At 71.1% G+C, this 111647-nt stretch carries 109 protein-coding genes and 2 tRNA genes (1 of these 111 running past the window's edge); 45 read left to right on the top strand and 66 right to left on the bottom strand.

Going from position 1 to position 111647, the window contains the following annotated elements; all coding sequences use genetic code 11:
• Window positions 1-540: 540 nt before the first annotated feature.
• Both ACIHAD_RS27150 and ACIHAD_RS27155 read left to right on the top strand, forming a co-directional pair.
• Entirely contained in the window at window positions 541-954 is a 414-nt protein-coding gene (locus ACIHAD_RS27150; protein ID WP_397357456.1) for a hypothetical protein, read from the top strand.
• A 107-nt stretch (window positions 955-1061) separates the two neighbouring features.
• Window positions 1062-1256, top strand: a complete 195-nt coding sequence (locus ACIHAD_RS27155) for a hypothetical protein (protein WP_397357457.1) — start codon at window positions 1062-1064, stop codon at window positions 1254-1256.
• Here the strand turns inward: ACIHAD_RS27155 and ACIHAD_RS27160 are convergent.
• The 4 genes from ACIHAD_RS27160 to ACIHAD_RS27175 all read right to left on the bottom strand — a co-directional run bounded on the left by ACIHAD_RS27160 (window position 1244) and on the right by ACIHAD_RS27175 (window position 5075).
• Window positions 1244-1915: a response regulator gene (locus ACIHAD_RS27160; RefSeq protein WP_397357458.1), complete on the bottom strand. Its 672-nt coding sequence runs from the start codon at window positions 1913-1915 to the stop codon at window positions 1244-1246. The two genes, ACIHAD_RS27155 and ACIHAD_RS27160, sit on opposite strands and share 13 nt — an antisense overlap.
• Entirely contained in the window at window positions 1912-4416 is a 2505-nt protein-coding gene (locus ACIHAD_RS27165) for a DUF4118 domain-containing protein (protein ID WP_397357459.1), read from the bottom strand. The genes ACIHAD_RS27160 and ACIHAD_RS27165 overlap by 4 nt, the downstream gene beginning before the upstream one ends.
• Before the next feature lie 9 nt (window positions 4417-4425).
• Complete coding sequence (locus ACIHAD_RS27170; RefSeq protein ID WP_397357460.1) at window positions 4426-4893, bottom strand: group II truncated hemoglobin; 468 nt, start codon at window positions 4891-4893, stop codon at window positions 4426-4428.
• Between the two features lie 105 nt (window positions 4894-4998).
• Window positions 4999-5075: transfer RNA gene (locus tag ACIHAD_RS27175), tRNA-Met, on the bottom strand.
• Window positions 5076-5166: 91 nt separating this feature from the next.
• Here ACIHAD_RS27175 and ACIHAD_RS27180 point away from each other — a divergent pair.
• Complete coding sequence (locus tag ACIHAD_RS27180) at window positions 5167-5568, top strand: hypothetical protein (protein WP_397357461.1); 402 nt, start codon at window positions 5167-5169, stop codon at window positions 5566-5568.
• 41 nt (window positions 5569-5609) lie between these two features.
• On the opposite strand, the gene ACIHAD_RS27185 is transcribed toward ACIHAD_RS27180, so the two are convergent.
• From ACIHAD_RS27185 to ACIHAD_RS27205, 5 genes are all read right to left on the bottom strand, one after another.
• Window positions 5610-5686: transfer RNA gene (locus tag ACIHAD_RS27185), tRNA-Met, on the bottom strand.
• 57 nt (window positions 5687-5743) lie between these two features.
• Window positions 5744-8710 (bottom strand): UPF0182 family protein, encoded by a 2967-nt coding sequence (locus tag ACIHAD_RS27190; RefSeq protein ID WP_397357462.1) that lies wholly within the window; start codon window positions 8708-8710, stop codon window positions 5744-5746.
• Between the two features lie 129 nt (window positions 8711-8839).
• Window positions 8840-9886: a PDZ domain-containing protein gene (locus ACIHAD_RS27195; RefSeq protein ID WP_397357463.1), complete on the bottom strand. Its 1047-nt coding sequence runs from the start codon at window positions 9884-9886 to the stop codon at window positions 8840-8842.
• Between the two features lie 10 nt (window positions 9887-9896).
• Window positions 9897-10322, bottom strand: a complete 426-nt coding sequence (locus ACIHAD_RS27200; RefSeq protein ID WP_397357464.1) for a molybdenum cofactor biosynthesis protein MoaE — start codon at window positions 10320-10322, stop codon at window positions 9897-9899.
• Window positions 10323-10345: 23 nt separating this feature from the next.
• On the bottom strand, window positions 10346-11419 hold the full coding sequence (locus ACIHAD_RS27205; protein ID WP_397357711.1) for an NAD-dependent epimerase/dehydratase family protein: 1074 nt from the start codon (window positions 11417-11419) through the stop codon (window positions 10346-10348).
• A gap of 130 nt (window positions 11420-11549) precedes the next feature.
• On the opposite strand from ACIHAD_RS27205, the gene ACIHAD_RS27210 reads away from it, so the two are divergent.
• From ACIHAD_RS27210 to ACIHAD_RS27220, 3 genes are read left to right on the top strand one after another with little or no spacing between them, the layout of a single operon-like run.
• A complete protein-coding gene (locus ACIHAD_RS27210) occupies window positions 11550-12791 on the top strand; it encodes a zinc-dependent metalloprotease (RefSeq protein WP_397357465.1) in 1242 nt (413 codons plus the stop codon).
• On the top strand, window positions 12788-13348 hold the full coding sequence (locus ACIHAD_RS27215; RefSeq protein ID WP_397357466.1) for an NUDIX hydrolase: 561 nt from the start codon (window positions 12788-12790) through the stop codon (window positions 13346-13348). The genes ACIHAD_RS27210 and ACIHAD_RS27215 overlap by 4 nt, the downstream gene beginning before the upstream one ends.
• Window positions 13349-13378: 30 nt before the next feature.
• On the top strand, window positions 13379-14365 hold the full coding sequence (locus ACIHAD_RS27220; protein ID WP_397357467.1) for an endonuclease/exonuclease/phosphatase family protein: 987 nt from the start codon (window positions 13379-13381) through the stop codon (window positions 14363-14365).
• 7 nt (window positions 14366-14372) lie between these two features.
• Here the strand turns inward: ACIHAD_RS27220 and ACIHAD_RS27225 are convergent, their stop codons facing one another.
• The 3 genes from ACIHAD_RS27225 to ACIHAD_RS27235 all read right to left on the bottom strand — a co-directional run bounded on the left by ACIHAD_RS27225 (window position 14373) and on the right by ACIHAD_RS27235 (window position 16319).
• On the bottom strand, window positions 14373-14957 hold the full coding sequence (locus ACIHAD_RS27225) for a hypothetical protein (RefSeq protein WP_397357468.1): 585 nt from the start codon (window positions 14955-14957) through the stop codon (window positions 14373-14375).
• Complete coding sequence (locus ACIHAD_RS27230) at window positions 14954-15469, bottom strand: M48 family metallopeptidase (protein WP_397357469.1); 516 nt, start codon at window positions 15467-15469, stop codon at window positions 14954-14956. Before ACIHAD_RS27230 ends, ACIHAD_RS27225 begins: the two co-directional genes overlap by 4 nt.
• Window positions 15470-15536: 67 nt before the next feature.
• Window positions 15537-16319 (bottom strand): enoyl-CoA hydratase/isomerase family protein, encoded by a 783-nt coding sequence (locus ACIHAD_RS27235; protein ID WP_397357470.1) that lies wholly within the window; start codon window positions 16317-16319, stop codon window positions 15537-15539.
• Between the two features lie 137 nt (window positions 16320-16456).
• Here ACIHAD_RS27235 and ACIHAD_RS27240 point away from each other — a divergent pair, with 137 nt between their 5' ends.
• Window positions 16457-17830 (top strand): thiamine biosynthesis protein ThiF, encoded by a 1374-nt coding sequence (locus ACIHAD_RS27240; RefSeq protein ID WP_397357471.1) that lies wholly within the window; start codon window positions 16457-16459, stop codon window positions 17828-17830.
• Between the two features lie 63 nt (window positions 17831-17893).
• Window positions 17894-19228, top strand: a complete 1335-nt coding sequence (locus tag ACIHAD_RS27245; RefSeq protein WP_397357712.1) for an ABC1 kinase family protein — start codon at window positions 17894-17896, stop codon at window positions 19226-19228.
• Window positions 19229-19765: 537 nt separating this feature from the next.
• Here the strand turns inward: ACIHAD_RS27245 and ACIHAD_RS27250 are convergent.
• From ACIHAD_RS27250 to ACIHAD_RS27270, 5 genes are all read right to left on the bottom strand, one after another.
• Window positions 19766-20182: a VOC family protein gene (locus ACIHAD_RS27250; protein ID WP_397357472.1), complete on the bottom strand. Its 417-nt coding sequence runs from the start codon at window positions 20180-20182 to the stop codon at window positions 19766-19768.
• Window positions 20183-20202: 20 nt separating this feature from the next.
• Window positions 20203-20646 (bottom strand): helix-turn-helix transcriptional regulator, encoded by a 444-nt coding sequence (locus ACIHAD_RS27255; protein WP_397357473.1) that lies wholly within the window; start codon window positions 20644-20646, stop codon window positions 20203-20205.
• Window positions 20647-21065: 419 nt separating this feature from the next.
• Window positions 21066-21335 carry a WhiB family transcriptional regulator gene (locus ACIHAD_RS27260; protein WP_397357713.1) on the bottom strand — a complete coding sequence of 90 codons (270 nt, stop codon included), beginning with the start codon at window positions 21333-21335 and terminating at the stop codon, window positions 21066-21068.
• 547 nt (window positions 21336-21882) lie between these two features.
• Window positions 21883-22752 (bottom strand): acyl-CoA thioesterase II, encoded by an 870-nt coding sequence (locus tag ACIHAD_RS27265; protein ID WP_189652464.1) that lies wholly within the window; start codon window positions 22750-22752, stop codon window positions 21883-21885.
• Window positions 22753-22908: 156 nt separating this feature from the next.
• The gene (locus tag ACIHAD_RS27270; RefSeq protein WP_397357714.1) at window positions 22909-24942 is read right to left on the bottom strand and encodes an ATP-dependent DNA helicase UvrD2; all 2034 of its coding nucleotides are present in this window, start codon (window positions 24940-24942) and stop codon (window positions 22909-22911) included.
• A 154-nt stretch (window positions 24943-25096) separates the two neighbouring features.
• Between ACIHAD_RS27270 and ACIHAD_RS27275 the strand changes: the two genes are divergently transcribed.
• Window positions 25097-25993: an alpha/beta hydrolase gene (locus ACIHAD_RS27275; RefSeq protein ID WP_397357474.1), complete on the top strand. Its 897-nt coding sequence runs from the start codon at window positions 25097-25099 to the stop codon at window positions 25991-25993.
• A gap of 70 nt (window positions 25994-26063) precedes the next feature.
• Window positions 26064-26312 (top strand): mycoredoxin, encoded by a 249-nt coding sequence (locus ACIHAD_RS27280; protein ID WP_397357475.1) that lies wholly within the window; start codon window positions 26064-26066, stop codon window positions 26310-26312.
• Here the strand turns inward: ACIHAD_RS27280 and nudC are convergent, their stop codons facing one another.
• On the bottom strand, window positions 26313-27287 hold the full coding sequence (gene nudC / locus ACIHAD_RS27285) for an NAD(+) diphosphatase (RefSeq protein ID WP_397357476.1): 975 nt from the start codon (window positions 27285-27287) through the stop codon (window positions 26313-26315). It abuts the gene before it with no gap.
• 145 nt (window positions 27288-27432) lie between these two features.
• Between nudC and ACIHAD_RS27290 the strand changes: the two genes are divergently transcribed.
• The 4 genes from ACIHAD_RS27290 (at window position 27433) to ACIHAD_RS27305 (ending at window position 32698) form a co-directional block, all read left to right on the top strand.
• Window positions 27433-28566 (top strand): siderophore biosynthesis protein, encoded by a 1134-nt coding sequence (locus ACIHAD_RS27290; protein ID WP_397357477.1) that lies wholly within the window; start codon window positions 27433-27435, stop codon window positions 28564-28566.
• A complete protein-coding gene (locus ACIHAD_RS27295) occupies window positions 28563-30026 on the top strand; it encodes an IucA/IucC family protein (RefSeq protein WP_397357478.1) in 1464 nt (487 codons plus the stop codon). The genes ACIHAD_RS27290 and ACIHAD_RS27295 overlap by 4 nt, the downstream gene beginning before the upstream one ends.
• Window positions 30027-31541, top strand: coding sequence for an IucA/IucC family protein (locus ACIHAD_RS27300; RefSeq protein ID WP_397357479.1), 1515 nt, complete (start codon window positions 30027-30029; stop codon window positions 31539-31541).
• Between the two features lie 95 nt (window positions 31542-31636).
• Window positions 31637-32698 (top strand): type III PLP-dependent enzyme, encoded by a 1062-nt coding sequence (locus ACIHAD_RS27305; RefSeq protein ID WP_397357480.1) that lies wholly within the window; start codon window positions 31637-31639, stop codon window positions 32696-32698.
• Here ACIHAD_RS27305 and ACIHAD_RS27310 read toward each other — a convergent pair.
• Both ACIHAD_RS27310 and ACIHAD_RS27315 read right to left on the bottom strand, forming a co-directional pair.
• Window positions 32687-35947: an ATP-dependent helicase gene (locus ACIHAD_RS27310; RefSeq protein ID WP_397357715.1), complete on the bottom strand. Its 3261-nt coding sequence runs from the start codon at window positions 35945-35947 to the stop codon at window positions 32687-32689. The two genes, ACIHAD_RS27305 and ACIHAD_RS27310, sit on opposite strands and share 12 nt — an antisense overlap.
• A complete protein-coding gene (locus ACIHAD_RS27315; RefSeq protein ID WP_397357481.1) occupies window positions 35941-39138 on the bottom strand; it encodes an ATP-dependent helicase in 3198 nt (1065 codons plus the stop codon). The genes ACIHAD_RS27310 and ACIHAD_RS27315 overlap by 7 nt, the downstream gene beginning before the upstream one ends.
• Window positions 39139-39379: 241 nt before the next feature.
• On the opposite strand from ACIHAD_RS27315, the gene ACIHAD_RS27320 reads away from it, so the two are divergent.
• The gene (locus ACIHAD_RS27320; RefSeq protein ID WP_397357482.1) at window positions 39380-39979 is read left to right on the top strand and encodes an NUDIX domain-containing protein; all 600 of its coding nucleotides are present in this window, start codon (window positions 39380-39382) and stop codon (window positions 39977-39979) included.
• Between the two features lie 9 nt (window positions 39980-39988).
• On the opposite strand, the gene ACIHAD_RS27325 is transcribed toward ACIHAD_RS27320, so the two are convergent.
• From ACIHAD_RS27325 to ACIHAD_RS27365, 9 genes are all read right to left on the bottom strand, one after another.
• Entirely contained in the window at window positions 39989-42841 is a 2853-nt protein-coding gene (locus tag ACIHAD_RS27325) for a CDP-glycerol glycerophosphotransferase family protein (RefSeq protein WP_397357483.1), read from the bottom strand.
• Window positions 42842-42945: 104 nt separating this feature from the next.
• Window positions 42946-43260 (bottom strand): MGMT family protein, encoded by a 315-nt coding sequence (locus tag ACIHAD_RS27330; protein WP_397357484.1) that lies wholly within the window; start codon window positions 43258-43260, stop codon window positions 42946-42948.
• A complete protein-coding gene (locus ACIHAD_RS27335) occupies window positions 43248-43607 on the bottom strand; it encodes a hypothetical protein (RefSeq protein WP_358294348.1) in 360 nt (119 codons plus the stop codon). Before ACIHAD_RS27335 ends, ACIHAD_RS27330 begins: the two co-directional genes overlap by 13 nt.
• 56 nt (window positions 43608-43663) lie before the next feature.
• On the bottom strand, window positions 43664-44833 hold the full coding sequence (locus ACIHAD_RS27340) for a S8 family serine peptidase (RefSeq protein ID WP_397357485.1): 1170 nt from the start codon (window positions 44831-44833) through the stop codon (window positions 43664-43666).
• Complete coding sequence (locus ACIHAD_RS27345; protein WP_397357486.1) at window positions 44809-45609, bottom strand: hypothetical protein; 801 nt, start codon at window positions 45607-45609, stop codon at window positions 44809-44811. The genes ACIHAD_RS27340 and ACIHAD_RS27345 overlap by 25 nt, the downstream gene beginning before the upstream one ends.
• 158 nt (window positions 45610-45767) lie before the next feature.
• Window positions 45768-47000 carry a S8 family serine peptidase gene (locus tag ACIHAD_RS27350; RefSeq protein WP_397357487.1) on the bottom strand — a complete coding sequence of 411 codons (1233 nt, stop codon included), beginning with the start codon at window positions 46998-47000 and terminating at the stop codon, window positions 45768-45770.
• A complete protein-coding gene (locus ACIHAD_RS27355; RefSeq protein WP_397357488.1) occupies window positions 46994-47716 on the bottom strand; it encodes a hypothetical protein in 723 nt (240 codons plus the stop codon). Before ACIHAD_RS27355 ends, ACIHAD_RS27350 begins: the two co-directional genes overlap by 7 nt.
• Window positions 47717-47762: 46 nt before the next feature.
• The gene (gene moeZ / locus ACIHAD_RS27360; protein ID WP_397357489.1) at window positions 47763-48944 is read right to left on the bottom strand and encodes an adenylyltransferase/sulfurtransferase MoeZ; all 1182 of its coding nucleotides are present in this window, start codon (window positions 48942-48944) and stop codon (window positions 47763-47765) included.
• A 43-nt stretch (window positions 48945-48987) separates the two neighbouring features.
• Window positions 48988-49893, bottom strand: a complete 906-nt coding sequence (locus ACIHAD_RS27365) for an alpha/beta fold hydrolase (protein ID WP_397357490.1) — start codon at window positions 49891-49893, stop codon at window positions 48988-48990.
• A 754-nt stretch (window positions 49894-50647) separates the two neighbouring features.
• On the opposite strand from ACIHAD_RS27365, the gene ACIHAD_RS27370 reads away from it, so the two are divergent.
• Both ACIHAD_RS27370 and ACIHAD_RS27375 read left to right on the top strand, forming a co-directional pair.
• Window positions 50648-51070, top strand: a complete 423-nt coding sequence (locus tag ACIHAD_RS27370) for a hypothetical protein (protein ID WP_397357491.1) — start codon at window positions 50648-50650, stop codon at window positions 51068-51070.
• A gap of 447 nt (window positions 51071-51517) precedes the next feature.
• A complete protein-coding gene (locus ACIHAD_RS27375; protein ID WP_397357492.1) occupies window positions 51518-51934 on the top strand; it encodes a hypothetical protein in 417 nt (138 codons plus the stop codon).
• Window positions 51935-52291: 357 nt separating this feature from the next.
• Here the strand turns inward: ACIHAD_RS27375 and ACIHAD_RS27380 are convergent, their stop codons facing one another.
• The 3 genes from ACIHAD_RS27380 to ACIHAD_RS27390 all read right to left on the bottom strand — a co-directional run bounded on the left by ACIHAD_RS27380 (window position 52292) and on the right by ACIHAD_RS27390 (window position 55256).
• Window positions 52292-52711, bottom strand: a complete 420-nt coding sequence (locus ACIHAD_RS27380) for a hypothetical protein (protein WP_397357493.1) — start codon at window positions 52709-52711, stop codon at window positions 52292-52294.
• Window positions 52712-52985: 274 nt separating this feature from the next.
• Window positions 52986-53330, bottom strand: coding sequence for a hypothetical protein (locus tag ACIHAD_RS27385; protein ID WP_397357494.1), 345 nt, complete (start codon window positions 53328-53330; stop codon window positions 52986-52988).
• A gap of 1014 nt (window positions 53331-54344) precedes the next feature.
• A complete protein-coding gene (locus tag ACIHAD_RS27390) occupies window positions 54345-55256 on the bottom strand; it encodes a Ku protein (RefSeq protein WP_397357495.1) in 912 nt (303 codons plus the stop codon).
• A gap of 81 nt (window positions 55257-55337) precedes the next feature.
• Between ACIHAD_RS27390 and ligD (ACIHAD_RS27395) the strand changes: the two genes are divergently transcribed.
• The 5 genes from ligD (ACIHAD_RS27395) to ACIHAD_RS27415 all read left to right on the top strand — a co-directional run bounded on the left by ligD (ACIHAD_RS27395) (window position 55338) and on the right by ACIHAD_RS27415 (window position 58478).
• Window positions 55338-56219 carry a non-homologous end-joining DNA ligase gene (ligD, locus tag ACIHAD_RS27395; protein ID WP_397357496.1) on the top strand — a complete coding sequence of 294 codons (882 nt, stop codon included), beginning with the start codon at window positions 55338-55340 and terminating at the stop codon, window positions 56217-56219.
• On the top strand, window positions 56216-57091 hold the full coding sequence (gene ligD, locus ACIHAD_RS27400; RefSeq protein WP_397357497.1) for a non-homologous end-joining DNA ligase: 876 nt from the start codon (window positions 56216-56218) through the stop codon (window positions 57089-57091). Before ligD (ACIHAD_RS27395) ends, ligD (ACIHAD_RS27400) begins: the two co-directional genes overlap by 4 nt.
• A 43-nt stretch (window positions 57092-57134) precedes the next feature.
• Window positions 57135-57347, top strand: a complete 213-nt coding sequence (locus ACIHAD_RS27405) for a hypothetical protein (RefSeq protein WP_397357498.1) — start codon at window positions 57135-57137, stop codon at window positions 57345-57347.
• A 188-nt stretch (window positions 57348-57535) separates the two neighbouring features.
• Complete coding sequence (locus ACIHAD_RS27410) at window positions 57536-58156, top strand: TetR/AcrR family transcriptional regulator (protein WP_352319259.1); 621 nt, start codon at window positions 57536-57538, stop codon at window positions 58154-58156.
• Between the two features lie 88 nt (window positions 58157-58244).
• Window positions 58245-58478, top strand: coding sequence for a DUF3107 domain-containing protein (locus ACIHAD_RS27415; RefSeq protein WP_397357499.1), 234 nt, complete (start codon window positions 58245-58247; stop codon window positions 58476-58478).
• Window positions 58479-58545: 67 nt separating this feature from the next.
• Here the strand turns inward: ACIHAD_RS27415 and ACIHAD_RS27420 are convergent, their stop codons facing one another.
• The 4 genes from ACIHAD_RS27420 to ACIHAD_RS27435 all read right to left on the bottom strand — a co-directional run bounded on the left by ACIHAD_RS27420 (window position 58546) and on the right by ACIHAD_RS27435 (window position 60554).
• Window positions 58546-58971: an SRPBCC domain-containing protein gene (locus ACIHAD_RS27420; protein ID WP_397357500.1), complete on the bottom strand. Its 426-nt coding sequence runs from the start codon at window positions 58969-58971 to the stop codon at window positions 58546-58548.
• A 197-nt stretch (window positions 58972-59168) separates the two neighbouring features.
• Window positions 59169-59504: an ArsR/SmtB family transcription factor gene (locus tag ACIHAD_RS27425; RefSeq protein WP_397357501.1), complete on the bottom strand. Its 336-nt coding sequence runs from the start codon at window positions 59502-59504 to the stop codon at window positions 59169-59171.
• Complete coding sequence (locus tag ACIHAD_RS27430) at window positions 59492-59833, bottom strand: VOC family protein (RefSeq protein ID WP_397357502.1); 342 nt, start codon at window positions 59831-59833, stop codon at window positions 59492-59494. Before ACIHAD_RS27430 ends, ACIHAD_RS27425 begins: the two co-directional genes overlap by 13 nt.
• Before the next feature lie 67 nt (window positions 59834-59900).
• Entirely contained in the window at window positions 59901-60554 is a 654-nt protein-coding gene (locus ACIHAD_RS27435) for a ferritin-like fold-containing protein (RefSeq protein WP_397357503.1), read from the bottom strand.
• A 350-nt stretch (window positions 60555-60904) separates the two neighbouring features.
• Between ACIHAD_RS27435 and ACIHAD_RS27440 the strand changes: the two genes are divergently transcribed.
• Complete coding sequence (locus tag ACIHAD_RS27440; protein WP_397357504.1) at window positions 60905-62758, top strand: DEAD/DEAH box helicase; 1854 nt, start codon at window positions 60905-60907, stop codon at window positions 62756-62758.
• A gap of 262 nt (window positions 62759-63020) precedes the next feature.
• Here ACIHAD_RS27440 and ACIHAD_RS27445 read toward each other — a convergent pair whose 3' ends face one another.
• The gene (locus ACIHAD_RS27445; protein ID WP_397357505.1) at window positions 63021-63173 is read right to left on the bottom strand and encodes a hypothetical protein; all 153 of its coding nucleotides are present in this window, start codon (window positions 63171-63173) and stop codon (window positions 63021-63023) included.
• Between the two features lie 82 nt (window positions 63174-63255).
• Between ACIHAD_RS27445 and ACIHAD_RS27450 the strand changes: the two genes are divergently transcribed.
• Entirely contained in the window at window positions 63256-64146 is an 891-nt protein-coding gene (locus ACIHAD_RS27450) for an alpha/beta fold hydrolase (RefSeq protein WP_397357506.1), read from the top strand.
• Window positions 64147-64159: 13 nt separating this feature from the next.
• Complete coding sequence (locus ACIHAD_RS27455) at window positions 64160-65065, top strand: oxygenase MpaB family protein (protein WP_397357507.1); 906 nt, start codon at window positions 64160-64162, stop codon at window positions 65063-65065.
• A gap of 17 nt (window positions 65066-65082) precedes the next feature.
• Here the strand turns inward: ACIHAD_RS27455 and ACIHAD_RS27460 are convergent, their stop codons facing one another.
• From ACIHAD_RS27460 to ACIHAD_RS27475, 4 genes are all read right to left on the bottom strand, one after another.
• Window positions 65083-66006 carry a RecB family exonuclease gene (locus ACIHAD_RS27460; protein WP_397357508.1) on the bottom strand — a complete coding sequence of 308 codons (924 nt, stop codon included), beginning with the start codon at window positions 66004-66006 and terminating at the stop codon, window positions 65083-65085.
• Window positions 66007-66726, bottom strand: a complete 720-nt coding sequence (locus tag ACIHAD_RS27465; RefSeq protein WP_397357509.1) for an MBL fold metallo-hydrolase — start codon at window positions 66724-66726, stop codon at window positions 66007-66009.
• Window positions 66727-66737: 11 nt separating this feature from the next.
• The gene (locus ACIHAD_RS27470; protein ID WP_357704315.1) at window positions 66738-67352 is read right to left on the bottom strand and encodes a MarC family protein; all 615 of its coding nucleotides are present in this window, start codon (window positions 67350-67352) and stop codon (window positions 66738-66740) included.
• 129 nt (window positions 67353-67481) lie between these two features.
• Window positions 67482-68135, bottom strand: a complete 654-nt coding sequence (locus ACIHAD_RS27475) for a DUF6758 family protein (RefSeq protein ID WP_397357510.1) — start codon at window positions 68133-68135, stop codon at window positions 67482-67484.
• Window positions 68136-68182: 47 nt separating this feature from the next.
• On the opposite strand from ACIHAD_RS27475, the gene ACIHAD_RS27480 reads away from it, so the two are divergent.
• The gene (locus tag ACIHAD_RS27480) at window positions 68183-68584 is read left to right on the top strand and encodes an NUDIX hydrolase (RefSeq protein WP_397357511.1); all 402 of its coding nucleotides are present in this window, start codon (window positions 68183-68185) and stop codon (window positions 68582-68584) included.
• Here ACIHAD_RS27480 and ACIHAD_RS27485 read toward each other — a convergent pair.
• Complete coding sequence (locus ACIHAD_RS27485) at window positions 68568-71438, bottom strand: hypothetical protein (protein ID WP_397357512.1); 2871 nt, start codon at window positions 71436-71438, stop codon at window positions 68568-68570. The genes ACIHAD_RS27480 and ACIHAD_RS27485 overlap by 17 nt on opposite strands.
• A gap of 442 nt (window positions 71439-71880) precedes the next feature.
• Window positions 71881-72807 (bottom strand): lysostaphin resistance A-like protein, encoded by a 927-nt coding sequence (locus tag ACIHAD_RS27490; protein WP_397357513.1) that lies wholly within the window; start codon window positions 72805-72807, stop codon window positions 71881-71883.
• Between the two features lie 181 nt (window positions 72808-72988).
• Between ACIHAD_RS27490 and ACIHAD_RS27495 the strand changes: the two genes are divergently transcribed.
• Together ACIHAD_RS27495 and ACIHAD_RS27500 are read left to right on the top strand one after the other, a co-directional pair.
• Entirely contained in the window at window positions 72989-73684 is a 696-nt protein-coding gene (locus tag ACIHAD_RS27495) for a hypothetical protein (RefSeq protein ID WP_397357514.1), read from the top strand.
• The gene (locus ACIHAD_RS27500; RefSeq protein ID WP_397357515.1) at window positions 73681-74226 is read left to right on the top strand and encodes a DUF6529 family protein; all 546 of its coding nucleotides are present in this window, start codon (window positions 73681-73683) and stop codon (window positions 74224-74226) included. Before ACIHAD_RS27495 ends, ACIHAD_RS27500 begins: the two co-directional genes overlap by 4 nt.
• On the opposite strand, the gene ACIHAD_RS27505 is transcribed toward ACIHAD_RS27500, so the two are convergent.
• From ACIHAD_RS27505 to ACIHAD_RS27530, 6 genes are read right to left on the bottom strand one after another with little or no spacing between them, the layout of a single operon-like run.
• Window positions 74216-75148 carry a CoA ester lyase gene (locus ACIHAD_RS27505; protein WP_357704301.1) on the bottom strand — a complete coding sequence of 311 codons (933 nt, stop codon included), beginning with the start codon at window positions 75146-75148 and terminating at the stop codon, window positions 74216-74218. The genes ACIHAD_RS27500 and ACIHAD_RS27505 overlap by 11 nt on opposite strands.
• Window positions 75149-75208: 60 nt before the next feature.
• Entirely contained in the window at window positions 75209-75805 is a 597-nt protein-coding gene (locus ACIHAD_RS27510) for a sulfite oxidase-like oxidoreductase (protein WP_397357716.1), read from the bottom strand.
• A gap of 2 nt (window positions 75806-75807) precedes the next feature.
• Window positions 75808-76077: a DUF6510 family protein gene (locus ACIHAD_RS27515; protein WP_397357516.1), complete on the bottom strand. Its 270-nt coding sequence runs from the start codon at window positions 76075-76077 to the stop codon at window positions 75808-75810.
• A gap of 10 nt (window positions 76078-76087) precedes the next feature.
• Entirely contained in the window at window positions 76088-76813 is a 726-nt protein-coding gene (locus tag ACIHAD_RS27520) for a ferredoxin reductase (RefSeq protein ID WP_397357517.1), read from the bottom strand.
• Window positions 76783-77394 carry a molybdopterin-dependent oxidoreductase gene (locus ACIHAD_RS27525; RefSeq protein ID WP_397357518.1) on the bottom strand — a complete coding sequence of 204 codons (612 nt, stop codon included), beginning with the start codon at window positions 77392-77394 and terminating at the stop codon, window positions 76783-76785. The genes ACIHAD_RS27520 and ACIHAD_RS27525 overlap by 31 nt, the downstream gene beginning before the upstream one ends.
• Window positions 77395-77449: 55 nt before the next feature.
• Entirely contained in the window at window positions 77450-78085 is a 636-nt protein-coding gene (locus ACIHAD_RS27530) for a hypothetical protein (RefSeq protein WP_397357519.1), read from the bottom strand.
• A 57-nt stretch (window positions 78086-78142) separates the two neighbouring features.
• Here ACIHAD_RS27530 and ACIHAD_RS27535 point away from each other — a divergent pair, with 57 nt between their 5' ends.
• Window positions 78143-78511, top strand: a complete 369-nt coding sequence (locus tag ACIHAD_RS27535; RefSeq protein ID WP_397357520.1) for a hypothetical protein — start codon at window positions 78143-78145, stop codon at window positions 78509-78511.
• 100 nt (window positions 78512-78611) lie between these two features.
• Here ACIHAD_RS27535 and ACIHAD_RS27540 read toward each other — a convergent pair whose 3' ends face one another.
• On the bottom strand, window positions 78612-79562 hold the full coding sequence (locus ACIHAD_RS27540; protein ID WP_397357521.1) for an EamA family transporter: 951 nt from the start codon (window positions 79560-79562) through the stop codon (window positions 78612-78614).
• Between the two features lie 99 nt (window positions 79563-79661).
• Here ACIHAD_RS27540 and ACIHAD_RS27545 point away from each other — a divergent pair, with 99 nt between their 5' ends.
• Both ACIHAD_RS27545 and ACIHAD_RS27550 read left to right on the top strand, forming a co-directional pair.
• Window positions 79662-80870 carry a magnesium transporter MgtE N-terminal domain-containing protein gene (locus ACIHAD_RS27545; RefSeq protein ID WP_397357522.1) on the top strand — a complete coding sequence of 403 codons (1209 nt, stop codon included), beginning with the start codon at window positions 79662-79664 and terminating at the stop codon, window positions 80868-80870.
• Window positions 80860-81327: a DUF1003 domain-containing protein gene (locus ACIHAD_RS27550; protein ID WP_352319215.1), complete on the top strand. Its 468-nt coding sequence runs from the start codon at window positions 80860-80862 to the stop codon at window positions 81325-81327. The genes ACIHAD_RS27545 and ACIHAD_RS27550 overlap by 11 nt, the downstream gene beginning before the upstream one ends.
• Here the strand turns inward: ACIHAD_RS27550 and ACIHAD_RS27555 are convergent.
• Complete coding sequence (locus tag ACIHAD_RS27555; RefSeq protein WP_397357523.1) at window positions 81311-81772, bottom strand: MarR family winged helix-turn-helix transcriptional regulator; 462 nt, start codon at window positions 81770-81772, stop codon at window positions 81311-81313. The two genes, ACIHAD_RS27550 and ACIHAD_RS27555, sit on opposite strands and share 17 nt — an antisense overlap.
• 171 nt (window positions 81773-81943) lie before the next feature.
• Here ACIHAD_RS27555 and ACIHAD_RS27560 point away from each other — a divergent pair, with 171 nt between their 5' ends.
• Window positions 81944-83083 (top strand): Mrp/NBP35 family ATP-binding protein, encoded by a 1140-nt coding sequence (locus tag ACIHAD_RS27560; protein WP_397357524.1) that lies wholly within the window; start codon window positions 81944-81946, stop codon window positions 83081-83083.
• Between the two features lie 67 nt (window positions 83084-83150).
• Here the strand turns inward: ACIHAD_RS27560 and ACIHAD_RS27565 are convergent, their stop codons facing one another.
• The 4 genes from ACIHAD_RS27565 to sigE all read right to left on the bottom strand — a co-directional run bounded on the left by ACIHAD_RS27565 (window position 83151) and on the right by sigE (window position 86592).
• A complete protein-coding gene (locus tag ACIHAD_RS27565; protein WP_397357525.1) occupies window positions 83151-83516 on the bottom strand; it encodes a sec-independent translocase in 366 nt (121 codons plus the stop codon).
• A gap of 87 nt (window positions 83517-83603) precedes the next feature.
• Entirely contained in the window at window positions 83604-85277 is a 1674-nt protein-coding gene (locus tag ACIHAD_RS27570; protein ID WP_397357526.1) for a trypsin-like peptidase domain-containing protein, read from the bottom strand.
• 156 nt (window positions 85278-85433) lie between these two features.
• Window positions 85434-85958, bottom strand: a complete 525-nt coding sequence (locus ACIHAD_RS27575; protein ID WP_397357527.1) for an anti-sigma factor family protein — start codon at window positions 85956-85958, stop codon at window positions 85434-85436.
• A 1-nt stretch (window position 85959) separates the two neighbouring features.
• Window positions 85960-86592, bottom strand: a complete 633-nt coding sequence (gene sigE / locus ACIHAD_RS27580) for an RNA polymerase sigma factor SigE (protein ID WP_352325382.1) — start codon at window positions 86590-86592, stop codon at window positions 85960-85962.
• A 161-nt stretch (window positions 86593-86753) separates the two neighbouring features.
• Here sigE and ACIHAD_RS27585 point away from each other — a divergent pair, with 161 nt between their 5' ends.
• Window positions 86754-87392 (top strand): O-methyltransferase, encoded by a 639-nt coding sequence (locus ACIHAD_RS27585; RefSeq protein WP_397357528.1) that lies wholly within the window; start codon window positions 86754-86756, stop codon window positions 87390-87392.
• Here ACIHAD_RS27585 and ACIHAD_RS27590 read toward each other — a convergent pair.
• The gene (locus ACIHAD_RS27590) at window positions 87386-88804 is read right to left on the bottom strand and encodes a leucyl aminopeptidase (RefSeq protein WP_397357529.1); all 1419 of its coding nucleotides are present in this window, start codon (window positions 88802-88804) and stop codon (window positions 87386-87388) included. The two genes, ACIHAD_RS27585 and ACIHAD_RS27590, sit on opposite strands and share 7 nt — an antisense overlap.
• Window positions 88805-88879: 75 nt before the next feature.
• Window positions 88880-89047, bottom strand: coding sequence for a DUF3117 domain-containing protein (locus tag ACIHAD_RS27595; RefSeq protein WP_020545024.1), 168 nt, complete (start codon window positions 89045-89047; stop codon window positions 88880-88882).
• 159 nt (window positions 89048-89206) lie between these two features.
• Here ACIHAD_RS27595 and ACIHAD_RS27600 point away from each other — a divergent pair, with 159 nt between their 5' ends.
• Both ACIHAD_RS27600 and ACIHAD_RS27605 read left to right on the top strand, forming a co-directional pair.
• Window positions 89207-90004, top strand: coding sequence for a PaaX family transcriptional regulator C-terminal domain-containing protein (locus ACIHAD_RS27600; protein ID WP_397357530.1), 798 nt, complete (start codon window positions 89207-89209; stop codon window positions 90002-90004).
• Between the two features lie 11 nt (window positions 90005-90015).
• Window positions 90016-90777, top strand: a complete 762-nt coding sequence (locus ACIHAD_RS27605) for an enoyl-CoA hydratase-related protein (RefSeq protein ID WP_397357717.1) — start codon at window positions 90016-90018, stop codon at window positions 90775-90777.
• Between the two features lie 77 nt (window positions 90778-90854).
• Here ACIHAD_RS27605 and ACIHAD_RS27610 read toward each other — a convergent pair whose 3' ends face one another.
• From ACIHAD_RS27610 to ACIHAD_RS27635, 6 genes are all read right to left on the bottom strand, one after another.
• Window positions 90855-91400, bottom strand: coding sequence for a DNA-3-methyladenine glycosylase I (locus ACIHAD_RS27610; RefSeq protein WP_397357531.1), 546 nt, complete (start codon window positions 91398-91400; stop codon window positions 90855-90857).
• Entirely contained in the window at window positions 91397-92008 is a 612-nt protein-coding gene (locus tag ACIHAD_RS27615) for a hypothetical protein (RefSeq protein WP_397357532.1), read from the bottom strand. The genes ACIHAD_RS27610 and ACIHAD_RS27615 overlap by 4 nt, the downstream gene beginning before the upstream one ends.
• Window positions 92009-92080: 72 nt before the next feature.
• Window positions 92081-92665, bottom strand: a complete 585-nt coding sequence (locus ACIHAD_RS27620; RefSeq protein ID WP_397357533.1) for a TIGR00730 family Rossman fold protein — start codon at window positions 92663-92665, stop codon at window positions 92081-92083.
• A gap of 11 nt (window positions 92666-92676) precedes the next feature.
• Window positions 92677-93477 (bottom strand): TIGR00730 family Rossman fold protein, encoded by an 801-nt coding sequence (locus ACIHAD_RS27625; protein ID WP_397357534.1) that lies wholly within the window; start codon window positions 93475-93477, stop codon window positions 92677-92679.
• Window positions 93478-93715: 238 nt separating this feature from the next.
• Entirely contained in the window at window positions 93716-94771 is a 1056-nt protein-coding gene (gene dapE, locus ACIHAD_RS27630; RefSeq protein ID WP_397357535.1) for a succinyl-diaminopimelate desuccinylase, read from the bottom strand.
• Window positions 94771-95589, bottom strand: coding sequence for a 2,3,4,5-tetrahydropyridine-2,6-dicarboxylate N-succinyltransferase (locus ACIHAD_RS27635; RefSeq protein ID WP_397357536.1), 819 nt, complete (start codon window positions 95587-95589; stop codon window positions 94771-94773). Before ACIHAD_RS27635 ends, dapE begins: the two co-directional genes overlap by 1 nt.
• Between ACIHAD_RS27635 and ACIHAD_RS27640 the strand changes: the two genes are divergently transcribed.
• Entirely contained in the window at window positions 95588-96445 is an 858-nt protein-coding gene (locus ACIHAD_RS27640) for a hypothetical protein (protein ID WP_397357537.1), read from the top strand. The two genes, ACIHAD_RS27635 and ACIHAD_RS27640, sit on opposite strands and share 2 nt — an antisense overlap.
• A 42-nt stretch (window positions 96446-96487) precedes the next feature.
• Here ACIHAD_RS27640 and ACIHAD_RS27645 read toward each other — a convergent pair whose 3' ends face one another.
• From ACIHAD_RS27645 to fdxA, 3 genes are all read right to left on the bottom strand, one after another.
• A complete protein-coding gene (locus ACIHAD_RS27645; RefSeq protein ID WP_397357538.1) occupies window positions 96488-97159 on the bottom strand; it encodes a DUF4178 domain-containing protein in 672 nt (223 codons plus the stop codon).
• Window positions 97160-97235: 76 nt separating this feature from the next.
• A complete protein-coding gene (dapC, locus tag ACIHAD_RS27650; protein ID WP_397357539.1) occupies window positions 97236-98306 on the bottom strand; it encodes a succinyldiaminopimelate transaminase in 1071 nt (356 codons plus the stop codon).
• 94 nt (window positions 98307-98400) lie between these two features.
• The gene (fdxA, locus tag ACIHAD_RS27655; protein WP_106240826.1) at window positions 98401-98727 is read right to left on the bottom strand and encodes a ferredoxin; all 327 of its coding nucleotides are present in this window, start codon (window positions 98725-98727) and stop codon (window positions 98401-98403) included.
• Window positions 98728-98833: 106 nt separating this feature from the next.
• Between fdxA and ACIHAD_RS27660 the strand changes: the two genes are divergently transcribed.
• The 9 genes from ACIHAD_RS27660 to ACIHAD_RS27700 form a co-directional block, all read left to right on the top strand.
• Entirely contained in the window at window positions 98834-99064 is a 231-nt protein-coding gene (locus ACIHAD_RS27660; protein WP_397357540.1) for a hypothetical protein, read from the top strand.
• Between the two features lie 17 nt (window positions 99065-99081).
• Window positions 99082-100155, top strand: a complete 1074-nt coding sequence (locus ACIHAD_RS27665) for an ABC transporter substrate-binding protein (protein WP_397357541.1) — start codon at window positions 99082-99084, stop codon at window positions 100153-100155.
• 74 nt (window positions 100156-100229) lie between these two features.
• The gene (locus ACIHAD_RS27670) at window positions 100230-101033 is read left to right on the top strand and encodes a class I SAM-dependent methyltransferase (RefSeq protein WP_397357542.1); all 804 of its coding nucleotides are present in this window, start codon (window positions 100230-100232) and stop codon (window positions 101031-101033) included.
• A 226-nt stretch (window positions 101034-101259) separates the two neighbouring features.
• Window positions 101260-103284 (top strand): hypothetical protein, encoded by a 2025-nt coding sequence (locus tag ACIHAD_RS27675; RefSeq protein ID WP_397357543.1) that lies wholly within the window; start codon window positions 101260-101262, stop codon window positions 103282-103284.
• Between the two features lie 6 nt (window positions 103285-103290).
• Window positions 103291-105111 (top strand): UvrD-helicase domain-containing protein, encoded by a 1821-nt coding sequence (locus tag ACIHAD_RS27680; RefSeq protein WP_397357544.1) that lies wholly within the window; start codon window positions 103291-103293, stop codon window positions 105109-105111.
• A gap of 48 nt (window positions 105112-105159) precedes the next feature.
• Complete coding sequence (locus tag ACIHAD_RS27685) at window positions 105160-107004, top strand: sigma factor-like helix-turn-helix DNA-binding protein (protein WP_397357545.1); 1845 nt, start codon at window positions 105160-105162, stop codon at window positions 107002-107004.
• A 16-nt stretch (window positions 107005-107020) separates the two neighbouring features.
• Window positions 107021-108337, top strand: coding sequence for a cysteine--tRNA ligase (locus tag ACIHAD_RS27690; protein WP_397357546.1), 1317 nt, complete (start codon window positions 107021-107023; stop codon window positions 108335-108337).
• A 119-nt stretch (window positions 108338-108456) separates the two neighbouring features.
• Complete coding sequence (locus tag ACIHAD_RS27695) at window positions 108457-110943, top strand: penicillin acylase family protein (RefSeq protein ID WP_397357547.1); 2487 nt, start codon at window positions 108457-108459, stop codon at window positions 110941-110943.
• 111 nt (window positions 110944-111054) lie between these two features.
• Window positions 111055-111647, top strand: the 5' portion of a protein-coding gene (locus ACIHAD_RS27700) for a hypothetical protein (protein ID WP_397357548.1). It continues 259 nt past the right edge of the window; 593 of the gene's 852 nt are visible here — the first part of the coding sequence; it begins with the start codon at window positions 111055-111057; its stop codon lies off the right edge, out of view.

Raw genomic sequence — 111647 nt, forward strand, 5'->3', positions numbered from 1 at the left:
TATGCATGTAATTCATGCACTGGCTTTTAACACACTGTTGAGTTCTCAAGAAACGGACGCGTACTTCCTCACCAGAACCCGTTCCCGGATCCCCGTTCGGAGGCGTTCATTTCGTCTTGCGTTCTTTCGTTGTGTCTTAATTCTTTCAGCCGTTCAAGTCTCTGTCAAATTGACCGGACTTGCTCGACCTGCGGTAATTAAGTCGCGCCCCGCTTCCGGGACAACCCCTCTAACTTACCAGCTCATTCAGACCGCTCTGAACCGTCTTGAATGGACCAGAAGGAAGTGGGATTTGCCGGGCTTGTCTTGAGGCTCTTGCGAGCCCCTTGGCCGCCCTGCGCGAAGCAACTCTAGCAGTCTCCCGCGCCTACTTCGCGCCACACAGGTAATCGTAGGGTCCTTCCCTCGTCACAAGATCGTCAAACCTGGGTCATGTCGGCCCGTACCGACACCTGGAGTCAAGCCGTCAGCAAGTCAACCGCAATCGCTCCTCGGTACGAAGGTAGCCACGAGCAGACTGCGCTCTCGGAGGTGCCCGCCATGACCCGCTCGGAGTTCGACGACATCCGTGCCTTCCTCGCCGATCCGGCGACCCACGCGGGAGACCTCCTGGGGATCGCCCGAACCCTGATCGACGACCTCGAACACGCGCGCATGCGCGAGGCCGTCCTGCGTACCCACTACCTGCGGCTGCTCACGGCGGCGCGGGCGACGGTGGCGGCGGACATGGCCGGCGCGCCCGACCCGCTCGCCTTCCTCACGCACGAGCTGGCCGAGCGCGGCCAGCTGCCCGAGGACGGGGAGGCCGTGCAGCGCATCCTGTCCGACGCCCGTACGGCCGAGGCGCTGCTCGCCCACCTGCAGGAGGAGCAGCAGCAACAGCCGCCGGCCCTCCGGGTGCGCGGCATGCGTCTGCGGCGGTGTGTCGGGGCACACCGGACACTCCCCCGCTGAGCCGACTGCCCCAGCTACTGATCGTTCTGTGCCGATCCGGCATGGTTCGACCGGATGAGGACTGTGGCCATACCCGGTCTTGGCTACCCGGCTGTAAGACTGCGCTTATGTGGCAACGGCGGCTGAACTGGTCGGCAATCATCCTGGTCGGGATATTTGGTCTGATGTGGATCGGTGTTGTGATCTATGCGGACCAGGTGTCTTCTTTGTGGGTGCGTGCCGCTCAGGTGCTCTTCGGCGTTCTGTTGTTCGGGTGGGCCGTGCTCAAGGCGGTCGTCCTGGTCAGGGATCAGGAGGGCTGAAACCGGTATCCCATGCCGGGTTCGGTCAGCAGGTGCACCGGGTGGGCCGGGTCGCGTTCGAGCTTGCGGCGCAGTTGGGCCATGTACTGGCGCAGGTAGTGGGTTTCCTTCAGGTAGCTGACGCCCCACACCTCGGTCAGCAACTGCCGCTGGCTGATCAGTTTGCCGGGATTGCGGAGCAGGATCTCCAGGAAGTGCCATTCCGTCGGGGTCAGCCGTACGCCGCCTGAGATCGTCTTGCCGGCGAGGTCGATCACGTGATCGCCGAGCCGCACCGTCGCGGGTTCCTCTTCGTGCTGGTTCGTGCGGCGGGTCACCGCGCGGATGCGGGCCAGCAGCTCGTCGATGCCGAACGGCTTGGTGACGTAGTCGTCGGCGCCTGCGTCGAGCGCGTCCACCTTGTCCGTGCTGTCGGTACGTCCCGACAGCACGATGATCGGGACCTTCGTCCAGCCCCGCAGCCCCTCGATGACCTCGACCCCGTCGAGATCGGGCAGACCGAGGTCGAGGACGACCAGGTCGGGATGCCAGTCGGCGGCCTGGCGCAGCGCCGACGCGCCGTCTGGCGCGACCGCGACCTCGTAGTGCCTGGCCGCCAGGTTGATGCGCAGGGCACGCAGGATCTGGGGCTCATCGTCGACGACGAGCACGCGGGTCACGGGGCCCTCCTCAGTGAGACGGTCATGGTGAGCCCTCCTCCGGGCGTGTCCTCAAGGAGGAGCGTGCCGCCCATCGCCTCGGTGAGGCCGCGTGAGAGTGCGAGACCGAGCCCCACTCCGGTGTGGTTGTCGCGGTCGCCGAGTCGTTGGAAGGGCAGGAACACCCTTTCATGTGCGTCCGGGGGGATTCCTGGACCCCTGTCGATGATGCGCAGCTCGACGTGTTCGCCGTGCCAGCTCGCGGTGACGAGTACGGGTTCGCCGTCGGGGCTGTAGCGGACGGCGTTGGCCATCAGATTGACCAGGACGCGTTCGAGCAGCGCCGGGTCGGCCTGGAACTCCGGCAGGTCGACCGGAATGTCCCCCTTGACGCGGTCATGCAGTGGGCCGAGGTCGTCGATGGCGCGGGGCAGCACGTCCTCGACGGCGACGGGGCGCAGGGTGACGCCCAGGGCGCCGGCCTGGAGGCGGCTCATGTCGAGCAGGTTCGAGACGAGGCGGTTCAGTTTGATCAGGGACTCGTCGGCGGTGGCCAGCAGTTCGGCACGGTCTTCGTCGGACCAGGCGATGTCGGTGTTGCGCAGGCTCTCCACGGAGGCCATGGCGGAGGCGAGCGGGGTGCGCAGGTCGTGACCGACGGCGGCGAGCAGCGCGGTGCGCATACGGTCGGCCTCTGCCAGCGGCTCGGCGCGCTCGGCCGCCTCGCGCAGGCGTTCCTGGCGCAGGGCGACGGCGGCCTCGGCGGCGAACGCCTCCAGGACGCGACGGTCGCTGGCGTCGAGCAGCCGGCCGCGGGTCGCGAGGACCAGCCGGTCGTCGATGGTGACGACGCCGCTCCCGCCGTCCGGGGCGGTGATCGGGGGGCCGCCGGACGTGGCGACGATGCGCCAGTCCCCCGGCGGGTCGTCCCGTTCGAGCAGGGTGACCGCGGTCAGTCCGAATGTCTCGCGCAGCCGTCCGAGCAGCGAGGGCAGCGCCGATTCCCCGCGCAATACGTGTCCGGCCAGCGTGGAGAGCACCTCGGCGTCCGCCCTGGAACGGGCCGCTTCCCTGCGGCGCCGGGCGGCCATGTCCACGACGGTGCTGACCATGGCGGCGACCAGGACGAAGATGGCCAGGGAGAGCACGTTCTCCGGCTCGGAGATGGTCAGGGTGTGCACCGGCGGCGTGAAGAACCAGTTGAGCAGCCCGAACGCGAGCACCGCCGCCGTGAGCGCCGGCCACATCCCGCCCACCAGCGCGACGCCGACGACCAGCAGCAGGAAGAGCAGGATCTCGCTGGGCAGGCTCAGGTCCAGGGGCGCGATCACGCCGGTGAGCGACGGCATCGCGACCAGCGTCAGCGCCCAGCCGGACAACCTTCGCGTACGCGTCAGTGCTCCCCCGGCCGGCGGCCGTCCCGACCCCTTCCTGACGGCTTCGTGCGGGACCATGTGCACGTCGATCGAGCCGGACAGCGTGGCCGTCGTCATGCCCACTCCGCGGGTGAACAGCTGCGCGAGCCGTCCTCGCCGGGAGGCGCCGAGGACGAGCTGCGAGGCGTTCACGCCGTCGGCGAACTCGATCAGCGTGCGCGGGATGTCGTCGCCGACCACCTGGTGGTAGGTGCCGCCGAGGTCCTCGACGAGCTTGCGCTGGCGTACCAGGTTGGCGGGGTCGCTCGCGGTGGACAGGGCGTCGGCCCGGGTGACGTGCACGGCGAGGAGGTCGGCGCCCTTGGTCCTGGCCGCGATGCGGGCGGCGCGGCGCACGAGGGTGTCGCCCTCGGGGCCGCCGGTGAGGGCGACGACCACGCGTTCGCGGGCCTCCCAGGTGCCCGCGATGTCGTGGTCGGTCCGGTACGCGGTGAGTTGGCGGTCAACCCGGTCCGCCACCCAGAGCAGGGCGAGCTCCCGCAGGGCGGACAGGTTGCCGACGCGGAAGTAGTTGGCGAGGGCCGCGTCGACGCGTTCGGGCGGGTAGACGTTGCCGTGGGCGAGGCGGCGGCGCAGGGCCTCGGGTGACATGTCGACGAGTTCGAGCCGGTCGGCCCGCCGTACGAGATCGTCGGGGACGGTCTCGCGCTGCGGAAGGCCGGTGATCTGCTCGACCACGTCGCGCAGGGACTCCAGGTGCTGGATGTTGAGCGTGGAGACGACGTCGATGCCCGCGTCCAGGATGTCCTGGACGTCCTGCCAGCGTTTGGCGTGCCGGGAGCCGGGCGTGTTGGTGTGGGCCAGCTCGTCGACCAGCACGGCCTTGGGGCGGCGGGCGATGACCGCGTCGGCGTCGAGCTCGGTGAAGGTGGCGCCGCGATGGAGCAGGGTGTGGCCCGGCACGATCTCCAGGCCGTCGAGCAGGCGGGCGACCTGGCCGCGGCCGTGGGTCTCGACATGGCCCACGACCACGTCACGGCCGCGCTCCTTGGCCCGTCGTGCCTCGCTGAGCATGGCGTACGTCTTGCCGACGCCGGGCGCCGCGCCCAGGTAGACCCGCAGCCGCCCGCGCGACGTGCTTCCCATTCCTCCAGGTTACGGCTGGTATGGCGGGGCGACTCCCCAGCCCCAGTGCGGAACCGGGGCCTCCGGTGGCGGGGTCGCGCCGGGCTGGGAGTTGTGCACGGCCAGCCGGGTGCCCCATTCGATGTAGCCGGCGAACGCCGCCCTGAACTCGGGGTCGTCGGGCAGGCCGACCTCGTCGGCGGCGTCCATGAGGAGGTTCACCCAGCGGCGGCGCTGCGGTTCGGTGATCGCCCGGCTCAGGTGGTGAGCAAGCATGTGGGGATATCCGCCGCGTTCGTGGGTGTACCGGCCAGGGCCGCCGAAGACCTCGCTGAGCCACATGGCGACGTACTTGGGGTGTTCAGGGTCCATGTGGGCGAACAGCGGCCCGATGAGGTCGTCCTTGAGGACGGTCCGGTAGAACGTCGCGGTCAGCCGTTCGAACGCCTCGGTTCCGCCCGCCCATTCGTAGATGGTCGGGACTTCTTTTTCCGTCATGTAATCATGTAATCAGCATGATGGTCGTCCGACAAGGGTGGCTGTTGATCAGGTCCGGAAACGACGAAGTCCCTGGTCGCCGTGTGGCGACCAGGGACTTCGGATTGGTAGCGGGGACAGGATTTGAACCTGCGACCTCTGGGTTATGAGCCCAGCGAGCTACCGAACTGCTCCACCCCGCGTCGGTGTGTTGTTTCAACTATAGCGCCCTTTCGGAGTCCTCCGACCCGGCCGGGCTTGTCGGGGCGAGTCGGCGGCATGACCATGGGCCTCATGCTGCTGAAACCTCTCCCGCCACGCCGCCGGTTCCCGCGCCGGCGGTTGTTCTTCGTTGTGCCGCCCGTGGCGCTGGCCCTGCTCGTCATGGTGCCCATATGGGGGAACGACCTTCGCTTGGCGAACATGGAGGATCGGCTCCTCGCCCATCCCCTGCCGCCCGGGACCTCCCTCAACGCCTCCGGGGTGCAGGGGCCGGTGGGGGTGCAGGAGGGCAACGGCGACCACTGTGACTTCCTCGTCAGGTTCTCGTTGCTCACCAGCCTGTCCGAGGCCGAGCTCACGAGCTACTACGACAAGGCGGGCGGCAGGGTGTACTACAAGGACGGTGATCCCGCATCCGCGGTGGTCGAGTTCCTGGACACGGACGACGCCGGATGGGACCCGCGGTGCCGCTGAAAAGCAACGAGGCCCTGGCCGTCGGCCAGGACCTCGAATCTTGGTAGCGGGGGCAGGATTTGAACCTGCGACCTCTGGGTTATGAGCCCAGCGAGCTACCGAACTGCTCCACCCCGCGTCGTTGTCTTGCTTCTCAAGCCTATCGGCGACGAGGGATGGACGCAAACTGAATGGGCTAGGTCGTGCCTCCGGCCTGTGTGCCCGAAGGCGTCGGCGTCGGCGTGGACGTGGCCGGCGGTGAGGCCGACGGGGTCGCCGAAGGTGATGCCGACGGGGAGGCCGAAGGTGCGGCCGAGGGCGACGGGGTCGCCGCCGGCTTGACGTTGGCGCTCTCGATCTGCTTCAGCGCCTCCTCCAGCCGCTTCTGCGCCTTGCCGTACTCGTCCCAGTTCGGGGGGCTGGCCTGGAGGGCCTTCTGGGCGTCCTCGTAGGCCTTCTGGGCGTTGGAGATGGCGGTGTTCATCGCCGACGTGTTCGTCTGGTTGGGCGTGGTCTGCTGGGGCTGGGTGTTCTGCTGTTGCTGCTCGCCGCCGAACACCTGTTCCAGCGCCTGGTCGAGGGTGTCACCCGAGCCGACCTTGTTGCCGAACGCCACCAGCACCCGCCGCAGGATCGGGTACGGCTCCTGGCCGGTGCCCGCCTTGGTCTGCACGTAGACGGGCTCGATGTAGATCAGGCCGCTCGCGTACGGCAGGGTCAGCAGGTTGCCGTACCTGACGTTGGCCTGGCCGAGGCCGAGGGGGCCCAGCTCGCCCGAGAACTTGTTCTGGAAGTTGTTCTGGGCCTGACCGGGGCCGGGGACCGTGGTGTTGGACGGCATGCGCAGGATGCGCAGCTTGCCGTAGTCCTTGCCGACCGTGGAGCCCGCCGCCATGAACGCCGCCAGGTTGGGGCCTTCTCTGGGGACGAAGGTCGTGGTCAGCGAGAACGACGGCTCGGACTCGTCGGGCATCGTCGCCGTCAGGTAGTACGGCGGCTGCTTGACCGACTGGTTGCCCTGCGACGGGTCGCTGGGGATGTTCCAGAAGTCCTGGGCGCTGTAGAAGGCGGCCGCGTTGGTGACGTGGTAGCGCGACAACATGTAGCGCTGCACCTTGAACAGGTCTTCCGGGTAGCGGATGTGCGCCTGGAGGTCGGGGCTCATCTGCGAGGCGGGCTTGATCGTGCCGGGGAAGGCGTTGGACCACGTCTTCAGCACCGGGTCGTTGCCGTCCCAGGCGTAGAGGGTGACCGTGCCGTCGTAGGCGTCGACCGTGGCCTTGACCGAGTTGCGGATGTAGTTGATCTCGTCCTGCGGCTGCTGGGCGACCACGCGACGGTCGGTGGCCAGGTCGCGGGTCATGTCGCCGAGGCTCTCGCTCTGCGAGTACGGGTACGCGTTGGACGTGGTGTACCCGTCGATGATCCAGGTGATCCGGCCGTCGACGATCGCCGGGTAGGCGTTCCCGTCGAGGGTCAGGAACGGCGCGACCTTCTCCACCCGCTCCCGCGGGTTGCGCACGTAGAGGATCTTGGAGTTCTCGTTGACGTCACCCGACAGCAGGATGTTCATCTCGCCGTACTTGGCGGCGTAGACCAGCCGGTTGAGGGCCGAGCCGATCGGCACGCCACCCTTGCCGGTGTAGGTCGTGTTCTGCTGGCCCGTCTTGCCGCCGGAGACCGGGTAGTCGAGCTCCTGCGGGTTGCTGGGGTTTCCGCCGGCGATGACGTACTCGGTGGAGCCGGGGTTCTCGCCGAAGTAGACGCGCGGCTCCTTGAGCCCGGTCGAGGCGGCGAGGTCGCCGGTGACCGGCATGTCCTTGCTGTCGTAGGCGGGCAGGCCGCCCGCGTCGACCTGGTTGCCCGGCGCGGCGACGAAGCCGTAGCCGTGGGTGTAGACCAGCGCGCGGTTGATCCAGTTGTTCTGGGGCGCGGGCGGGCCGAGCAGCTCGCGGACGCCGACCACGTGGTCGACCAGCTTGCCGTCCTTGCCCGGGTAGCGGTCGACGTCGAGCTGGTCGGGGAAGCCGTAGAAGCCGCGGATGCGCTGGGTCTGCTCGAACGTGGACGACACCAGCGCCGGGTCGAGCAGGCGTACGCCGGTCACCGACTCGTCGCCGCCGGCGCTGACCTTGGTCGGGTCGGCCTGGGCGTTGTAGTCGATCACTTCGGCGTTCTGCACGTCGTAGGCTGATCGGGTGGATTGGATGTTCCGGTCGATGTAGAGGGCTTCCTTGCCCTGCTGGTTGGGCTTGACCTGGAACTGCTCGACCAGCGCCGGGTAGACGCCGCCGATCAGGATCGCCGAGAGCACGAGCAGGCCGAACGAGACGCCGGGCAGCATGCCGCCGGAGCGCACGACTCCGGCGAAGAACAGCACGGCGCAGATCAACGCGATGATCGCGAGGATGTTCTTGGCCGGGAGCACGGCGTTGACGTCGGTGTAGGACGCGCCGTGCACGTAGCCCCGGTCGGAGAAGACCAGACCGAACCGGTCGATGTAGTAGGCGACGGCCTTGAGCAGGACGAACACGCCGAGCAGCACGGAAAGGTGGATCCGCGCGGCCCTGGAGGCGTGCACGCCCGGCGACTGCAGCCGGAAGCCGCCGTAGAGGTAGTGGGTGATCGTGGCCAGGACGATCGAGATGATCACGGCGGTGAACAGGAAGTTCAGCACCATCCTGATGAACGGGTAGTCGAACATGAAGAACGAGATGTCCATGCCGAACAGCTCGTCCTTCTTGCCGAACGTGGCCCCGTTCACGAACTGCAGCCACGTCTTCCACTGCCCCGCGAACGAGGAGCCGGAGAAGAGCGCGAGCAGGCCCATGCCGACGATGAAGATCAGCTTGCGGTGAGGGTCGAGCGCCATGCGATAGCGGTCGGCTCCGCTGCCGCCGCCGAACACGGCGGGGCCGAACATCGGCCGGGTCCGGAAGGCCAGCAGCATGTTGCCGCCCACGATGCCGACCATGAGCACCGCTCCGACGAGGAACAGCACGATCTCGGTCAGCAGCACCCCGGAGAAGACCGACGTGTAGTTGGTCGCGTCAAACCACAGGTAGTCGGTATAAATCCCAGAAAAAAGAAAAAACAGGGCCACGATCGCGACCAGCGCGATGACCACAGGCAGAAGCAGCCGCGGCCGGCGTGGCAAGCGCATCGCCCTGCCGGCCCCTGGGGTCCGGAAGCTCAAGGCCAACCCCTCGTCGTGATGAAGAAACGGTCCGTGTCTGGCAACTTACACCGCAGCGCCAGCCGTACGGCTAACGCACGGCGCTCGCCGGAAGTTTCATCCGGCCTCACAAGCGGGCACATTGCCCTTCCCGGTGCGCAGCGCGTCGAGCGCGAGCACCGCGTCGTGCAACGTGTCGGCCTTGACCAGCCGCAAGCCGTCGGGCACGGCCTTCATGGCCTCCGCGCAGTTGTCGGCGGGGGTGAGGAAGACGGTCGCGCCCGAGTCGCGGGCCCCCACCATCTTCTGGGCGATGCCGCCGATGGGCCCCACCTGGCCCTCGGTGTCGATGGTGCCGGTGCCGGCGATGCGCTTGCCTCCGGTGATCTCGCCGGGGGTCAGCTTGTCGAGTATGCCGAGCGAGAACATCAGCCCGGCGCTCGGCCCGCCGACGTCGCCCACGTTGATCTCGACGTCGAAGGGGAACTTGAACTTCTCCTGCATGAGCACGCCGACGAGCGGCTTGCCGTCCTTGCTGGCGATCGGCTGCAGGGAGACGTCGAGCTTCTGGCCGCCCCTGGTCACGTTGAAGGTCACGGTCTCGCCCGGCTTGTGAGCCTTGACGGTGTCTCCGACGAGCTGGGAGTCGGTGGCCGGCTTGCCGTCGACCGAGTTGATCTGGTCGCCCTTCTGCAGCTTGCCGTCGGCGGGCTTGCCCTTCTCGGTGGACAGCACCGTGACGACCCGGTCGTAGTGGATCTTGAGCTCGTTGAGCGCGGCGGCCTTGGCGGAGTCCTGGGAGTTGGTCATCTCGACCGCGTTCTCCTCGTCGACCTTCTTCGCGTCGCGGCCGGGCGGGAAGATCGTCTCCTGCGGGACCACCGCGACGGTCGGGTCGATCCAGCCGCGCAACGCGGTCAGCAGGTCGATCTGGGCGGCCGGGCCACCCTGGTAGGCCACGGTGACCAGGCTCAGCGCGCCGCTGGTCGGATAGGTCTGCCGGCCGCTGATCGAGATCACCGGCTTCTTGTCGATCTCGCCGATGGTGTTCTCGGTGGGCCCGGGGCTCAGCACGACGTACGGCACCGGCCGGAACGCGCCCACGACGCCCAGCGCGAGCACGAAGAAGCCCGCCAGCAGCAGGGTGAGGACGCGTCGTGACATGGTGATGAGCTTATTCGCAGGCGCCGACCCACTCGGTCTCGCCATCGGCGAACACCTGGTGTTTCCAGATGGGGACCTCTGCCTTGAGGTCGTCGATGAGCCTGCGCGAGGCCTTGAACGCCTCGTCGCGGTGTGGCGAGGCCACGGCGACGATCACCGCCGTGTCGCCGAGCCCCAGGTCGCCGACCCGGTGGACGGCGGCCATCGCGGTGACAGGGAAGTCGGCCGCGACCTTCTCGGCGACCCGGCGCAGCTCGTCGGGCGCCGAGGGGTGGGCGGAGTAGGAGAGCCGGGTCACGGGTTTGCCGTGGTCCTGTTCGCGGACCGTGCCGATGAAGATCGCGGTGCCGCCCGCCGCGTGGTCTCCCACCGCGGCCAGCACCTCGTCCACGGACAACGGGGTGTCACGAATGCCGAGCAACCGGATGACGTCCACGGAAAGAGCCTAACCTCACGTTCCTACTGACGACGCTTCTTGCGCACCTGCCGGACGATCGCCGCGGTGCCGATGACCGCGACGGTGGCGCCGGCCGCGGTGAGCGTGGCCTCCTTGACCGGCAGCCGCCTGCCGACCACGGTGGTCCTGTTCTCGCGGAGTTCGAGGAGCTGCCGGAAGGCGGCCTCGTTGGTCCACGTGGGCTTCCAGCCCGCCTCGCGCAGCGCCGAGCAGTCGACGACCCACGGATAGACGACGTAGTGCAGGTCGGTCGCGGGGGCGGGGGTGATGCCGAGCCGGTGCAGGCGCTGCGCGGTGCCGAACGTGAGCCCGGCCGGCAGCTCGAACCGCCGGATCCCGGACAGCTCCTCGACCTGCTCCTGCTCCAGCCAGCCGTCGGAGCCCACGGCCACCACTCCGGTGACGGCCCCCTTGGCGGCCAGCTCCAGCGCCGAGATCAGGTCGTCGATGTGGCAGAACTGCCAATGAGGGCTGCAGCCCTTGACCGTGAGCAGCCTCGGCGACTCGAAGTGCCGGGTGATGACCGTGTCGACGCCCGGACCGACGACCGCCGCCGGGCGCAGCACCGTGACGTCCAGGCCGGGGTGGCTGCGCAGCGACCTGCGGACCAGCGACTCGATCTCCAGGTAGTCGCCCACGACGCCGGTGTCGGGCTCGGCGGCCACCGGGGAGTCCTCCGGCAGGGGGACCTCATTGTCGGGCGCGGCGCCGTAGACCATGGCGCTGGTGACCAGGATCACCCGCCGCACGCGGGCGGCGGCGCAGGCGGTGAGCACCGTTTGCGCTGCTCTGAGGTTGTACGCGCGCCGCGCCCCGGGGTCGGAGTCGACGGCGTAGTCACCGGCCAGATGGACCAGGACGTCGATGTCGGAGATCCGGTTCGCCAAGAGCGGATCCCGTACGTCGATCACTCTCCACGTGGCTTCCTGGACGTCGCCGCGCTCCTCGTCGATGGCCACCACTCTGCGGAAATCCGCGGAGGATGCGAGCCTCACGAGCAACTCGCGGCCGATGCCGGAGGCCGCGCCGGTGACGGCGACGACGGGTTGGCGCGGGCGTTTCGAGGTAGGCACCAGGTCCTCACTTTGCACTGATCCGCCGTAGGACGACTAACGTGGCGGATGTGGACTCCTCCATCCTGCACGAGGTAGAGCGGTGACTGACCTGCCAGGTCGCGAAAACGACCCTAACGAGAACCCGTTCGCCATGTTCGGCAACCCTGAGCAAATGGCTCAGGCGATGCGCCAGTTCGCCGACATGTTGTCGGCGCCTCAGGGTTCAGGCCCTGTCAACTGGGACATGGCCAAGAACATCGCACGACACGCCGTGGTCGCCCAGGGCGATCCGAGCGTCATGGAAGGCGAGCGCCGACAGATCGTCGAGGCGCTGAGCCTGGCCGACCTGTGGCTGAACGAGGCGACGACACTGCCGAGCGGCGTGTCCAACCCGCAAGCCTGGAGCCGGTCCGAGTGGATCGAGAACACGGTCCCGGTCTGGCGGAAGCTTTGCGAGCCCGTTGCCGAGCGCATGGTCGAGACCATGGGCGGCGCGCTCGGCGGCTCCGGGCTGCCGCCCGAGGCCCAGCAGATGGCCGGGCCGCTGATGGGCATGCTCAAGCAGATGGGCGGCATGATGGTCGGTCAGCAGATCGGCCAGGCGCTCGGCTCGCTGGCGCGCGAGGTCATCGGCACGACCGACATCGGCCTGCCGCTGTCCGGCACGGCGGCGCTGCTGCCCGGCGGCATCGCCTCCTTCAGCGAGGGCCTTGAGATCCCCGCCGACGAGATCAGGCTCTATCTGGCGCTGCGCGAGGCCGCGCACCACCGGTTGTTCCAGCACGTCCCGTGGCTGCGCTCGCACCTGCTCGGGGCCGTCGAGGAATACGCCAAGGGCATCACCGTGGACACCTCCGCGCTGGAGGAGCAGATCCGCGGGCTCGACATCAACAACCCCGAGGCCATCCAGGAGGCGCTGAGCGGCGGCGGGCTGCTCAAGCCCGAGGAGACCGAGCGGCAGAAGGCCGCCCTGGCCCGCCTGGAGACGATGCTCGCCCTGGTCGAGGGGTGGGTGGCCACGGTGGTCGACCGCGCCGCCGACGGCAAGCTGCCCTCGGCCGTCGCGCTGGCCGAGACCGTACGCAGGCGCCGGGCGACCGGCGGGCCCGCGGAGCTGACGTTCGGCACGCTGGTCGGGCTGGAGCTGCGGCCCCGGCGGCTGCGCGAGGCGGCGGCGCTGTGGCGCGCGCTGGAGAGCGAGCGCGGCGTCGACGGCCGCGACGCCCTGTGGGGCCACCCCGACCTCATGCCGACGGCCGAAGACCTCGACGACCCCGACGCGTTCGTACGCGGCGAGGCGACTTGGGACATCTCCCAGCTGGAGGCCAAGCCCCACGAGGAGAACGGCGGCGAGAACGGCGACCAGGACGGCGACCAGGACGGCGGCCGGTGACCCTGCACGACGACGCGGTGGCGGTGCTGTCCTCGTGGACCGCGCCGACCCCCGAGGAGGAGGCGCTGCGCGCCGAGTTCCTCGGCCATCTGCGGACGTACGACGACGCCATGTGGCGCGCGTGCGCACCCGGCCACCTGACGGCCACCACCGCCGTGCTCAGCCACGACGGCGCCCAGGTGCTGCTCACGCTGCATCCGAAGGCCGGGCAGTGGTTGCCCATGGGCGGCCACTGCGAGGACTTCGACGCCACGCTTGAGGCGGTGGCGCTGCGCGAGGCCACCGAGGAGTCGGGAATCTCCGGACTTGAGCTGCTGCCCGGGCCGCTGGCCGTGGACAAGCACGAGGTCTGGTGCCATCCGCCGCGCAGCTGGCACCTCGACGTCGAGTACGCGGCCGTGGCCCCTCCCGGCGCCGAGGCCGTCATGAGCGACGAATCGCTCGACCTGCGCTGGTTCCCCGTCGACGAGATCCCCGAGCTGTCCGACGAGGCCACGCGCCGGCTGGCCGCACGCGGACGCGCCGCTCTCAGCTCGCGCTCCCGTTCGCTGGGCTAGAGTCCTTCGCATCGTTCCAAGGGGGGCCGCGTGGAGACTTCTGCCGTTGGCGGCACGATCGTGACGCCTGGCCGCAAGCCGCGCAAGCTGCCCGGCAACGTCCTGACCTGGCTGGCCGTGACACCCTTCGCGGCCTGGGCCGTGGCCAGGGTGGCCGGGCTGGAACGAGGTTCGCTGCCCACGCAGCTCATGACCGCGACGCCGTACGCGGCGGCCGGGTCCCTGGTCCCCCTCCTGATCGCGGCGCTCGGGCGCAAGCGGGCCGCGACGGCCGTGGCGCTGCTCACCACGACCGCGCTCGGGTTCAGCGTCCTGCCCCGCGCGCTGGGCACGGCCGAGGCCACGACCGGCAGGCCGTTCAGGGTCATGACCATCAACATGCTGTTCGGCAGGGCCGACGCGCAGGTGATCGTGAACCTGGTCCGCGAGTTCCGGCCCGACGTGCTGAGCACGCAGGAGCTGACCCCGGGTGCCGTGGCCGACATGGACGCGGCGGGCCTGAAGGAGCTCATGCCCCACCGCATGCTCGAGGACGAATGGGACGCGGGCGGCAGCGGCATCTACTCCAGGCACCCGCTCCAGCCGCTCTGGGACGTCGTCCCCCCGGTAGGGCACAAAATGCCCGCCGCGATGGTGTCGCTGCCGGGCGGGAAGCCGATCGAGTTCGTGGACGTCCACCCCTACCCGCCGCTCGGCCCCAACGTGGTCAACTGGAACGAGGCGCTCTCCAGGCTTCCTTCCGCCAGCCGCGAAACCGTGCGGATCCTCGCCGGCGACTTCAACGCCTCGCTCGACCACGCCTCGCTGCGCAGGCTGCTGGCCCGGGGCTACAAGGACGCGGCCGACCAGGTGGGCGCGGGGCTGATCCCCACGTGGCCGGCCAACAAGCGGGTGCCGCCGATCATCACCATCGACCACGTGCTGGTGGACGAGCGGGTGGGGGTCAGGGAGGTCAGCGTGCGCGACGTGCCGGGCACCGATCACCGTGCCGTGCTGGCCGAGCTGACCGTGCCCTGAGGGGTGGTCAGCGGCTCGTGATCAGGGCGCGGGTGTTGTCCCAGCCTTCGAGACCGGGATCGAGGCGTTCGACGTCATCGAGGGTGCGCAGGCGGTGCCAGCCCGAGGTGGTGGCGACCCTGCGCGGGCCCGGGGCCTGGGCGCGGAGGGTGGCGACGACGTCGGGATCGTCGAGGTCGGGATCGGCCCAGCCGGGGAGCGGGAGCGGGCAGGCCAGCGCCACCGCGCCGCCGCCCGCCGCCGGGCAGACCGTGATCTCGGCCCTGCCCAGCTCCCTGAACAGCTTGCCGACCAGCAGCGGAGGCAGGTCGGGCGCGTCGGCGTTGATCACGGCGACCTGGTCGCCGGACAGACGGCCGAGGACGGACCGCAGCGGCTCGTCCTCCGCGATCGTGATGATCTCCGTGCCGGGCCAGACGATGTCGTCGAGGCCGGGGACCGCGGTGATCAGGACCGGGGTGACGAGCTCCAGACCGGCGACCATCTCGTAGGTGTCCTCGGCCACGGCCTCCAGGAACTGCCGTGGATCGACGCCGGGGGGCGCCGCTTCGGCCATGTGGCCGCGTACCAGGACGGCGACGATGCGCGTCAACACTCCTCCGGTGCCGTGTGGGCCGCCGCGGAGAATCCTTCGAGGAACCCGCGCGCCCGCTCCGCCTTCGGATACTGTTCTACCAGCGCCCAGAACCTGGGGCCGTGACTCGGCACGATCAGGTGCGCGAGCTCGTGGATGATGACGTAGTTGATGACCCACTCGGGCAGGCCCTTGAGCCGGGTCGAGATCCGGATCGTCGCGTTCTCCGGGGTGCAGGAGCCCCAGCGATGCTGCTGGTTGTCGACCCATCGGACGCTCGCGGGGTCGGGCCGGCCGTCGAGGTACTTCACCGACAGCTCCCTCGCCCGTTCGAGCAGGGCCTCGTCGGTCGGCCTTCGTCGTTCTTCCTTGGCGGCCAGCCGGTCGAGCATCCGGCTCACCCATTCATCCGCGTCTTCGCCGCTCAGCCAGGCTGGCAGGAGCACGATCGTCTTGTCGCCGTCGCGGTAGGCGGAGACCGTACGCCGGCGACGAGAACTGCGACGGACCTCGACTGTCTCGGGGGGCACATATGCACGTTAGCCGAGACTGACGAAATTCCACAGAGGGTGGACGTTGTTTCTGCTGGTCAGATGATTAAGAGCCGGTGAATTTGGGCATGCGCCTTTCCCGATGCGCCGCCAGGCCCTCCAGCAGGTCGGATGATGCCATGGTCACGGGCTGGGCCAAGGATTCCCACCTCAGGGCGGCTTCCAGGTCTTGATGGTCTTGGTTCAGGGCGACCTTTGTGAGCCGCGTGGCAACTGGAGCCATCTGTGCGATCTTCTTGGCGATGACCGAAACCTCGGAGAGGAGGTCATTCTTCGGGAAAGATTGATTTACCAAGCCTTTATCTGCCGCTTCCGTCCCGGTAAGCGCGCGGCCGGTCAGGAGCATCTCACGGGCCAGTCCCGTACCTCCCCTTCTCGGCAGCAGATGGGTGGCGGCCATGCCGGGGTGCAGCCCGAGGCGGGTGAAGGGGGCCAGGAGTTCGGCGTCGTCGGCGGCGTAGACGAGGTCGCAGGCCAGGGCCACGCACAGGCCCGCGCCGACGGCTGGACCGTTGACGGCGGCGACGGTCGGGACCTCCAGGCCGGCGATCATGAGCCAGGTGCGGTAGAAGGCGAGCATGCGGTCGCGGAGTGGCGGCACAGCCTCGGTGCCCCGCTCGCCGATCCACGACAGATCGCCGCCTGAGGAGAACGCGCTGCCCGCGCCGGTGACGACGACGCAGCGGAGGTCGCGGTCGGCGGCCAGGGCGGTCATGGTTTCGCGCCATTCGGCCGTCATGGTGTCGGTCATGGCGTTGCGCAGATCGGGGCGGTTGAGGGTGAGGAAGACGACTCCGTCGTCTTTGCGGTCGACCAAGAGCTCGCTCATGCGGCGAAGCGTAACGCCCTGCGGCGGGCGGACGCGGTGGGGCGGTTGTCCACAGGTCAGGCGTAGCGGTCGGAGGTTGTCCACAGGCGGCGCGGAACCAGCTCGGGATCTTGGTCGGACGTGCGAACCTTCCGGCCATGAGGCCACGTGTGAAGCCGGCGCTGCGGCGCATCCTCCGCGACGAGCACACTCTCCAGTACGGCGTGCATCCCCTGCGGGCCATCACGCTGACCGGCCTGACGAGATCGGTGCGCCAGTGGATCGAGGGGCTCGACGGCACCCGCGACCTGCGGCGGGTGCTGCGTGACGCGGCGGCGGCCGGGCTCGACGAGCCGTGTGCTCAGGCTCTGCTCGACTACTTGGCCACGCGGGGCGCCCTTCACGACGCGGGTCCGTTCCCGGAGCCGCTGCGGGAGCTGTCCCTCGCCGAGAGAGATCGGCTGAAACCCGACCTCGACGCGCTCGACCTCGCCTCCAACACTCCTGAGGGTGGCGTCGAGCTGCTGCGACGTCGCCGGGAGGCGAAGGTACGGGTCTACGGGGCCGGGCGGGTGGGGGCGCAGATCGTCGCCCTGCTCGCGGCCGGCGGGGTCGGCGACATCCGCGTGATCGATCCGGGTCCGGTCCGGCCGGGGGACATCACGCCGGGGGGCCTGACGTGGGCCGAGCTGGGGTTGTCCCGGGAGGAGGGTGCGGCGGCGGTCGCCGGGCGGCTCATCTCTCCCCCGCCGACGAACGTCTCTGCGGCTGCCGTTCCCTCTTCGCGACGTCGTACCTCGTCGCCGCAGCCCGCGGCTCGGAACGCGACGTCGGCCGGTGGCGCCACCGGCCGGCCTGGGCGGCCGGGCATCGTGTCATCCGGCACGGCCGCTGCTCGGCCGATGCGCTCGGACGTCCCGTCGCCCCGCAGCGGTGTCGCTCGTGTCCCTTCTCCTGGGCCGCCTCCTCCGACGGGTGCTGAGCAGCGCGGTGTGCCGGAGGGGGGCCAGGACGTCGTCCCGTCCTCGAAGGTCCTGGCCGGAGCTCCTCATCTGGGGGACGGGACCGCGCGTCCCGACCTCGTCGTCCTCGCGCCCGTCGGGCCTCTTGACGGGGTGCTGGTCAACGAGCTGGCCGACTTCGGCATCCCGCATCTGCTGGCGTCGGCGTTCGAGGGGCACGGTTCCGTCGGTCCGCTGGTGCTTCCGGGGGAGACGACGTGCCTGCACTGTCTTGACCTGACGCGCCGGGATCACGACCCGGCCTGGCCGATCGTCACCGCGCGGCTGGGCGGCTATCCACCCGGGGAGATCGCCTGCGACACGACTCTCGCCACGCTCGTCGCGGCCGAGGTGACCGGTCATGCGCTTGCTCATCTCGAGGGCCGTACGTCCTCTGTGACGAACGGCACAATGGACGTAATGCCTGATTGGTGCTGGAAAAGACGGTCGTGGAGCCCTCATCCGCAATGTCGTTGTATGCGAAACAATCCTTATTCGCTAACAATGGACGTGTCACCTACCAGCGACTGACGTGCTCAGGGGACGACCACGAAGGGGGGAAGCGGCATCTCGGGAGAGGTTCCGCGCATGAGTGTGAGCGATCTTCCGCGTCGGGCAGTCACCCGCTCCGCAAAGTTGGCCACCCTTCCGCTCGGGTTCGCCGGGCGGGCCGCCCTCGGCCTGGGCAAGCGCATCGGCGGCAAATCAGCAGAAATCGTGGCCCAGGAGGTTCAGCAGCGTACCGCCGAGCAGATCTTCAAGGTGCTCGGCGAGCTCAAGGGCGGGGCGATGAAGCTCGGGCAGGCATTGTCGATCTTCGAGGCGGCGCTCCCGCCGGAGATCGTCGGCCCCTACCGGGCGACCTTGACGAAACTCCAGGACGCCGCCCCTCCGCTTCCGGTCGCCACCGTCCACAAGGTGCTCGCCGAGCAACTGGGGGACGACTGGCGCAGGCATTTCCTCTCGTTCGACGACCGGCCCACGGCCGCCGCCTCGATCGGCCAGGTGCACAAGGCCGTCTGGAACGACGGGCGCGAGGTGGCCGTCAAGATCCAGTACCCGGGTGCGGGCAAGGCGCTGCTCGGCGACTTCACGCAGCTGGCCCGGCTGGGCAAGATGTTCGGGGCGCTGCTGCCCGGCCTCGACATGAAGGCGCTGCTGGCCGAGCTGCGCGAGCGGATCGCCGAGGAGCTCGACTACCTTCGCGAGGCCGAGGCCCAGCACGCCTTCGCGCTGGAGTTCAACGGCGATCCCGACTTCCACGTCCCCGATGTGGTGGCGGCCAACGAGATGGTGCTGGTCAGCGAGTGGATGGACGGCACTCCCCTGTCGCGGGTGATCACCGAGGGCAGCAAGGAGGAGCGTGATCACGCGGGGCTGCTGTTCGTCCGGTTCCTGTTCTGCTCCCCTGCCCGGGTCGGCATGCTGCACGCCGATCCCCACCCGGGCAACTTCCGCGTCCTGGCCAACGGCAAGCTCGGCGTACTCGACTTCGGCGCGGTCAACCGGCTGCCCGGGGGGTATCCGAAGGTCTTCGGGCAGCTCACGCGCATCTTCAACCAGGGTGACATGAGCACCGTGATGACGGGTCTGCGCGAGGAGGGCTTCATCCGTCAGGACATCGACATCGATCCCGACGCCCTGCGGGGGTTCCTGGCCCCGTACGTGGAGCCGACGGCCGTGGAGGAGTTCACCTTCAGCCGGGAGTGGCTGCAGGCTCAGGCGGCCAGCGTCACGGATCTCCGTCCGACGAACGTGGTCCGCCAGCTCAACCTGCCGCCGTCGTACGTGCTCATTCACCGGGTGCATGCGGCCGGCGTCGGCGTCCTGTGCCAGTTGGGCACGACGGCCCGCTTCCGTGACGAGGTGATCCGCTGGGTCCCGGGCTTCGCCGACGACCCCAACGGCGAGGCTCTGGCGATCGGCTGACCAGGCGGCGTTCTCGCTCGGGGGAAACGGGTGTGAAGGGGCGGGCTTCGTTCGCTGCTATGTGGTGACTTCGGCGGTTGTCTGACTGGGGGTTACGTCTGGGAACCGCCGTGTCTGGCGTCGCGGTGACGAGTTCCGACAGGCCGGCCGCTGGAGGGTGGCAGGTGTTCGGGGAGCGCTTCGAGGGAGGCCGGGCGAGCTCGGGGTCTTGCGGAAGGCTCTACCGGACCTCGTGTCGGCACGGGCACGAACCGATCTTGTACTGCGGCATGGTGGAGGCCGGTCTGCACCAGAGCACTGCGGCACAAGTCGAGGCTGGCCTGCGCCAGAGCTGTGGGGCAGGGTCGGTGTCACGAGGGGCCTGATCGGTGATCGGCTGGTTGTGCCGTCATCGCGCTGCGTGGACGCAGCCTCTACACGGGATCATCCCGTTCGAGATCACGCGGCCATGGTGCCTTCATCGGCGTGGATGTGCCGGCGAACCACCGACCGAGCTTGCCACCCATGAGCGCCGGGTGCGTCAGGGGTGATGTGGTGTCAGGGGTGACGTTCCTGGATGCGGATCAGGTTGCCGGAGGGGTCGCGTACGGCGCAGTCGCGGACGCCGTACGGCTGGTCCATCGGCTCCTGGACGATCTCGGCGCCGTTGGCCTTCAGTCGTTCGAAGGTGGCGTCGAGGTCGGTGGTGGCGAGATTCACGCCGGCGAAAGTGCCCTTGGCCATCATCTCAATGATGGTGCGGCGTTCGTCGTCGGTGATGCCGTAGCCGTTCGCGACCGGTGGCTGCAGGACGATGGAGGTGTCCGGCTGGCCGACCGGGCCGACCGTGAGCCAGCGCATCCCCTTGTAGCTGACGTCGTTGCGTACCTCGAAGCCGAGGGCGTCGCGGTAGAAGGTCAGGGAGGCTTCCGGGTCGGTGTGCGGGAGGAAGCTGGAGTGGATGGTGATGTCCATGGAAGTCACGCTAATTGGGGTTAGGTAAGCGCGGTCTCTCGGTTCCTGATGGGTCTGGTCACCTGTTTCGCCACGCACGACGGCATGCCCGCGGTCGCGCTCGCCGCGCGGCGGCGGTAGACGCTGGGGGGTATGCCGACCAGTTCGGTGAAACGGGTGCTGAAGCTGCCCAGCGAGGAACAGCCGACCGCGAAGCAGACCTCGGTGACGCTCATGTCGCCGCGGCGGAGGAGTGCCATCGCGCGTTCGATGCGGCGGGTCATCAGGTAGCCGTAGGGGGCCTCGCCGTACGCGCGGCGGAACTCGCGGCTCAGGTGGCCGGCTGACATGTTCACGCCGCGGGCCAGGGCTTCGACGTCCAGCGGTTGGGCGTAGTCGCGGTCGATGCGGTCGCGGACGCGGCGCAGCAGGGCGAGGTCACGCAGGTGTTGCGCTTCGGCGGGTCTGCTGGTCACATGCGCCATCGTACGTCCCTCCCAAGGTCGGGCGGCACCGCCGGACGGCGGCACGAAGGACGGCGCGGACGCGAGGGCGAGGGCGGACGCGAGGGCGAGGGGGCATGGGGAGAGCCGGGCGCTGGGTGCGCCCGGCTCTTCAGGTGCAGGCAGGGATCAGGAGATCCTGCGCCGGCGGCAGGATCTCCGCGATCACAGCTGCTGGCTCAGCGCCCTGCGCAAGCGGTCGTTGGCCCGCTTGACCTCGCGTCGCGCCCGCTGTACGCGGCTCACGCGGAGGATGAGGCGCTGCTCCTCCGCCTCTCGGTGGAGAGTTTGTATTCGGTCATTCACCATGTCATGAAACAGATGCGGCACGGACAGGCTCCTGGTGGAAGAAGTGTTCATCGGTGTTCTGGTTCTCTCTCGCTCGTGAGGCTGGAAGGTGGTCAGGCAGCGACCGGGTGCTTGCGGGGACGCCCGCGCGGACGCTTGCGGGGAACGATCGTTCCCCTGAGGATCAGTTCGCCGCCCCAGACGCCCCACGGCTCCTCGCGCTCAAGCGCGCGGGCCAGGCAGGCCTGCTGGATCGGGCAGCCGCCGCAGAGAGCCTTGGCGAACTCGACGTCCTCGGGTGACTCTGCGAACCACAGGTCAGGGTCGGTACGACAGGGGATCTTGGCTTCGTCGATCAGGTCCATGATCGTCTTCGCCCCCATCTGCTTCTCCTTCTGATTGAGCTTTTTGATCTTGTCGGGCACCTCGGAGGTGGTCGGGGATCGCGGACAAAACAAAGAGGCCGCGGATCCTGTGTGCGGATCCGCGGCCTGGGGGCTGCTATGTGCCGGTCAGGTTATGACCGGAGCATCCCTCCAGGGTTGCGGACCGCACAGTCCACCCTTGGTGAGCTGGTTGGTCGGGGCAGCGATACCTGCGCCATAGACAGGAACGCCTTGCGGAGCGGCAACGCCCGTGTGGGCTCGCGCGTAGAAGGCGGGGGCCTGGATACGGGCAGACTTCTCCTGCCGCAGCTTGGCCGCCCCATCGACGAGCCTCACCGAGTCACGGCATGCGGAAGCGAGCCACTGCGTGGCCGACATCTTGATGCTCATCACCGGGGCTCACCTCCACTCATCAGATCGTCGGAAACAGGAGTGTCCGACTCGCTTGTCCATGACCCTAAACCGGGAAGCCGGGAAGGGGCAACATATTTTCTACCTGCGATTTTGTGACACAACCACGGTGTCACAACCCGCTGTGGCGCGACTACTTCGCCACGCGGATCATCGCCTCCTGGACGACGGAGACCACGAGCTCGCCCGACGCGGTGAACATCTCGCCGCGCGCGAGCCCCCGGGCGCCCGCCGACCAGGGGGCCTCCTGGGCGTACAGGAGCCAGTCGTCGGCCCGGAACGGGCGGTGGAACCACATCGCGTGGTCAAGGGACGCGCCAATGACGTTCGAGGCCCCCCAGGCCATGCCGTGGGCCAGCAGGATCGTGTCCACGAGCGTGAAGTCCGAGGCGTACGCGGCCAGGACGACGTGCAGCAGCGGGTCGTCGGGCAGGTCGGCGTCGTAGCGGAACCACACGTTGGTCTGGGCGCTGCGCAGCTCGGGGTTCAGGTGCGCCTCCCACGTCAGCGGCGAGACGTAGCGGGCGTCCACGGGCCGCGGGCGCGAGAGCCACTCCCGCAGCTCGGGGTGATCGCCCAGCACCTCCGACATCCTGTTCTGGAACGTCGGCAGCGTCTCGGGGGCGGGCACGACCGGCGCCACCGACGCCTGGTGTTCCACGCCCTCCTCGAAGATGTGGAAGGAGGCCGACATCGTGAAGATCGCCTTGCCGTGCTGGACGGCGACGATCCGGCGGGTGGTGAAGGACCGGCCGTCGCGCAGGCGCTCGACGTTGTAGACGATGGGGATCGACGGGTCTCCCGGCCTGATGAAGTAGGCGTGCAGCGAGTGGACGTGCCGGTCCTTGGGGACGGTGCGGCCGGCCGCCACGAGGGCCTGCGCGGCCACCTGGCCGCCGAAGACGCGCTGGATGCGCTCCTCCGGGCTTCTGCCCCGGAAGATGTCGAGCTCGATCTGCTCAAGGTCGAGCAGATCGAGCAGCTCCTTCAGCGCCTCGTTCACAGGGCCCCCTCACAGACGAACATTCCATGGACAAGTCTGACGTGCCACGCCTGTTCCCCCAAACCCGCCCTGCCTTGCCGGAATGCCCTCGTCCCGCCGTTTCGCCCGGTCGGGAAGGAACTCACGCGCGAGGGGACCGGCCGTACGTGAGGGATCTCACCCGCGGCACAGGCCGAGGACGGCCTCGCCGTAGCGGTCGACCTTGACCCGGCCGATGCCGGCGATCGACAGCAGCTCCTGCTCGGTGGCCGGCGCGCGTTCGGCGATGGCCTGGAGGGTGACGTCGGTGAAGACGACGTACGGCGGGATCTTGGCCTCCTTGGCGGTGGCCGTGCGCCAGACCTTGAGGCGTTCGAGCAGGGCCTCGTCGTACTCGGCGGGACAGGTCGCGCAGCGGCCGAGCTTCTGCTCGGCTGCGGCGACCAGCGTCTTGGCGCAGACCCGGCAGCTCACCGGCGCGGCGACCGTGCGGCGTTCGCCGGCCGGGGTCGTCACGCGGGGCGGCGTCGAGGCGCGGCCGGTGAGCCCGTCGAGGAAGCGGGAGGGGCGGCGGCTCTTGCGCCCGCCGGGCGCGCGGGCCAGCGCCCAGGAGATCGACAGGTGCTCGCGGGCACGGGTGACGCCGACGTAGAGCAGGCGGCGCTCCTCCTCGATCTGCTCGGGGGTCTCGGCGTAGATGATCGGCAGCATGCCGTCGGTGACGCCGACGAGGAACACCGCGTCCCACTCCAGGCCCTTGGCCGCGTGCAGCGAGGCGAGCGTGACGCCCTCAACCGGCGGCGCGTGCTGCTCGGAGGCGCGGCGTTCCAGCTCGGCGACGAACACGGGCAGGTCGGCGCCCTCGGCGGCCATGTCCTCGGCCAGGTCGGCCAGCGCCTTCAGCGACTCCCACTTCTCCCTGGCCTTGCCGCCGCCGGGCGGGGCGGGGGTCAGGCCGACCCCGGCCAGGATGTGGTGCACCTCCGAGGCCAGCGGCTCGCCCGCGGCCGACCGGGCGGCGCCGCGCAGCAGCACGACCGCCTGCCGCACCTCGGGACGCTCGAAGAAACGCTCGGCACCGCGCAGCACGTACGGGATCTCGGCCTTGGACAGGGCCTCCTCGTAGGACTCCGACTGGGAGTTGACCCGGAACAGCACGGCTATCTCGCGCGAGAGGACGCCCTTGTCCAGCAGCTTCCTGATCGCCCGCGCGACGCCCGCGGCCTCGGCCGGCTCGTCGTCGTAGTCGGAGAAGACCGGTTTGGGACCGTCGGGGCGCTGGGCGATGAGTTCGAGGCGGTTGGGGGTCTTCGACTTGGCGATGACCAGGTTGGCCAGGTTCACGACCTGGGGGGTGGAACGGTAGTCGCGGACCAGCCTGATGACCGCGGCCGCCGGGTGCTCGACGGCGAAGTTGGTGAGGTAGCGGGGGCTGGCGCCGGTGAACGAATAGATGGTCTGGTTGGGGTCGCCGACCACGCAGATGTCGTCGCGTCCGCCGAGCCAGGTGTCGAGCAGGAGCTTCTGGAGCGGGTTGACGTCCTGGAACTCGTCCACGACGAAGTAGCGGTATTGCTGGCGGATCTGGGCCGCGACCTCCTGGTGCTCGGTCATCACGGCCGCCGTCAGCTCAAGGATGGTCTCGAAGTCGACCAGGTGGCGTTCGCGGCGGATACGTTCGTAGGACTCGTAGAGCCGGGCCACCTCCTCCGGCGAGCCGGGCGGCGTGCGGTGGTGCTTGGCGGCGGCGGCCACGTAGTCTTCCGGGCCGATCTGGGAGACCTTGGCCCATTCGACTTCGGCCGCGATGTCCCGCAGCTCGGACCGGTCGGGATTTTTCCGCATCTGGCGGCAGGCTTCGACCAGCACCGGCAACTTCGACTCGATCACCGAAGGGGCCTCGCCGCCGATCACGCGGGGCCAGAAGTAGGTGAGCTGGCGCAACGCGGCCGCGTGGAACGTACGGGCCTGGACGCCCGGCGCCCCCAGCGCCCGCAACCGCTGCCGCAACTCCCCCGCCGCCCGGGTGGTGAACGTCACCGCGAGCACGCTCGGCGCGTCGACCACCCCGGTGCGCACCGCGTGGGCGATGCGATGGGTGATCGCCCTGGTCTTGCCCGTGCCGGCGCCGGCCAGCACGCACACGGGGCCGCGCACCGCCTCGGCGACCGCCCGCTGCTCCGGGTCAAGTCCGCTCAGGACGTCATCCACGCTGTTCACCCGATCTTCCTCCCCGCAAGTGGCGCCGAAGCACTTTATTCTGGCAACATGCGGCCCGACGTATGTTCATAGTCACCGAGATGCAAAGGAATGGTCTCTTCCCCCACAATGGGGCCGACCATGCTGCATGGGGGAAAGGAAGGCCGTGCGAACAGCGGTTTCCGTGAGCGCGCTCGTGCTCGCTGCCGTGGCGCTCACACCTGCCGTCGCGTTCGCGGCCGAGCCGCCCGTCCCTGTGGTGACCAACCCCACAGACCCCGACGGGCTCGGCGGGCTGGCCACGGAGACCCTTCCCTACGGCTCCCAGCGTCACCAGGACATGGACGTCTGGTGGACGCCCGACGGCCAGAAGCGTCCCGGCGTCTTCCTCATCCACGGCGGCTGGTGGTCCGGCGGCGACAAGAAGTACATGAAGGAGATCACCCGCAGCTACGCCGACCTCGGGTACACGGTCTTCAACCTCAACTACCGCCTCTCCGGCGAGGCCGCCTGGCCGGCGCAGCGCACCGACGCGCTGGCCGCCATCGCCCTGGCGCGCAAGCATGCCGACCGCTGGGCCTTCGACGCCGGCAAGTACGTCGTCGTCGGCTTCTCGGCGGGCGGGCACATCGCCGCCTCGGTCGGCACGTACGGCAACGGCATCGCGGGACTGAAGGGCGTGGTCGGGCTCTCGCCGATCATCTCGCCGCTGCGCGCGTACGCCGACGGCGAGAAGACCGCCGACCACGACAAGCGCAAGCTGCGCGAGGCCGCGATCCGGCTGGCCGGCGGCTGCGAGCCCAAGGGCAAGTGCTCGCGCGTCTGGGCGAGTATGGAGGTGGCCTGGCACGCCAGCGCCAAGGACGCCCCGATCCTGACCGTGCACTCCGAGGACGAGTTCGTGCCGCCGACCCAGAGCCAGCTGCTCAAGCAGATGCTCGGCCAGGTGGGCGTGCCGATGACGATCATGACGGCGCCGGGCACCAACCACAGCGCTCCTCTCTACCGGGAACCGGGCGTGGCCGAGCGCGTGCAGGCGTGGATCGCCGAGCGCATCGGGTAGGGATTAAGCGGACGCCTCCGCGTTGTTGCACGGAGCGCCTGATTTCCTGACCTTGGAGGGACAACCCGACATGGCGCTCACGGTCTACAGCACAACCTGGTGTGGCCCCTGCAAGCGGCTGAAGTCGCAACTCGCCCGCGAGGGCATCACGTTCGACGAGATCGACATCGAGCGCGACCCGGCCGCCGCCGAATTCGTCATGAGCGTCAACAACGGAAACCAGACAGTTCCGACCGTGGTCATAGAAACCGCCCACGGTCGGATCGTCCGCACCAACCCCTCCGCTCGCGAGGTCAAGGCCCTGCTCGGAGCGGCCTGATCACCAGTCACCGAGGAGCTCGCCGCCGTACCACGTCTCGATCAGGCGGCGGGCTATCGACACCGGGGGCGGCAGGCGCACCTCGCCCGACCGCAGCGCGGCCACCAGCTCCTCACGGCTGAACCAGCGCGCCTCGGCGATCTCGTCGGCGTCGGGGGTCAGCGTGGTCGTGGTGGCGTCGGCGAAGAAGCCGAGCATGAGGCTGCGCGGGAACGGCCAGGGCTGGCTGCCCAGGTAGCGCGGGTTGACGACGTTGACGCCGACCTCTTCGGCGACCTCGCGGACCACCGCGTACTCCAGGGACTCGCCCGGCTCCACGAACCCCGCCAGGATCGACAGCCGGCCCTCGGGCCACTGGGGGCCGCGGGCCAGCAGGCAGCGGTCGTCCTCGTCCCTGATCAGCATGATGACCGCCGGGTCGACGCGCGGGAAGTGCTGACTGGAGTCCTGGGGGCAGACCCGGACGTGGCCGCCGGCCTGCACCGTCGTGCGGGCGCCGCAGCGGGGGCAGAACTGGTGGGTGGCGTGCCAGGCCTCCAGCGCCACCGCGTGGACCAGCAGGCCCGCGTCGCGGTCGCCGAGCAGGCCGCCGACCTGGCGCAGCCCCGCGGGCACCGGACGGCCCTCGGGCGTGTCGGTCAGGCTCATCGGCATCGTCACCCGGCCGTTGAGGTCGCCGGCCGGGGTGCCGGGCAGCGGCGCGGCCACCGCGAAGTAGACGGCGCCGCCCTCGACGCCGAGCAGATAACGCTCGCCCGGTGGCGCGTCGGCGGGGGCGTAGAGCACCGCGTGCACCTCGTCCCCGGACCGCCGCACGAGAGTGTGGCCGTTGTCGATCACCAGCACCCTGGTCCCGGGGTCGGCCCACGCCTTCTCCAGCCATCGATCGTCGGCACGCAGCGCCGACGATCTGTCGATGGTCCCCCGTGCCAGGAGCAGTGGGCCGATGAGTTGCTCTTCCGCGGTCTTCTCCACTGGCCGCCCCTCCCCAAGTTCCTTGTCATCCTATGACCTCGCGGTTAGCCGCCGATTAGGCTGTGCGGGCCCCGGAACGATCAACGACAGGTTAGGATCGTCGAGTTAGGTTAGCCTTACCTGATTCTTCGGGGGTGCCTTCGCGTTGCGGCTCTACCTGACCGCGCTCAAGCCGACGGACTCGGTGACGTACGGCTTCCTGCCCGCGGCGCGGGCCCTCGGGTGTGAGGTGACCGTGCTGACCGACCGGCCGGAGCGGCATCCCGGCTCCGTGCCCTGCGACGTACGCGACCCGCGGGCCCTGATCGACGCGGTCGAGCACCTGGGCAGGCCCGACGCGATCTTCACCAACTCCGATCACCTCCAGGCGGAGACCGCTCTCGCGGCGTCGTACTTCGGGCTTCCCGGCAAGGACTGGCGGGCCTGCCTGGCCGCCAAGAACAAGTTCCTGATGCGACGCGGGCTGCTGGAGGCCGGCGTCGAGACCGTGCGCACCCTGCGGCTCGCGCCCGCCGACCCGGTGCCCGAACGCCTGTCCTGTCCCGTGGTGCTGAAACCGCGCGAAGGGGTGGCCAGCGAGGACGTCGTACTGGTCGAGGACGACCTCCCCCGCGCCGTGGCCGAGGCCAGACGGCGGCGGCCGGGCGAGACGCTGGTCGTGGAGGAGTACCTCGAAGGGCCGCTGCGGACCCTGGAGACCCTCGGGGACGGCTCCGCGACACGGGTGCTGGGCGGGTTCGCGACCACGATGGGCCCGCTGCCGCACTTCGTGGAGGAGCGGCTTGACTGGGCGCCCGCCGCCGACGCGCACGTGCTGGCCGCGCTGCGGGCCCTCGGCGTGGGCTTCGGCGCCTGCCACACCGAGTACGTCCTGACGGCCGCCGGGCCCCGGATCGTCGAGGTGAACTACCGGGCGATCGGCGACCACTGCGACTTCCTGCTGGCCGACGTGCTGGGCGTGCCGCTGTTCGAGTGGATCCTGCGCACCCATCTCGGGGAGCCTGCACCCGAGCCGCCGATTCCGTCCCGGCACGGCTGCGCGGTCAGCGTGGTGGCCGACCGGCCGGGCGTCGTCAGGCAGGCGCCGCCGGAGGAGGACGTCGAGGACGGCGGCGTACGGCTGTGGCACCGGCCGCTGCGAGCGGTCGGGGACGTCGTCCACCTGACCCACACGAACCGGGACTACCTGGGCGTCATCCGGGCCGTGGGACCGGACCGGGCCCGCGTGGACGCCGCCGTCGAGCGGTACCGGGCGGCCCGGCCGTGGGTGGTCGGGTGAGGTCGCGGGAGGCGTACCTGGCCGCCCGGGTGCTGGACGCGCTGGTCCGCGAGGACTACGGCGGCCTGTCCGCGCGCCTCGACCGGACCCGCGCCGGGGCCGGGCTGCTGCTGGCCGACGGGCGGTGGGCCCGGCTGGTCCCGGGGTCGCCGTTCCAGGACTTCGTGGTGGCGCCGGACGAGCGGCTGGGGCTGGAGCAGGTGCTGGAGACGCTCGTCGAGGTGGCCGACCCGGCCGACGCCGAGGGGTTGGCGGCCTTCTTCGACGAGTGCCTGACGGCCCTGTCCGCGCTGGAACTGCACGACGCGCACGCCGAGGAGGTGCTGCGGCGCGGGCCGTCGTACGAGTCGCTGGCGGCGTTCGCCGACCATCCCGTCTATCCCACCTCGCGGGCCAGGATCGGCGCCTCGGACCGGGACCTGCTGGCCTACGCGCCGGAGTTCGCGCCGTCGTTCGCGTTGCGGTGGGCGGTCGTCCCCCACGCGGCCACGGACCTGCCCGCGGACGTGCCGCGGCCGGCGGGCGGGGACGTGCTGTTCCCGGTGCACCCGATGGCCGTGGACGAGGTGCGGAAGATCGACGGGGTCCGGGTGCTGGCCGAGGAGGCGGTCACCGTACGGCCCACACTCTCCATGCGGACCGTCGAGGTGGGGCCGCGTACGCACCTCAAGCTGCCGTTGCCCGTGAGCACGCTCGGCGTGCGCAACCGGCGGTCGATCAGGCCGGGCACGCTGGAGGACGGCGCCAGGGCCGAACTGCTGCTGCGCCGGCTGGCCGATCCCGGCGTGCTGCTGGCCGACGAGCAGACCTACGCGCACACGGGCCACGAGTACCTGGCGTGGATGGTCAGGCGGCTGCCGGAGGGCAGGATCGTGCCGGTCGCGGCGCTGGCGGTGCCCGGCGTCCTGGACGGTCTCGGTCCGGACGTGCTCCCCCGCTACCTGCGCCTGCTGCTGCGCTGGAACGTACGGCTGTTCGTCCGGTACGGCGTCGCGCTGGAGGCCCACCAGCAGAACCTGGCCCTCGTCCTGCGGGACGGCGACCTGCGGCTGCTGGTCAAGGACAACGACGGCCTGCTGGCCTCGCCCGCCAGGCTGGCGGCGGCCGGCATCGAGGTGCCCGACTTCTCCGACGGGCGCATGCTCACCGACGACCCGCACGCGCTGGCCGACGTGTTCGTCACGATCACGCTGCACCTGGCAGCGGCGGCGGTGGCGTTCGCGGTGCTGCCGCCGGCGCGGGCTGCGGCCCTGGTGCGCGACACGCTCGCCGAGGCGCTGGACGAGCACGGCGACCACCCCATGGCCCGGCTCCTGCGCGCCAGGACGCTCGGCGCGGCCAGGCTCACCGGCAAGTCCATGGTCACCGCCGGGACGCTCGTGGCCAAGGAACGGTCCGGGGCCCGGGACGTGAACAAGTTCTACGGCATCAGCGGGCCCAACTACCTGAGGAGAGCGTGAATGGACGTCCTGGCCATCGGGGCGCCGGCCGACGAGGCGACGCTGGCGACCCTGCTGCGGTGCTGCGTGCGCGAGGTGGCCGGGCCGAGGGGGCTGGTCTGGCCGGCGCCGCCGTACGTGCTGCTGCGGGTGGCGGGGACGCTGCTGCGCGCCCGTACGCACGGCGGGGCCGCGCTGCGCCTCGACGGGCCTCCCGAACGCCTGGAGGAGGGCTCCTGGCGGCCGCTGACGGTCGCCGAACTGGTCCGGCTGGCCGAGGCCGACCTGGACGGCCCCAACGGCGAGTTCGCCGGCCAGGTGGCCGCCAGCAGGGACGCCATCGCGGCGATCCTGGCGGCCAGGGCGTCGGCCGAGCCGCCCGCCGATCCCTGGCTGGCCTCGGAGCAGGCGCTCGTGTACGGGCACCCGTTCCACCCCACCCCCAAGGCCCGTGACGGCGCCGACTGGCTGCGCCACGCGCCCGAGGCCCACGCCACCTTCCCCCTCCGGCTCCTCGCGGTACGCCGCGACGCGCTGGCCGAGGAGGGCGACCTGACGGCCCTGGACGCGCTGGGCCCGGCGCCCGGCGGCTACCGGCTGCTGCCCGCCCATCCGTGGCAGCTCGCCCTGCTGCGTCCCGCGTTCGGGCCCGAGCTGGTCGATCTGGGACCGGGTCCGGTCGCGGTGCCGACCTCGTCGGTCCGGACCGTGTACGTCCCGGACGCCGAGGTGTGCCTGAAGTTCTCCCTGGACGTGCGGATCACGAACTGCGTGCGCAAGAACGCCTGGTACGAGCTGGCCGGAGCCGTCGAGCTCACCTCCCGGCTGGCCCCGGTCCTCGCCGACGTCGCCACGCGCCACCCGGCCGCCCGCTGGCTCCCCGAGCCCGGCTACCGCACGGCGCTCGGGCAGCGCGAGGGCCTGGGCGTGATCGTCCGGGCGAGCCCGTGGACCGCCTGCGACCCCGGCGTCACCCCGGTCCTGGCCGCCGCCCTCGCCCTGGACGCCGCCCCGGCGGACCCCCTGGCCTGGTGGACGGCGTACGTGTCGGCGGTCGCGCTCCCGGTCGTGGACCTGTACTTCACCCATGGCGTCGTCCTGGAGCCCCACCTGCAGAACGTGCTCGTCGGCCTGGACGCCGCCGGGACGCCCGTCCAGGCGATCTTCCGCGACCTGGAGGGCGTCAAGCTCGTCGCGGGCCGCCACGACCTCGGCGGCCTGCACCCGGCCGTGGCCTCCGCCCTCGCCCACGACCCGGCGCGCGGCTGGGCCCGTGTCGTCTACTGCCTGTTCGTCAACCACCTCACCGAGATCGCCGCCACCGTGGCGGGGCCCGACGACGAGCTGCTGCGCGCGTTGTGGCGGGTCGCCCGCGACCTCCTCGCCCGCCAGGCCGCCGAGCTCGGGCGGCCGCTCCCGCTGTGCGACCTGCTGGCCGGGACGCCGCTGCCGGCCAAGGCGAACCTGCGCGTGCGGTGGGCCAGGGCCGCCGACCGCAGCGCCGGTTACGTCCCCATCGCGAACCCGCTCGCGTGAACCGCGTCCCGGAGCGCGAACCCGCTCGCGTGAACCGCGTCCTGGAGCGCGAACCCGCTCGCGTGAACCGCGTCCCGGAGCGCGGACCCGCTCCCGTGAACCGCGTCCTGGAGGCCGCGGCCCGGCTGCCCGCGTTGCCCGCCTACCTCTACGACCTGCCCGCGCTCGACGAGCACGCCGCGTCGGTGCGCGCGGCGCTGGGCGAGGTCGAGCTGTTCTACGCGGTCAAGGCCAATCCCGACGCCGAGCTGCTGCGGGTGCTGTCCCGGCACGTGGACGGGTTCGAGGTGTCGTCGGCGGGCGAGCACGCGCACGTCTCGGCGCTGTTCCCGGGCGTCCGGCTGGCGCTCGGCGGCCCCGGCAAGACCGAGGCGGAGCTGCGGCTGCCGCACCACCGCCTGCACGTGGAGTCGCCGTACGAGCTGCGCCGCCTGCTCGCGACCGGGCTGGAAGCGGACGTGCTGCTGCGCGCCAACCCGGACCTGCCGGTCGAGGGGGCCGCGCTCACGATGGACGGGCCGTTCGGCATGGACGAGGCGGGGCTGGCCGAGTGCCTGCCGCTGTTCACCGACCGTGTACGGCTGCGCGGCCTGCACGCCCACCTGGCCAGCGGGCTGGCCGCCGCGCAGCTCCTCCGGCTGGCCGAGGCCCTGCTGGAGACCGGGCATCCGGAGGTCAACCTGGGCGGGGGCATGGCGGTGTCGTACACGTCGGGCGAGCGGTTCGACTGGGTGGCCTACGGCGAGGGGCTGGCCGCGCTGCGGGCCGGGCGGCGGCTGCGCGTCGAGCCGGGCAGGTCGCTCACCGCCTACTGCGGCCACTACGTCACCGAGGTCGTGGACGTGAAGCAGGTGCGCGGGCAGGCGTACGCGATCGTCCTGGGCGGGACGCACCATCTGCGCACGCCGGTGACCAAGGGCCACGACCAGCCGTTCACGATCCTGCCGACGGGCGGCGGGCCGGGGGTCGCCGGGGAGCCCGTGACGTTCGTCGGCCAGCTCTGCACCCCCAAGGACGTCTTCGCCCGGAACATCGTGACGTCAGTGCGGGTGGGGGACAAGGTGGTGTTCGGCATGGCCGGGGCCTATGCCTGGAACATCTCCCACCACGACTTCCTCATGCACCCCGAACCCGCCTTCCACCACCTAGGACTCTGAGGCGGGGACACCCTCGACGAGCGCGACCAGCCCGTCGGCGTCGAGCAGGTTCACCGGGCGCACGGTCCTGTTGGCCCGGACGTAGTGGAAGGCCGCGCCCACCTTCTCCAGCGGCACCCCGGCCAGGTGCGACCACGCCAGCCGGTACGCGGCGAGCTGCACGGAGGCCGTCCGGGCCGCCTTGCCCCTGGGCGGGACGCCGGTCTTCCAGTCGACCACCTCGTAACCGCCGTCGGGCAGCGCGAACACGGCGTCCATCCGCCCGCGCACCAGCCGGTCGGCGATCATGGTCTCGAACGGCACCTCCAGGTCGACCGGCCGCCGGTCGGCCCACTCGCTCTCCTCGAACCGCTCCTGCAGCTCGGCCAGCCGCACGTCGGCCTCCTCCGGCTCGTCCAGCGGGTCGAGGTCGAAGTCGTCGATCAGCCGCTGCTGGTCCCACCGGCTCTCCAGCCACCTGTGGAACGACGTGCCCCGCCGGGCCAGCGGCGCGGGCTTGCGCGGCACCGGGCGGCGGATCCTGCGGGCCAGCTCGCGCGGATCGGTGGCCAGCGTGACCAGCGACGACACGGTCAGCTTGGCCGGCAGCGCGACGGTGGTCGCGGGCCTGCGCCGGTTGAGCTCACGCTCGCGCAGCAGCAGGTCGGCGTCGCGCTCCCAGGCGCGCAGGCGCTCCTCCTCGAACGGGCGCAGCGGCTCGTCGTCGTCCTCGCCCAGGTTGCCGGCCAGGGCGTCCTCGACCAGCCGGGCCCCGTCGAGCACCGACTCGTAGCGCAGGCCCTCGGGGGTTACCGGCCAGACGGCCTCGGCCGGCTCGGCGAGCAGCGGGTTCGTGGCGCCCTCTGCGAGGTCGCCGGCCCAGTACGACACCCGGTCGGCCGTGTCGCGGATCTCCAGCAGGAACTCCGACGGCTCCAGCGGCTTGGTGGCGGTGCCCCAGCGGTAGCCGGAGGCGATGAGGTGGTAGTGGGCACGGGTGACGGCCACGTACGCCAGCCGCCGCTCCTCCATCAGGTCGCGCTCGCGGCACTGCTCGTCGAACGCGGCCAGCTCCTCCTTGCTCAGCCCGCCCAGCCCGGGCAGGTCGGCGACGTCGCCGCGCAGCGGGTACGGCAGCTTGCGCGGGTTGTCGGTCCAGCGGCTGTTCATCACCGGCGTGGCCGGGAACACGCTGCCCGTCGCGATCGTGCCCTTCGAGCTGAGGAGCTGCGACAGGCCGGGCACGACCACGATCGGCCACTCCAGGCCCTTGGACGCGTGGACGGTCATCAGCTTGACGCTGTTGCTCTCGCCGACCCGGCCCGCCTCCAGCCCGAACTCCTCGCTCTCGGCCGCCTGGAGATAGGCCAGGAACGCGCCCAGCGTCGGGTCCTCGGCGTCGCCGGCGAACCTGGAGGCCGCGTCGATGAAGGCGTCGAGGTCGGCCCGCGCGGCGAACGCCCCGGCCGTGCCGCTGCGGGCGGCCACCTCGATGTCCAGGCCGAGCCTGCGTTCGACCTCGGTGACCAGGTCGGGCAGCGGCTGGGCGGTGTGGCCGCGCAGCTGGCGCAGCTCCTGGGCCAGCGCGACCAGCCGCGTACGGGCCAGCGGCGAGAACGACTCCAGCCACTCGGGCCGGTCGGGCAGCTCGTCGAGCGCGTCGACCAGGCTGCCGCGCTCCTCGGCCAGGTCGGCGACCACCTGGTCGAGCGGGTCGTCGGCGCGGTGGCTCGCGCTCAGCTCGCGGGCCAGCTCCCTGGCGTACTCCCCCAGCACCCGCAGGTCGGCCGGGCCCACCCGCCAGCGCGGCCCGGCCAGCAGCCTGGCCAGCGCGTCGCCGGCGGTCGCGTCGTAGAGCACGCGCAGGGTCGCCACGATGTCGTTGACCTCGGGCACGGTCAGCAGGCCGCCGAGCCCGACCACCTCGACCGGGATGTCGCGGTCCTCCAGCGCCTTGCGCAGCGCGGGGAACTGCGAGCGCTTGCGGGCCAGGATCGCGACGTCCTGGGGCTGGACGGCGAGCGTCTTCTTGCGCTCCTTCTCCCCCCAGGGCAGGCCGTCGGGCGCGGTCTCCTGGCCGAGGATCTTCGCCACGCCGTCGGCGATCCACCTCGCCTCGTCGTCGGCGGTCTCGTGGAAGGCGCAGGTGACGCGGCCCCGATCGATCCGGTTGGGCCCCGGCACCAGCACGGGGACCTCGCGGGCCTCCATGCGCAGCGGGAGCTGGACGCGGGCGGCGACGTCGAGCACCCGGTCGCCGTTGCGGAAGCTGACGCTGAGCTGGCGGACCGGCGCCTCCTCACCGGCGCGGCTGCGGAAGTCGCGGGGGAAGCGGCGCAGGTTGCCCGCCGAGGCGCCGCGCCAGCCGTAGATGGACTGGCAGGGGTCGCCGACGGCGGTGACCGGATGGCCGCCGCCGTAGAGCGAGCGCAGCAGGACGAGCTGGGCGTGGCTGGTGTCCTGGTATTCGTCGAGCAGGACCACGGAGAAGCGGGACCGTTCGATCTCGCCCACTTCCTTGTGGTTGGCGGCGATCCGGGCGGCCAGCGACATCTGGTCGCCGTAGTCGATGACCTCGCGACGGCGCTTGAGCCGTTCGTACGCCTCCACCAGCGGCAGCAGCTGCTCCCTGGCCGCCTGCACGCCGACCGGCTTGCGCTGCGCCAGGGTCGTACGGCCGGGCAGCGCGGCCAGCCGGGCCTCCAGCCACTCCCCCATCCGCCGGACGTCGGCCGCGGTGCGCAGGTGCTCCGACAGCTCGCCGGCGAGTTCGAGCAGGGCGGCGGTGACCGAGGGCGGGCCCAGCTCGACCTTGTCCATCGGCCCGTCGTACAGGGCCACCACCCGCGAGGCGAGCTGCCACGACACCGCCGGGGTGACCAGGCGCATGGTGGGTTCGAGCGCCTCGCGCAGGGCGTGGTCGGTGACCAGGCGGGCGGCGTAGGCGTGGTAGGTGGAGACGGTCGGCTCGTTGTCGAGCGCGCCGGGCGCCACCAGGCCGGCCTCGGCGAGCCCGGTCAGGCGCTCCCTGACCCGGACGGCCAGCTCCGCGGCGGCCTTGCGGGTGAACGTCAGCCCCAGCACGTTCTCCGGTTTGACTAGGCCGTTGGCCACCAGCCAGACCACCCGCCCGGCCATCGTCTCGCTCTTGCCCGAGCCCGCGCCGGCCATGACGACCATCGGTTCGAGCGGCGCCTCGATGACCGCGGCCTGCTCGCTCGTCGGCGGCAGGATGCCGAGCTTGTCGGCCAGTTCGACCGGGTTCAGCACACCTGGCCCCCGTTGTCGTTGACCGGGCAGCTCGCCCGTGCCGCGCACGTGCGGCAACCCTCGTTCACCTTGGCCTGGAAGAACGGGCCCGACATGCCCGTGGCGACCGTGTCGACCAGGTCGGCGGCCCAGCCGGGGTTCTTGTCGTCGGCCAGCGCGCCCTGCCGCTGCTCGGTGGCGGCGTTCTTGCCGGCCGCCTTGCCGAGCTGGACCAGCGCGGCGCCGCCGGGCTCGGTCATGCCGTGCCGGGCGAACGCGCCGAGCAGCGCGGCGAGCTGGTAGACGCCGAGCTGCGGGTGGCGGTCGAGCTCACCGGCCTTGGGCTTGGAGCCGCCGGTCTTCAGGTCGATGATCACCGCCCGGCCGTCGTCGTCGCGCTCGACCCGGTCGACCCGGCCCTTGATCTGCACGCCCTCGGAGACCATCGCGACGAACGACTCCTCGATGGCGACCAGCTCGCGTGGATTGTCCTTCTGCCAGCGCAGGAACTTGCCGATCATCTGCTCGGCGACCTGGCGCTGCTTGCGGTTGTACCAGACGCCGCCGAAGTCGAGCTCGTTCCAGACCTGGTCGAGCCGGTCGCCCAGCACGTCCTCCCCGGGCAGGTCGGTGGCGGCCAGCACGGCCAGCGCGTGGATGACGTTGCCGAGGCCCTGGGCGGTGCTGGTGCCCGCGGCGCCGACCGCCGTCTCCAGGAGCCAGCGCAGGCCGCACTTGGTGAAGCTCTCGACCGCGGACGGGGAGATGTTGACGATGTCGTCCGGCCAGCTCAGCGGGCGGTCGTCGGTGATGGGGGTGAGGGCGTACCAGTCGTTGGGGTGGGCGCCCTGGACGCCGGCGGCGGCCAGGCGGGCGAGCTGCCGCCCGGCGCGCCGCCGGACCTTGGCCGGTTTGGTGGGGTCGGTCACCGCGCTGCGCAGGTCGGCCACCAGCGCAGACATGGTCAGCCAGCGCGCCCGGTCGTCGACCGTCGCCGACTCCACCTCGCCCGGCATCAGCTCCGACAGGAACCGGGAGGGCCGCTCGTCGGTGTCCTCGCCGCCGACCGCCGTGACCACCAGCCGCCGCCTGGCCCGGGTGGCCGCGACGTAGAACAGCCGGCGCTCCTCGGCCAGCAGCTTGGAGGCCAGCGACGCGGCGCTCGGCTCGGCGCCCTCGACCACCTCCACCAGGTCGTCGGCGCCGAGCAGCGACCCGCGCAGCCGCAGGTCCGGCCAGACCCCCTCCTGGACGCCCGCCACGACCACGATGTCCCATTCGAGGCCCTTGGACCGGTGGGCCGTCAGCACCCGTACGGCGTCGCCGTCGGGCGCGCGGTCGGCCAGCGTGTCGCCCGGGATCTCCTGGGCGGCCAGGTTGTCGAGGAACACCTCGGGGCCCGCCTTGGGCATGCGGTCGACGAACTTGGCGGCGTGGTCGAACAGCGCCACCACCGCGTCGAGGTCGCGGTCGGCCTGCGCGCCGCGGGAGCCGCCGGACAGGCTCTGGTCGGTCCAGCGCGCGCCCAGGCCGCTGGCGTGCCACACGGCCCACAGGAGGTCTTCCGCGGTGCCCTCCTGCGCGGCGGCCTCGCGGGCGGCGGCCAGCAGCTTGGCGACGCGTTCGGCGGGGAGGGCGACGTGCGGCTCGACGCGGGTGAGCTCACGGACGTCCTGGAGGGCCGCCACCAGCAGCTCGCCGGACGACCGCGCCTCGGGGGTCTCCTCGCCGGCCGGCGCCTCCTGGGCGGCCAGGGCCTCGTTCTCGGCAATCTTGAGCGCCCGGCGCAGGCGGCGTACGCCGATCATGTCCGTGCCGCCGAGCGGGCCCGTCAGCAGCTCCTCGGCCACCCCCTCGTCGAGCTGCGCCGGGTCGAGCGCCACCCGCAGCATGGTGAGCAGCGGCCGCACCCCCGGCTCCTGGGCGATCGGCACCTCGTCGCCGGCGATCATCGTCGGCACCCCGGCGTTGACCAGCGCCCGCCGCAGCAGCGGCACCTGGCGCTTGGCCGAGCGCACCAGCACCGCCATGCGGTGCCAGGGCATCCCCTCGATCAGATGCGCCCGCCGCAGCGTGTCGGCGACGATCGCGGCCTCCTGGCTGGTGCTGTCGGCCAGCAGGACGCGCACGTCGCCGGGCTCGGCGCCGGACAGCGGGACCAGGTCGCGATGGCCGTGCCGCTGGTCGTGGTCGGGGGCAGGGGCGATGGGCAGGCGGGCGGCGACCCGGCGCGAGGCCTCCAGCAGGTCGGCCCCGCTCCTGCGGCAGACGCGCAGCGCCAGCACCGGCGCCTCGCGCCCGTCGAGCGTCCTGAACCGCTCGGGGAACTTCATGATCCCGTGGACGTCGGCGCCACGGAACCCGTAGATCGACTGGTCGGGGTCGCCCACCGCGACGAGGTCGCGCCCGTCGCCGGCGAGCTGGCCGAGCAGGTACTCCTGCGCCGGGTCGGTGTCCTGGTACTCGTCGACGAACAGCACGTCGTGGGCGGCCCGCTCGCGTTCGCGCACCTCGGGCCGGGTCAGCAGCGCCGAGGCGGCCCCGATCAGCTCGGCGTAGTCGTAGGTCTCCTCGGGGTCGAGGTCGAAGCGGTCCTGGTAGCGCTCGTAGAACCGGCCGGTGGCGATCCAGTCGCTCCTGCCGTGTTGCCGGCCGAGCGCGACCAGCCGCTCGCCGTCGAGGCCGCGCTCGGCGGCCCTGGACAGGAAGTCGCGCACCTCCTCTGCGAAGCCGCGCGTCTTGAGCGCCTCGCGCAGCGACGGCGGCCAGTCGAGCGCGCCGTTCTCCAGCTCGCCGTGGAGCAGCCGCCGGATCTCCAGAAGCTGCTCGGGGCCGGTCAGCAGGCGCGGCGGCGGCTTGCCCTCCAGCACGGACTCGCGGCGCAGGAGCGCGTAGGCGTAGGAGTGGAAGGTCAGCGCCAGGGGCGAGCGGGTGGTGCGCCGCAGCCGGCCGGTGACGCGCCGGCGCAGCTCCTCGGCGGCCTTGCGGCTGAAGGTCAGGATGAGCACCCGCTCGGGATCGACCCCGCGCCGTTCGATACGTTCGACCACGCTCTCGACGATCGTCGTCGTCTTGCCCGTGCCGGGCCCCGCGAGGACGAGGAGCGGGCCGCTCCGGTGCTCGACCACGGCACGCTGGTGTTCATCCAGCGCAGGAGGCCCAACAGGGCTCCCGCTGCCACGCCGCACCAACCGCCAGGTCTGACCACTCACAGCACTAGATTCCACCAGACCACAGGGACAGATCGGGCCGACTTGCCCGGTCTCCCACGCGATCCGCCCACCGTATCGAGGCAAATATCCGAATATCGTGCGACACGCCGAGCCCGAGGTTTCGCCGAGGGCGTCCCGCTGCCTCGGACGATGTGACGATCAGCACGATTGCCCCACACACGTAGCGTTGTCTCTTGTAACGTTGGGTTGATATCCGTGCCTCTGCTGGGGGGTTGGTCACATGCGCTGGCAGGTCCACTCCGAAACGTCGCTCTACGCCGACCAGTGGCTGGACATCCGGATCGCGGATGTGGAGCTGCCCGACGGGCGGCACCTCGATCACCGGCTAGTCCGCACCGCCCCGGCCGCGGGCGCGGTCGTCACCGACGAGCAGGACCGGGTGCTGCTGATCTGGCGCCACCGCTTCATCACCGACAGCTGGGGCTGGGAGGTCCCGCTCGGCCAGGTCGACGAGGGCGAGATGCCGATGGCGGCGGCCGCCCGCGAGGTCGAGGAGGAGACCGGCTGGCGTCCGGGGCCGCTGCGCCCGCTGATGTCCGTCCAGCCCGCCAACGGCTTCACCGACAGCCTCAACCACGTCTACCGGGCCGACTCGGCCACCCACATCGGCCCGCCCAGCGACCCGTGGGAGGCCGAGCGGATCGAGTGGGTGCACCTGTCGGGCATCCGCCGCCTGGTCGACGCCGGCCAGATCGTGTGCGCCACGACCCTGTCGGCGCTGCTCTACCTGCTCGTGGAGCACCTTCCCGCCCCGCCGCGCCCCTTCGGGTACGACGCCGGCAAGCCCTTCCTGCTCTCGGACCTGCCGATCGACCTCTGAGCCGCGCCCTCAGGAGAACAGGTGGTCGACCACGCGGGCCGTCGCCTTGCCGTCGTCCTTGGGCGCGTACGTGGCCCGGAAGGCGTCGTAGCGGTCGGCGTGCGCGGCGGCCACCTCGTCGATGGAGCGCAGCGCGTCGATCACCTCGGCCGACGTCGGCAGCACCGGGCCGGGCGCCTGCTCGGGCAGGTCGACGTAGAGCCCCCGCTTGGTGGAGTACTTCGCCAGGTCGTACCCGTAGAAGACGATGGGCCGGCCGGTGGCCGCGAAGTCGAACATGACCGAGGAGTAGTCGGTCACGAGGACGTCGGTGACCAGCAGCAGATCAGCCATGTCCGGATAAGTCGTGACGTCGTGGGCGATGTCGGGGACGGCGGGCATGGCCTGCATCGGGTGGGCGCGGACCAGGATCTCGTGGTCGGCGCCCAGAGCCTCGCGGGCCTTGGCCAGGTCGAGCTTGACCATCGCGTTCTTGCGGTCGTAGTCGCGCCACGTCGGCGCGTAGAGCACCACCCGCTTGCCCTCGACCAGCCCGAGCCGTTCGCGGACGGCGGCGGCCCTGGCCTCGCGCTCGGCTGAGTTGAGCACGTCGTTCCTGGGCAGGCCGCTCTCCAGGACCTCGCCCTTGTAGCCGAAGGCCCTGCGCAGCACGGTGGTGGCCCACGGCGACTGCGACAGCAGCACGTCCCAGCCGCGCACCTCGGCCGCCTGCCGGTGCCAGATCGGCGGACGGGGGTCGCGGGCCATGTGCGGCTGGTCGTTGCCGATGCGCTTGGCCGGGGTGCCGTGCCAGGTCTGCAGCACGACCTGGTCCTCGCGGGCGCGGAACCAGGCGGGCAGGAACGAGTTGGTGACGATGTGGCTGCTGCGGGCCAGCGCGGCGTGGTGCTCGCGGCTTCCCGCCCGTACGGCCCGCGCGCCGCCCGGCGGCACGAACGCGGCGTCCTTGACGATCCAGATGTGCTCGCGGTCGTCGCCCCTGCGCAGCCGCTCCTCGTAGATGGCACGCACGCTGTCGGCGTAGAGCCGGCCGTCGTTGACGACGTAGACGGTCGCGTCGTGCAGCGACTCGGTGCGCTGGGCCGGGTAGAAGACGCGGCGCAGCACGTGGGTGCCGGCCACGCCCCGCTCGTCGTGGGGACGCTCCTCCTCGACCGTGATCACCGGCACGTCGAACCGGGTGGAGATCATCCGGTACGCCCGGCTGTCGGCCGTACGCGGCTCCTCGTCGAGCCCCGGCAGGGCGGCGTGGTCCATCCGGAACGGCACGATCTCGCCCGACGGGTGCCGGAAGGACATGTTCCAGGTGCCCGACGCCAGCGGCACGGGTTCGCCGAAGCGGTCCATGGACGAGGGCGTCACGCGTACGGAGAAGTCGTCGCCCGACCGTTCCATGGGCAGCGAGTACGACAGCCCCGACCGGTGGCGCAGCGTCAGCACCCGGGGGCCGGGCGCGTCAGGGTAGTTGCCGCGCAGGACCAGCGTGGAGCCCTCCCAGACCGCGGAGGTGATCGCCGGCCGGATGCGGTGGGCGGAGACCACGACGCGGTCGCGCCGGTCGCCGAGCACGGTGATCTCCCGGTCGCCCACCGGCGTGCGCGTCTCGACCAGGTCGGCGAGCATGACGGAGGCCGCCGGGTCGCCCTTGGGCTCGACCCACAGCCGCCGCCCGTCCTTCTCCTGGAGCAGCGCGGGCACGGCGAGGCCGATCGACACCTCGGTGCCGCCGCCGGACGGCGTGAAGTCGGCCGCGATGCGGTGGCCGCCCAGCCTGGCGTGGCCCTTGGTCACGCTGCGGCCGGGCAGGAAGACCTTGAGTTCGAGGCGTTCGTCCTGGACCGACACGCCGGTGAGCTCGGCCCTGTTGGGCTGGAGCACGACCTGCAGCGCGCGGTCGGACGTCCAGACCGGACGCACCCACCAGCCCGGCTTCAGCTTGAGCCCGGCCGGGCGCTCGGGCCGGCCGATGGCCGAGCCGCGCAGCAGGCCGGTCGCCCGCGCGCCACGGCTCCAGAAGACGATCTCGGCCCGCCAGGTCGTCGCGTCGGGCACCCCGGGACGGTGGCGCAGCCGCCGCCGCACCGCGTGCACCATGCCGCGCACGGCCCCGCGCCAGCGCAGCGGCCACGGGCTCAGCTCGGCGGTGAAGCCGGACCAGTCGTAGTTGCAGCCGGGCTCGCGGGCCCCGTGAGTGGCCTCGGGGGCGAGCACCCGCTTGGTGCGCATGCGGATCGGCGGCAGCCAGCGCGGCCCGCGCAGCACCACGGTCGCCCAGTTGAACCTGCGGCTCCGGACGGACAACCCGGCCAGGTACGCGAAACCGGTGACGCGCAGCCTGCCGTCGACCCACACGATGTCGTCGATGTGGGTCACCGGCACCATGTCGGCGCGGCGCAGCCGGTAGAGGCCGGGCGGCAGCTCGTCGCGGAGGGGCAGGTCGGCGTACCAGCTCAGGCCCTTGCGGATGCGCTTGGACGGCTCGGCGGCCGCGGTGACGACCTTGACCAGCGTCTCGCCGTCGATCAGCTCGTCGTCGGGGCGGTGCTCGATCAGGTGGCAGATGACGCGGCGGGCGACGGGCAGGTCGCGCTTGACCTCCGCGGCCACGCCGGCCAGGTAGGGGCGGATCAGGGTGAGCAGCTCGCGGCGCCGCACCGGGCCGCGCTTGACCGCGAGGTCGATGCGCGACCCCAGAGGCCCGCTGAGCACCTCGGTGTCGAACGCCGCGTCGCGGCCGCCGGGCCCGACGGCACGCATGACCGCCTCAAGAGGCTCGCCACGATCGCAGAGATCCTGGACAGCCTTGAGGCGGTCGGCGAGCGTGTCGCCGCTGTGGCGCTGGGCTGTGACGCCGGTGGCCATCGTGGAGGCACCGCCTTTCGGGCCGCCTGTCAGTGTTCTGCCCATGGTAATGGGAGTCACATGTCACAGAATCGCCCTAACAGCGAAACCGCAGGTCAGGCCCCTTACTGAAAATCGGCTGAACGCCCGTCCCAGCGGGCCAGGCTCATGTCGGCGCGTTCGCCGCGCAGCGGGGTGCCCTCCTCGCGCCAGTGGGCCAGGCATCGTCGCAGGTGGTCGGGGGCGGCGCCGCTGCCGTCGGCGTGCACGACCCGCCACCACGGGACGCCGCCGCCCCAGGTGGACATCACCTTGCCCACCTGGCGGGGGCCGCCCTCGCCCAGGTATTCGGCGATGTCGCCGTAGGCCATGACCTTGCCCGGCGGGATGCGCTCGACCAGGTCGAGCACCCGCTCGGCGAAGGGGTTCAGGGGGTCCATGCGGCCGGGCCCGCGTCGATGATCTCGTCGAACTTGCCGATCTCCATCACCGTGCCGCCGGACAGGACCTCGATCACGCCGTCGCGCAGCGCGTAGATCTCGCCGTCCTCGCCCACCAGGCGGGCGCCGAGGGCGGCCGACAGCCGCAGGAGCTGGGCCACCTGCCAGTCGGAGCCGGGCTCGCCCACGACCTGGCCCTGCCAGCGCGCCACCGCGTGCCGGCCGCCGTCGTGGCCGGCCACGATCTCCTCAGATCCGCGCAGCTCGAAACCGGCCGGCGCGATGGCCTTCGCGAGCTCCGCGAAGGCGAGTGGCGACTCGCGCACCACCCGCAGCTCGTATCCCATGACGCGCGACCATAGCGGATCTTTACCCTCCACGCGGACGAAGTACGAGCGGTTCATCACTCCTTGCGCTGATTGAGAACGATGATCGCCCCGCAGAAGGTCACCAGCGCGACCAGGACACCCCCTCCGTACAGCCACAACCGCCACGGATCGGCCCCGGGACGGGAGGGCACCGGGGAGTCCTCGCCCCGGCCGAAGTGCTCCTTGCCGGAGGAGGCGACGCTGCGCTGCTGCCCGGCCAGGCGCTCGGCGGCGTTGAGCGCGGCCCCCGCGTCCACCACGCCGAACCCGGTGTTGTCGTCGTAGCCCGCCGCCGGACGGCCCCGCGCGCTGGAGGCCAGCGCCTGGGCCACCTGCTCGGGCGGCAGGGCGGGGTAGCGCGACTTGATCAGCGCGGCCACGCCGGCCACGAGCGCGGCGGCCGAGCTGGTGCCGTCGGACAGCTCGTACCCGCTGGGCCGTTTGACCACGGGCACCCGCACGCCGGGGGCGCCGACCAGGACCGACAGGTTGTCGCTGCTGAACGTGGCCTTCCTGCCCTGCTTGTCGGTCGCGGCGACGCCGATCACGCCCGAGTAGCCGGCCGGGAAGCTCCAGAACGAGGTGCCCTTCTCCTTGGCGTACGGCGTCTGGCCGTCGTTGCCCACGGCGGCCACCAGCACCACGCCCTTGCCCAGCGCGTACGACACCGCCTCGCGCTCGGACCTGACCGGGCCGTAGGAGCCGATCGACATGCTGACGACCTGGGCGCCGTGGTTGGCCGCGTACCGCAGGGCGCGGGCCAGCGAGCTCTCGGGCGACTGGACGTCCGTGGGCGGGAGCAGGTCGAAGTCCGGCTCGTCGTCGGTGACCAGGGGCAGCGACAGGATGCGCGACTCGGGCGCGACGCCGATCAGGCCGTCGTCGGCGCCGGACCCGGCGATCAGCGCGGCCATGGCGGTGCCGTGCCGTCCCGGGCGCACCTCGCGGGCCACCGCGCCCGAGCTCATGTCGGGCCCGGTCGTCACCCGGTCCTTCAGCTCCTTGATCCCGGTGTCCACAGCGCTGTCCACGACGGCGACCGTGACGCCCTCGCCCTTGGTCACGTTCCACGCCTGCTCGACGTTGAGCGCGTCCAGCACCCATTGCTGCTCGTCCCTGACCGGGGCGGCCGTGGGCCCGAGGAGGACGAGCAGCGTGGCCGTGAGCGCCCGTACGGCGGTCAGCACACGTTCCCCTGGGTGCACGGCGGGACCTTGGGGGGATCCGCCAGGAAGTAGGCGATCTGGTTGCCGACGGACTTGGCCGCCGGCCAGAGCTCGCTGTGCAGGATCTCCTCCGGGGGGATGGCGGCCCTGGTGCGCCCGTCGGCGTACCCGGCGGTGGAGAAGACGATGTACGGCCCGGCGCCCACCCAGCCGGTGCGCTGGCGCTGCTCGGTGCCGAAACGTTCGGTCACGGTGCCGGGGAAGGACACGGGCAGCACGCCCACCCGGTCGTCCTGGCCCAGTTGCTCGCTCGCCGACACCCTGGACTCCTCGTCCTTCAGCACGGCCACGCCGACGGTGATGACGAACGTGGAGGTCTGGTCGACGTACGTGGCGCGCAGCATCGTGACGCACCCGTGGCTGTCGAGGACCCCGGCGACGGAGGCGTCCACGCCCTTGCCGCACTCGGTCTCGGGGGCGATGCCGACCCGCCTGGCGTACTGCTGGGCGCGGTCGAGCCCGAGGTACTTGACCTCCTCGGGGAAGACGCCCGCGGCCGGCCACGCCTGCCAGCGCCTGGCGATCTCCTCCTGCTTGTACCGGTTCTGCTCGGCCGGGGTCAGCGGGCGCGAGCGCGTCTCGTTCAGCAGGCCGATCGTGCCCAGCAGCACCACGACGGCCGACACGGCCATGACGGCGCCGACCAGCACGACGAAGATGCGCCGAAAGCGGATGCCCTGCTGGAGAGCCGCCAGCTCGGCGCGTTCCCTGGCCTCGGTGCGCGTACGGGAGTTCGCCGCCGGCCAGGCACGCACGCGTGTCCGGCGGCCGGTCGACGCCCCGAGCGGGTTGCTCCCTCCCGGGGTGGCCTCGCCGGCGCGCGGTAGCCCTGAGGTCGACCTACGTGCCTTCACCACCCTGGCCTCGCTCCCGCGTTCGGTCGGTGTCTATTTCGTCCCCGTTAGGAGGCGGATCATGCGTCGTGTGAGCCGTGGTCGCGTCGTACGCGTCTGACCAGGAAGAAAATGACTCCCAGCGACGCGAGCGCCCCGGCCGCGGCTCCGGCCGCGACGGCCGCGTAGATCGTCACGCGGCGGCGGTCCCTGGTGGTGACCTTGATGGGCCCGGCGGGGCCGCCCGCCAGGGGCTTGGCGGGGTCCTGGGCCTGCGGGCCGGTCGCGGTCTCGGTGTGCGTGGCCAGGCGGGCGGCCTCGGCCAGGGCTCTGCGGGCGTTGACGACGCCGAAGCCGGTGCCGGTGTCGTAGCCACCGGGCGGGCGGTCGTCGGCGCTGTCGGCGAGCGCCTGGACGACCAGCGGCGACGACATCTGCGGAAACTTCGCCTTGATGAGGGCGGCCACCCCCGAGACGAGCGCGGTCGCCTGCGAGGTGCCCCGGCCGACCCAGTACTCGTCGCCGGGCCCCGCGCCCATGATGTCCACGCCCGGCGCGGCCACCAGCACCGAGGAGTTCCAGTTGGAGAACGTGGCCCGGCGCAGCCGCCGGTCGGTCGCGCCCACCGACACCACGCCGGGGAAGGACGCCGGGTAGGAGTAGGGCGCGAAGTCCCCGCCGGTCTTCCTGTCGCCGTCGTTGCCGGCCGCGGCCACCAGCACGACGCCCTTGGAGATGGCGTACCGGATGGCCGCCCGTTCCTCCCGGGTCGCGAGCTCCTTGGAGATCGACATGTTGATGACGTCCGCGCCCTCGTCGACCGCGTAGCGGATGCCCCTGGCCACGACGTCCTCGAAGCGCTCGGCCGAGTTGAACTCCCTGAACCCCGGCTCCTCGTCCTCCAGGATGACCCGTACCGACAGGACGCCCGCCTCGGGCGCGACGCCGATGACGCCCTGCCTTCCGCCGGGCCCGTGGCCGTGCCCGGCGATCAGCGAGGCCATGTACGTGCCGTGCAGCCGCCGCGGCTGGACCCCCGGCGGATTCGCGCCCTCGGTGAAGTCGCGGCCCACGGTCACCGAGCCGGCCAGGTCGCGGTGGGCCGGATCGACCCCGGAGTCGAGCACGGCCACGGTGACCCCGGAGCCCTTGCTGGTGCGCCAGGCCGCGGGCAGGTCGAGCGTGTCGATGACGGCCCGCTGGCCGCCGCGCACGTCGTCGTCGGCGAAGGCGGGCAGGACCGCGGCGGCGGACAACATCGTCCCGGCCAGCGCCGTCCCGGCCAGCGCCGTCGCGGCGCCGCGCCTCAGCACCGCCACTCCTCGGCGGCGCAGTCGGGCATCCTGGGCGTGCTCAGGTCGAGCAGCACGCGTTCCGACAGCTCGGTGGCGAAGGCGAAGATGGCCGGTCGTGACTCGCCGGCCGCGGTCGCGGGCCGGCCGTCCACCTGGCCCGCCGTGGTCAGCACCACGTACGGCCCCGCCTGGCGCACCGACCCGGCCTGCCGCATGGACGGCGTGAAACGTTCGGCGACCGTGCCCTTGAAGGCCAGCGGACGCAGCCCCGGCACGGGCTTGCCGTTGTCGGCGAACGCGCTCCTGGCCCGGACGGCGCGTGACTCGTCGGGCAGCGCCACCACGCCCACGGTGACGAGCACCCCGCGCAGCGCGTCAATGTAAGTGGCCCGCAACACGCCCCTGCATCCCGCCTCGCGCAACGTCCTGACCGCCTTCGCGTCGAGGGACTCCGCGCCGCAGCCGGTGTGCGGCGAGATGCCGATGCGCTCGGCCCGTTCCTGCCCGCCCTGCTCGGCCGCGTACGGCAGGGCCGCCGGGAAGACGCGCCCGGCGGGCCAGGCACGCCAGCGTTCGGCGACCTCCTGCGTGGCGGCCGCCCGCAGCTCGGACGCGCTCGGGCCACGGGTCAGCTCGGTGCCGGCCGCGCTCCCGGCCACCCCGGCGGCCACCGCGCAGACCAGGGTCAGCGCGGAGGACACCACCAGGGTGGGCCAGGGGCGGGCGTGGTTCACGACACCGACCTTAAGCGCCTCGGCGGACGGTTCCCCGGAAAACGCCTCAGTAGCTGGGCAGGCTGGGGTCGACGGTCTTGACCCAGCTCAGCACCCCGCCGCCGACGTGCACCGCGTCGCCGAAGCCCGCGTTCTTGACGATCGCGAGGGCCTCGGCCGAACGCGCGCCCGACTTGCAGTGGAGCACGATGCGCTTGTCCTGCGGCAGCTTCTCCAGGGCCGAGCCGTTGAGGAACTCGCCCTTGGGGATCAGCCTGGCGCCCGGGATGGACACGATCTCGTACTCGTTGGGCTCGCGGACGTCGACCACGTAGATGTTGTCGCCCTTGTCCATCATGGACTTGAGCTCCCGCGCGGTGATCGTGGAGCCGCTGGCGGCCTGCGCGGCCTCGTCGGAGATCGCGCCGCAGAACGCCTCGTAGTCCTCGAGCAGCTCGGTGACCGTCGGGTTCTTGCCGCACAGCACGCACTCGGGGTCCTTGCGGACCTTGACGTCCCGGTACTTCATCTCCAGGGCGTCGTAGATCATCAGCCGGCCGACCAGCGGGTCGCCGATGCCCGTCAGGAGCTTGATGGCCTCGTTGACCTGGATCGAGCCGATCGACGCGCACAGCACGCCGAGCACGCCGCCCTCGGCGCACGACGGCACCATGCCGGGAGGCGGGGGCTCGGGGTAGAGGCAGCGGTAGCAGGGGCCGTGCTCGGCCCAGAACACGCTGGCCTGGCCGTCGAATCGGTAGATCGAACCCCACACGTACGGCTTGCCGAGCAGCACGGCGGCGTCGTTCACCATGTAGCGGGTGGCGAAGTTGTCCGTGCCGTCGACGATGAGGTCGTAGGCGGAGAAGATCTCCATGACGTTCTCGGTGGTCAGGGTCGCGTTGTGGACGACGACCTCGACCAGCGGGTTGATCTCGCGGACCGACGCCGCGGCGCTCTCGGCCTTCAGCCTGCCCACGTCGGACTGGCCGTGGATGATCTGGCGCTGCAGGTTGGACTCATCGACGACGTCGAAGTCGATGATGCCGAGGGTGCCGACACCCGCCGCCGCCAGGTACATCAGGGCGGGCGAGCCCAGGCCGCCGGCGCCCACGCACAGCACCTTGGCGTTCTTCAGCCGCTTCTGCCCGGCCATCCCGACATCAGGGATGATCAGGTGGCGCGAGTAGCGGCGCACTTCATCTACGGTCAGCTCTGTGGCCGGCTCGACCAGCGGTGGCAACGACACGTTCTACGCTCCCGTTTCAGGGGGTCACATCTCTAGCTGAAACCTACTCGGCGAGTGGGGCATTCCCCAATCTCGTCTCACCGATCAGACGGCGTGCCTCCGCCGCCACCACGCGCGGCATCTCCATCATCGCCACGTGCCCCGCCGTCGGCAGCAGCACGAGCCTGACCTGCCGGAACGTACGGGCCGCCTTCGCCGCCATGGCCGGGCGCACCAGGCGGTCGTGCCGGCCGTGGACGATGAGGGTCGGCGCCTCGACCTTGGCCGCCTGGCGCCACAGGGTGTCCTCACCCCGCCGGAAGTACTCGGCCACGATGCCCCTCGCCGAGCCGATCATGGCCTCGCCCGCGTACGGGACGTCGTCGCGCCGGCGCAGTTCCTCGACGGCGTCGGCCAGGCGTACGGGGTGCACGGCGTTCATGTTCGCCCAGACCATGGCGAAGGAGGCGTTGATGCGCTGCTCGGCGGAGAGCAGGCGGAGCTTGCCCGCCACCCATTCGCCCACCCTGGGCACGGCTGCGGCGGCCACGCGGACCGGGCCGTACCTGGGGAGCAGGTCGGGCAGGGCGGGCGAGACCAGCGTGAGCGAGCGGACCAGGTCGGGCCGGGACGCGGCGACCCGCACCGCGACCGCGCCGCCCAGCGAGTTGCCGAACAGGTGGGCCGGGCCGGTGTGCTCCATCAGGCCGATCACCGCGGCGGCGTGACCGCCCACGGTGTAGTCGCCGTCCTCCGGCGCCGGGGAGAAGCCCGCGCCGGGCAGGTCGAGGGCGTGGCCGGTGACGGTGTCCTTGAGCTCGTCCATCAGGTCGGTCCAGTTGGTGGCCGAGCCCGCCAGCCCGTGGACGAACACGGCCTGCTCGGCCGGGCCGTCCTCGGGGGTGGATCGCACGTGCACCGAACCGATCATGCGTCCCGGCCAGTGAGGGATCGGCTCCGCCGCTGTCATACGTCCTCCTTGTCGCTCTTCCACGATAACCAGCGCACTCAGGCGGGCTCTGCATTCCGTGACCATCAGAGCATCGCTGGACATACGGGACGCAAGGGGGTGTCATGCCCTCCGGCCGCATGGGGACATGTGGGACCAGCCCTGAAATTTCCGCCCATAGAGACCTAATGGATCTCATGGCAGCTTAAGTGTGCGGCAAAAGCTGCCTGTCACCGTTTACCGGGCTCAGCACGGGTAAGCATCACACACGGACACAGTGTGCGACTTACCGGACACTCTCGGTTAGTGATCGGAAGGTCGCGGCCACTGGAAATCCATCGGGAAAGCGTAATGGCATTTCCCGAACGATCCCGACGGCAGCATCGTCCAGCATTTCTCATGCCGACGCACCGGTGTGCCACGGCGAGCATTTCCATGAACCGTTGACACACGCATGGCCACAGCCTTCCCGGCACGTATGGCCATGTCGCCATTCCACGAGAAAAGCACGGCCGACGCTGCCGGAACCCGATGTGATGGGCACTCCGTCATATGTACATAATCGGACATATCATTGCATTTCATTCGATAGAGCTGTAATGCAAGCAATAAGATTCCTAATGCATAGCAAAATAGGGCCACTCCTGTTTGCTGTAGCTCTGTCTCGGAAATGACATTTCACGGATGGCTCATCAGCTAATCGTTCAAGACCTGGCTCCCGGATCTCTCGGGAACGTCTAGAACGGGGCAACCAATCCTTTAGGGGGAAAACGCAATGCCCAAGCTCAAAAGTGTTATCGCAGGTCTCGCCGTCAGCACCGCGCTGACCGGCGGCGTGGTCAGCCTGGGCGCGACGACCACCGCCAACGCCAGCACCGCCAACAACGTCACCAGCCCGACGACCCTCAGCTGGGGCGATGGGGACGGCCACGGCTGGGGCCACCGTCGCCACCACCGCTGCAACAGGAACCGCCACGGCTGGGGCGGCGGCTGGGGCGGCGGCGGCGGCTGGGGCTGGGGCGGCGGCGGCTGGGGTGGCGGCTGGCGCCGGCACCGCGGTGGCGGCGTCTGCGTCAAGATCTTCAACGAGAACACGAACGACAACACCGAGACGAGGACCAACAACGAGCTGCGCGATGACCGCCGGGCGCGCTTCGACCGCGATGACCGCCGGACGCGCTTCGACCGCGAGGACTGATCGCGCGGGAATGGTGCCCGCAATCCATGGATGGTCGCTCTTCACGGCGAAGTGAATCCGACCGGCGAGTACTGGGCTCTCAGGAAGTGACCGCACCCGGACATTGCGGGGCCGCCTGAGTTTCCTTTCTCTTCTGTCACCGCGGCAATTCCCGGTGAGGGCTCCACTGGCATTCTGCCGGTGGAGCCCTCACTGCGTTCTCCCCTGAATGCTGGATCCACCCGATCCCCTCGTCCCAATGAGTCCGAAATGTCCGATTATGTACCATGATGCGTCATAGTGTCGGACAAGAGAGGACAATGTCCGTTTGTGGGGCATTCGGTGGGATATATCCCTGGCATGGATGCTCGCTAGCGGGCATCCACGCCGCTCCAAAGAAATCCGGAAGGATCGGATTTTCGCGGAGCGTCGAGTACGGGGCAATCAATCCTTTTAGGGGGAAACACAATGCCCAAGCTCAAAAGTGTTATCGCAGGGCTCGCCATGGGCACCGCGCTGACCGGCGGTGTGGTCAGCGTAGGCGCGGCGACCACCGCCACAGGGGCCAACGCCGCCAGCGTCACCGGCTCGGCCACCGCGGCCACCCTCGCCGGCTGCTTCCGGGAAACCCGGTGCGGCTGGGGCGGCTGGGGCCGCAGCTGGGGCAACCGCTGGGGCGGCGGCTGCCACCGCCGCTGCGGCGGCGGCGGAGGCTGGGGCTGGGGCCGCGGCGGCGGCTGGGGCTGGGGCCGCGGCGGCGGCTGGGGCTGGCGTCGTAACAACGCCCCCCGGGTCCGCGTCGTCATCCACAACTCGAACAACAACAGCAACCACAACAACACCAACGTGCAGCGGCACGACGAGCGCGAGCACCACGACGACTGAGCGGGGGTCTCACCCCGGGGAGAGCCCGCCCAGCGAGAGCTCGCCTGAGAAGTGAGACCACTCCGACACAGAGAAGTGCCCGCATCCGGCCGGCCCCGCTCGACAGAGCGGGGATCGCCCCCCGGATGCGGGCACTCACCTTGTCTCCCGCCCTCCCCCGGCCCCTCCGGACGTCGTCCAGGGGCCCGCCCTACGGGATCGCCGCCCGGTCCCGAGACCGTACGGACAAGAAGGTGACACAAAGTGAGTGCCCGCATTCCCTGCCAGGAGCTCGTTCTCGACGGGAACGAGGATCCGGTGGGATGCGGGCACTCAGTTGCGCGATCGCGGTTCGCGCCCCGGTTTCAGAGCCTCCGGTCAGCGCCAGTCACGCTCGACGTCGTCAGCGCGCACCCGCTGGCGAGCGTCCTGCGCGATCACGTCGTGGTTCCGGTTCCGGTTGACGATGATGATGCGGATCCGGGGGAGCCGGTGACGACGCCAGTTGTTGCGCCAGCCCCAGCCGCCGCCGCCGCACCACGAGCGACGGAAGCAGCCGGACAGAGTGGTGGTGGTCGCCGCGGCGGTGACGTTGGTGGCGGCTTCGGCGCTGGTGGCCGTGGTCGCCGCACCGAGGGCGATCGCTCCGCCGCTCAGCGCCGTGCTCATGGCGAGGCCTGCGATAACACTTTTGAACTTGGGCATTGCGTTTCCTCCTAAGGTTTGGATGCCCCGTTTCTCGACGCTTCCGGATTCCCAGGAAACGACGTGGACGGTATGGCTTGCCATGCCTGCCATCCATGACCTTGATATATCCCCATGAATAGCCAGCAAACCGTAATTGTCCACTTTTGCCGGTACACACAGATTCGTATGGCTTGTCGCACGGAAAACGCAAGTGAGGGCTCCCCGGCCGATGCCGATGGAGCCCTCACCAGAATTTCCGAAGAGACGGAGAGAATGAATCCTCCGGCGCGCCGGTCCGAATTCAGACCATTCTCCGAGCCCGGTACCCGGTGGTCCGATTCAGCGCGGCGCCGCCTTCACGAGGATGACGGTTCCGTCCTCGTCGTCAGTCCCAGTCGCGGTCGTGGTCGCGGTCGCGGTCGCGGTCGCGGTCGTGGTCGCGGAGCATCGGCCGCACGGCCGCCGTGTCCGTCACCCGGTTACGGTTGAAGTTGCGGTTGTGGATGGTGACCTTCACCTTGCCCACGCGGTTGCCGTTACGGCGCCAGCCCCAGCCGCCGCCGCCCCAGTTGCCCCAGCCGCCGCCGCCGCCCCAGCCCCAGCCGCCGCACCGCGACCTGCGGAAGCAGCCGGCCTGGAAGCTGGTGGACGTGACGACCCCGGCACTGGTGGCGGCGTCGGCGGTGGTCGCGGTGGTCGCCGCGCCCAGCGCGACGACACCGCCACTCATGGCCGTGCTGACGGCGAGGCCTGCGAGAATAGTCTTGAGCTTGGGCATTGCGTTTCCCCCTAAAGGATTGGTTGCCCCGTTCTCAACGCTCCCCGGTTGCCAGGGAACTGCCCTTGGACGACCTTGTGATGAGCCATCCGTGAAATGTCATTTCCTGGACGCGGGCACGGCAACACAGAACCGCCGCCTTTTTGCTATGCATTAACGGCCTTATTGCTTGCATTAAACAATTATTGACTGATATGCCATGATATGTCCGAATCTATCATGATCGCCGGGCGGGGGCTGTCGAGCGTTGCCCGGCCGGATCCGGAAACCCGACACTCCCCTCGATCGTCCAGGGAGTGTCGGTGATCAACCGATTTACACCGGTCAATTAGTGCCGCTTATTGCTATATGAAGTCAATGTCCGCTTTGTGGCTAATGGCCGTTATGCGACGCCAGCCTGCATACCCACACGCCCGCGGACCGTAGAAGCCGCGGGGCCCATGAAGACAGCCGGGACAGGGACGCCGCGCCAACCAACATCAGCTTTGTCAGCCGCAGCGAGCCGCGCCTGTCGCACCGCCTCGTGGCCCCGAGCAGGAGACGCGTTCAATCGGGAAGGGGACAACAGGCGCAACGCGATCACCTGGGCCGCCATCAGCCCCAGCTCGTCAGCCACGGCCCACACGCGCCAACTCGGATCGCGCGAGTCCGAGCCATTGAGGCAACGCCACGCCGCTTCCCGCCATCTCTCTCATGCTGGCGCTGCACTTCGGTATCGCCGGGAATCCTGCCGGACGCCGGGGGTCCGTTCCGCCAGCGAAGCCGCTGAATGGTCCCCGCGCTCGGGCAGGTGTCCGCCGTAGCGTGGCTGGCGGGCCGGTCGGTGGGGACCGGGGCTCCGCCACGGTGGTCGGGTTCGTGCCGGCGTGCGTCCTGGCGTTCCGCCGTTGTCCCTCGGCGTGCAGGCCGGCGCTGGAGTGGTGACGGTGGATGTCCGGGCCGACCTGTGAGAAGGAGCCGGGCCGGTCAGGCGGACTTGCGGGCCTTGCGCTTCGGCGCGGCCTTCTCCTCCTCCTCGGCCTCCTCGGCCTCCTTGGACTCCTTGGCTTCCTTGGAGGACTTGCCGCGGCCCGTCGCCTTCTTCGGCTTGGCCGGCTCCCCCGTCCGCTCCCGCTTGGCGGCCTCGACGCTGGCGCGCAGGGCGGCCATGAGGTCCACCGCCGGCCCCGCCTCTTCCTCCTCACGCGCCGTCACGACCTCCTTGCCCGCCACCTTCGCCTCGATCACCTGCTGCAACGCCTCGCGGTACGTGTCGTGGTACTCGCTCGGGTCGAAGTCCGACTCCATCGTGGTGATCAGCGACTCGGCCATCTTGAGCTCCTGCGCCCTGACCTCGATGTCCTCCTCCAGGAACTCGAAGTCGGGAGCGCGGATCTCGTCCGGCCACAACATGGTCTCCAGGACGAACACCCCGTCCCGTACGCGCAGGGTGGCCAGCGACTCCCGCTGCCGCAGCGCCACCTTGACCACGGCCACCTGGCCCGAGCTCTCCAGGGCGTCGCGCAACAGCACGTACGGCTTCGCGCCCTGGGCGTCGGGCTCCAGGTAGTACGACTTGGCGAAGTAAATGGGATCGATCTGCTCGGCCGGGGTGAACTGGAGGACGTCGATCCTGCGCGACGTACTCAGCGGCAGGTCCTCGAAGTCCTCGTCGGTGAGCACCACCATCTCGCCCGTGGCCAGCTCGTACCCCTTGGCGATGTCCGCGTACGGGACCTCCTCGCCGTCCACCGTGCACACGCGCTTGTAGCGGATCCTGCCGCCGTCGTCCCGGTGGACCTGGTGGAAGCTCACGTCTTTCTGCTCGGTCGCCGAGTAGAGCTTCACGGGGATGGTGACCAGGCCGAAGGAGATCGCACCCTTCCAGATGCTGCGCATGGGCACTCCTCAGCAGTAGCGGGCTCACCATATGGGCACATACCCGTCATGGGGCAACCAATGCCATACCCGATTGAACCGATGCTGGCCGTACCCGGGGAACTACCCTCCGATCGTGACCGGTACGGCCTGGAGGTCAAGTGGGACGGCATCCGCGCGCTCGTCCACCTCGACGACGGCCTGAGGGTGACCGGACGGCACGGCGTGGAGTACACCCGGCGATACCCCGAGATCTCGGGATTCGCGGTCAAGAACGCCGTCATCGACGGCGAGGTCGTGGCCCTGGACCGGCACGGGAGGCCCAGTTTCGTCCGGCTCCAGCACCGTATGCACCTGACCGATCCCGACCCGGCCGTGCTGGAGATCTACCCCGTCACGTACATGCCCTTCGACCTGCTCTGCCTGGACGGCAGGCCGCTGTTCGACCTGCCCTACCGCGACCGCCGCGCCCTCCTCGACGAGCTGGACATCGGCGCGCCGCCGTACTTCCCCGGGGACTCCGACCTGCTCGCGGCCACGCGGGAGCAGGGCCTTGAGGGCGTGGTGGCCAAGCGACTCGACTCCCCCTACCGGCCGGGTGTGCGCTCGCCGTGGTGGATCAAGGTCAAGCACCTCAGCACGAGGGACGTCGTGATCGGCGGCTGGAAACCCGGCAAGGGCCGCAGGGCGGGCGGGATCGGCTCGCTCGTCATGGGCGTCTTCACCGGTGAAGGGCTGACGTACGTCGGCCACGTGGGAACCGGGTTCACCGACGCCATCCTGGACGACCTCCACCAGGCGCTCCAACCTCTGGAGATCCCGCGCAGCCCCTTCGCGAACGCGGTCCCGTGGAAAAATCGGTGGGTTAGGCCCGATCTCGTCGGGGAGGTGGGCTACACGATGTGGACCGACGAGCTGCGGCTGAGACATCCGGTCTGGCGCGGACTGCGCGCCGACAAGCTCCCCGCGGAGGTGACGCTGTGAAGAAGGTGCCGGTCAGGGTCGACGGGCGCGAGCTGACGCTGAGCAACCTCGACAAGGTTCTCTACCCGGAGATCGGCTTCACCAAGGCCGAGGTCATCGACTACTACAGCCGCGTGGCCCCCGTCCTGCTGCCGCACCTCGCGGGCCGGCCCCTGACCGTCAAGCGTTACCCCAACGGCGTCACCGGCCAGTTCTTCTTCGAGAAGAACGCGCCCGACCACACCCCCGACTGGGTCAGGAAGGTCAACCTGCCCGCCCCCGGCAGCACCAAGAACCGCGAGAGCATCGACTTCGCCGTGGTCGAGGACCTGCCGACGCTCGCCTACTACGCCAACCTGGCCGCGCTGGAGCTGCACGTGCCGCAGTGGCGCGTGGACGAGGACGGCGCGGCGCTGCCGCCCGACACGCTCGTGTTCGACCTGGACCCGGGCGCGCCGGCGACCATCGTGGAGTGCTGCCGCGTGGCGCTCGTGCTGCGCGAGGCGCTGAAGGACGAAGGGCTCACCGCCAGGCCCAAGACCAGCGGCAACAAGGGCATGCAGCTCTACGCCGATTGGGACTGCCGCGAGGAGCCCTCCGCGTACGCCAGGAGGCTGGCCCAGGCTCTGGAGAAGAAGCACCCGGAGGAGGTCGTCAGCGTCATGGCCAAGAAGGCCAGGCCGGGCAAGGTGTTCATCGACTGGAGCCAGAACAATCCGGCCAAGACCACCGTGGCGCCGTACTCGCTGCGGGCCAGGGAGCGGCCGACGGTCTCGACGCCGCTGCTGTGGGAGGAGGTCGAGGACTGTGAACACCCCGACGACCTGGTGTTCATCGCGCCTGACGTACTCGCCAGAGTGGAGAAGCACGGCGACCTTTTCGGCCGGGCGTAGTCTGGACCCGTCCACACCAAGAGGGGGACCGAAGATGTCGGAAATGGACACCCGCGGGGACGAAAGCGTCTACGAAGAGGAGGAAGAGGAAGAGGAGTTGTCGCCGGAGACGCCCGAGGCCGACGCCGCCGAGCAGCAGCGCGAGATCCGTCAGGAGGCCGGCGGGGGGCGCCGCGAGGTCCCGTTCGACGCCGACCCCGCCGACGCGGCCGATCAGGACCGCGTCGTGGACTACGACGACGACGACTACCGCTGAACGGCGGACCACCCGCCACACCGGCGACGATCACCGCTGAACGGCGGGCCACCCGCCGAACCGAGGACGACCACCGCTGAGCGCGGGCCGCCCACCAGACCGAGCGTGTATGACGATGACCACCGAGGTGTCGGCTGCTCGCACGTAGGATGTCGGCACAGTTCGCTGAGAGACCAATGGAGACCCGCGTGACCGCAACCCCGGACGCGAAGCCCCGGGGCACCCGACTGCCCCGGCTGGCCCGACGCCGGCAACTGCTGAGCGCCGCGCAGGAAGTTTTCGTGGAGAACGGCTACCACGCGGCCGCCATGGACGAGATCGCCGATCGGGCCGGGGTCAGCAAGCCGGTGCTCTACCAGCACTTCCCCGGCAAGCTGGAGCTCTACCTCGCGCTGCTCGACCTGCACGTCGACGACATGGTCAACCGCTGCCGCGAGGCGCTGGCCTCCACCCACGAGAACAAGCTGCGGGTGCAGGCCACGTTCAGCGCGTTCTTCGACTTCGTCTCCACGCAGGGGGAGGCGTTCCGGCTCGTCTTCGAGTCCGACCTGCGCAACGTCGCGCCCGTGCGCCAGCGGGTGGAGCGGTCCCTCCAGGAGTGCGCCGAGATGGTCAGCGCGGTCATCCAGGAGGACACCGGCTGCACCAGCGACGAGGCCCACCTGCTCGGCGTCGGCCTGGTCGGCATGGCCGAGGTGAGCGCCCGCTACTGGGTCACCGCGCAGGGCTCGATCCCCAAGGACGCGGCCGAGCAGCTCATGGCGCGGCTCGCCTGGCGCGGGATCAGCGGTTTTCCGCGTACGGCATAACCCGTTCGCTGGGCGCGATCATTCACCGTCTCCGGGCCTCGGAGCGGCGACGATGGGACTGAGCGCTAGCCCAGTCGACTAGGGAGCCATGATGGAAGTCAAGATCGGCGTACGCTCGGTACACCGCGAACTCGTTGTCGAGACCGACCTGTCCGCCGAGCAGGTCGAGGAAGAGATCAGGAACGCGCTGTCGGTCGATCGCGGCGTGTTCGCCATCACCGACGCCAAGGGCCGGCGCGTGGTCGTGCCGGTGGCCTCGCTCGGTTTCGTCGAGATCGGTGAGGACGAGTCCAGGCCGGTCGGCTTCGGCGGCACCCTCTAACCTGCCCACGGGCCCACACCAGGGGTACGGCCACACCAGCCGTACCCCTCACGAGCCGCACAGGTTCTCAGGCGCAGAAGGCGGCCAGGCGGTCGAGGACCAGGTCCCAGCCCGTCCCGTACCCGTCCTCGTGGGCGCAGGCGACGGCGGAGAGCCGTTCCCATCCCCTGTGCTCCAGCTCCACCCGCGTCAGCGACGGCCCCAGCTCCACGAACCGCAGCTCCACCTCGGTGGTCGCGCCGCCCTCCTGCCTGGAGGTGACCTCCCAGGTCATGGCGAACCGCTCGGGCGGCTGCCAGGCGACGACCCGTCCCCAGTCGGCCTCGGTGCCGTCGTGCCACACCTCGTACACGCGTCCGTCGAGACGCTGCTCGACCAGCACCTTCGCCACCCGGTCGGCCCCGCCGAGCGAGAGCGGCCGGGTCGGCCACCACTGGCCGATCTCGCGGACGAACACGTCGAAGACATGCGCCCGGTCACTGCGCACCGTCACCGCCCTGCGTACGGGCGCCCCTCCGACACCGTGATCCGCGGCACGGCCGGACGCGGCGGGATCAGGAGCGGCGGGGGCAGAGGTGACAGGAGCGGACGCGGCGGGGTCAGGCGCGGCGGGGGCGGTCACGCGGCTCCCCGAGCCGGCAGCCCCGGACGTGGCGGCGCCGGTCGGCGTGATCTCGCCTCGGCCCGGCGTCATCCCGTCTCGGTTCGCTCGTCGGACACCCCGCGCTCCCCCTCCGCAATACGGCGCGCGAAGTCCAGCGATTCGGCCCACATCTCGTCAAGGAACTGCCGTAGCGGCGCGAGGCCCTCATGCCTGGCACGGTACAACCGTTTTGTACCCTCACGCCGCTCCACGACCAGACCGGCATCCTTCAGCACCTGCAGATGCTGCGAGATCGCGGGCCTGGTCACCTCGAAATGCTCGGCGATCCGCCCCGCGGGCAGCTCCTGCCGGGCGACCAGCCTGAGGATCGCCCGGCGCCGCGGTTCGGCGATCGCCCTGATCGCGTCGTCTATCTCTTCCACAGTCCTATCCGGTTGCCCTGCGGGTCGGTGAACTCCGTCAGGGTGCCCGTCCCCTCGATCTCGTACGGCGGCACGACGGTCCTGCCGCCGAGCGCCTCGGCCCGCTCCAGGTACGCCTGCACGTCATCGACGTCCACCACCACGGAGACACCCTTGGGGGCGCCCTCCTGGGCCGTGCCGATGCCGCCGGGGATGCCGCCGGTATCGGTCATGCCGTATCCGATGGGGTCGCCGGCGTCGATCTTCCAGTCGAACAGCTCACGGTAGAAGCCGAAGAGCTGCGGGGCGTCGGTGGTGGCGATGTCGAAGAACACTACTGGACGGCTCACGGCAGAACTCCTTTCGTCGCCGCTAACGTAAGCTACGGCTTTCGTAAGCGTCAACTAACGATCGGAGTCAGATGCCGAGCGCGGCCATCCGCTTGTTGTGCGCCTCGGTCAGGGTCGCGAAGAGGCGTGAGATGTCGGGCGCCTCGCCACCCGCCGCCTTGGCCGACTCCACCAGCAGCAGCGCCAGCTCCGGCCGCGCCGCCGCGACCTGCTGCCCCTGGCTGAGCGCCTCGCCGACGAGCCGGCGGGCCCACAGCGCCAGCCGCCCGCCCGCCGTCGGATCGGCCTCGATCCCCGCCCTGACCCGCTCCACGGCGAACTGCGACCGGGCCTCGTCGACCAGGACCTCGTCCACCAGCTTGACGATCGACGGCTCCAGGTGCCGGGCGGCCTCGCGGTAGAAGTCGAGCGCGATCCCGTCCCCCACGTACGTCTTGACCAGGGCCTGCAGCCAGTCGGCCGGCCGGGTCTGGGCGTGCCAGGCGTCCAGGGCCGCCACGAAGGGCGCCATCGCCTCCTCCGGATCGGCCCCCAGCTCGGCCAGGCGGTCGCGCAGGAGGCGGAAGTGGGCGTACTCGGCCGCGGCCAGCTCGCTCAGCGCGGCACGGTCGGCGAGCGAGGGCGCCAGGGTGGCCGCGTCCTCGGTCATCCGGGCGTAGGCGCTGAGCTCGGCGTATGCTAGGACCCCGAGCAGGTCGACGACTCCAGGAGACTCGTTCATGGGGGCAGCGTACTTCCCGGAATCTGCGGGAACATAAGCGAGCTCGGCCAGCGTTGTGGTATCGAGTACACTGCTCTGTGAAAGTGCGACCGCACTGTGTTAGTTCGGGGGATTCCCCCGATAACCCCCGATTCCCCGGGTGCGCGGTCGCTGATGACGCGAGAGGGCTGGCTCTACCGCGAGGACCCACGTAACGGGGGCTGTTTTCCGCCCGTCGGTCCCGGCAGGCCCGCCTTCATTTGAGACTGAGGCAGGCCACGCTGACGACTTTCCGAGACCTCGGAGTCACACCAGAAATCGCCGATGCCCTCGAGACCGAGGGTATCGTCACACCGTTCCCCATCCAGGAGATGGCGCTCCCGCTCGCCCTGAGCGGCCAGGACCTCATCGGCCAGGCGCGCACGGGCACGGGCAAGACCTACGCGTTCGGCATCGCGATGCTCCAGAGCATCGGCAAGCCGCGCAAGAACCGCAAGAAGCCCCGCGGGCTGGTCGTCGTGCCGACCCGTGAGCTGGCCGTCCAGGTCAGCGAAGACCTGGTCACCGCCGCCGGCAAGCTCGGCTCCCGGGTCCTGACCGTCTACGGCGGCCGGGCCTACGAGCCGCAGATCGAGGCGCTCAAGGCAGGGGTCGACGTCATCGTCGGCACCCCGGGCCGCCTGCTCGACCTGGTCAAGCAGAAGCACCTCGACCTCAGCCAGGTCACGTCCCTCGTGCTCGACGAGGCCGACCGGATGATGGACCTGGGCTTCATGCCCGACATCGAGCGGATCTTCAAGCTGATCCCGGCGGAACGGCAGACGATGTTGTTCTCGGCCACCATGCCGGGCGAGATCGTCTCGCTGTCCCGCAAATACCTCAACCGTCCCACCCACGTACGCGCGGAGATGGAGAGCGGCGAGGGCGAGACCACCCCGCAGGTGCGTCAGATCGTCTGGCGCGCCCACCGGATGGACAAGATCGAGATCGTCGCCCGGCTGCTCCAGGCCGAGGGCCGTGGGCTCACCATGGTCTTCTGCGAGACCAAGCGGGCCTGCGACATGGTCGCCGAACAGCTCGACACGCGTGGTTTCGCGGTCGCGGCCGTCCACGGCGACCTCGGCCAGGGCCAGCGCGAGCAGGCGCTGCGGGCCTTCCGGGCGGGCAAGATCGACGTGCTGGTGGCCACCGACGTGGCGGCCCGCGGCATCGACATCGACGACGTCACCCACGTGGTCAACTACGACTGCCCCTCCGACGACAAGACCTACGTGCACCGCATCGGCCGTACCGGCCGGGCCGGGCGCACGGGCATCTCGGTCACGTTCGTGGAGTGGGAGGAGCTGACCCGCTGGAAGATGATCAACCAGATGCTCGGGCTCGACTTCGCCGAGCCCGAGGAGACCTACTCCACCTCGCCGCACGTCTACACCGAGCTGAACATCCCCAAGGGCACCAAGGGCGTCCTGCCGCACGCGAGCCGCTCGCGCGCCGGGCTGTCCGCGGAGCGCATCGAGGACCTCGGTGAGACCGGCCGGTCCCGGACCCGCGGCGGCAACCGCCGTCGCGAGGAACGGGAAGAGCGCGAGGAGCGCCCGGCCCGCGCCGCGCGCCAGCGTCGCCGCACCCGCGGCGGCAGGGAACTGGCCGAAACCGCACCCGAGACGCCGGAGGTCGAGATCGTGGCCGCCAAGACGGAGGAGACTCCCGCCATCTTCACGCCCGACGAGGTCGAGGCCGTGGCCGCCGAGCAGCGGCGCACGCGCGTCCGCAGCAGGGGGGCCGCGTCGTCGGCCATCGAGCAGGCGCTGGCCGAGACGCCGGAGACCCCGGCGAAGCGGACCCGCTCCCGCAAGGCCGGCCAGGCCGAGGCCCCGGCCACGCGTTCCCGCGAGGAGGCCGCCGAGGCGCCTTCCAGGAACCGCGCGCCCGAGGCCGCGCCCGAGCCGGTCGTGGAGCCGGTGAGGGAGCCCGTGAGGGAGCCTGTTAGGGAGCCGGTCGTGCAGTCCGTGCCGGAGACGAGCTTCCTGGCCACGCCTCCGCCGCCGGTCCGCCAGGAGCCCGAGCGGATCATCCCGCCGAGCCCGTTCGCGGTGATCTTCCAGTCGCCCGACCTGGCCACGGACGACGACGACATCGCGCCGTCCGCGGCGACCGAGCGCAAGCAGCAGCGCCGCCAGCCCCGTGGTGGTGGCGCCGGCGGCAACCGCCGCCGCGCGGGCTAACGACAGCGGCAGGAAGGCGCGCACCCCGTTCGCGGGGTGCGCGCCTTCTCGTCTGTACGGGCCTACGCCAAGCTGTACGGGCCTACGCCAGTTCCCGGTCTCCGCGGGGTCGGCGGGCCTGGTGACCGGCGAGCGGACGAGCCGTACGTGCTCCTCACGCGGCCCCACGGCGCACCAGCCCCCAGAGGCACCCTCCAGGTACGCCAGGACCCCAGGAGCCGCCTCAGGGCCTTCCACGAGCCCCTGGAGGGGGTCACGGCGCTCACCGGGCTCCATGGCCCGGAACTCCGGCCCGCCCGTCCTGAACCACATGCACCAGCAGCCCGAGCAGGCCCCACCAGCCCCCACCAGGCCCGAAGACGGTCAGCACGTCCGCCCACGAAGGTCGCCGGGCGGACGTGCTCAGATCACGCATAGCTCACAACTCCCCAGAACTCGCACCAGCGTAGTCCGTTTGCCGGTGTCGAGGCGCTGACCTCTGGGTATTGTTGCCCCACGTGAGTACGCCGCGATTCCTCGACCTGCCACCCGGTGTGACGCCGCAGAAGCTCGAAACGCCCCAGGGCGCGTTCGCGGCTCTGGAGGCGCTTCCGGTCAGCGGAGTGGTCGAGCGCTGGCCCGCCCTCCTGGTCCCCGGCCTGACCGGCAGCAAGGAGGACTTCATCGCGGTCCTGATGACCCTGGCCCAGTCCGGCCGCCGGGTGGTGGCCGTCGACCTGCGCGGCCAGTACGAGACCCCGGGCCCCGACGACCCCGCCGCCTACACCTGCGCCGCCCTGGGGGCCGACGTCGACCTGCTCGCCCAGGCCATCGGCGGCGGCGACCCCATCCACCTGGTGGGCCACTCCTTCGGCGGCCTGGTCGCGCGCGAGGCCGTGATCGACGGGCGCACGCGGTTCGCCTCGTTCACGCTGATGAGCTCCGGCCCCGCGGCCATCGAGGGCAGGCGGGCGCGCAACGGCCGGGAGATCATGGAGGAGATCCCGGCCCTGGGGCTCGAACATCTCTGGCATCACCGCATGGAGCCCGAGGCGCTGGCCGCCGACGTCTCCGACGAGATCCTGGCGTTCCTGCGCAGGCGGTTGCTGACCAACTCCCCCACCGGCCTGGCCCGCATGGCCGAGCAGGTCCTGCACATGCACGACCGCACCGACGAGCTGCGCCAGATCGAGGTCCCCACCCTGGTCCTCTACGGCGAGCACGACGACGGCTGGTCGCCCGAGACCCAGTCGGAGACGGCCGCCCGGCTCGGCGCCGACTGCGTGGTCGTGCCGGGCGCGGTCCACTCCCCCGCCGTCGAGGCGCCGGAGACGACGGCCGCTGCGCTGGTCAGGTTCTGGAACGCGGCCGAGAAGCACTATTTGGACACAAGGTCCAACGTGCTGTGATCATCGACTTGCCATGACGGACGAACTCGTCGTCCAGGCGCCGCGGAGCGCGACCTGGCAGGTGCATCTCGACCGCTCGATGTGGGTGGGCGGCGTACGCGGCCTCATGTTGCAGGCGTTGCATCCCCTGGCCATGCTCGGCGTCTGGCAGAACTCCACCTTCCAGGACGACCCGTTCGGCCGCCTGCGCCGCACCGCCGACTTCGTGGGCCGGGTGACGTTCGGCAGCCCGGCGGAGGCCGAGGAGATCGGCCGGCGGGTGCGCGGCATCCACAGGGCGCTGCGCATCACCGATCCGCGGACCGGGCGCACGCACCGGGTCGACGATCCGGAGCTGCTGCTGTGGGTCCACTGCGCGGAGGTGTCGTCGTACCTGGAGGTGGCCAGGCGCGGCGGGCTCGGGCTGAACGAGCGGCAGGCCGACCGCTACCTGCGCGAGCAGCGCAGGAGCGCCTCCTACGTCGGGCTGCACCCCGAGGACGTCCCGGGCTCGTGCGCCGAGATGGACGCCTACTTCAAGCAGGTCCGGCCCGCCCTGCGGGTGACCGAGGAGGCGGCGGCGACCGTGCGGTTCCTGCTGTGGCCCCGGCTGCCGCAGGAGCTGCGCATGTTGTCGGCGGGCAAACCGGCCTACTTTCCCTTCGGCGCGCTCTGCTACTACACGCTCCCCGAATGGGCCCGCCGCATGTACCGCGTCCTGCCCGAGGTGCCCCCGGCGACGGTCGGCGCGGCGTTGAGGGCGTTCCGGCTGGGCATGAACGCGCTGCCCGAGCCGGTGCACGACCGGGCGTTCATGCCGTCCACGCGGGCGATGCTGGCGGGCGCGCGGGCCCGGCTCGGCGCGGCCGGTTACGACGTGAGCAAGGGGCTCAAGGGCCTGACCGACCCCCGCCGCTGGCCGGCGGCGCGGGCGGCCTGACCCCGTCGGCCCGTGGATCAGTCGGCCAGGCCGTCCCAGGGGTTGCGGTCGGATCCGGCGGCCTGGCCCTCGGGGCAGTGGCGGCGGAAGTCGCACCAGGAGCAGATCGGGCCCGGACTGGGCGCGAACACCGTGTCGAGCTCGGCGGGAACCTGGGCCGGGCCGACGGTGGGGCGCTCTCCCGCCCCCCGGCCCGCCGCGGAGGCGGGGCGCCTGGTCGAGGTGGGGGCGCCCATCACGGCGCGGTAGCGGTCGTCGGCGGTGGCGGCCTCGACCGCGATCTCCTCGGCGCGGCGCAGGTGACGGCCCAGCGACTCGTCCGTGTGGCGCCACTCGACGACCTCGCCGGTGGGCAGGTGGTGCAGCTCGACCGCCCGGCAGGGCGTGCGCATCATGGTGGAGGCCGCGATGGCGTACGTGGCCAGCGCGAGGGACGAGCGGGCGTCGTCCTGGGTCAGCGAGCGGCGGCCGGTCTTGTAGTCGACCACGACCAGTTCGTCGCCGCGCCGGTCGAGCCGGTCGATGCGCCCGGACAGCGCGATCACCTTGGTCCGCGTGGCGACCGTGCGCTCGACGCCGACCGGATCGTCCGCCGGATCTAACGTCGTGACATATCCGGACACGAGGTCGCGGGCCCGTCCCAGCCACTCGGCCGACTGCTCGGCGTCCCTGAAGCCCTCGGTGATCCACCCGTTCGTGAGCAGGACCGCGGCCGTCAGCGGCGTGCGCCGCTCGTACGGCTCACGCCACCACGCCGCCAGCGCGTTGTGCACGCTGGCGCCGACGCTGTTGTGCGCCCAGGCGGGCCCCTTGGAGGGCTGCGGCCGGTCCAGGTAGGTGAACCGGTAGCGGCGGCGGCAGTCGAGCCAGGTGTTCAACCGCGACGGCGTGCAGGCGTAGAGCCGCCGCGGCATCCCGTCCAGCGGAAGCTGGTCGTACACCTACTCGTCGCCGGGGCCGAGCTTGATGCCGGAGACCCTGGTGCCGTCGGTCAGCGGGCCCTCGTCGTCGCGGGCGGCGGCGGGGTCGCGGGTCAGCGAGCCCGACACCCAGTCGTCGAAGTGCGGCTCAAGGTCGCCGACGGTCACCTCGTCGCCGTGGTTGGCCAGCACCCGCGTGTCGGCCGGGAGCGTGAACAGCCGGCCGCCGATCGAGGTGAGCTGGTCGGCCAGCGCCGGGTATTCGCCGCCGAGCTTGCCCGGCCCGTCGGCCTGCAGGGCCTTGCCGGTGAAGACGGCCCCGAGCGCCTCGCAGTAGAGCGAGACCCCGCCGGGAGAGACCCCGGGCGTCTCCATGACGTCGAGCTGGACGTCGGCGACGCCGAAGACGCCGTCGTCCTCCATGTCGATGTCGGGCCAGGTCTCCCGCCAGGTCTCCCGCCACAGCGGCTTGTCCTTGGGGTGCAGGGCGACGACCGCCTCGTCTCTGCTGGCCACCTCGATGGCCGCGCCGACGTGGTCGGGCAGGCCCGCGGTGCAGATGACGGCCAGCACCTCACGCTCGCCCACCTGCTCAAGGATCTTCTCGGCGTCCCGCGCCGCGTCGATGACGATGACTTCGTCGTCGTCACCGATGATCCAGGTGTTGTTCTCGACCTTGTGCTCGGTGCCGTCGATGTCGACGACGCCCTCGGTCACCACTCGCTCGATACGCGCTGTCACGCTTCCGAACTTTAGCCCGTCTGCATGAGAGCGCGAATCGCGTTGATGATGAGTTGCACCGCGAGCGCCGAGAGCAGCAGTCCGGCGATCCTGGTGACCAGCTCCACGCCGTTCTCCTTGATGACGCGGATGATGCTGACCGAGAAGCGCATGAACAGCCACAGCAGGATGTGCACGGCCGCGATGGCCAGCATCAGCGCGGCCAGCCCGTCGGCGCGGCCCTCGGCCTGCTGGGCGAAGACGATGGTGGCCACGATCGCGCCGGGCCCGGCCAGCAGCGGCGTGCCGAGCGGGACCAGGGCCACGTTGACGTTCGAGCGCACGGTGTCGGTACGCGGCTCGGCCGCGCCGCGCAGCAGCTCCAGGGCCACCAGCAGGAGCAGCAGCCCGCCCGCGATCTGCATGGCGGGCACCTCGACGTGCAGGTACGACAGGATGGCCCGTCCGAACACCGCGAACACCACCACCAGGCAGAACGCCGTCACCGCGGCCTGCCAGGCGATGCGCCTGCGCTCGGCGGGGGTGCGGCCGAAGGTGTAGGCCAGGAAGAGCGGGATGACGCCCGGCGGGTCCATGATCACGAACATCGTCACGAACGCCTCGACGAAGAACCTGACCCCCGACACCGCTCCCCCAACCGGCCGCCCGGGGGAGGCGATCCCGTGCTCGGCCCCGCGCCCGGTCTCCCAGGCGCTCGGCTCTCCAGTCGCTCGATCTCCAGGCGCTCAGTCTCCAGGCGCTCAGTCTCCAGGCGCTCAGTCTTCCAGCAGCGGCGAGAACCCGCCGAAGGGCACCTCGAAGTCGCGGTCGCGGGCGTCCTGGAGGGACAGCTCGGCCATCGCGATCATGCAACCGGCCTCGGCGGGCCAGGCGATGGTCCACAACCAGTTGCCGAGCGCCTCACCGGCGTAGACGGCCCGGTCGTCGATGCCGCCCAGGCACCACATCGCGGTGGGATGCCCCAGCACCTCGATCTTCGCGTTGGGCGGCCCGGAGTCGAACCCCTCGCCGGGGTCGGGACCGTCGAGCCCCGCGAACGTCGCGCCGAGCCCCACGCCCGGCTCCTCGGCGATGACCAGCAGGTCGGCCGGCCCCTCGATCGGCGAGGGCCCGCTGAGCGCGACGACGCTGGCCCGCGAGCCGGTACGTTCGTCGCCGACCTCGCCGAACCCGGTCACCGTCCAGCCGGGCGGCAATGGCCATGGCAGCCACACGGGCACCACCGAGCGCTTCCGCATGGCCTCCAGCGATTCGCCCGTAGGCGCTCTCGGAGGCTGGTACGGCAGGACGTCGCCGTGCGTGTCGCAATGGAACACACCCGGCAGGCCGCTCGACCCGTGAAGCGGGCCGAAGCACCTTGGGCAGGTAGGAGCCGCTCTCACAGCTACCCACGGTGCTTCCTCCGGCACGGTCGCGTCAAGACCGGTGTCCGTTATCCCGTCGTAGTCTTGGTCATGTGCGCGTAAATTGTGTCGGCGCGATCATTTTCGACGCCTCTGACCGGCTTCTTCTCGTCCGGCGCGGCCGTCCGCCGGGGAAGGGGCTGTGGTCGCTCCCCGGCGGACGGCTGGAGCCCGGCGAGAGCGACGCGGACGGCCTGCGCCGCGAGGTCATGGAGGAGACCGGGCTGCGTGTCGCGGTGGGCCGCCTGGCGGGCACGGTGGAGCGTCCCGGGCCGGGCGGCGTCACGTACGTCATCCGCGACTACCTGGCCACCTCGGACGGCGGCGTGCCCGTCGCCGGTGACGACGCCGCCGACGTGCGGTGGTGCGGCCCCGGTGAGCCGGCGCTGCTCCCGCTCACCGAAGGGCTGCTCGACTGCCTGACCGAGTGGGGCGTGCTCACCGGTTGGCGGTGAGGCTGGAGGTCCACAGGATCAGGTGGTCGGTGTCGTACGTCGTGGACCTGCCGAGCGCCACCACCTCCGTGCCGCTGACCGCCACGGCCGTCAGGGCCTGCAAGCCGGGGCCGGCGAGCCGGTCCCTGGTCAGGGCCATGCGGTTCCACGACAGGCCGTCCTGGGAGACCCAGGCCGCGCTGTCGCCCTCGCCCGGGGTGCCGTGCCAGCCGACCGCCACCAGGCCCTGGTCGGCCGCCGCCAGGTCGTGCACGGCCGCGGCCTGGTCGGCGGGCAGCCATGCCGTCGTCCAGCTCTCGCCGTCGTCGTCGGACACGGCGGAGAAGGCGCGGCGTGAGCCGTTCGTCACGGCCGTACCGATGGCGACGAGCTTGTCGTGGTACGTCGTGACCTGCCGCAGCCCGGCCGACGTGGCGTCCGGCGGGGTGAGGCGCTTGCGGGCGGTCCAGTTCACGCCGTCGTCGGAGAACCAGACCACGCTGCTCTCCCGGTCGGAGGATCCGGACCCGCCGACCGCGACGTAGCCGCCCTGGGTCGCGATCACGTCGTGGACGCGGACGCCCGCGCCGCCCTGGGGCAGCTTCTTGGACCGGGTGTACCTGCGCAGGTCGGACGTGAACCACATGGCGGCGGCGGCCGAGCCCGCCTGGTCGTGGGACTCGCCGGCCAGCACGTAGCCCTTCTTGCCCGCCGCGACGGCGTGGGTGTCCAGGTAGGGCTGGTCGCGGTCGCGGGCCAGGTCGCCGGAGACCGGCACGCGCCGCCAGGTCTCGCCGTCCTCGGAGGTGACGAGCAGGGGGTCGGTGACGGCCAGGTTCGTCTGGGTGCTGCCGGCCGCCAGCCAGCCGCGCCCGCCGTGGGCGACGTCCTCCAGGATCTGCCTGCCGGGGCCGCCGAGGCTCATCGACTTCCAGCGCTGCCAGTTCCTGATCGTCCACAGGCCGGCGTCGCCGGAGGCGGAGCCGACCGCGACGTACCGGCCGCCGGAGGCCGCCAGCCTGGTGGTCTCGCGCGAGACCCTGGTCAGGCCCTCGACCTGGCCGAGCTGGACGCGGGAGACGGCGCCGCGCGGCGGCGCGGTCATCAGCACGAGCTGGTTGTCCACGTCGGAGGCCGCCTGGTCGCCGCCGGCGAACAGGGTGCCGCCGTCGGAGATCGTGAACCCGCGCAGCGTGGCGCCCGACAGGTCGCCGAGGTCGGCCCGTTTGGCCCAGCCGCGCCCGTCGGCGCTGGTCAGGACCGAGTACTTGCCCAGGGTGGCCTGGCTGATCGCGGCCACTCCGGACCGGTAGGAGATCAGCGACTCCACCCCGGGGCTCTCGCCGCCCAGGCCGCCGATGGAACCGCACTGCGACCACTGGGCGCCGGTGGGCGAGCAGTAGACGCGTACGTCGCCGTTGACCGTACGCTGCCTGGTCGGCACCAGGACGAACCGTTTGGGCAGCACGGCCACCGTGCCCGTACGCGGCTCGGCCTCGGGGAGCTGGAAGCCGGTCGCCTGCCACGCGCCGCCGCCGTCGGACGAGCGCAGCACCCGCGAGCCCCCTCCGTCGGCCGGGCGGCCGACGGCCACGACCGTGTCGCCCTGGGCGACGACCGCCCTGATCTCCTGGACGTCCAGCCCCCTGGTCTCCACGCGGTCCCAGGCCCGGCCGTCGGACGAGCGCCAGGCCGCCGGGCCGGGCCCGCCCTCCCCGGCCGTGGCGCCGACGGCGACGAAGCCCGAGGCCGTCCTGGCGATGTCGTAGACCTGGTCGCCGGGCCGGAACGCGGCCATGCCGGCCGCGTCGACGGTCGTCCAGCTGAAGCCGTCGGTGCTGGTCCACAGGCCGCGCTCGCCGGACGGGCCGTCGCCGCCGCTGGCCAGCCAGCGGCCGTCGCCGCCGACCACGCGCTGGACGGTGGGCGTGGAGGCGCCGCTCACCTGGCCGAGCTGCCAGTGCCTGCCGGCGTCGGGCGAGAACAGGAAGAGCGGGCGCGGGGTCGGGCTGGTGGTGTCGCTGCCGACCGCGACCACCGCGCGGCCGACGGAGACCATGTCGTTGAGCTTCTGGTTGGTGCCGACGCCGGCGGCGGGGACGGTGAAGAGGTCGTCCCCCGAACGGCCGGTGCCGGCCTCCAGGCGCAGGCCGGTGGGGTCGGTGTCGCTCCAGCGCCATACGAGCACCCCGGCGGCCACCAGGAGCGCCAGGGCCATGGTGAGGGCGATCGGGGCGGCCCTGCTGCCCCGGTGCACGGGGCTGGACCTGCGTACGGCGGCGGGGGCCGGGCCTCTGTGGTGTCTGCCGGCGGCCCCGCCGGGACGCGGCGGACCGGTGGCGACCAGGAGGTCGGGTCTCGTGGGACGCCCACCGGGAGGACGGCCGACCCGCCTGACCTCGGGACCCTCCTGCCCAGCCTCCTCGGCTCCGGGGTCGGGGGCTTCGGGCTGCGGCGGCCTCGCCTCCGTGACGGGATCGGCGGCTTCGGGCTGCGGCGGCCTCGCCTCCGTGCCGGGGGCGGGGGCTTCGGGCTGCGGTGGCGTCTCCGTGACGGGTTCGGGGGCCTCGTCGGCGGGGAGCGGCAGGTGATAGGGCGGCTCGCGGTGGGGCCTGACGGGGGCCGTGCTCTCCTGCGCCTCCCCTGCGGGCGGGGCCTGGGGCGGGGGCGAGGGCGGGGGCGAGGGCGGGGGCTCGGCGGGCGGCTCCCGGCGGGGCGGGCCGCCGGCGACGAGCTTGTCCGGGCGGTTGACGATGCGCCGGGGACGGCGGCGCGGCTCGACCTCGGGCTCGGCCGTCGGCGAGCTGTACGGCCTGCGCCCCTTGGGCGGCTCCTGCGGGGATTCCTCCGGGATCGGGGACGCGAACGGCGGCATGCCCCAAGGGGAGGTCAGGGGTAAGCCCCGGGCCCGATCGTCGGTGGGACCGGGCGGGGAGTGGCGGATCCTGGGCTCCTCGGCAGAGGGGGGCTCCGAGGCGTCCTCAGGACGCGGGTCGTCGTCGTCCGGCGGTCGCCGTGGCGGATCGCTGGGGCCGGAGGCCACGCGCCGCACCTCCTAGTCGAACTCGTCGTACAGGTGGAACCCGTCAAATCGGACCTGGTCAACCGGGTTGCGCGGGAGAACGGTGAGCGGACGGGCCGTTTACCACGGACCGTTCCACAAATCCCGTCCCACCTTATGCGCCTATTTTCTACCCCGTCCCACCAAAACGATCACCTCCGTGACACCCTCGCCTGTCCCACAGGAACCAGACCAGCATGCCTGAGCCGGATTGGCGAGACCTCTCTAGCGAGATTTCCCGCACCTCCCGCCTGATTTATCCAGAAATGGCGCTAATTGACCGCTTTTTGGATATATACAACACACCAATCGCATACACCCCGAGCTGCACCGCCGTTCCCGACAGCGCCTGCCACGGGATCGCCGTCTTGCCCTGGTCCAGTGCGTCCTGGAGACTGCCCGAGGCCGCGCTGAGCCCGAACGCCAGCGTGTTGTTCATCACGTGCAGGGCGATCGGCGCCTCCAGCCCCCCGGTCCGTACGGCCAGCCACCCCATCACCACGCCGAAGGCGAACACGTCGAGCAGCCCCACCCACGAATAGCCGTGCAGGGACGCGAACAGCAACGACCCGATGACGATCGCCCACACCGGGTTCCGCACGTGCACCCCGACCGCCTGGACGAACCAGCCGCGGAAGATGTACTCCTCGGTCGCCGCCTGGAACGGCACCAGCAGCACGATCACCACGAGGGCGGGCAGGAACCGCTCCCAGCCGACCCATCCGAACAGGTCGGAGTACTCCTCGTTGGACAACGACAGGGCCACGACCTGCGCGATCTGCCCCAGCACCAGCGCGAGCACGGCCAGGCCGAGACAGCGCAGCAGCCACGTCCAGCGCAGCCGTCCGGCGACCGACGACAGCGTGCCGGGCCGGCGGCGCTGGACGAGCGCGGCCGTGCCGAAGACGAGGGGCAGCACGGCCGCGATCGACAGCAGCACCATCACCAGCCCGAACACCGGGTCGCCGAAGATCTGCGCGGGGTCGGTCGGCGCGGGCAGGCCGAGGATCAGCTCGACCGCCTTGCCCACGAGCAGCACGCCGGTGCCGATGATGAAGAACCCGAGACCGACGACGATCGTGCCGACGACGGCCCGCCACGGCTCGTTCGCCGGGGTGCGGGCGAGATGGTCGAAACGCACACCCTGCGGCGTCGGCAGGAACCAGGACCGCTGCTGCGGCACGGGCGGCGGCGCATAAGGATAGACGGGCGGCCCAGGCGGCTGACTGCCATATGGCGAATTCGGTCCAGGGTTCTCCTGCATCCATACATTCTGTCTGCCGGGTGAGCATTAGTTCACAGACGGCCCACCCCTTTGGGCGGATGCTCGGAGTCGTACGGCATTTCGACCCTGGGAGCAGTCCATGTCAAGGCTGGGACCTTTCATCACCCTGGCGGCGGGCGCAGTCCTCGCCGCGGGGCTGGGTGTCGCCAGCATCACCGCGACACCGGCGGCCGACACCACTGCGGGCGCCACGGCCCGCGCCACAGCGGGCGGCTCGCCGACCGAGGCCGCCACCGCGCCGGCCCCCTCCCCGTCGCCCACGCGGACGGAGGCCGAGAAGATCCCCAAGGCCGACTACGGCGGGTACGTCAAAGGCAACGGCGGCCTCATTGCGATCTCCGTCCGCGACGGCAAGGCCGTCGGCTACTTCTGCGACGGCAGGGCCGAAGCCTGGTTCAAGGGCGAAGAGGCCGGCGGCGAGGTCGTGCTGAAGGGCCCGGGCACGGCCCGCGTGACGGCCACGCTCGGCGGCGGGCGGGCCAGGGGCAGCCTGTCCGTCGGCGGCGCCAGGTGGAGCTTCAGCGCGCCCGCGGTGGTCCGGCCGTCCGGGCTGTACCGGGCGACCGCGCAGGTCAGGGGCGCCAGACTGCGGGCCGGCTGGATCCGCGTCCCGCGGCCCGGCGGCGGCTACGACCAGGTCGGCGCCGCGTTCGTGGGCCAGGACCAGGTGGAGATCCCCCAGCTTGACGCCGGGCGACCGACCACCCCCGTGACCGTCGCCGGCGCCACGGTCAGTCCGAAGGACGTCGACGGATTCATCGAGGAGATGCCATGACCGCCATCCAGCAGCCGTCGCACCGGACGGCCGCCGTGCTCCTGGTCCCGCTGCTGGCCGGCGGCCTGGCGGCGCTGGCGCTCGGCGTCTACGGCCGGGCGCACACGCCCACGGGGTTCGCGGTCGGCCCGGCCGGGTTCTCCGCCGCGCTGCCGATGAAGGCGTGGCTGACGACGGGGGCGTTCGCGCTGGCGGTCGTCCAGGTGGTCTCGGCGCTGTCGATGTGGGGCAGGCTCGGGATCGAGATCCCGGCCGGCGTCCACCGCTGGTCGGGGCGGCTGGCGTTCCTCCTCACGATCCCCGTCGCCTTCCACTGCCTGTACGCCCTGGGCCTGCAGTACGACGTACCGCGCGTACTGGCCCACTCGCTGCTCGGCTGCTTCTTCTACGGCGTGTTCACGGCGAAGATGCTGGCGCTGCCCAGGCGCGACGCGCCGCACTGGACGCTGCCCGTGCTCGGCGGGCTGGCGTTCACGGCGCTGATCGGGCTCTGGCTGACCTCGTCGTTCTGGTTCTTCACCGCGGTCGGCGTCAAGGTGTGAACGACTTCGTCCTGCTCAGACCGGCCGCCCTGCCCTTGGCGGCCACGACGAGCGCCATCTTGCGGGAGGCCTCGTCGATCATCTCGTCGCCCAGCATGACCGCGCCGCGCCGCTCCACGGTGGTGTAGTGCTCGTACGCCTCCAGGATCAGCTCGGCGTGGTCGTAGTCCTCCTGGCTGGGCGAGAACACCTCGTTGGCCGCCTCCACCTGCAAGGGGTGCAGCACCCACTTGCCATCGAACCCGAGGGCGGCGGCCCGGCGGGCGACCCTCCGGTAGCCCTCGACGTCCTTGATCTGCAGGTAGGGGCCGTCGATCACCTGGAGGTCGTGCATCCTGGCGGCCATCAGCAGGCGCATGAGGATGTAGTGGTAGGCGTCGCCCTCGTCGTAGCCGGGCGGCTGCTCGCCGACCACGAGGGTGCGCATGTTGATCGAGGCCATGAAGTCGGCCGGCCCGAACACCAGGGCCTCCAGCCTCCTGGACGACCCGGCGATGGCGTCGACGTTGACCAGGCCGCGGGCGTTCTCGATCTGGGCCTCGATGCCGATGCGGCCGACCTCGTAGCCCATCGACCGCTCGATCTGGGTCAGCAGGGTGTCGAGCCAGACGACCTCGGTCGGGTCCTGGACCTTGGGCAGGATCAGGCAGTCGAGGAACTCCCCCGCGCCCTCCACGACCTCGATCACGTCCCGGTACGTCCACATCGTGGTCAGGTCGTTGACCCTGACCACGCGGGTCTTGCCGGTCCAGTCGCCCTCGCGCAGCGCGGTCACGACGTTCTTGCGGGCCTCGTCCTTGGCCAGGGGCGCGACGGAGTCCTCAAGGTCGAGGAAGACCTCGTCGGCGGGCAGGGTCTGGGCCTTCTCCAGGAAGCGGGGGTTGCTGCCCGGCACGGAGAGCACGGAACGACGTGAGCGCATGCGCCAACGCTAACGGCTGCGGGGGCGCCTCCGGCAGGCGTCCCCCGTCCATGGGGGCGATCAGCTGTTCCAGTAGCGCTGCTCGCGCCAGGGGTCGCCGTAGTTGTGGTAGCCGGCCCGTTCCCAGAAGCCGGGCCGGTCACGGTCGAGCAGGCGCAGGCCCTTCACCCATTTGGCGGACTTCCAGAAGTACAGGTGCGGGACCAGCAGGCGGGCCGGGCCGCCGTGCTCGGCGGGCAGCGGGTCGCCGTCGAAGGTGTGGACGATCCACGCCTTGCCGTCGCGCAGGTCCGCCAGCGGCAGGTTGGTGGTGTAGCCGCCGTGGCAGTACACCTCCGCGAATTCGGCCCCGGTGTCCACGTCGTCGAGCAGGACGTCGATCGACACGCCCTGCCAGTCGGTGTCGAACTTGGACCAGCCGGTGACGCAGTGGATGTCGGTGTGCGGGGCGCTCTGGGGCAGGTCCAGCAGCTCGTCCCAGGTCCGGACGCGTTCCCGGCCGGTCTCGGTGACCAGGGTGAACGTCCAGTCCGCGGTGTCGACGCGGGGCGTCGGGCCCGCCGACAGGACGGGGAAGCCGGGCGTGAGGTACTGGCCGGGCGGCAGGCGGTCGTCGTGCCCGCCACGCCCCCTGAACCCCTTCGAGACGACGGCCACGGTCACCGCCCTCCCTGCACGGGCGTCTCCAGCAGGCCGAGGCCCGGCATCGCGACCATCATCCGGCCCGGCGCCTCCACCAGGGTCATGAGCACGTTGTCGCAGTTCGGGCAGCACAGGACGGTGCCGGGGGCGGGACCGTACACGGTGGTCTCCCCCAGCGGGCCGTTCATGCCGCACTGCGCGCAGACGCCCTGGGCCGCCGTCATGTCCCGGCCGAAGAACTGGGCCAGCGGGCCTGCCGCGGCGTTGCCGTCCACGGGTTGTTGCATGGTGTCTCTCCTAGCCGTACCGCTCGGTGCGGATGTCGGTGGGCGGGTAGCCCAGGGCGGTGAGGATCGCGGCCACGTGCTCGACGAACGCGGTCGGGCCGCAGACGTAGGCCAGCGGCTCGTGGGCGGGCGGCCAGGCCAGGCGGGCCAGTTGCGAGCGGTCCACGCGGCCCACGGGCTCGGGCCAGTCGGTGGGGGCCGAGCGGGTGTAGACGAAGCTCACCTCGCCGTCGGCGGACTCCAGCTCGTCGCGGTAGATCACCTGGCCGGGGTCGCGTACGGAGTAGATGAGCCGTATCGGGGTGCCGTCGCCCAGCCGGGCGCGGTGGCGCAGCATCGAGCGCAGCGGCACGACGCCGGACCCGCCCGCGACCAGCAGCAGCGGCCGCCGTTCCGGCGACGGCTCCCACACGAAGTAGCCGCCGATCGGGCCGCGCACCTCCACCTGGTCGCCGGGCTCGGCCACGTCCACCAGGTACGGCGACACCTCGCCGCCCGGCACCTCGGCCACGGTGAGCGCGGGCCGCTCACCGGGCGCGCCGGCCAGCGAGTACGCCCGGGTCGCCTGGTAGCCGTCGTCGGCCGTCAGCCGCACGTCCACGTGCTGACCGGCGCGGTGTCCCGGCCAGCCGGGCACGTCGAGCAGCAGCGTACGCGTCTGGTCGGTCTCCGGGACGACCTCGGCGATCGTGGCCGGCTGCCAGGTCAGTCGTCGTAGTACCGCTGTTCCCGCCATGGGTCCCCGAAGTTGTGATAGCCGGACCGCTCCCAGAAGCCGGGGCGGTCCTCGTCCATGAGCCAGAGCTCGTGGATCCACTTGGCGCTCTTCCACAGGTAGTGGGCGGGCACCAGCATCCGCACCGGGCCGCCGTGCTCGGGCGGGATCGGCGTGCCCTCGTAGGCGTAGACCAGCCACGCCTTGCCGTCCACGATCTCCTCGACCGGCAGGTTGGTCGCGTAGCCGCCGTAGCTGACGGCCAGCGCGTACCCGGCCGCCCGGTCGGCCCCGGTCAGCAGCCGGTCGAGGGACACGCCCGTCCAGGTGGTGTCGAGCTTGCTCCAGTGGGTGACGCAGTGGATGTCCACGGTGATCTGCTCGGCGGGCAGCGACAGCAGGTCGGTCCACGTCCAGGTGGGCTCGCCCGCGCCGCCCCTGACGGTGAACGACCACCGCTCGGTCCGGATGTGCTGCGTCGCCCCCGCCGTGAGCACCGGGAAGCCCTCCGCCAGGTACTGCCCCGGCGGCACCCGCCCGGCCAGCTCCGGCCGCGGACGCCGGAAGTGCTTTCCGGCGAAGCCGCGAGAGACGATCCCCATGAATGCGGTTCTCCCCGGCACGGCACCCGGCGGACACCAGAAAAGGGCAAAGTGTTCAGCCGGTGTATCCGTGGGCGTGCAGGCGGGCGATCAGGCCGTCGATGCCGCACGGCTGGTTCCAGCCCGGCGAGGAGAAGATCTCGTCCCTGCCCCCGACGGCCCGGCCGGCCGGGTCGCCGGTCACCTCGTGCAGGATCACGCCCTGCGGGGGCGTGGAGTGGAGGACCGGGCGTCCCTCGACGACCGTGCCGGTCGGCCGGGCGCGGTTCATGAACAGCAGCACCCGGGTGCCCGCGGGCACCGCGCGGGCGAAGTCGGCCACGTCGTGGACCGGCGTGCCCGCGTCGTCCACCGCCGCTCCCTGGTAGAAGGCGAGGTCCGCGACGTCCGCGGCGGCGCCCTTGAGCCGCTTGACGACCTGGACGCGCATGAGGACGTACCGGGTGCGGTCCCCCGGGACGCCCTCCTCGACCACGGGCCCGGCGACCCAGCCCGTCACGTGGCCGGAGACGACGGTCTCCACCTTCGCGGCGAGCGCCTCGGGCGTCGGGTACGCCGGGTAGTCGTACACGGTCTGCCGAAGGACGCGCGTGTCCAGCGGGCCCGTACGGGCGGAGGCCCCGCAGGCGGGCGGCGGCTCGGGGCCGCCGGCGGCGCACCCCGCGACCAGGACGAGCAGAAGGATGAACAACCGCATACCGGTGAAACGCGCGCGGGCCCCGAGCGGTTCGGGGGTTACAGTCTGATCGTGAGCGACGACATCGCGGCCATTGAGGAGGGCGCCAAGAAGTCCGGCATCCTCTGGCTCACCCTCGACCGCCCGCGCCTGGCCTGGCACGCCTGGCACGACGGCGCCATCTACCTCGTGACCGGCGGCGGCGAGCAGGACCTGCCGGGGCTCGGCACGCTCGACCGGGTGCGCGTGACGCTGCGCAGCAAGGACAACGGCGCGCGGCTGGTGGAGTTCGAGGCGGCGGTCTCGGTGGTCGACCAGGCCGCGGCGGCCGACGCCGTGGCGGTGCTGGCCAAGGAGCGGCTCAACGCCCCCGACAGCGAGCACCTGCCCGAGCGCTGGGCCCGCGACTCCACCGTCCTGCGCCTCACCCCGGAACGCTGACCCCGGAACACTGGCCCCGGAACACTGACCCCGGAACACTGGCCCGGAACGCCGGCTCAAGACCGCTGCCCAGGGCCGCCGACCCCGGCCGCGGCCGGGCTCAGACCTGGGCGGTGACCTCGACGGGCCGGTCCGGGACGGGGGCGGGCTGGGCGCCCGCGGTGGCGGTCTGGGCGAGCAGCGCGCCGCCGAGCACGATCAGCCCGCCGACGATCTGGAACGCCCCCAGCGTCTCGCCGACCAGCGCCCACGCGACCACCGCGCCGCCGATGACCTCCAGCGAGGCGACCGTCGCCCCCACCGCCGCCGACAGCCGCTTCACCATGTTCATGCTCAGGATGTACGCCAGCGCGGTCGCCACCAGCACCAGCCACAGGTACGCCCCCAGCACCGGCAGCGTCGTGCCGCCCTGCGGGGCGACGGAGACGGTGAAGGCCTCCCAGGGGATGTTCCAGGGCCGCGCGAACGGGATCAGCACGACGGCCGAGCCGATCATGCCCCAGGCGACCAGGCCGAGCAGGTCGATGTCGGGGCCCAGGCTGTCGCCCATCAGGAAGTACCCGGCGCAGCACGCCCCCGCCAGCAGCCCGAGAAGCAGGCCGAACGCGTCCAGCCGCATGCCCTGCCACGCCTCGACGACGATCGCCAGGCCGACGAACGCGATCACCGCGCCCACGTACGCGGCCCTGGCCAGGCGTACCTTGCGGACGAACCTGACCCAGGCCACCACCATCACCGGCGCCATGAACTCCAGCAGCAGCGCGATCCCCACCGGGAGCCGGGTGATCGCCACGAAATAGAGCGACTGCACGCCCGCCACGGCCATCACGGTGTACAGGCCGAGGAACGGCAGCCGGGAGCGCGGGATGCGCAGCGCCCGCGGCTTGACCACCGCCAGCACCGCGACCAGCAGCAGCCCGGCGCCCGCCATCCGCGTCCAGACGGCCTCGACCGGCGCCAGCCCGGCGGTGATGAGGTACTTGGCCATCGGCCCGGAGAACGCGAAACAACACGACGACACGAATGCCAGTGCGAGCCCTGCCAGCCTCATGGTTCACCCCTACCGCGCAGTAATCAGCGTCAAATGCGTTTGATACTGACATGCCAGGCAACCGGGGCGCAACGGCGTCTCACTGTTAGCCTGGCCCACGTGAAGATCTTCGTGGCCCGGCTGGCGGGGACCCCCGTCTTCGACCCCACGGGCGATCAGATCGGCCGGGTGCGTGACGTCGTGGTGGGCCTGCGCATCACCGGCAATCCCCAGGTGCACGGGATGGTCGTCGAGGTGCAGCCGCGCCGCCGGGTGTTCCTCCCGATCACCCGCGTGCGCCGCATCGAGGCGGGCGCGGTCGTCTTCACCGGACGGCTGAACATGCGCAGGTTCGAGCAGCGCGCCACCGAGACCCTGGTCATCGGCGAGATGCTCGACCTGTCCGTGCACGTCGGCGACGAGCCCATGACCGTCTACGACGTCGCCATGGAGGAGCCCCTGCCCTCCCGCTGGGAGATCACCAGGGTCGCGCTCTTCAAGGGCCGCCGGCGCGAGCCCAGGACGGTCGGCTGGAGCGAGGTTTCCGGCTTCGACACCCTGCAGAAGGACCAGGGCGCGGCCGGCCTGATCGCCGCGTTCGAGTCGCTGCGCGCCGCCGACATGGCCAGCGCCCTGCACGAGCTGCCCAGCAAGCGGCGCATCGAGATCGCCCGCGAGCTCGCCGACGACCGCCTGGCCGACGTGCTGGAGGAGCTGCCGCCCGACGACCAGATCGGCATCCTCGGCACCCTCGAACCCGAGCGGGCCGCCGACGTCCTGGAGGAGATGAGCCCCGACGACGCCGCCGACCTGCTGCACGACCTGCCCGAAGAGCAGGCGGCCAGGCTGCTGGCGCTCATGGAGCCCGGCGAGGCGGCCCCCGTGCGGCGGCTGCTGACCTACGCCGACGACACCGCGGGCGGCGTGATGACCAGCGAGCCGGTCATCCTGCCGCCCAACGCGACGGTGGCCGAGGCACTGGCCCACATCCGCCAGCAGGACCTGCCGCCCGCCGTCGCCGCCCAGGTCTACGTGACCAGGCCGCCCACTGAGACGCCGACCGGCACGTACCTGGGGGTCTCGCACTTCCAGCGGCTGCTGCGCGAGCCGCCCTCGACGCTGCTCGGCCGCGTGCTCGACCCCTCGATCGACCCGATCAGGCCCGACTTCACCCTGCGCCAGGTCCACGCCTTCCTCGCCAACTACAACCTGGTCGCCGCCCCGGTCGTGGACGAGCTGGGCAGGCTGGTCGGCTCAGTGACCGTCGACGACGTCCTTGACCACCTGCTTCCCGACGACTGGCGCGAGAGGGACGACCATGACCACTGACCGGCTCGACCAGCCTCGGGCGCTGCGCCGATCGCTGCGCCCGCACTACGACCCCGAGGCGTTCGGCCGCCTGTCCGAGCAGATCGCCCGTTTCCTCGGCACGGCCCGGTTCATCGTCTACATGACGGTGTTCGTGGCGATCTGGGTGATCTGGAACGTCGCCGCCCCTCCGTCGCTCAAGTGGGACCCGTACCCGTTCATCTTCCTCACGCTGATGTTGTCGCTCCAGGCCAGCTACGCCGCGCCGCTCATCCTGCTCGCCCAGAACCGCCAGGACGACCGCGACCGCATCCAGTACGAGCAGGACCGCGAGGCCGCCGACCGCAACCAGGCCGAGATCGAGTACCTCACCCGCGAGATCGCCGGCCTGCGCCTGGCCCTGAACGAGGTCGCCACCCGCGACTACCTGCGCGCCGAGCTCGGCCGGCTGCTGGAGGAGCTCAACAAGCGCCAGTGACGTCGAGCCGGGCCAGCAGCGCCCGCACCTCGCCGACGTCGCCCGCGCCCAGCAGGTCGAGGAACTGGCTCTTGACCCCGCGCAGGTAGGTGGGCGTGGCCTCGGCCAGCCGCGCGGCGCCCGGCCCGGTCAGCACCGCGAACAGCCCGCGGGCGTCGTCGGAGCACGCCTCCCGCCCGACCAGCCCGTGCCGCTGCAGCCGGTCGATCAGCCGGGTCAGCCCGCTGCGCGAGAGCAGCACGCGGTCGGCCAGGTCGTTCATGCGCAGCCGCCGCCCCGGCGCCTCGGCGAGATGCGCCAGCACCTCGTACGACGCCAGCGGCAGGTCGTGGGTGACGAGCAGCTCGGCCTCCAGGCGGCGGGCGATGCGCACCTGGGCCCGCTGCAACATCCGCCAGACCGCCAGCTCCTCGGCGGTGAGCCCCTCGTCGCGCAGAAGAGTCACGCAGTAACCTTAGACGTTGTTGCACGGACACCTAACAGTCACCCAACAGCGCGGATTAACTCAGCGGCTCCCCGGGTTCATACCATGGAGGGGCATTTTCCACTGGCTTTCAGCGCCTGTCACACATAGACCGACTAAGGAGGGACGGCACTCCCTCGTGCCGAGACTTCGATGGCACCAACCCAGGAACAGGTGACGGCCGCCCTCGCCACCGTCATCGACCCCGAGATCCGTCGTCCGATCACGGACCTCGACATGGTCAAGAACATCGAGATCGCCCCCGACGGCGCGGTCCGGGTGGGCGTCTACCTCACCGTGTCGGGCTGTCCGATGAAGGACACCATCACCCGCGACGTGAAGACGGCGGTCGGCAAGGTCGGCGGCGTGACGGACGTCCAGATCGAGCTCGACGTCATGAGCACCGAGCAGCGCAAGACCCTCCAGACCAAGCTGAGGGGCGACCGGGGGCCGGAGAAGGAGATCCCCTTCAACCAGCCCGGCTCGCTGACCCGCGTCTTCGCCGTCGCGAGCGGCAAGGGCGGCGTGGGCAAGTCGTCGGTCACGGTCAACCTGGCCGTGGCGATGGCCTCCAGCGGCCTCAAGGTCGGCATCGTCGACGCCGACATCTACGGTCACAGCATCCCTCGCATGCTGGGCGCCTCCGAGCGTCCCACCAAGGTCGAGGACATGATCATGCCGCCGTCCGCGCATGACATCAAGGTCATCTCGGTCGGCATGTTCAAGCCCGAGGGCAACACGCCGGTCGTGTGGCGCGGGCCGATGCTCGACCGGGCGCTCCACCAGTTCCTGGCCGACGTCTACTGGGGCGACCTCGACGTCCTGCTGCTCGACCTGCCGCCGGGCACCGGCGACATCGCCATCTCGGTGGCGCAGCGGCTCCCGTCGGCGGAGATCCTGGTCGTGACCACCCCGCAGCAGGCCGCCGCCGAGGTGGCCGAGCGGGCCGGCTCGATCGCCGCCCAGACCCACCAGCAGATCGCCGGCGTCATCGAGAACATGTCCTGGCTCCCCTGCCCCCACTGCGACGAGCGGGTGGCCGTGTTCGGCGAGGGCGGCGGCCAGACCGTCGCCGACGCCCTGACCCGTACGCTGGGCGCCCGCGTCCCGCTGCTCGGCCAGGTGCCGATCGACCTGCGCCTGCGCGAGGGCGGCGACGAGGGCAAACCGCTGGTCCTGACCGACCCCGACTCGCCCGCCGCCGCGGAGCTGCGGAAGATCGCCGCCGGTCTGAGCAAGCGCTCCTCCAGCATCAAGGGCCTGCAGCTCGGCCTCTCGCCCAACCGCTCCTGACCCTCGAACGCCGAACGGGCCCGCTCAGGCAAAGCTGAGCGGGCCCGTTTCGCGTCTGCAGGGTGTGTCAGGTGGCCTCGGAGTCGTAGGGAGGCAACTCTCCGACGCCGAGCTCCGACGGCGGCTCAGACGTGTCGTAGGACGCCACGCCGACCGGCTCCAGGTCTTTGGGCCGGCCGTTCCAGTCGTCCTCAAGGTCGTCGAGGAGGTGCTTGCGCACGAAGTTCTTCGGGTTGAGGTCGGCGGGATCGAAGTTCTGGAACTCCGGCCCGAGGCCCGCCCTCAGGTCGTCGCGCGCGTTGTTGGCCATGCGCCGAAGGTTGCGCAGCGTCTTGCCCGCCTGCGAGGCGGCCTGCGGCAACTTGTCAGGACCGAAGACCAGGAGCGCGATGACGATCAGCGCTCCGACCTCCATCCACCCGAGTCCGAACACCGTACGCTCCTACCCGCAGTCCACAATCCTCTCCACAGACTAAGGGCTCCGGCCCGTGGCCGGACCGTCCCCCCTGGGTCATATCACTCAGGACGGTGTGGGGGCCGGCTGGTCGTCGCCGGCGACGGTGAGGGTGGCGGTGCGCTCCTGGCCGGCGCGCTGGTACTTGATGGTGATCTTGGCGCCCGGCGCCTTGCTGCGGATCAGGGCGATCAGCTCGTTGCCGTCCTGCAGCGCCAGCCCGTCGACCTCGAGGATGACGTCGCCCGCCTTCAGCCCGGCCTTGTCGGCGGGGCCGTCGGCGTCGACCGGCTGGCGGCCCTCGGCGGGCTCGGAGGCGATGCGCACGCCCTGGCCCTTGTAGTCCTTGTCCAGCATGATGCCGATCTTCGGACGCTTGGCCTTGCCCGTGGTGATCAGTTCCTCGGCCACGCGCCGCGTCTGGTTCACCGGGATCGCGAAGCCCAGGCCGATGCTGCCGCTCTGGCTGTTCACCGAACGGCTGAGGGTGGCGATGGCCGAGTTCACCCCGACCACCTCGCCCCGGCCGTTCACCAGCGGGCCGCCGGAGTTGCCGGGGTTGATGGCGGCGTCGGTCTGGATGGCGCTGATGTAGGCGGGCTCCTCGGTGGCGGCGCCCGTCTCGTCGCCGGCGATGACCGGACGGTTGAGCGAGCTGACGATGCCCGTGGTGACCGTGCCGCTGAGGCCGAGCGGCGAGCCGATGGCGATCACCGGGTCGCCCACCACGACCTGGTCGGAGTTGCCGAGGGTGATCTCCGGCGTGCCGAAGGTCTCCTCGGGCTTGACCACGGCCAGGTCGGAGCCCGGGTCGCGGCCGACGATGCGGCCCGCGGTGGTCTTGCGGTTGTTGAACATGATCTTGATCTCGCCGCCCTTGGCGGCCAGGGCGACCACGTGGTTGTTGGTCACCACGTAGCCGTTCTTGATCAGGAATCCGGAGCCGGAGGCGCCCTCGGTGTTGGCGCCGTTGCCGACCTCCAGCGAGACGACGCTGGGCAGCACCCGCGCGGCCACGCCGGCCACCGAGTCGGGCGCCCTGTTGGTCGCCCCCGTCGGGGCGGGGCCGAGGCTGTAGGAGGGGTCGGTGCCGCTGCTGCCCGACCTGGTCAGCAGGTACGTGCCGAGGCTGCCGAGCACGGAGGCCACCAGGGCGATGGCCACGGCGATCGCGATCAGCGCGCCGGCGTTGAGTCCGCGCCTGGGCAGCGCGCCCGCGCCGGGGCCCGCCGGAGGCGGCGGCGCCCACCCGGGGCCCATGCCCAGGGCCTGGTGTGGTGGCGGCGGCTGGTGCCCGCCGTACGCGCCCATGAAGGGCGGCGGTTGCATCGGCCGCGGGCCGGTCTCGGCCGGCCCGAAGGACGGGGTCTCGTAGACCCGGGTGCCGCCGGGGCTCTCGAACCCCCGCGGCCCGCCAGGGCTCTCGAAGGACGGGCCCTCGTACGCCCGCGCGCCCCCCTCATAGGGCGGCGCCCCCTCCGAACGGCCCGGCGGCTCGTACGGCGACACGCCCGAACCCTCCGAACGGCCCGAAGAGTCGTACGGCGACACGCCCGAGCTCTCGGAACGGCCTGACGGGTCGCCCCAGGACGTGCCGAACGAGGCGGGCGGGTCGGGCCGCAGTTCGGCCTGCCCGGCCTGCTCGCCCGGCTCGTCGGCGGGCAGGAACTCCGGCCGCCCCTGTGGCTCGGGAAAGTCCGACGTCGTGCGTCCTTCGCCCGGGCGCGTCTCGTCGGTCATCTACGTCTCACCACTCCTTGCTCGGCCACCGCAATCTTCGCTCTTGCGGCATACGAGGGTCATAAAAGGCTTTGTTTGCGACAAATCCCGAACCCAGATCGTATGCCCCACGCATCGTCGACTACGCCACCCGAGTATCCCAGGCGAGCCCCCGGTTCAGGGCGTGGCGGTCGGCGGCGCGCTGGTGGCCGGCGACTGCTGGACCCGCCAGAGCTCGACGGGCGGCGACGGGGTGTGGCTCCCCGCGCCCGAGACGGCGAAGAAGGTGCCGAGCGCCACGGCGGCGGACACCACGCCCACCGCGACGTACGCGCCGCGCCGCCTACCGCCCCGACCAGGGCCCGAGGCCCCACCGGTGGCGTCCCTGCGCGGGCGGTTGTCCAGGGGCGCGATGCTGTGGGGCCCAGGAATGGGCACCCCCCCGAACGTACGGGTAGGGAAAGGGCGCTCCCTCGGCGGCAGCGGCCCGCCCGGCTCCGACATGCGCAGCAGCGACATGGTCAGATCGGCCGGCATCGCCGGGCCGTCGAGCGACCGCAGGCGCGACTTCAGCGCCCGCATCGACTCGACCTCCCGCCGGCAGTCAGCACAGAAGGTCAGGTGGGCGAGCGCGCGATCGCGCTCGGTGTGGTTCAGCTCTCCGTCTACGAGCGCTGAAACGCGTTCTCCAAGATGAGCCATATCAGACTTCCTCCCCACTGATCACGGTCGGGGGGAGTTGAGTAGTACGGGGGGCTCGATGGTCGAGCGCCTCCCGCAACTGCGCCCGGCCACGGTGAATACGGCTTCGGACCGTACCCAGCTTGACGCCGAGCGTGGCCGCGATCTCCTCGTAAGACAGGCCCTCGATGTCACACAGCACGATCGCGGCCCGGAACTCGGGGGCGAGCGCGTCGAGGGCGGCTTGGATATCGGGCTCCAGGTGGGCGTCGTCGAACGCCTGCGCCGGCGACGGCTCACGGCCGCGCAACCGCTCGGCGGCGTCGTCGGCCAGCCCCTCGAACCGGATGCGCTGCTTGCGCCGGGCCATGTCGAGGAACAGGTTCGTCGTGATCCGGTGCAGCCAGCCCTCGAACGTGCCGGGGGTGTAGCTCGACAGCGACCTGAAGACCCTGACGAAGACCTCCTGCGTGAGGTCCTCGGCATCGTGGACATTGCCGGTAAGCCGGTACGCCAGCCGGTACACGCGTGCGGAGTGAGTCCGCACCACTTCCTCCCATGTGGGAGGCGTCCAATCAGACGACACGGGAGTATCCGCCTGGTGGTCGCTTTCGTCCACCAGCACTCCTCTCTCTGGGACCACCGCTACCGTCATAGTGCCTGGTTTCGTCCCTTCGTGCGCACTGCCTGCCTTCCGGACCGGCAAAGCCCGTTCAAACCTGCAACGCCTTCGGCCCCTCCTGAGTTCCCGTCCCGGCGTGACTCCCCTAGGCTGCGATCGGTGACCAATCGCACGAAAGTGGGGGGAGGAGGCCGATGACCAGTCCGGTGGAGGCCACTCTGGCCTATGCGGAGCAGTTCCATCACGAGGATGAGATCCTGCACGCGGCGCGTCAGCGCGGGCTGGAGATGGGTGCGGTGCCCATCCTTCCCGGGGGCGGGGCCGCGCTCTGCTTCCTCGCCACCGTCCTCAACGCCAAGTCCGTCGTCGAGATCGGCACCGGCTGCGGCGTGTCAGGGTTGTGGCTGCTGCGCGGCATGCGCGGCGACGGCACGCTGACCAGCGTCGACGTCGAGCCCGAGCACCAGCGGCTGGCCCGGCAGGCGTTCGCGGAGGCGGGCTTCTCCGGCGGGCGGGTGCGGCTGATCTCCGGCCGGGCGCTCGACGTGCTGCCCCGGCTGTCCGACGGCGGCTACGACATGGTCTTCGCCGACGGCGCCAAGCAGGAGTACGTCGACTACCTGGCCGAGGCGGTCCGCCTGCTGCGCGTGGGCGGCGTGGTGGCCTTCGACAACGCGCTGTGGCACGACCGGGTGGCGGACCCCACGCAGCGCGACCCCGACACGGTTTCGCTGCGCGAGCTCGGCAAGCTGGTGCAGGGCGACGACCGGCTGCGCTCGGTGCTCATGCCCCTGGGCGACGGCCTGCTGGCCGCCGTCAAGATCGCTCAGTAGCCCCGGGTCAGCCACTCCAGCAGCACGCGCACGCCGAACCCGGTCGCGCCCTTGGTCAGGATGCCCTCGTCGACCGTGCTGCGGCCGACCCCGGCGATGTCGAGGTGCGCCCACGGACGCTTGCCCGCGAACTCCCGCAGGAACAGCGCCGCCGTGATCGAACCCGCGCCGTAGCGGGACCCGCTCTCGACGTTGGCCAGATCGGCGATCGAGGACTCCAGGGCCGGGGCGTAGTCGTCGATCAGCGGCATGCGCCAGAGCCGGTCGTCGCTGGCCTGCCCGGCCGCCACGAGCTGGGCGGCCAGGTCTTCGTCGGAGGCGTAGACGGCGCCGACGTTCCGGCCGAGGGCCACGGAGATGGCCCCGGTGAGGGTGGCGATGTCCACGACCGCGTCGGGGTCGAGCTCGGCGTCGGCGTAGGCCAGGGCGTCGGCCAGCACGAGCCGGCCCTCGGCGTCGGTGTTCAGCACCTCGACCGTGCGACCGCCGTAGTGCCTGATGACGTCGCTGGGACGCTGTGCGGTGCCGGACGGCATGTTCTCGGCGGCGGCGATCAGGCCCGTCACGCGTACGGGGGCGCCCAGCCTGGCCAGCGCGGCGAGCACGGCGATCACCACCGCGCCGCCCGCCATGTCGGTCTTCTGGGTCTTCATGTTCTCGGTCGGCTTGAGCGACAGGCCGCCCGAGTCGAACGTGATGCCCTTGCCCACCAGCACGACGTGCCGCTCGGCCGGCTGCTCGGGGGTGTAGGAGAGCTGGATGAGCCGGGGTGGCCGGACCGAGCCGCGCCCGACGGCCAGGATGCCGCCGAACCCCTCGGCCTGGAGCTGCTCCTCGTCCCACACCCGCACCGGCAGGCCCTGCTCGGCGGCGCGCTCGGCGAGCCAGGCGGGATGCTTGACCGAGGAGGGCATGTTGGCCAGGTCGCGGGCCAGCGCGACGGCCTCCGCCACGATTTCGGCCCGCCGTATCTGCTCTTCGTCGGCGCCGGCGAAGCGGATCGCCCGCACGCCCTTCCTGCCCTCTTTGCCGATCTTGAAGGTGTATCCGGCCAGCAGCGCGGCCTCGGCGAACGCCGCGACGTCGCCCTCGGGCGGCACCACGGTCAGCGTGTCGCGGCCCTTGACCTTGCGCGCCAGCGCGGCGCCAGCGCGGCGCAGGGCCCGCGGCGAGCCGTCGCCCACGCCGTAGAGGAGCACGCGCCCGACCCCGCCCGCCCGTGCCACCGGGACCTCGACGATCTCGCCCGCCTCCCCCTTGGCCTCGTAGTGGGCCAGCAGGTCGGCGACCGGCAGGTGCAGCTCGACGTGCGGCTCGACCGAGGGACGCAGGTCGGAGGCGTAGGGCACGGCCAGCAGCTCGGCACCCGCGGGGACCTCGGCGACCGCGGCGGCGGTGGTCTCGATGGGCACGGAGCCCTCCAAACGTCGGCGACCCTGGCGCCGGACTTACGCCAGGGTCGGAGGATCAGGTTGTCTCGGGAGCTCTCAGCCGACGACGTTCTTCAACGCCTCGCCGAGCGCCTTCGCCTCGTCGGCGGAGATCTCCACGACGAGCCGGCCGCCACCTTCGAGAGGGACCCGCATGACTATGCCGCGCCCTTCCTTGGTGACCTCGAGCGGACCATCGCCGGTCCGCGGCTTCATCGCCGCCATGCGTGCATCCCTTCCTGCCTTGGGCTCCCGCGGCCCGCGATTTCCGACCGCCCGAGGGGGTGGTCGGCGCATTCACGTCTTCTGTGATGTCCTATTCTCCCGCATCGAGAGCCCTCATGGGTAACGATCTCCTCCCAGAATGCGTTGTCGAGCCAGGCGATGGCGTCCAAACTGGACTTCGTGCACGCTCGCGCCGCTCTCTTCGACCTGTACGGAGACCACCTGCGCTCGCGCGGTGGACAGGCGACCGTGGCCGCGCTCGTACGGCTCATGAAGCCCCTGGAAATAGCCGCTCCCGCCGTTCGCACGGCGGTCTCGCGGATGGTCCGGCAGGGCTGGCTGCACCCTCTGCGGCTGCCACACGGAGCCGGCTACGGCCTCACGCCGAAGTGTGTCAGGCGCCTGGACGAGGCAGCGCTGAGAATTTACCGATCAGGGACGCTCGCCTGGCACGGCCGCTGGCACGTGATCGTCTTCGAGCCGGTCAGGGAGCGGCAGCGCCGGGAACGGATCAGGGCAGACCTCACCTTCCTCGGCTACGCCTGCCTGTCGGAGACGACGTGGATCGGGCCGCGCTCCTCCGTCGAGCTGGACAACCTGCTGGAGGGCGAGGGCGTACGCGCCGACCGGTTCGACGCGGCGCTGGAGGGCGACCCGCGCGAGCTGGTGGCGCGGGCCTGGGATCTGCGGGCCATCGGCGAGGCGTACGAGCACTGGCACGCCGAAGCTGTCACGCTGATCAGCACGCTGCCCGAGGACGCCCCGCCCGACCGGGTGTTCGCCACCAGGAGCAGACTCGTGCACGGTTGGCGCAACTTCCTGTTCCAGGACCCCGGGCTGCCGGCCGAGCTGTTGCCCGCGGGCTGGCCGGGCGAGAAGGCCCGCACGTTCTTCGAGCAGGAGGCCACCAGGCTGCTGCCCGCAGCCGCCGCGTTCGTCGACAGGGAGCTCATGTGATCCGCTACGACATGGCCGACGCCGTCGCCACCCTCACCCTCGACCGACCGGAGTCGATGAACTCCCTCACGGCCGAGACCAAGGCCGCGCTGCTGGAGGCGGTGGGAAGGGCGGCGGCCGACCCCGAGGTCAGGGCGGTGCTGCTCACCGGCTCCGGCCGGGCCTTCTGCGCCGGCCAGGACCTGCGCGAGCACGCCGACAACCTGGCGGCCGGCCGCGGCCTGGCCGACACCGTCCGCGAGCACTACAACCCGATCGTCGAGCTGATCGCGACCATGTCCAAGCCGGTCGTGGCGGCGGTCAACGGCGTCGCGGCGGGCGCGGGCGCGGCCCTGGCCTTCGCCTGCGACCTGCGGATCGCCTCCGACAAGGCCAAGTTCGCGCTGGCGTTCGCGGGCATCGGGCTGGCCCCCGACTCCGGCGCGTCCTGGACGTTGCAGCGCCTGGTCGGCCGGGGCCGCGCGGCCGAGCTGCTGCTGCTCGGCGAGCCGCTCGACGCGGCCGCCGCGCTCGACCTGGGCCTGGTCACGCGCGTGGTCCCCGCCGACGACCTGCCGAAGACCGCCCACGAGCTGGCCGTACGCCTGGCCGCCGGGCCGACCGCGGCCTACGCCGCCACCAAGCGCGCGCTGGCCCACTCCGCCACGCACTCGCTGGCCGACTCCCTGGCGCTGGAGGCCGACCTCCAGGACGCGTGCGTGGCCACCGAGGACCACCAGGACGCCACCCGGGCCTTCCTGGCCAAGGAGCGGCCGGTGTTCAGGGGCCGCTGAGCCTGGCCGAGAAGCGCCCGGGCAGGCGGCGGGCCATCGGGCCCGTGTCACGGCGTCGCGGGACGATCTGGTGGTGCTCAGCGGGCCAGGCAGCCCTCGATGTGGTCGTTGACCAACCCGATCGCCTGCATCAGCGCGTACGCGGTGGTCGGGCCGACGAACTTGAACCCGTGCCTGCGCAGCTCCTTGGCCAGGGCCTTGGAGCCTGGGGTGATCGCGGGCACGTCGGCCATCGTCCGCGGCATCGGGGAGCCGGGGTCGGCGAAGCGCCACACCAGCTCCGACAGGCCCTCGGGCAGGTCGAGCGCGGCCCTGGCGTTGCCGATGACGGCCTCGATCTTGGCCCGGTTGCGGACGATGCCGGGGTCGCCGAGCAGCCGTTCGACGTCGCGCTCGGTGTAGGCGGCCACCTTCACGGTCGAGAAGCCGTCGAAGGCGGCGCGGAAGTTCTCCCGTTTGCGCAGGATCGTCAGCCACGACAGGCCCGACTGGAACGCCTCCAGCGCCACGCGTTCGAAGACCTCGTCGTCGCCCTTGACCGGGCGGCCCCACTCCTCGTCGTGGTAGGTGATGTACAGCGGGTCGGCCATGCCCGGCCAGGTGCAGCGGATGAGTTCGGTCACCGGCGCTCGTCCTCGACCTTGTCCTTGTCCTTGTCCTTGTCCTTGTCCTTGTCCAGGGTCGCGCGCACGGGCTCGTCGTCGTCCTGTTCGGGCTCGTCCTTCTCCGGCTCGTCCTGCTCCGGGACCCGCCACTCCGGCTCCTCGGACGGGTCGCGCAGCTCCGGCTCGCCCTCCCACTCCACCGTCGCGCCGCTCGACGTGACCGGGTCGCCGGACTCCGGCAGCTCCCTGGGCATGGTCGGCGCCTCGGGCTCGTGGTCGGTGCGCAGGCCGGCCCCCGGCGCGGCGTAGATCTCCTGGCGCGCGTGCAGCCTGCTGGACAGCAGCTCCGACACCCGCTGTTCCAGCACGGCGATCCTGGTGTCGCGGGCGCTGATGGCCTGGGCGGCCCGGCGCAGGGTCTCGTCGACGCTCTGCGTGTGGTAGCCGACCAGGTTGACCGGCAGTTGCAGCGCCATGAAGTCGACCGCCGTGAGCTGTCCGGCCTCGGGCAGGTCGAGCGGCGGGACGTCCGGCGGGAACTCGGTCAGCTCCCCGCCTCTGCCGAGGGAGACCAGGACCACGCAGGCCAGGATGGCGATCGCGGCGATGGCGAGTATGACCAGCACATTGGCATCGTACTCATATGGTGGAGCACGTTCAGCGATCCACCACAAGTGTGGGTAATCGGGGCACGCTGGTCAGCCGGTGGCCTCGCCCAGCTCGGCGATGCTCGGACGGACCGGCTGGGGACGTGCTTCGAGGTGCGCGAACGCCTCCTCGACCGTGGTGGTCCAGGAGATCGCGTCGAAGACGTCGGCCCGGGTGAAGCCCTCGGCGTGCATGCCGGAGACGAGCTGCCGCAGCGGCTCGTACAGGCCCCAGGGGTCGAGGATCACCAGGGGGCGGTCGTGGATGCCGAGCACCCGCGCCGTCCAGATCTCGAACAGCTCCTCCAGGGTGCCGATGCCGCCGGGCAGCACGAGGAAGGCGTCGGAGCGGGCGTCCATGACGGCCTTGCGCTCGCGCATCCCGGCGGTGACGATCAGCTCGTCGGATCCGGTGTCGGCCACCTCGATGTCCACCAGCACCTGCGGGATCACGCCGACCGTGAACCCGCCGGCGGCGCGGGCGGCGGAGGTGACCGCGCCCATGCAGGAGACCGTGGCGCCGCCGCTCACCAGTGTGTGGCCACGCCTGGCGAGCTCGGCCCCCACCTCCGCGGCCAGGTCGACGTACTTCCTGTCGATGCGGAGGCTGGAGGCGCAGAAGACGCAGATGTTCACGGGGCGACAGCCTATTGGGGCTCCGCGGTCTGGGCGGCGGCGGCCTCCAGCTCCTCCTCCCGCTGGTGGGAGCGGGCCCTGTCGGAGTCGGCGATGATCCGCACGGCCTCGTCGGGGTCGTCGGTGACGGAGATCAGGTCGAGGTCCTGGGCGGCGATCTTGCCGGTGCCGAGCAGGGTGTTCTTGATCCAGTCGAGCAGGCCGCCCCAGAACTCCGAGCCCATCAGCACGACCGGGAACGAGGTGACCTTGTGCGTCTGGACCAGCGTCAGCGCCTCGAAGAGCTCGTCGAGGGTGCCGAAGCCGCCGGGCAGCGCGATGAAGCCGCGCGAGTACTTGACGAACATCGTCTTGCGCACGAAGAAGTAGCGGAACTCGATGCCGAGGTCGACGTAGTCGTTCATGCGCTGCTCGAACGGCAGCTCGATGCCGAGCCCGACCGACACCGCGCCCTCGACCTCGGAGGCGCCCCGGTTGGCCGCCTCCATGACGCCCGGACCGCCGCCCGTGATCACCGCGTAGCCGGACTCGGCCAGCGCCCGGCCGAGCCGCCGACCCATCTGGTATTCGGGGGTGGCCTCGGGGGTGCGGGCCGAGCCGAAGACCGTGATCGCCGCGGGCAGCTCGGCGAGCTGGCCGAACCCCTCCACGAACTCGGCCTGGATGCGCAGCACCCGCCACGGGTCCATGTGCACCCAGTCGGACGGCCCCTGCCGGTCGAGCAGCCGCTGGTCGTGGGTGGAGCTGGGGACGAGACTCCCCCGCACGACCGCCTGCCCCTGACGGCGTTCGGCACGTTGCTTGTGTTCCATGGTGGTCACGCTAGTCCTCTCCGTACCGGCCCGCGGCGCCGTTCTCGCCTTCGGCCGCGCCCTCCGAAGAGCGCTCTTCGAGGATGAACGCCCAGGTCGAAGGCCAGATGAAGGCTCCGAAAAAATCTTGGGAAAACCAGGGAACCGAATTTCGACCCCCCTGCGTCTAACTGCCGAGGGTGCTGCTCGGGACTGAAAGTGGCTTTCCCCGCCAAATGGCCGGCGAGGAAAGCCACTTTCATTTTGTCAGCCAGTTCAGCAGGGCCCGCTCGCTCTCGACGATCTTCGGCAGCGACACGTACTCGCCCTGCTGGTGCGCCAGGTTGGGGTCGCCGGGGCCGTAGTTCACGGCCGGGACGCCGAGGGCGGAGAAGCGGGAGACGTCCGTCCAGCCCAGTTTGGCGCGCGGGGTGCCGCCGACGGCGGCGGCGAAGGCGGCGGCCACGGGATGCGTCAGGCCCGGCCTGGCCCCGGGCGCGGCGTCGAGGAAGCTCACCCGGTAGCCCTCGAACACCTCGCGCACGTGCTGCTCGGCCTGCTCGACCGTCAGGTCGGGGGCGAAGCGGTAGTTGACGGTGACCACGCACTCGTCGGGGATGACGTTCCCGGCCACGCCGCCGCGCACCGCGACCGCGTTGAGCCCCTCGTGGTACTCCAGCCCGTCGACCACCGGCAGCCGCGCCTCGTAGGCGTTGAGCCTGGCCAGCACCGGCTCGATGCCGTGGACGGCGTTGACGCCGAACCACGACCTCGCGCTGTGGGCGCGTTTGCCGGCCACGGTGACGTCGGCGCGCAGGGTGCCCTGGCAGCCGCCCTCGATCACGCCGTCGGTCGGCTCCATCAGCACCGCGAAGTCGGCCGCCAGCCACTCGGGGTGGTCCCTGGCGACCCTGGTCAGGCCGTTGCGCTCGGCCTCGACCTCCTCGCAGTCGTAGAAGACGTACGTCACGTCGCGGTTGGGGGCCGGGACGGTGGCCGCCAGCTTCAGCGCGACCGCCACGCCCGCCTTCATGTCGGAGGTGCCGCAGCCGTAGAGCAGGTCGCCCTCCACCCGGCTGGGCAGGTTGGCCGCGACCGGGACCGTGTCGAGGTGGCCCGCGATCAGCACCCGCTCGGCCCGGCCCAGGTGGGTGCGGGCGACGACGGTATCGCCGGAGCGGTCGACCTTCAGGTGCGGCAGCGCGGTCAGCGCCCGCTCGACCTCGTCGGCCAGGGCCTTCTCGCCGCCGCTCACCGACTCGATGTCCACGATCGCGGCGGTCAGCGCGCGTACGTCCTGTGTCAGGTCCAGCATCAGGCGTTCACCCCATGTTCGCGCAGCACCTCGTTGAGTGCCGCCTTGTCGTGCCGCTGCTCCGGCTCCAGACGCTTGATCACCAGTACGCACGGCAGCCCGAACGTGCCGCCGGGGAACTCCTTCTGCCGCGTGCCGCCGACCGCCACGCACCAGTCGGGCACCCGGCCCCGGGCCAGCTCCTCACCCGTCCGGACGTCGATCACGGGGATCGTGCCGGACAGGATCGTGCCCGCCCCGATCACCGCGCCGCGGCCCACCCGCGCGCCTTCGACGATCATCGAACGGCTGCCGATGAACGCGTCGTCCTCCACGACGACCGGCACCGCGCCGGGCGGCTCCAGGACGCCGCCGATGCCCACTCCGCCCGACAGGTGCACGTTCTTCCCGATCTGGGCGCATGAGCCCACCGTGGCCCACGTGTCGACCATGGTCCCCGAGTCCACGTACGCGCCGATGTTCGTGAACGACGGCATCAGCACCACCCCCGGCGCCAGGTACGAGCCCCAGCGCGCGATGGCGCCCGGCACCACCCGCACGCCCTCGAAGGACGTCTTGAGCGGCACCCTGTCGTGGTGCTGGAAGTCGCCCACCTGGGAACGTGCCATGCCCAGCAGCCGGAAGCTGAGCAGGATGGCGCGCTTGGCCCGCTCGTCCACCACGACCTCGCCGCCGACCAGGCGCGCGACCCTCGCCTCGCCCCTGTCCAGCAGGTCGACGGCGCCGACCACCTGGATGCGTGCCTCCACGTCGGCCGGGGACAGCTCCGCGCGTCGTTCCCACAGCTCGTCCACCACCGGGGACATCACGTGACTCATGGCCACGGAGCTTATCCGGCCAGGTAGGTTCTTCAGGGTGCGCCTGCGCTTCTCCCGTGGAGTCCTGACCATCGCGATCATCGTCGTGGTCCTCGCCGTCGGCGTCTCCGTGGGGCTCTACCTCCTGCTCAGGCGGGCGACGCCGCTGGTGCTGCCGGAGGCCTACTGCATGGTGCGCACCCCCGAGGGCACCCTGTCCCTCGATCCGGAGCAGGCGCAGGTCTCCGCCACCATCGCCGCCGTCGCGGCCCGCCGCCGCCTGCCCGAGCGGGCCGTGGTGATCGCGTACGGCACCGCGTTGCAGGAGTCGAAGCTGCGCAACCTCAACTGGGGCGACCGCGACTCGGTGGGCGTGTTCCAGCAGCGCGAGTCGCAGGGCTGGGGGCGCAAGAAGCAGCTCATGGACCCGGTCTACGCCAGCAACAAGTTCTTCGCCGCCCTGGTCAAGGTCAAGAACTACCGCAAGCTGCCACTGGCCGAGGCGGCCCAGGAGGTGCAGCGGTCGGCGGGCGGCTACGCGTACGCGCAGCACGAGCAGGACGCCAAGATCCTGGCCGCCGCCTTCACCGGCCGGGTGCCCAAGGCCGTCCACTGCTGGTACCCGCCGGCCAAGCAGACGCCCGCGCCGCAGGCCAGGACCGCCGAGGCGCGCAAGCAGCTCGCCAGGGCGCTCGGCGACACGGCGATCACGACGAAGAAGCGGGGCTGGCTGGTGGCGTCCTGGTCGGTGGCGTACGCGGAGAAGTACCAGTTGCGGCGCGTCGGCTACAGCGGCGCGACCTGGGTCAACGACGTCGACGCGGACGGCTGGAAGAAGGGCGGCCAGGCCGGCGACGGGGAGGTCGAGCTGTCGTGACCTCCCGCCGCACCTCCCGCCGCACCTCCCGCCGCGCGGACGTCAGGTGGCGCGGGTGACGATGGTGATCGAGCCCGGCGGCAGGGGCTGGGCGTAGCTGGCGCTCCAGGGGTGGCCCTGGATGCGCTCGAAGGACAGCAGGCGGCCGTCGGAGGCGTGGTAGTCGGCGAAGTCGAGCAGGCCGCGTTCGGGGTTGCCGGTCTCGCCCTCGCTCCTGAAGGCCGCGGTGCCGCGCTGGACCGGGAAGAACTCGACGCCCTCCATGATCAGCATGCTCTTCGCCGGGACCATGCCCTGCGTGGGCACCTCGGTCCACAGGAGCACCTCAAGGTGGGACGCCTCGCCCGCGACCTTGCCCTCGCGCACCTCGACCGAGAGCCACAGGCGGCGGCGGGCGACGTCGCGCAGCAGGTACTCGATCCACTGGTGGCCCTGCCAGGAGACGTGCATCGCGCCGAGCACGCGGTAGGGGGTGCCGTGCACCTCGATCCGGTCGGCCACCTGGATGGTGCGAGGGTCGGCGTAGTCGGTGCCGGCATGCCCGGGGGCCTCGACCGGCGCCGGCAGCGGGGTCTCGACCGGAACGACCTCGACCTGCGGCGGCGCGCCCGCCCGGCCCCTCCTGTCCTGCCGCATGGTGGCCAGGAACGCCCCCAGCAGCAACAGGACGGTGGCGATGCTCAGCCCGAGTACGACCATGGAGGTCATGCTCATCGAATAGCTCGCTCCACTCGCGGTCTGTCTCGGCAGACGCCTTTATCAATTTGTCCGTGCGCTACGACGGGCGATCCTACTGGAGGCGGCGGACGGCCGCACTGACGCGTTCGTCGGTCGCGGTGACCGCGACGCGGATGTGCCGTCCACCAGCCGATCCGTAGAAGTCTCCCGGCGCGACCAAAATCCCGATTTCGGAGAGCTTACTCACTTGATCCCACGCGTTCTGTCCATTCGACGCCCATAGGTACAGACCGGCGGTCGAATGGTCGATCGTCCACCCCGCCCGCTCCAGCGCGGGACGCAGGACGGCGCGTCGCGCTGAGTACAGCTCGCGCTGGTGTTCGGCGTGCGCGTCGTCGCCGAGCGCGACCGTCATCGCGTCCTGGACCGGCTTCGGCATGAGCATGCCGGCGTGCTTGCGGGTCTCCAGCAGCCGTTTGACCAGGACGGGGTCGCCCGTCACGAACCCGGCCCGGTAACCGGCCAGGTTGGAGCGCTTGGAGAGCGAATGGACGGCGAGCAGCCCCTCGTGGGAGCCCCCGCAGACGTCGGGATGGAGGATGGAGACCGGCTGCTCTTCCCAGCCGAGCTCGATGTAGCACTCGTCGGAGGCCACGACCGTGCCGCGCTCGCGGGCCCAGGAGACCACCTTGCGCAGGTGCTCGGCGGGCAGCACGCGCCCGGTCGGGTTGCCCGGCGAGTTGATCCACAGCAGGTCGACGTGCTCGGGACCGACCGACAGCGTGCTGTCGGAGGCGGTGGCGGTCGCGCCGGCCAGCCGGGCGCCCACGTCGTACGTGGGGTAGGCCAGCTCGGGGAAGACCACCCGCCGGGCGCCGAGGTAGGTGGGCAGCCAGGCGACGAACTCCTTGGAGCCGATCAGCGGGAGCACGTCCTGCTGATCGACGGTGACGCCGTGACGGCGGCGCAGCCACCCCGCGGCGGCCTCGCGCAGGGCCTTCGTGCCGTGGGTCAGCGGGTAGCCGGGGCTGTTCGCCGACTCGCGCAGGGCCTGCTGGACGGCCTCGGGCACCGGGTCGACGGGGGTGCCGACCGAGAGGTCGACGATGCCGTCGGGATGCGCCAGGGCACGTTCCTTGTACGGTTCGAGCCGGTCCCAGGGGAAGTCGGGCAGCTTGTTCACGGTTCTCCAGGGTCGTTCGTGGCCGTACACGCCTGCCGCGGGCGCGTGCGGGCGGGGCCCGCCCGATGTGGACGGCCCCGGCGCACGCGACTCGCTAGTGGTCCTCGCCCTGCGGCGGCAGGGCGGCCACCACCGGGTGGTCCTTCTCGATCTTGCCGACCTTCGAGGCGCCTCCCGGCGAACCGAGGTCCTCGAAGAAGTCCACGTTCGCCTTGTAGAAGTCCTTCCACTGCTCGGGAAGGTCGTCCTCGTAGAAGATGGCCTCGACGGGGCACACTGGCTCGCACGCGCCGCAGTCCACGCACTCGTCGGGGTGGATGTAAAGCATGCGCTCGCCCTCGTAGATGCAATCGACGGGGCACTCCTCGATGCACGCCTTGTCCAGGACGTCCACGCAAGGCTGCGCGATGACGTAGGTCACCTCGAGCTCCTTTTTCTCCGCACCATGGCACCGACTCTGACCGCGGTTTGCTACGCCCTAGTATTGCCGTGCTTGCCAGCTGGCCGAAACGGAGGGTGGCAAACTCATGGCAGCACGCCTCGTCGTCGCGATCACAACTCAGGACATAGGCGCACGGATCACCACTCGCAGGCGCGTGCCCGGAGGCTTCCGTGACGCCGTCGGCGTGCTCGAATCGTGGGCGGGCGGCGTGCTGAAGGTTCGCAAGCGGGACGGCACTTTGGTGGAGATCGACGAGGAATCGCTGGTCGCGGCCAAGGTCGTTCCGGTCGCGCCTCCTCGACCTCGGGCGAAGTAACGGTAAGTATTCGTTGTGTGACCGTTCGTATCTGCGCCGCCGTAGCAGCCATTCTCGCCAGCGCCGGATGCGGCGCGTCAACGTCCCAGTCCACGTCGACGGAGTCCAAGGACCTGCCGCCGCTCAACGTCCGGGCCGCCTCGCTGAAGCAGGGCTTCGGCACGATGGGGCGCCTGGCCGAGGCCGCCAAGCACGAGGGCCAGCTCACCGTGATCGCCCTGCCGCACGACTGGGTGAACTACGGCGAGATCCTCGACACCTTCGCCGACAAGTACGACATCAAGGTCAACGAACTGGAACCGGGCGCGAGCAGCAAGCGTGAGCTCGACGCCGCCGCCCAGCTCAAGCCGGACGTGTTCGATCTCACTCTCGACATGGCCGTCTACGGGGCCGACAAGTTCGCGCCGTACAAGGTGACGGGCTGGCAGGACCTGCCCGACCACGTCAAGGACCCCAAGGGCGCCTGGTACGGCGCCTACGGCGGCTACATGTCCATCGGCTACGACCCGCGCGAGGTCAAGGCCCCGGCCTCCTTCGCCGACCTGCTCAAGCCCGGCTACCGCGTCGCGCTCGACGGCGACCCGCTGCACTCGGCGGCGGCGTTCGGCGGCGTGATGGCCGCGTCCATGAAGGCCGGGTCCACGCCGGACGCCAGGCAGGGGGTGGACCTGTTCGCCAAGCTCAAGCAGGCCGGGCAGCTCGTCGAACCGGCCAAGGCGAACGTGATCATCGACTGGGACCACCTCAACGCGACCCGCAGCGCCGACCACGCCGACTCCTGGGAGGTGACGATCCCGCGGGACGCGCCGTTCGGCGGGTACCACGTCCAGGCGATCAGCAAGACCGCCCCGCATCCGGCCGCCGCGCGGCTGTGGCAGGAGTTCCTGTTCTCCGACGAGGGCCAGAACCTGCTCCAGAAGGGCTACGCCCGTCCGGCGCGCGGCGAGGCCATGCTCATGAAGGGCAAGCTCGACACCGAGCAGGCCGCCCGGCTGCCCAAGGCCGGTGGGCCTCCCGTGCTCATGACGATCCCGCAGACGGACGCGGCGAAGGCGTACCTCAAGCGGGAATGGAGCAAGAGCGTGGGATGAGTCCGTTGTGACTTGATATGTCGTAGAGACGATCAGGCTCTAAAGTGAACGGACAGCACGGCCACGGGGGCCCGATGTCTGACGAATGTGAGCTGATCGTCTTGCGATACGACGCACCGAGCTTGGAGCGGTGGAACAGTCGCGCCTACGACAGCAGTTTCGGGTACGTCTCCACCCAGGGCGCGCCGCTGGTCGACCTGCTCGACCCGCAGCCCGGGGAGCGCGTGCTCGACCTCGGGTGCGGCACCGGGGTGCTGACCGCGCAGATCGCCTTCAGAGGCACGGACGTCCTGGGCATCGACGGTTCCGCCGCCATGATCGAGAAGGCGCTGGCGCAGTACCCCGGGATCGACTTCATCATCGGCGACGGCCACGACTTCACCGTGGTGGACCCGTACGACGCCGTCTTCTCCAACGCGGCCCTCCACTGGATGAGCCGCGACCCCGCCACCGTGATCGCCAACGTCCGCGAGGCGCTGAAGCCGGGCGGCCGGTTCGTCGCGGAGATGGGCGGCGCGGGCAACTGCGCGGAGCTGACCGCCGCGATGCTGACCGCCTGGCGCGAGTACGGCCTGCGCGAGCCCGACCTGCCCTGGTACTTCCCCACGCCCGCCGAGTACGCGCGCCGGCTGGAGCAGGAGGGCTTCGTGGTCCGGCTGCTGGAGTACTTCGACCGGCCGACCCCGCTCGACGAGTGCCCCGGCGGGGCCGCCGACTGGGTGCGCATGTTCGCCCCGTCCGTGCTCGAAGGGCTGCCGCCGGAGATCGTGGAACCCCTGCTCGGGCGGGTGAACGAGCTGGCCGCGCCCGCGCTGCGCAGGGAGACGGGCTGGATGGCCGACTACGTACGTCTACGCTTTGCCGCTGTTCGGCGCTGATGCGTAGTGCATGATGCGTAGGGCTGTTTTGCCGGACTATGGTCTGTTCCGTGGGCGGCGAGATGTTGGCTGCGCCGCTCCGGCGGCGTGAGGGGCTGGTGAACGGAACGGGATGAACTTCTGCCTGAGCGACCTCGTTCCACCCTTGAGGTGGAGCGACGCGTCGACGATCACGCTACTGACCGGGCAACCGGATCTGCCGGACGCGTGGTGGCGAAGCCTGCCCATGCCGCTGGTGCTCACGGCCATCGGCCCGGAGTCGCTGGGCGAGCTGCTGACGGAGATCACGCTGGAGCACTGGCCGGCCGCCGCCGTCGGTGACGTCCTGCCGGCTCTGCACGTCCTGGACCCGGACGAGGCCGACGAACCCGCCGTCGCCATCGCGCTCGACCGCGTCGGGTCGTGGGCCGGGCTGCTGTCGCTGACCGGGCGGGAGCTGGTGGACCAGCCGTTCATCCAGGCTCGGCCGGTGCTCAACACGCTGTTCGGGGCGGTGCTCGTCCGGCTCGCACATCCGTACGCGGGTGGGCGGCAGGTCGAGGCGCACGTACCGGCGGGCCTGGTGGGGGCGGCCGCCGCGGAGGCTGTGTCGCAGGAGGCCGACGAGGACAGGACGGGCCGCGACGGCGAGCCGGTGCTCGACGCCGACTCCGAGCCGGTCGTCGAGGAGGGGCTGCGGCGCGAACCCGAGCCCGTGCTCGACGCCGCTGACGAGCCCGCGCCCGAGCCTGCCGCCGAGGAGGCGTCCGCGCTGGAGGCCGAAGGCGTCGGCCGCGAGCCCGAGCCCGTGTCCCCCGCCTTCGCGGAGGCCGCCGAGGCCGCAGAGGCGACCACGACGGACGACCACGACGACGACGAGGAGCACGGCGACCACGACGAGCGGCCCGAACCCGCCGACGTCGATGGTCCCGCCGACCACCCCGAGGTCCTGGAGGGGGAGGAGCCGGCGGAGGCCGCGGAGCCCGAGGCCCCCGTTGAGCACCACGAGGCCGAGGCTCGCGCCGAGGACGCCGAGGACGCCGAGGACGAGGCTGGCGTTGAGGACGTCGAGGCGGGGGCGGTCCTTCGCCCCGGGTCAGAGGCGCCCGCCGAGGACGCTGAGCATGAGCAGGCCGTGGCGGCCTCCCAGGCCGAGCCCGTCGAGCCCGTCGAGCCCGTCGAGCCCGTCGAGGACGTCGAGGCGGAGGTGCCCGGTGGGCAGGAGTTGCCTGAGTTGATCGAGGCGGCGTTCGCCGGGCTCGACGACAAGACTTGGGCCGTGGCGCAGAACCGTGTCTTCACCGACGACCCCTCGGCCGTCGACCAGCTCGCCAAGCTGTTCGCCGTCCCCCCGGCCGACATCTCCGCCACCGAGCACGAGCTGCGCACGCGCCTGGACCACTGGCTGGCCAGCGCGGAGGCCGCGCCGTACCGCGCCCACCTGGACGAGCTGCGCAGGACGCTGGGCCCGGCCGCCCCCAAGGAGCAGCTGATCGGCGCGGCCGACTGGCACGCCAGGGAGATCCGCGCGCTGGAGGTCCCGGCCTGGCAGTTCGTCCTGGCCACGCTGCCCGCGCAGCCCCGCCCGCCGGTGGAGCCCCAGCAGCCGCACTCGGCGTTCGGGCCGATGCAGCCGCCGCCTCTCCTGCCGCCGCCCCCGTCAGGTCCGCCCCCAGGCCCGCCGCAGTTCCAGGCGTTCACGCCGGTCGCGCCGCCGCCCGTGGAGGCCAACGGCGGGGAGCAGAACAAGCCGTACCAGCCGCTCAAGGACGTCTCCCAGACCAGGCGCTGCTTCCGCCAGCCGGACGGCCGCTGGTGGCTGCGGATCGACGTGACCGCCGAGCAGCTCGCCGGCGGCGAGTGCGCCCTCCCGACGGGCTTCGCGGCCTACCTGGGCCTGTCCCCCGGCGAGACCAGGGCGGTCAGGAGCGCGGCGGGCGAGCTGACCATGACGTGGCACGGCAGACCGGTACTGGAGTCCATCGAGCGCCTGCTCGTGGACGTCGGAGCCAAGGAGGGCGGACACCTGTTCCTCACGCTGTCGGACGAGGGCGTCCTGCGCGCCCGCCACCTGCCGGTCGCCGCCCAGAACGCCGAGGGCATCACCAAGGCGCTGCGCCTGGTCGGCTACACGGCCCCGGGCGGCACCCGGGACCAGGCGGCCAGGGTGATCGCGACGAGGATCGGTCTGACCGGCCCCGTCGGGCTGCCGGACCTGCTCACCAGGCTCCGCGAACGCGGCGACCGCGACCTGCTCGCCCTCTTGGACTGACCGCCCGTGCCGCGGCTCGCGATCGGCCCTGACTTTCCGGGGGAGCTCGGCGCACTGGCTCCGCCGGTGCGCAGGGACGCCGTGGTCGCGCTGCGCCGTTTCCTGCTGAACGTGTCCGGAGCCCCGCATCCCGAGCGGGTGCGGGGCTGCCGGGACGCGAGGGTCGCGACGCTGCGCCTGGCCGACGGGCATCGCGGCGTGGTGGTCCGGCAGCGCGACGTCTACTGGCTGCTGTCCGTACGGCCCGACCCCGAGGCCTGGTCGTACGCCCAGCGCCACCGGTACGGCGTCAACCCCGTGATCGGCGTCGTCGAGGAGTGGGACGCCGAGACCCTGGAACGGGTCGAGCCCGCCTTACGCAGGTCGGCCCGTCCGTCGCGGCTGTTCGACCAGACCTGCGACGGCGACCTGCTCGCGCTCGGCATCGACGTGCACGCGCTGCCCCTGGTCAGGCTGATCTCCACCGAGGCCGACGTGGCCGCGCTCGAACCGCTGCTGCCGCCCACGCAGTACGCGCCGCTGGCCGTGCTGGCCCGGGGCGGCACGCTGTCGGAGGCGTGGCGGGAGCTGGACAACTGGCGCGCCCGCGACGAGGAGCCCGGCGCGATCGACCCCGACGACCTGCACGCGGCGCTGCTGCGCAGCCCGGACCGCGCGGTGTTCGCCGCCGACAAGGTGGAGCTCGACCGGGTGCTCGGGACCCCGGACTGGTGCACGTTCCTGCACCCGACGCAGCACCGGCTGGCCAGGTCCGTACGGTACGACCAGCCGGTGCTGGTCGTGGGCGGCGCGGGCACCGGCAAGACGATCATCGCCCTGCACCGGGCGGCCCACCTGGCGGCGCGGGGCAGCGGCCCGGTGCTGCTGGTGACGTTCTCGCAGGGGCTGGCCGAGGAACTGTCCGGCCGGCTGGACGTGCTGATCGACGACGAGAGAGTGCGCAAGCGCGTCGAGGTGGACAACGCCGAGCGGCTGGCCATGCGGATCGTCACCGACGCCGAGGGACGCCGCCCTCCCCTGGTCGGCCCGGGCGCCCGGTCGCTGGCCCAGCTCACCGACGAGGCGATCAGGCTGCTGTCGATCACGACCGGCGACCTGCTGGACGACGTTGAGCCGGGGCGCAAGCCGTACCGGCACATCGTGGTGGACGAGGCGCAGGACGTCAGCCCGGCGCAGTGGCGGCTGCTGCGGGCGGCGGCGCCGCACGCGCACGACGACCTGTTCGTGGTGGGCGACCCGCACCAGCGGGTGACCGACACGCGGGTGGCGCTCGGCGCGGTCGGCATCCCGGCCGTCCAGCACGACCTGCGGATCTCCTACCGGCTGCCGCAGGAGATCCTGTCCTACGTGGTCCGGCTGCGCGGCGGCGGCCCGGCGAACGGCCTGGTCAAGGGCGTGGCCGAGCTGTACGGCTACCGCGCCACGCACAATGGCCGGCGGCCGGTGGTCCGGTCGTACGACACGCCCGAGTCCGAGCTGGCCGGACTGCGCACCACGGTCGGCGGCTGGCTGGCGGACGGCGTGCCGGAGGGCGAGATCGCCGTCGGGGCGCGCACCCCCACGCTGGCCCGCGCCGCCCGGGACGCCCTGGACGGACTGGACGTGCGCGTGGCGACCTTCCAGCATCTCAAGGGGCTGGAGTTCGAACGTGTGGCGCTCGTCGGCGTGGCGGAGGGCGTGGTGCCCGGATCGCTGCCCGAGGAACCCGCCGCGCGGGCACGAGCGCTGCAACGCGAGCGGAGCATACTGTTCGTCGCCTGCACACGGGCCCGAACGATGCTCTATATCTCGCATTCCGGAAGGGGGAGCCCATTTCTGTCCCCCTGATCACATAGTCTGAACTGCGGATATCTTCCCTTTGCCGGTTGGACCTCAATGAACCTCAGCCTGAGCGACCTCGCGCCACCCCTGCGCTGGACCTCCCCTGGTCAGATCGCGCCGATCGTGGAGGAGCCCCAGCTGCCCGAGGCCTGGTGGCAGGCGATCCCCCTCGACCGCGCGTGCACGATCGTCGGGACGCAGACCGTGGCGGGTCACCTGGCCGATCTGGCCGTGGCCTGCTGGGGGCACCTGCTGCTCGGCGACATCCTGCCGCTGCTGCGTTTCAGCGACCCCGCCGAGGCCGAGCGCACGCCGGAGTCGCTGGGCAAGGACGTGGTGCAGAAACTGTTCATCGGTGTGTTCGAGCGGCTGCTCGAACCCGCGCCCGCCGCCCTGCCCGTCCCGGCCCGGCCCGACAAACCTCTTCCCGAGCTGATCGACGCGGTGTTCGCGGCCCTCGACGACCGGCAGCGCGCCATCGCCCGCGACCGGCTCTACGCGGCGCAGCGCGCCACGCTCGACGAGCTGGCGCAGCGCTTCTCGGTCACGCGCGAGCGGATCAGGCAGATCGAGCGGGACCTGCGCGACCACGTGGAGGCGTGGCTGGGCTCGCCGGAGGCGGCGGCGCTGGTGGCGCACGTGTCGTGGCTGAGGGGCAGGCTGGGGTCGGCGGTCCCGGCCGACGACCTCGCGGCCGCCGTCCCATGGCACCGGGGCGACCTGCGCACGCTGGGCATCCCCGTGTGGCGGTTCGTCCGTACGCTGCTGACCGGCTACGAGCAGGCCGACGGATGGCTGGTCTCCGGCGGGGCCGACGAGCTGCGGGAGAAGACGCGGCAGCTCTTCGCCGACGGGCCGCGCCCGCTCGGCGAGGCGGTGTCCATGGTGGCCCAGCTCGGCGTCCGCGAGGACGTCGCCGAGCGGTGGATCCTGGCCGTGCCGCAGCTTCGCGTGCTCGGCCGGCACGTGGTGCCCTGGCCGCGCAGCATCAACGAGAAGGCCGAGGCGGTGCTGGCGGTGGCGGGCACGCCGCTGTCGCCCGAGGAGATCCAGGAACGCATCGGCGAGGACTACAGCCTGGTCGGCATCCGCAACCAGCTCACCGCCGACGAGCGCTTCCGCCGGGTGGACCGGAACAAGTACGGGCTGACCGGGTGGGGCGGCGACGAGTACCTGGGCATCAGGGAGATGATCGCCAGGGAGATCGAGCGGGCCGGCGGCGAGGCGTCGGTGAGCACGATCGTGACGAACCTGACCTCCCGCTACGACGTGAGCGAGAGCTCGGTGCGCGCCTACTCGGGCGGCCCGGGCTTCGAGCGCACGCAGCGGGGCTGGATCAGGGTGGCCGGCACGTCGCCGACCGGGGAGTCGGAGCCGTACCAGCCGCGCAAGGACGTCTCGGAGACGCGGCGCAGCTTCCGCTCGCGCGACGGCCGCTGGTGGCACCGCGTGGACGTCAACGCCGAGCACCTGCGCGGCTCGGGCTCGCCCCTGCCGACCGGGTTCGCCGCCTACCTGGGCATGGCTCCCGGCGGGTCGCTGACCGCCTCGACGCCGTCGGGCGACGTGGTGATCAGCTGGCACAACCAGCCGACCATGGGGTCGATCCGCAACGTGCTGGCCGACTTCAAGGCCGGCGAGGGCGACCACGTGTTCCTGACCGTCTCCGACGGCGGTGAACTGCTGACCCGCTACCTGCCCGCGGCCGCCGTGGCGATGCCGCCGCTGAACCGGGCGCTCTACCTCATCGGCTACACCGCGCCGGTGCACTCGGAGATGGAGGGCCTGCGGCTGATCGGGGCCCGCATCGGGCTGCCCGACACGGTCACCCGCGAGGAGGTCCTGGCCAGGCTCCGCGAGCGCGGGGACAGGGACATCCTCGGCTTCCTCGGCGGGTGAGGGCTAGGCTCGGGTGATGTTGCGGATCCACGACACCCGGGCCAGGCAGGTCGAGGAGATCTCGGGCGGGCGGGCGGTGCGCATGTACACGTGCGGGCCGGCGCCCGGCCGCCGCGCCCATCTGGGCGACCTGCGCACGTACGTGCTGTCCGACCTGGTCAGGAGAGTCCTGGAGGGGCGGCGTACGCGGGTCGTGGCGTGCCGCAACGTCACCGATATCCCGCCTATCTCCGGGGAGCCTCCGGGCTCCGACCCGGCCGGCTTCCATGACGCCTTCAGGAACGACACGGCCGCGCTCAACCTCCGGCCGCCGGAGCACGGCCCGCGCTCCAGCGAGACGGTCGACGTGATGATCGAGCTGATCGCCAGGCTCGTCGAGCGGGGGCACGCGTACGCGGTGCCGGACGGCTCGGTGTACTTCGACGTACGGACGTTCCCGACGTACGGGGAGATCTCCGGCAATCGTCTGGACGACCTCAAGCCCGGCCACGGGATCGAGGCCGGGCATCCGCGCGGGCGCTTCCACGCCGACTGGGCCCTGTGGCGGCCCGCCGACGGCGAGCAGAGCCTGGACGCGCCCTGGGGGCGCGGCCTCCCCGGCCCGCACGTGGAGTGCTCGGCCATGTCGCTGCGCTTCCTCGGCGAACGGATCGACCTCCACCTCGGCGGCGTCGGCCTGCGCTTCCCGCACCACGAGGACGAGCGCGCCCAGTCGGACGCGGCGACCGGCCACGAGGTGGTGCGCCACTGGGTGCACGGCGAGCACCTGCTGTTCGACGGGCGCGAGATGGCCGGGCCCGCGGGGAACGTGGTGCTACTGCCGGACGTGGTGGCGGCCGGGCTCGACCCGCTGGCGGCGCGCCTGGCCTTCCTCGAACACCATTACCGGCAGCGGCTCGACCTCACCTGGGACATCCTGCGGGCCGCCGACCGCACGCTGCGGCGGTGGCGGGCGCGGGTGGCCGAGTGGTCGGAGTCGCCCAGCGCGCCCATGGCCTCCTCGTACGCCGGGCGCGTCGAGTCGGCCTTCGACGACGACCTGGACACCCCGGCGGCGCTGCGGATCCTGCGGGAGCTGGAGCGGGAGGAGTCGGTGGCGCCCGGGTCGAAGTTCGAGACGTTCCTGCATCTGGACCAGGTGCTGGCGCTCGACCTGTCCACGGAGATCGGCAAGCCTCGCGTGCTGCCCGCCGGGGCCGGTGAGCTGCTGGCGCAACGGGAGCGCGCACTGGAAGCCAACGACTGGGCGGCGGCCGACCGGCTGCGGGACGAGCTGGCGGAGCTGGGCGTACGCGTCGCCGACACCCCGGAGGGGCAGAGCTGGTCCCTCTGACCGGGAGCCCCTCGCGCGAGGCCCCTCCGACCACCTGAAACGGCCGGAGCAGTGAGCCGGTACTGCCAGACTTGTTCCAGTTCGGCAAGATGGAGGTATCGGTGAGACCCTTTGCGTGGATGCCGCGGCCTTTGCGGTGGTTCGCCCGGGTGTTGACCGTGCTTCTCGCGCTGGCGGTCGTGCTGGCCGGGGTCCTGGTGTACACCGTGCGGAAGTCGTTCCCGCAGGTGGACGGGGCGTTGCGACTGCCGGGCCTAGCGAGGAATGTAGAGATTTATCGCGATAAATCGGGAATTCCGCATATCTATGCCGACAGTGCGGCCGACCTGTTCATGGCGCAGGGCTTCGTCCACGCCCAGGACCGGTTCTTCGAGATGGACTTCCGCCGCCACACCACCGCCGGACGGCTCTCCGAGCTGTTCGGCAAGGCCACGCTCGGCAACGACAAGGCGCTGCGGACCATGGGCTGGCGCAGGGTGGCCGAGCAGGAGCTGCCCGGCCTCGACCGGCAGACCCAGGACTTCCTGGCCGCGTACGCCAAGGGTGTGAACGCCTGGCTGGACGCCAACCCCAACGCCTCCGACCGCAGCCTCGAATACTCGGTGCTCAAGCTGCAGAACGGCGACTACCGGCCGGAGAAGTGGACCGCGGTCGACTCCGTCGCCTGGCTCAAGGCGATGGCATGGGACCTGCGCTCCAACATGGAGGACGAGATCGACCGCGCCCTGGCGCTGACCAGGCTGCCCAAGGAGCGCGTCGACCAGCTCTACCCCGGCTACCCGTACGACCGGCACTCCCCGATCGTCAGTGAGGGCGCGCTCGCCCAGGGCCGCTACGACCAGCACGCCGAGCCGCAGCTCGGCGGCGTCCGGGCGCTCTCCCAGGCCGCCGCGACGCTGGACGCCGTACCGAGCACGATGAGCAGCGAGGAGCGCGAGGGCATCGGGTCCAACTCGTGGGTGGTCTCCGGCGAGCACACCGCGAGCGGCAAGCCGCTGCTGGCCAACGACCCGCACCTGTCGCCGCAGATGCCGTCCGTCTGGTACCAGGCCGGGCTGCACTGCAGGAAGCTGTCCGAGCAGTGCCCGTACGACGTCACCGGGTTCACCTTCTCCGGCGTGCCCGGCGTGGTCATCGGGCACAACGACAAGATCGCGTGGGGGTTCACCAACCTCGGTCCCGACGTGGCCGACCTCTTCCTGGAGAAGGTGGACGGCGACACATACCTGTACAAGGGCGAGCAGGTCAAGCTGGAGACCAGGCAGGAGCAGATCAAGGTCGCGGGCGGCGATCCCGTCACGATCACCGTGAAGAGCACCCGGCACGGTCCGCTGATCAACGAGGTGATGGAGGACGCCCGGCCCAGCGGCGAGGCGAACGCCGTGGCGCTCCGATGGACCGCCCTCACCCCCGGCAGGACCGTGGACGCGATCTTCGCGCTCAACAAGGCGGGCGACTGGCCCGAGTTCCGGTCGGCGGCGGCGCTGTTCGAGGTGCCGTCCCAGAACCTGATCTACGCCGACACCAGCGGCAAGATCGGCTACCAGGCGCCCGGGCGCATCCCCGTACGGGAGAAGGGCGACGGCACCTGGCCGGTGCCGGGCTGGACGGGCGAGTACGACTGGAAGGCCGCGCCCATCCCCTACGACCAGCTCCCCACGGTGGAGGACCCGGCCGACGGGTTCATCGTCACGGCCAACAACGCCGTCATCGACCCCCGCCGCTACAAGCCGCTGCTGACCAAGGACTGGTCCTACGGCTACCGCTCCCAGCGCATCCGCGAGCTCGTCGAGAACGCGATCGCGAAGGGCAGGATCGACGCCGGGACGATGTCGGACATCCAGCAGGACACCTCCAACGAGTTCGCCGGGACGCTGGTGCCCGCGCTGCTGCGGGTGGACCTGGCCGGGGCCGCCCGCCAGGCCCGCGAGCTGCTGCGGAACTGGGACCACTCCCAGGGGCTCGACTCCGCGCCCGCCGCCTACTACAACGCGGTGTGGCGGCACCTGCTCATGCTCACCTTCGACGACGACCTCCCCGAGCAGGTGTGGCCCGGCGGCGGCGACCGCTGGTACGACGTGGTCGCCAACCTGCTCACCACCCCCGAGGACCCCTTCTGGGACGACGTGACCACCAAGAACCTCACCGAGACCCGCGACGACATGCTGCGGCAGGCGATGGCCTCGGCGTACCAGGAGCTGTCCGAGCTGTTCGGCACGGACGTCAAGTCCTGGAAGTGGGGCGACCTGCACCAGCTCGAACTGGTCAACGGCACCCTCGGCACCTCGGGCCTCGCGCCGGTGGAGGCGCTGTTCAACCGCGGCCCGTTCGCCGTGCCGGGCAACAAGGACGCGGTGAACGCGACCGGGTGGAACGTGCAGAAGGGGTACGGGGTCACCGCGGTGCCGTCGATGCGCATGGTCGTGGACCTGTCGGACCTGGACAAGTCCCGCTGGATCAACCTGACGGGCGCCTCGGGACACGCCTTCCACGACAACTACTGGGACCAGGCCGAACCCTGGGCCCGCGGCGACCTCCTCCCGATGTACTCCAACCCGGGGTCCGTCAAGAACGCGGCCGTCCACACCCTCACCCTCACCCCCTGACCCGCCCCCCTCACCGCGTGCGGCGTCGCGGCGGCGTACGACCGTGGTTGTAGTCGCGATCCAGACCGTGGTCCGACGCGCCGGAGCCCCTGCCGCTGCCAGCATGGCCGCATGAATCGCCTCCGCTCCGCCGACCGCCTCTGGTACTCCGTCGGGGTCTTCCTCCTGCTCGTGGGCCTGGCGCATCTGGGCGTGCTCGTCATGGCGGGCGGTCCGTGGGAGGGGGCCGTGTCGTTTCGCAAGCCGTTCACGTTCGGGGTGTCGTTCGGGTTGAGCGTGCTGACCCTGACCTGGGTGTCCCAGTGGTTACGGCTGCGCGCCCGCCCCCTCGTCCTCGGGGCGTTCGCGGTGGCCTCCACGTTCGAGGTGGCCCTGATCACCCTTCAGGCGTGGCGCGGCGTGCCGTCCCACTTCAACATGGAGACCCCGCTCGACACGGCCGTCGCCCGCACGCTGGCCGCGTTCGGCGTCATGCTCATCATCATCGCGATCACCATGACGATCGCCGCCTTCCGCCCGGCCCCGGAGGCCGCCCCGAGCACCCGTCTGGCCGTGCGGGCCGGCTTCGCCACGCTGCTGGCGTCCATGGTGTTCGGCGGGGTCATGATCGCCCGTGGCGTGGTCGAGGTGGTGACGGGCAACCAGCAGCTCGCCTACACGGTGGCCACCGCGCTCAAACCGGCCCACGCCGTGCTCATGCACGG

Source organism: Nonomuraea sp. NPDC052265 (assembly GCF_044547985.1).
In the GTDB taxonomy this organism is placed as follows: domain Bacteria; phylum Actinomycetota; class Actinomycetes; order Streptosporangiales; family Streptosporangiaceae; genus Nonomuraea.

What these genes read in the sequence shown, in the direction of transcription:
- ACIHAD_RS27445 (WP_397357505.1), bottom strand. Translation starts at nt 63,173, where the DNA reads ATGCGTGATCTGAGCACGTCCGCCCGGCGACCTTCGTGGGCGGACGTG.
- ACIHAD_RS27235 (WP_397357470.1), bottom strand. Translation starts at nt 16,319, where the DNA reads ATGAGCGAGCTCTTGGTCGACCGCAAAGACGACGGAGTCGTCTTCCTC.
- ACIHAD_RS27505 (WP_357704301.1), bottom strand. Translation starts at nt 75,148, where the DNA reads ATGCGCTCACGTCGTTCCGTGCTCTCCGTGCCGGGCAGCAACCCCCGC.
- ACIHAD_RS27405 (WP_397357498.1), top strand. Translation starts at nt 57,135, where the DNA reads ATGGACACCCGCGGGGACGAAAGCGTCTACGAAGAGGAGGAAGAGGAA.
- ACIHAD_RS27415 (WP_397357499.1), top strand. Translation starts at nt 58,245, where the DNA reads ATGATGGAAGTCAAGATCGGCGTACGCTCGGTACACCGCGAACTCGTT.
- ACIHAD_RS27675 (WP_397357543.1), top strand. Translation starts at nt 101,260, where the DNA reads ATGCCGCTGGTGCTCACGGCCATCGGCCCGGAGTCGCTGGGCGAGCTG.
- ACIHAD_RS27525 (WP_397357518.1), bottom strand. Translation starts at nt 77,394, where the DNA reads ATGGGGATCGTCTCTCGCGGCTTCGCCGGAAAGCACTTCCGGCGTCCG.
- ACIHAD_RS27385 (WP_397357494.1), bottom strand. Translation starts at nt 53,330, where the DNA reads ATGAGTGGCGGTGTCGTCGCGCTGGGCGCGGCGACCACCGCGACCACC.
- ACIHAD_RS27585 (WP_397357528.1), top strand. Translation starts at nt 86,754, where the DNA reads ATGACCAGTCCGGTGGAGGCCACTCTGGCCTATGCGGAGCAGTTCCAT.
- ACIHAD_RS27625 (WP_397357534.1), bottom strand. Translation starts at nt 93,477, where the DNA reads ATGGAACACAAGCAACGTGCCGAACGCCGTCAGGGGCAGGCGGTCGTG.
- ACIHAD_RS27380 (WP_397357493.1), bottom strand. Translation starts at nt 52,711, where the DNA reads ATGGCAGGCATGGCAAGCCATACCGTCCACGTCGTTTCCTGGGAATCC.
- ACIHAD_RS27435 (WP_397357503.1), bottom strand. Translation starts at nt 60,554, where the DNA reads ATGAACGAGTCTCCTGGAGTCGTCGACCTGCTCGGGGTCCTAGCATAC.
- ACIHAD_RS27365 (WP_397357490.1), bottom strand. Translation starts at nt 49,893, where the DNA reads ATGACAGCGGCGGAGCCGATCCCTCACTGGCCGGGACGCATGATCGGT.
- ACIHAD_RS27280 (WP_397357475.1), top strand. Translation starts at nt 26,064, where the DNA reads ATGGCGCTCACGGTCTACAGCACAACCTGGTGTGGCCCCTGCAAGCGG.
- ACIHAD_RS27260 (WP_397357713.1), bottom strand. Translation starts at nt 21,335, where the DNA reads ATGGGGGCGAAGACGATCATGGACCTGATCGACGAAGCCAAGATCCCC.
- ACIHAD_RS27370 (WP_397357491.1), top strand. Translation starts at nt 50,648, where the DNA reads ATGCCCAAGCTCAAAAGTGTTATCGCAGGTCTCGCCGTCAGCACCGCG.
- ACIHAD_RS27170 (WP_397357460.1), bottom strand. Translation starts at nt 4,893, where the DNA reads ATGACGGAAAAAGAAGTCCCGACCATCTACGAATGGGCGGGCGGAACC.
- ACIHAD_RS27335 (WP_358294348.1), bottom strand. Translation starts at nt 43,607, where the DNA reads ATGGGATACGAGCTGCGGGTGGTGCGCGAGTCGCCACTCGCCTTCGCG.
- ACIHAD_RS27520 (WP_397357517.1), bottom strand. Translation starts at nt 76,813, where the DNA reads ATGGCGGGAACAGCGGTACTACGACGACTGACCTGGCAGCCGGCCACG.
- ACIHAD_RS27515 (WP_397357516.1), bottom strand. Translation starts at nt 76,077, where the DNA reads ATGCAACAACCCGTGGACGGCAACGCCGCGGCAGGCCCGCTGGCCCAG.
- ACIHAD_RS27210 (WP_397357465.1), top strand. Translation starts at nt 11,550, where the DNA reads ATGTTCGGCAACCCTGAGCAAATGGCTCAGGCGATGCGCCAGTTCGCC.
- ACIHAD_RS27320 (WP_397357482.1), top strand. Translation starts at nt 39,380, where the DNA reads ATGCGCTGGCAGGTCCACTCCGAAACGTCGCTCTACGCCGACCAGTGG.
- ACIHAD_RS27195 (WP_397357463.1), bottom strand. Translation starts at nt 9,886, where the DNA reads ATGTCACGACGCGTCCTCACCCTGCTGCTGGCGGGCTTCTTCGTGCTC.
- ACIHAD_RS27485 (WP_397357512.1), bottom strand. Translation starts at nt 71,438, where the DNA reads ATGCCGCCGTTCGCGTCCCCGATCCCGGAGGAATCCCCGCAGGAGCCG.
- ACIHAD_RS27670 (WP_397357542.1), top strand. Translation starts at nt 100,230, where the DNA reads ATGTCTGACGAATGTGAGCTGATCGTCTTGCGATACGACGCACCGAGC.
- ACIHAD_RS27570 (WP_397357526.1), bottom strand. Translation starts at nt 85,277, where the DNA reads ATGACCGACGAGACGCGCCCGGGCGAAGGACGCACGACGTCGGACTTT.
- ACIHAD_RS27645 (WP_397357538.1), bottom strand. Translation starts at nt 97,159, where the DNA reads ATGAGCATGACCTCCATGGTCGTACTCGGGCTGAGCATCGCCACCGTC.
- ACIHAD_RS27375 (WP_397357492.1), top strand. Translation starts at nt 51,518, where the DNA reads ATGCCCAAGCTCAAAAGTGTTATCGCAGGGCTCGCCATGGGCACCGCG.
- ACIHAD_RS27190 (WP_397357462.1), bottom strand. Translation starts at nt 8,710, where the DNA reads ATGCGCTTGCCACGCCGGCCGCGGCTGCTTCTGCCTGTGGTCATCGCG.
- ACIHAD_RS27390 (WP_397357495.1), bottom strand. Translation starts at nt 55,256, where the DNA reads ATGCGCAGCATCTGGAAGGGTGCGATCTCCTTCGGCCTGGTCACCATC.
- ACIHAD_RS27685 (WP_397357545.1), top strand. Translation starts at nt 105,160, where the DNA reads ATGAACCTCAGCCTGAGCGACCTCGCGCCACCCCTGCGCTGGACCTCC.
- ACIHAD_RS27660 (WP_397357540.1), top strand. Translation starts at nt 98,834, where the DNA reads ATGGCAGCACGCCTCGTCGTCGCGATCACAACTCAGGACATAGGCGCA.
- ACIHAD_RS27690 (WP_397357546.1), top strand. Translation starts at nt 107,021, where the DNA reads ATGTTGCGGATCCACGACACCCGGGCCAGGCAGGTCGAGGAGATCTCG.
- ACIHAD_RS27640 (WP_397357537.1), top strand. Translation starts at nt 95,588, where the DNA reads ATGGCCACGGAGCTTATCCGGCCAGGTAGGTTCTTCAGGGTGCGCCTG.
- dapE (WP_397357535.1), bottom strand. Translation starts at nt 94,771, where the DNA reads ATGCTGGACCTGACACAGGACGTACGCGCGCTGACCGCCGCGATCGTG.
- ACIHAD_RS27595 (WP_020545024.1), bottom strand. Translation starts at nt 89,047, where the DNA reads ATGGCGGCGATGAAGCCGCGGACCGGCGATGGTCCGCTCGAGGTCACC.
- ACIHAD_RS27455 (WP_397357507.1), top strand. Translation starts at nt 64,160, where the DNA reads ATGACGGACGAACTCGTCGTCCAGGCGCCGCGGAGCGCGACCTGGCAG.
- ACIHAD_RS27150 (WP_397357456.1), top strand. Translation starts at nt 541, where the DNA reads ATGACCCGCTCGGAGTTCGACGACATCCGTGCCTTCCTCGCCGATCCG.
- ACIHAD_RS27540 (WP_397357521.1), bottom strand. Translation starts at nt 79,562, where the DNA reads ATGAGGCTGGCAGGGCTCGCACTGGCATTCGTGTCGTCGTGTTGTTTC.
- ACIHAD_RS27440 (WP_397357504.1), top strand. Translation starts at nt 60,905, where the DNA reads ATGGCGCTCCCGCTCGCCCTGAGCGGCCAGGACCTCATCGGCCAGGCG.
- ACIHAD_RS27600 (WP_397357530.1), top strand. Translation starts at nt 89,207, where the DNA reads ATGGCGTCCAAACTGGACTTCGTGCACGCTCGCGCCGCTCTCTTCGAC.
- ACIHAD_RS27550 (WP_352319215.1), top strand. Translation starts at nt 80,860, where the DNA reads ATGACCACTGACCGGCTCGACCAGCCTCGGGCGCTGCGCCGATCGCTG.
- ACIHAD_RS27560 (WP_397357524.1), top strand. Translation starts at nt 81,944, where the DNA reads ATGGCACCAACCCAGGAACAGGTGACGGCCGCCCTCGCCACCGTCATC.
- ligD (WP_397357496.1), top strand. Translation starts at nt 55,338, where the DNA reads ATGCTGGCCGTACCCGGGGAACTACCCTCCGATCGTGACCGGTACGGC.
- ACIHAD_RS27495 (WP_397357514.1), top strand. Translation starts at nt 72,989, where the DNA reads ATGTCAAGGCTGGGACCTTTCATCACCCTGGCGGCGGGCGCAGTCCTC.
- ACIHAD_RS27155 (WP_397357457.1), top strand. Translation starts at nt 1,062, where the DNA reads ATGTGGCAACGGCGGCTGAACTGGTCGGCAATCATCCTGGTCGGGATA.
- ACIHAD_RS27180 (WP_397357461.1), top strand. Translation starts at nt 5,167, where the DNA reads ATGCTGCTGAAACCTCTCCCGCCACGCCGCCGGTTCCCGCGCCGGCGG.
- ACIHAD_RS27635 (WP_397357536.1), bottom strand. Translation starts at nt 95,589, where the DNA reads ATGAGTCACGTGATGTCCCCGGTGGTGGACGAGCTGTGGGAACGACGC.
- ACIHAD_RS27695 (WP_397357547.1), top strand. Translation starts at nt 108,457, where the DNA reads ATGCCGCGGCCTTTGCGGTGGTTCGCCCGGGTGTTGACCGTGCTTCTC.
- ACIHAD_RS27250 (WP_397357472.1), bottom strand. Translation starts at nt 20,182, where the DNA reads ATGGACATCACCATCCACTCCAGCTTCCTCCCGCACACCGACCCGGAA.
- ACIHAD_RS27325 (WP_397357483.1), bottom strand. Translation starts at nt 42,841, where the DNA reads ATGGCCACCGGCGTCACAGCCCAGCGCCACAGCGGCGACACGCTCGCC.
- ACIHAD_RS27255 (WP_397357473.1), bottom strand. Translation starts at nt 20,646, where the DNA reads ATGGCGCATGTGACCAGCAGACCCGCCGAAGCGCAACACCTGCGTGAC.
- ACIHAD_RS27500 (WP_397357515.1), top strand. Translation starts at nt 73,681, where the DNA reads ATGACCGCCATCCAGCAGCCGTCGCACCGGACGGCCGCCGTGCTCCTG.
- ACIHAD_RS27240 (WP_397357471.1), top strand. Translation starts at nt 16,457, where the DNA reads ATGAGGCCACGTGTGAAGCCGGCGCTGCGGCGCATCCTCCGCGACGAG.
- sigE (WP_352325382.1), bottom strand. Translation starts at nt 86,592, where the DNA reads ATGACGGTAGCGGTGGTCCCAGAGAGAGGAGTGCTGGTGGACGAAAGC.
- ACIHAD_RS27575 (WP_397357527.1), bottom strand. Translation starts at nt 85,958, where the DNA reads ATGGCTCATCTTGGAGAACGCGTTTCAGCGCTCGTAGACGGAGAGCTG.
- ACIHAD_RS27165 (WP_397357459.1), bottom strand. Translation starts at nt 4,416, where the DNA reads ATGGGAAGCACGTCGCGCGGGCGGCTGCGGGTCTACCTGGGCGCGGCG.
- ACIHAD_RS27605 (WP_397357717.1), top strand. Translation starts at nt 90,016, where the DNA reads ATGGCCGACGCCGTCGCCACCCTCACCCTCGACCGACCGGAGTCGATG.
- ACIHAD_RS27330 (WP_397357484.1), bottom strand. Translation starts at nt 43,260, where the DNA reads ATGGACCCCCTGAACCCCTTCGCCGAGCGGGTGCTCGACCTGGTCGAG.
- ACIHAD_RS27300 (WP_397357479.1), top strand. Translation starts at nt 30,027, where the DNA reads ATGGACGTCCTGGCCATCGGGGCGCCGGCCGACGAGGCGACGCTGGCG.